The 88,280-nt window shown below is 72.7% G+C and carries 91 protein-coding genes and 1 tRNA gene; 36 read left to right on the top strand and 56 right to left on the bottom strand.

The annotated features are described in order from the left end of the window. From QWZ14_RS14945 to QWZ14_RS14925, 5 genes are all read left to right on the top strand, one after another. Positions 1-432, top strand: a 432-nt coding sequence (locus QWZ14_RS14945; RefSeq protein ID WP_290317518.1) for a thiamine phosphate synthase, incomplete at its 5' end; no start/stop codon positions are given. A 242-nt stretch (positions 433-674) separates the two neighbouring features. Next, a complete protein-coding gene (locus QWZ14_RS14940) occupies positions 675-2,075 on the top strand; it encodes a porin (protein WP_290317517.1) in 1,401 nt (466 codons plus the stop codon). 109 nt (positions 2,076-2,184) lie between these two features. Further along, on the top strand, positions 2,185-2,721 hold the full coding sequence (locus QWZ14_RS14935; protein WP_290317516.1) for a DUF3576 domain-containing protein: 537 nt from the start codon (positions 2,185-2,187) through the stop codon (positions 2,719-2,721). A gap of 411 nt (positions 2,722-3,132) precedes the next feature. Continuing rightward, positions 3,133-3,816 carry an AzlC family ABC transporter permease gene (locus QWZ14_RS14930; protein WP_290317515.1) on the top strand — a complete coding sequence of 228 codons (684 nt, stop codon included), beginning with the start codon at positions 3,133-3,135 and terminating at the stop codon, positions 3,814-3,816. Next, positions 3,803-4,126 (top strand): hypothetical protein, encoded by a 324-nt coding sequence (locus QWZ14_RS14925; RefSeq protein ID WP_290317514.1) that lies wholly within the window; start codon positions 3,803-3,805, stop codon positions 4,124-4,126. The genes QWZ14_RS14930 and QWZ14_RS14925 overlap by 14 nt, the downstream gene beginning before the upstream one ends. Here the strand turns inward: QWZ14_RS14925 and QWZ14_RS14920 are convergent. Further along, the gene (locus QWZ14_RS14920; RefSeq protein ID WP_290317512.1) at positions 4,118-4,540 is read right to left on the bottom strand and encodes a DUF1489 family protein; all 423 of its coding nucleotides are present in this window, start codon (positions 4,538-4,540) and stop codon (positions 4,118-4,120) included. The two genes, QWZ14_RS14925 and QWZ14_RS14920, sit on opposite strands and share 9 nt — an antisense overlap. 123 nt (positions 4,541-4,663) lie before the next feature. On the opposite strand from QWZ14_RS14920, the gene QWZ14_RS14915 reads away from it, so the two are divergent. Next, positions 4,664-5,626 carry an isocitrate lyase/PEP mutase family protein gene (locus QWZ14_RS14915; RefSeq protein ID WP_290317511.1) on the top strand — a complete coding sequence of 321 codons (963 nt, stop codon included), beginning with the start codon at positions 4,664-4,666 and terminating at the stop codon, positions 5,624-5,626. Between the two features lie 42 nt (positions 5,627-5,668). Here QWZ14_RS14915 and QWZ14_RS14910 read toward each other — a convergent pair whose 3' ends face one another. Together QWZ14_RS14910 and QWZ14_RS14905 are read right to left on the bottom strand one after the other, a co-directional pair. Then, the gene (locus QWZ14_RS14910) at positions 5,669-6,067 is read right to left on the bottom strand and encodes a hypothetical protein (protein ID WP_290317510.1); all 399 of its coding nucleotides are present in this window, start codon (positions 6,065-6,067) and stop codon (positions 5,669-5,671) included. Positions 6,068-6,162: 95 nt separating this feature from the next. Further along, positions 6,163-7,296 (bottom strand): alpha/beta hydrolase family protein, encoded by a 1,134-nt coding sequence (locus QWZ14_RS14905; protein WP_290317508.1) that lies wholly within the window; start codon positions 7,294-7,296, stop codon positions 6,163-6,165. A gap of 201 nt (positions 7,297-7,497) precedes the next feature. On the opposite strand from QWZ14_RS14905, the gene leuS reads away from it, so the two are divergent. The 3 genes from leuS to holA are packed head-to-tail and all read left to right on the top strand — an operon-like array spanning position 7,498 to position 11,631. Beyond that, positions 7,498-10,071: a leucine--tRNA ligase gene (gene leuS, locus QWZ14_RS14900; RefSeq protein ID WP_290317519.1), complete on the top strand. Its 2,574-nt coding sequence runs from the start codon at positions 7,498-7,500 to the stop codon at positions 10,069-10,071. Then, entirely contained in the window at positions 10,037-10,612 is a 576-nt protein-coding gene (gene lptE, locus QWZ14_RS14895) for an LPS assembly lipoprotein LptE (RefSeq protein ID WP_290317507.1), read from the top strand. The genes leuS and lptE overlap by 35 nt, the downstream gene beginning before the upstream one ends. Beyond that, positions 10,612-11,631, top strand: a complete 1,020-nt coding sequence (gene holA / locus QWZ14_RS14890; protein ID WP_290317506.1) for a DNA polymerase III subunit delta — start codon at positions 10,612-10,614, stop codon at positions 11,629-11,631. Before lptE ends, holA begins: the two co-directional genes overlap by 1 nt. Position 11,632: 1 nt before the next feature. On the opposite strand, the gene QWZ14_RS14885 is transcribed toward holA, so the two are convergent. From QWZ14_RS14885 to QWZ14_RS14855, 7 genes are read right to left on the bottom strand one after another with little or no spacing between them, the layout of a single operon-like run. Then, complete coding sequence (locus tag QWZ14_RS14885; RefSeq protein WP_290317505.1) at positions 11,633-12,481, bottom strand: ParB/RepB/Spo0J family partition protein; 849 nt, start codon at positions 12,479-12,481, stop codon at positions 11,633-11,635. Further along, positions 12,478-13,281, bottom strand: coding sequence for a ParA family protein (locus tag QWZ14_RS14880; RefSeq protein ID WP_290317504.1), 804 nt, complete (start codon positions 13,279-13,281; stop codon positions 12,478-12,480). The genes QWZ14_RS14885 and QWZ14_RS14880 overlap by 4 nt, the downstream gene beginning before the upstream one ends. After that, entirely contained in the window at positions 13,268-13,882 is a 615-nt protein-coding gene (rsmG, locus tag QWZ14_RS14875; RefSeq protein WP_290317503.1) for a 16S rRNA (guanine(527)-N(7))-methyltransferase RsmG, read from the bottom strand. Before rsmG ends, QWZ14_RS14880 begins: the two co-directional genes overlap by 14 nt. Next, positions 13,879-15,753: a tRNA uridine-5-carboxymethylaminomethyl(34) synthesis enzyme MnmG gene (gene mnmG, locus QWZ14_RS14870; protein WP_290317502.1), complete on the bottom strand. Its 1,875-nt coding sequence runs from the start codon at positions 15,751-15,753 to the stop codon at positions 13,879-13,881. Before mnmG ends, rsmG begins: the two co-directional genes overlap by 4 nt. A 42-nt stretch (positions 15,754-15,795) precedes the next feature. Beyond that, entirely contained in the window at positions 15,796-16,407 is a 612-nt protein-coding gene (locus QWZ14_RS14865; RefSeq protein WP_290317501.1) for a hypothetical protein, read from the bottom strand. Between the two features lie 2 nt (positions 16,408-16,409). Beyond that, positions 16,410-17,717 carry a tRNA uridine-5-carboxymethylaminomethyl(34) synthesis GTPase MnmE gene (gene mnmE / locus QWZ14_RS14860; RefSeq protein ID WP_290317500.1) on the bottom strand — a complete coding sequence of 436 codons (1,308 nt, stop codon included), beginning with the start codon at positions 17,715-17,717 and terminating at the stop codon, positions 16,410-16,412. A gap of 12 nt (positions 17,718-17,729) precedes the next feature. After that, positions 17,730-18,101 carry a (2Fe-2S) ferredoxin domain-containing protein gene (locus QWZ14_RS14855; RefSeq protein ID WP_290317499.1) on the bottom strand — a complete coding sequence of 124 codons (372 nt, stop codon included), beginning with the start codon at positions 18,099-18,101 and terminating at the stop codon, positions 17,730-17,732. Positions 18,102-18,233: 132 nt separating this feature from the next. On the opposite strand from QWZ14_RS14855, the gene QWZ14_RS14850 reads away from it, so the two are divergent. The 3 genes from QWZ14_RS14850 to QWZ14_RS14840 are packed head-to-tail and all read left to right on the top strand — an operon-like array spanning position 18,234 to position 20,682. Next, positions 18,234-18,746 carry a methylated-DNA--[protein]-cysteine S-methyltransferase gene (locus tag QWZ14_RS14850; protein ID WP_290317498.1) on the top strand — a complete coding sequence of 171 codons (513 nt, stop codon included), beginning with the start codon at positions 18,234-18,236 and terminating at the stop codon, positions 18,744-18,746. A gap of 36 nt (positions 18,747-18,782) precedes the next feature. Then, positions 18,783-19,751 carry a quinone oxidoreductase family protein gene (locus QWZ14_RS14845; RefSeq protein WP_290317497.1) on the top strand — a complete coding sequence of 323 codons (969 nt, stop codon included), beginning with the start codon at positions 18,783-18,785 and terminating at the stop codon, positions 19,749-19,751. Between the two features lie 22 nt (positions 19,752-19,773). Then, positions 19,774-20,682, top strand: a complete 909-nt coding sequence (locus QWZ14_RS14840; protein ID WP_290317495.1) for a LysR family transcriptional regulator — start codon at positions 19,774-19,776, stop codon at positions 20,680-20,682. Here the strand turns inward: QWZ14_RS14840 and QWZ14_RS14835 are convergent. The 9 genes from QWZ14_RS14835 to hemE form a co-directional block, all read right to left on the bottom strand. Further along, positions 20,679-21,422 carry a GNAT family N-acetyltransferase gene (locus QWZ14_RS14835; protein ID WP_290317494.1) on the bottom strand — a complete coding sequence of 248 codons (744 nt, stop codon included), beginning with the start codon at positions 21,420-21,422 and terminating at the stop codon, positions 20,679-20,681. The two genes, QWZ14_RS14840 and QWZ14_RS14835, sit on opposite strands and share 4 nt — an antisense overlap. Then, a complete protein-coding gene (locus tag QWZ14_RS14830) occupies positions 21,422-22,420 on the bottom strand; it encodes a Bug family tripartite tricarboxylate transporter substrate binding protein (RefSeq protein ID WP_290317492.1) in 999 nt (332 codons plus the stop codon). The genes QWZ14_RS14835 and QWZ14_RS14830 overlap by 1 nt, the downstream gene beginning before the upstream one ends. A gap of 270 nt (positions 22,421-22,690) precedes the next feature. Further along, positions 22,691-23,266, bottom strand: a complete 576-nt coding sequence (locus QWZ14_RS14825) for an HD domain-containing protein (RefSeq protein ID WP_290317491.1) — start codon at positions 23,264-23,266, stop codon at positions 22,691-22,693. A 66-nt stretch (positions 23,267-23,332) separates the two neighbouring features. Further along, entirely contained in the window at positions 23,333-24,607 is a 1,275-nt protein-coding gene (gene rho / locus QWZ14_RS14820) for a transcription termination factor Rho (protein ID WP_290317490.1), read from the bottom strand. A gap of 302 nt (positions 24,608-24,909) precedes the next feature. After that, complete coding sequence (gene hemJ / locus QWZ14_RS14815) at positions 24,910-25,362, bottom strand: protoporphyrinogen oxidase HemJ (RefSeq protein ID WP_290317489.1); 453 nt, start codon at positions 25,360-25,362, stop codon at positions 24,910-24,912. 3 nt (positions 25,363-25,365) lie between these two features. Next, positions 25,366-25,962 carry an MORN repeat-containing protein gene (locus tag QWZ14_RS14810; protein WP_290317488.1) on the bottom strand — a complete coding sequence of 199 codons (597 nt, stop codon included), beginning with the start codon at positions 25,960-25,962 and terminating at the stop codon, positions 25,366-25,368. Between the two features lie 11 nt (positions 25,963-25,973). Beyond that, complete coding sequence (locus QWZ14_RS14805; protein WP_290317487.1) at positions 25,974-26,636, bottom strand: HAD family hydrolase; 663 nt, start codon at positions 26,634-26,636, stop codon at positions 25,974-25,976. Next, complete coding sequence (hemH, locus tag QWZ14_RS14800) at positions 26,636-27,712, bottom strand: ferrochelatase (RefSeq protein ID WP_290317486.1); 1,077 nt, start codon at positions 27,710-27,712, stop codon at positions 26,636-26,638. The genes QWZ14_RS14805 and hemH overlap by 1 nt, the downstream gene beginning before the upstream one ends. 79 nt (positions 27,713-27,791) lie before the next feature. Next, positions 27,792-28,850 carry a uroporphyrinogen decarboxylase gene (gene hemE, locus QWZ14_RS14795; RefSeq protein WP_290317485.1) on the bottom strand — a complete coding sequence of 353 codons (1,059 nt, stop codon included), beginning with the start codon at positions 28,848-28,850 and terminating at the stop codon, positions 27,792-27,794. Between the two features lie 314 nt (positions 28,851-29,164). Here hemE and QWZ14_RS14790 point away from each other — a divergent pair, with 314 nt between their 5' ends. Both QWZ14_RS14790 and QWZ14_RS14785 read left to right on the top strand, forming a co-directional pair. Further along, a complete protein-coding gene (locus QWZ14_RS14790; RefSeq protein ID WP_290317484.1) occupies positions 29,165-30,058 on the top strand; it encodes a pyruvate, water dikinase regulatory protein in 894 nt (297 codons plus the stop codon). 11 nt (positions 30,059-30,069) lie between these two features. Next, on the top strand, positions 30,070-30,681 hold the full coding sequence (locus QWZ14_RS14785; protein WP_290317483.1) for a Maf family protein: 612 nt from the start codon (positions 30,070-30,072) through the stop codon (positions 30,679-30,681). A gap of 21 nt (positions 30,682-30,702) precedes the next feature. On the opposite strand, the gene QWZ14_RS14780 is transcribed toward QWZ14_RS14785, so the two are convergent. From QWZ14_RS14780 to QWZ14_RS14745, 8 genes are all read right to left on the bottom strand, one after another. Beyond that, complete coding sequence (locus tag QWZ14_RS14780) at positions 30,703-31,743, bottom strand: glycosyl hydrolase family 8 (protein ID WP_290317482.1); 1,041 nt, start codon at positions 31,741-31,743, stop codon at positions 30,703-30,705. A 102-nt stretch (positions 31,744-31,845) separates the two neighbouring features. Next, positions 31,846-32,214 (bottom strand): helix-turn-helix domain-containing protein, encoded by a 369-nt coding sequence (locus tag QWZ14_RS14775; protein ID WP_290317481.1) that lies wholly within the window; start codon positions 32,212-32,214, stop codon positions 31,846-31,848. Beyond that, complete coding sequence (locus QWZ14_RS14770) at positions 32,211-32,774, bottom strand: Smr/MutS family protein (protein WP_290317480.1); 564 nt, start codon at positions 32,772-32,774, stop codon at positions 32,211-32,213. The genes QWZ14_RS14775 and QWZ14_RS14770 overlap by 4 nt, the downstream gene beginning before the upstream one ends. Before the next feature lie 9 nt (positions 32,775-32,783). Then, entirely contained in the window at positions 32,784-33,548 is a 765-nt protein-coding gene (locus QWZ14_RS14765; RefSeq protein ID WP_290317479.1) for a LutC/YkgG family protein, read from the bottom strand. A 40-nt stretch (positions 33,549-33,588) separates the two neighbouring features. Beyond that, positions 33,589-35,010: a LutB/LldF family L-lactate oxidation iron-sulfur protein gene (locus QWZ14_RS14760; RefSeq protein WP_290317478.1), complete on the bottom strand. Its 1,422-nt coding sequence runs from the start codon at positions 35,008-35,010 to the stop codon at positions 33,589-33,591. Positions 35,011-35,059: 49 nt separating this feature from the next. Further along, positions 35,060-35,431 (bottom strand): low affinity iron permease family protein, encoded by a 372-nt coding sequence (locus tag QWZ14_RS14755; protein ID WP_290317477.1) that lies wholly within the window; start codon positions 35,429-35,431, stop codon positions 35,060-35,062. Positions 35,432-35,497: 66 nt separating this feature from the next. After that, the gene (locus QWZ14_RS14750) at positions 35,498-36,370 is read right to left on the bottom strand and encodes a phytanoyl-CoA dioxygenase family protein (protein ID WP_290317476.1); all 873 of its coding nucleotides are present in this window, start codon (positions 36,368-36,370) and stop codon (positions 35,498-35,500) included. 14 nt (positions 36,371-36,384) lie between these two features. Next, on the bottom strand, positions 36,385-37,713 hold the full coding sequence (locus QWZ14_RS14745) for an ABC transporter substrate-binding protein (RefSeq protein ID WP_290317475.1): 1,329 nt from the start codon (positions 37,711-37,713) through the stop codon (positions 36,385-36,387). Between the two features lie 112 nt (positions 37,714-37,825). Here QWZ14_RS14745 and QWZ14_RS14740 point away from each other — a divergent pair, with 112 nt between their 5' ends. Beyond that, complete coding sequence (locus QWZ14_RS14740) at positions 37,826-39,073, top strand: alpha/beta fold hydrolase (protein ID WP_290317474.1); 1,248 nt, start codon at positions 37,826-37,828, stop codon at positions 39,071-39,073. Next, positions 39,070-39,522: a GNAT family N-acetyltransferase gene (locus QWZ14_RS14735; protein ID WP_290317473.1), complete on the top strand. Its 453-nt coding sequence runs from the start codon at positions 39,070-39,072 to the stop codon at positions 39,520-39,522. Before QWZ14_RS14740 ends, QWZ14_RS14735 begins: the two co-directional genes overlap by 4 nt. On the opposite strand, the gene QWZ14_RS14730 is transcribed toward QWZ14_RS14735, so the two are convergent. The 6 genes from QWZ14_RS14730 to QWZ14_RS14705 all read right to left on the bottom strand — a co-directional run bounded on the left by QWZ14_RS14730 (position 39,494) and on the right by QWZ14_RS14705 (position 45,860). Then, positions 39,494-40,312, bottom strand: coding sequence for a sugar phosphate isomerase/epimerase family protein (locus tag QWZ14_RS14730; protein WP_290317472.1), 819 nt, complete (start codon positions 40,310-40,312; stop codon positions 39,494-39,496). The genes QWZ14_RS14735 and QWZ14_RS14730 overlap by 29 nt on opposite strands. Continuing rightward, the gene (locus QWZ14_RS14725; RefSeq protein ID WP_290317471.1) at positions 40,309-41,466 is read right to left on the bottom strand and encodes a dihydrodipicolinate synthase family protein; all 1,158 of its coding nucleotides are present in this window, start codon (positions 41,464-41,466) and stop codon (positions 40,309-40,311) included. The genes QWZ14_RS14730 and QWZ14_RS14725 overlap by 4 nt, the downstream gene beginning before the upstream one ends. Positions 41,467-41,469: 3 nt before the next feature. Continuing rightward, positions 41,470-42,636: a Gfo/Idh/MocA family protein gene (locus tag QWZ14_RS14720; RefSeq protein WP_290317470.1), complete on the bottom strand. Its 1,167-nt coding sequence runs from the start codon at positions 42,634-42,636 to the stop codon at positions 41,470-41,472. Between the two features lie 114 nt (positions 42,637-42,750). After that, complete coding sequence (locus QWZ14_RS14715) at positions 42,751-43,386, bottom strand: TetR/AcrR family transcriptional regulator (protein WP_290317469.1); 636 nt, start codon at positions 43,384-43,386, stop codon at positions 42,751-42,753. A gap of 24 nt (positions 43,387-43,410) precedes the next feature. After that, positions 43,411-44,175, bottom strand: a complete 765-nt coding sequence (locus tag QWZ14_RS14710; protein WP_290317468.1) for a 2-keto-4-pentenoate hydratase — start codon at positions 44,173-44,175, stop codon at positions 43,411-43,413. After that, entirely contained in the window at positions 44,172-45,860 is a 1,689-nt protein-coding gene (locus QWZ14_RS14705) for an acyl-CoA dehydrogenase family protein (protein WP_290317467.1), read from the bottom strand. Before QWZ14_RS14705 ends, QWZ14_RS14710 begins: the two co-directional genes overlap by 4 nt. Before the next feature lie 115 nt (positions 45,861-45,975). Here QWZ14_RS14705 and QWZ14_RS14700 point away from each other — a divergent pair, with 115 nt between their 5' ends. From QWZ14_RS14700 to QWZ14_RS14690, 3 genes are read left to right on the top strand one after another with little or no spacing between them, the layout of a single operon-like run. Further along, positions 45,976-46,983: an SMP-30/gluconolactonase/LRE family protein gene (locus tag QWZ14_RS14700; RefSeq protein ID WP_290317466.1), complete on the top strand. Its 1,008-nt coding sequence runs from the start codon at positions 45,976-45,978 to the stop codon at positions 46,981-46,983. 27 nt (positions 46,984-47,010) lie between these two features. After that, positions 47,011-47,445, top strand: coding sequence for a CBS domain-containing protein (locus QWZ14_RS14695; protein ID WP_290317465.1), 435 nt, complete (start codon positions 47,011-47,013; stop codon positions 47,443-47,445). Between the two features lie 55 nt (positions 47,446-47,500). After that, entirely contained in the window at positions 47,501-48,445 is a 945-nt protein-coding gene (locus QWZ14_RS14690; RefSeq protein WP_290317464.1) for an SMP-30/gluconolactonase/LRE family protein, read from the top strand. On the opposite strand, the gene QWZ14_RS14685 is transcribed toward QWZ14_RS14690, so the two are convergent. From QWZ14_RS14685 to glpK, 4 genes are read right to left on the bottom strand one after another with little or no spacing between them, the layout of a single operon-like run. Then, positions 48,417-49,688, bottom strand: a complete 1,272-nt coding sequence (locus QWZ14_RS14685; RefSeq protein ID WP_290317463.1) for a family 1 glycosylhydrolase — start codon at positions 49,686-49,688, stop codon at positions 48,417-48,419. The two genes, QWZ14_RS14690 and QWZ14_RS14685, sit on opposite strands and share 29 nt — an antisense overlap. 30 nt (positions 49,689-49,718) lie before the next feature. Next, on the bottom strand, positions 49,719-50,048 hold the full coding sequence (locus tag QWZ14_RS14680; protein ID WP_290317462.1) for an AtuA-related protein: 330 nt from the start codon (positions 50,046-50,048) through the stop codon (positions 49,719-49,721). Beyond that, entirely contained in the window at positions 50,045-51,421 is a 1,377-nt protein-coding gene (locus tag QWZ14_RS14675; protein WP_290317461.1) for an acyclic terpene utilization AtuA family protein, read from the bottom strand. The genes QWZ14_RS14680 and QWZ14_RS14675 overlap by 4 nt, the downstream gene beginning before the upstream one ends. Next, positions 51,418-52,932: a glycerol kinase GlpK gene (glpK, locus tag QWZ14_RS14670; protein ID WP_290317460.1), complete on the bottom strand. Its 1,515-nt coding sequence runs from the start codon at positions 52,930-52,932 to the stop codon at positions 51,418-51,420. Before glpK ends, QWZ14_RS14675 begins: the two co-directional genes overlap by 4 nt. A 71-nt stretch (positions 52,933-53,003) precedes the next feature. Here glpK and QWZ14_RS14665 point away from each other — a divergent pair, with 71 nt between their 5' ends. After that, entirely contained in the window at positions 53,004-54,176 is a 1,173-nt protein-coding gene (locus QWZ14_RS14665; protein WP_290317459.1) for a M20 aminoacylase family protein, read from the top strand. A 41-nt stretch (positions 54,177-54,217) separates the two neighbouring features. Here the strand turns inward: QWZ14_RS14665 and QWZ14_RS14660 are convergent, their stop codons facing one another. Beyond that, positions 54,218-55,171 (bottom strand): 3-hydroxyacyl-CoA dehydrogenase family protein, encoded by a 954-nt coding sequence (locus QWZ14_RS14660; RefSeq protein WP_290317458.1) that lies wholly within the window; start codon positions 55,169-55,171, stop codon positions 54,218-54,220. A gap of 122 nt (positions 55,172-55,293) precedes the next feature. Here QWZ14_RS14660 and QWZ14_RS14655 point away from each other — a divergent pair, with 122 nt between their 5' ends. From QWZ14_RS14655 to QWZ14_RS14620, 8 genes are all read left to right on the top strand, one after another. Further along, on the top strand, positions 55,294-55,752 hold the full coding sequence (locus tag QWZ14_RS14655) for a hypothetical protein (RefSeq protein WP_290317457.1): 459 nt from the start codon (positions 55,294-55,296) through the stop codon (positions 55,750-55,752). A 6-nt stretch (positions 55,753-55,758) separates the two neighbouring features. Next, the gene (locus QWZ14_RS14650; RefSeq protein WP_290317456.1) at positions 55,759-56,418 is read left to right on the top strand and encodes an arylsulfatase; all 660 of its coding nucleotides are present in this window, start codon (positions 55,759-55,761) and stop codon (positions 56,416-56,418) included. Between the two features lie 74 nt (positions 56,419-56,492). Next, positions 56,493-57,248 carry an MBL fold metallo-hydrolase gene (locus QWZ14_RS14645; protein ID WP_290317455.1) on the top strand — a complete coding sequence of 252 codons (756 nt, stop codon included), beginning with the start codon at positions 56,493-56,495 and terminating at the stop codon, positions 57,246-57,248. Then, entirely contained in the window at positions 57,249-57,872 is a 624-nt protein-coding gene (locus QWZ14_RS14640; RefSeq protein ID WP_290317454.1) for an HD family hydrolase, read from the top strand. A 27-nt stretch (positions 57,873-57,899) separates the two neighbouring features. Next, positions 57,900-58,907, top strand: a complete 1,008-nt coding sequence (locus tag QWZ14_RS14635) for a methyltransferase (RefSeq protein ID WP_290317453.1) — start codon at positions 57,900-57,902, stop codon at positions 58,905-58,907. 101 nt (positions 58,908-59,008) lie between these two features. After that, positions 59,009-59,608, top strand: coding sequence for a metal-dependent hydrolase (locus QWZ14_RS14630; protein WP_290317452.1), 600 nt, complete (start codon positions 59,009-59,011; stop codon positions 59,606-59,608). Positions 59,609-59,682: 74 nt separating this feature from the next. After that, complete coding sequence (locus tag QWZ14_RS14625; protein WP_290317451.1) at positions 59,683-60,717, top strand: NAD-dependent epimerase/dehydratase family protein; 1,035 nt, start codon at positions 59,683-59,685, stop codon at positions 60,715-60,717. After that, positions 60,714-61,676 (top strand): tripartite tricarboxylate transporter substrate binding protein, encoded by a 963-nt coding sequence (locus QWZ14_RS14620; protein ID WP_290317450.1) that lies wholly within the window; start codon positions 60,714-60,716, stop codon positions 61,674-61,676. Before QWZ14_RS14625 ends, QWZ14_RS14620 begins: the two co-directional genes overlap by 4 nt. 6 nt (positions 61,677-61,682) lie before the next feature. Here the strand turns inward: QWZ14_RS14620 and QWZ14_RS14615 are convergent, their stop codons facing one another. The 4 genes from QWZ14_RS14615 to QWZ14_RS14600 form a co-directional block, all read right to left on the bottom strand. Further along, positions 61,683-63,026: an MATE family efflux transporter gene (locus QWZ14_RS14615; RefSeq protein ID WP_290317448.1), complete on the bottom strand. Its 1,344-nt coding sequence runs from the start codon at positions 63,024-63,026 to the stop codon at positions 61,683-61,685. After that, positions 63,019-63,516, bottom strand: coding sequence for a winged helix-turn-helix transcriptional regulator (locus QWZ14_RS14610; RefSeq protein WP_290317447.1), 498 nt, complete (start codon positions 63,514-63,516; stop codon positions 63,019-63,021). Before QWZ14_RS14610 ends, QWZ14_RS14615 begins: the two co-directional genes overlap by 8 nt. A gap of 291 nt (positions 63,517-63,807) precedes the next feature. After that, a complete protein-coding gene (locus QWZ14_RS14605) occupies positions 63,808-64,458 on the bottom strand; it encodes a CoA transferase subunit B (protein WP_290317446.1) in 651 nt (216 codons plus the stop codon). A gap of 11 nt (positions 64,459-64,469) precedes the next feature. Further along, entirely contained in the window at positions 64,470-65,180 is a 711-nt protein-coding gene (locus tag QWZ14_RS14600) for a CoA transferase subunit A (protein WP_290317445.1), read from the bottom strand. A 151-nt stretch (positions 65,181-65,331) separates the two neighbouring features. Between QWZ14_RS14600 and QWZ14_RS14595 the strand changes: the two genes are divergently transcribed. The 3 genes from QWZ14_RS14595 to QWZ14_RS14585 all read left to right on the top strand — a co-directional run bounded on the left by QWZ14_RS14595 (position 65,332) and on the right by QWZ14_RS14585 (position 66,582). Then, a tRNA-Ala gene (locus tag QWZ14_RS14595) sits at positions 65,332-65,407 on the top strand. An 82-nt stretch (positions 65,408-65,489) separates the two neighbouring features. Further along, a complete protein-coding gene (locus tag QWZ14_RS14590; protein ID WP_290317444.1) occupies positions 65,490-66,023 on the top strand; it encodes a hypothetical protein in 534 nt (177 codons plus the stop codon). 94 nt (positions 66,024-66,117) lie between these two features. Then, complete coding sequence (locus tag QWZ14_RS14585) at positions 66,118-66,582, top strand: hypothetical protein (RefSeq protein WP_290317442.1); 465 nt, start codon at positions 66,118-66,120, stop codon at positions 66,580-66,582. 171 nt (positions 66,583-66,753) lie between these two features. Here QWZ14_RS14585 and QWZ14_RS14580 read toward each other — a convergent pair whose 3' ends face one another. The 5 genes from QWZ14_RS14580 to QWZ14_RS14560 all read right to left on the bottom strand — a co-directional run bounded on the left by QWZ14_RS14580 (position 66,754) and on the right by QWZ14_RS14560 (position 71,516). After that, positions 66,754-67,725, bottom strand: coding sequence for a Bug family tripartite tricarboxylate transporter substrate binding protein (locus QWZ14_RS14580; protein WP_290317440.1), 972 nt, complete (start codon positions 67,723-67,725; stop codon positions 66,754-66,756). Further along, complete coding sequence (locus tag QWZ14_RS14575; protein WP_290317439.1) at positions 67,722-68,378, bottom strand: polysaccharide deacetylase family protein; 657 nt, start codon at positions 68,376-68,378, stop codon at positions 67,722-67,724. The genes QWZ14_RS14580 and QWZ14_RS14575 overlap by 4 nt, the downstream gene beginning before the upstream one ends. Positions 68,379-68,381: 3 nt before the next feature. After that, positions 68,382-69,671, bottom strand: coding sequence for an NCS2 family permease (locus tag QWZ14_RS14570; protein ID WP_290317437.1), 1,290 nt, complete (start codon positions 69,669-69,671; stop codon positions 68,382-68,384). 63 nt (positions 69,672-69,734) lie between these two features. Continuing rightward, positions 69,735-70,244 (bottom strand): DUF421 domain-containing protein, encoded by a 510-nt coding sequence (locus tag QWZ14_RS14565; RefSeq protein WP_290317436.1) that lies wholly within the window; start codon positions 70,242-70,244, stop codon positions 69,735-69,737. Between the two features lie 51 nt (positions 70,245-70,295). Next, entirely contained in the window at positions 70,296-71,516 is a 1,221-nt protein-coding gene (locus QWZ14_RS14560) for a polyhydroxyalkanoate depolymerase (protein WP_290317435.1), read from the bottom strand. Between the two features lie 108 nt (positions 71,517-71,624). Here QWZ14_RS14560 and QWZ14_RS14555 point away from each other — a divergent pair, with 108 nt between their 5' ends. From QWZ14_RS14555 to QWZ14_RS14540, 4 genes are all read left to right on the top strand, one after another. Then, positions 71,625-72,347 (top strand): glutathione S-transferase, encoded by a 723-nt coding sequence (locus tag QWZ14_RS14555; protein ID WP_290317434.1) that lies wholly within the window; start codon positions 71,625-71,627, stop codon positions 72,345-72,347. A gap of 75 nt (positions 72,348-72,422) precedes the next feature. After that, on the top strand, positions 72,423-73,898 hold the full coding sequence (locus QWZ14_RS14550; protein WP_290317433.1) for an amidase: 1,476 nt from the start codon (positions 72,423-72,425) through the stop codon (positions 73,896-73,898). Between the two features lie 97 nt (positions 73,899-73,995). Beyond that, positions 73,996-74,745, top strand: coding sequence for a dienelactone hydrolase family protein (locus QWZ14_RS14545; RefSeq protein WP_290317431.1), 750 nt, complete (start codon positions 73,996-73,998; stop codon positions 74,743-74,745). Positions 74,746-74,756: 11 nt separating this feature from the next. After that, on the top strand, positions 74,757-75,092 hold the full coding sequence (locus tag QWZ14_RS14540) for a DUF6295 family protein (RefSeq protein WP_290317430.1): 336 nt from the start codon (positions 74,757-74,759) through the stop codon (positions 75,090-75,092). A 7-nt stretch (positions 75,093-75,099) separates the two neighbouring features. On the opposite strand, the gene QWZ14_RS14535 is transcribed toward QWZ14_RS14540, so the two are convergent. The 9 genes from QWZ14_RS14535 to QWZ14_RS14495 all read right to left on the bottom strand — a co-directional run bounded on the left by QWZ14_RS14535 (position 75,100) and on the right by QWZ14_RS14495 (position 86,611). Then, a complete protein-coding gene (locus QWZ14_RS14535) occupies positions 75,100-77,901 on the bottom strand; it encodes a PAS domain-containing protein (protein ID WP_290317429.1) in 2,802 nt (933 codons plus the stop codon). Beyond that, complete coding sequence (locus tag QWZ14_RS14530; RefSeq protein WP_290317428.1) at positions 77,891-78,541, bottom strand: chemotaxis protein CheX; 651 nt, start codon at positions 78,539-78,541, stop codon at positions 77,891-77,893. Before QWZ14_RS14530 ends, QWZ14_RS14535 begins: the two co-directional genes overlap by 11 nt. Then, positions 78,538-78,921: a response regulator gene (locus QWZ14_RS14525; RefSeq protein WP_290317427.1), complete on the bottom strand. Its 384-nt coding sequence runs from the start codon at positions 78,919-78,921 to the stop codon at positions 78,538-78,540. The genes QWZ14_RS14530 and QWZ14_RS14525 overlap by 4 nt, the downstream gene beginning before the upstream one ends. Before the next feature lie 108 nt (positions 78,922-79,029). After that, complete coding sequence (locus QWZ14_RS14520) at positions 79,030-79,287, bottom strand: hypothetical protein (RefSeq protein WP_290317426.1); 258 nt, start codon at positions 79,285-79,287, stop codon at positions 79,030-79,032. Then, complete coding sequence (locus QWZ14_RS14515) at positions 79,284-81,251, bottom strand: chemotaxis protein CheA (protein WP_290317425.1); 1,968 nt, start codon at positions 81,249-81,251, stop codon at positions 79,284-79,286. Before QWZ14_RS14515 ends, QWZ14_RS14520 begins: the two co-directional genes overlap by 4 nt. Then, entirely contained in the window at positions 81,251-82,111 is an 861-nt protein-coding gene (locus tag QWZ14_RS14510; RefSeq protein WP_290317424.1) for a CheR family methyltransferase, read from the bottom strand. The genes QWZ14_RS14515 and QWZ14_RS14510 overlap by 1 nt, the downstream gene beginning before the upstream one ends. After that, complete coding sequence (cheB, locus tag QWZ14_RS14505) at positions 82,108-83,262, bottom strand: chemotaxis-specific protein-glutamate methyltransferase CheB (protein WP_290317423.1); 1,155 nt, start codon at positions 83,260-83,262, stop codon at positions 82,108-82,110. The genes QWZ14_RS14510 and cheB overlap by 4 nt, the downstream gene beginning before the upstream one ends. After that, positions 83,259-84,671, bottom strand: a complete 1,413-nt coding sequence (locus QWZ14_RS14500; protein ID WP_290317422.1) for a chemotaxis protein CheW — start codon at positions 84,669-84,671, stop codon at positions 83,259-83,261. Before QWZ14_RS14500 ends, cheB begins: the two co-directional genes overlap by 4 nt. Before the next feature lie 5 nt (positions 84,672-84,676). Beyond that, complete coding sequence (locus tag QWZ14_RS14495; protein ID WP_290317421.1) at positions 84,677-86,611, bottom strand: methyl-accepting chemotaxis protein; 1,935 nt, start codon at positions 86,609-86,611, stop codon at positions 84,677-84,679. A 314-nt stretch (positions 86,612-86,925) separates the two neighbouring features. Here QWZ14_RS14495 and QWZ14_RS14490 point away from each other — a divergent pair. After that, the coding region (locus tag QWZ14_RS14490) for an ATP-binding protein (protein WP_290317420.1) at positions 86,926-88,280 on the top strand (1,355 nt) is incomplete at its 3' end.

The following is an 88,280-nucleotide window of genomic DNA, read 5'->3' as shown; positions in this document are numbered from 1 at the left end:
CGCCGGCTGCTGCTGCTGGGCGCCGCCGACGGCCGTCTCGCCCTGCGCCAGCGCGCCGGGCTGCATGTGCCGGACCGCCGCGCCACGCCGGGGCTGCTGCCCTTCCTGCTGGCCCGGCGCCGGCGGGGCCTGGTGCTGACCGTCGCCGCGCACGGCCGCGCCGGCCTCGCCCGGGCGCGGCGGCTGGGCGCGACGGCGGTCATCCTCTCCCCGGTCTTTCCCACCCGCAGCCATCCGGGCGCCCCGGCGCTGGGGCCGCTGCGCTGGGCATCCCTGGCGGCCCGGGCCGGGGGCCGGGCGGTGGTCGCCCTCGGCGGGATCACGCCCGGCAATGCCGCCCGCCTGCCGCGCCGGACCGCGGGCCTGGCGGCGATCGGCGGCCTGTCCGGGAGCTCGACCGGGCGCCGGACGCAGGCCTTCACCGCCGGGTAACAGATGTGGCCGCCAGGCATGTGGCTCCTCCGCCACAGTGTCTCAGGGAAGTCGCGGCGGCAGAAGTTGCCAGGTTGCCCGGCTTTATTCTGGTGGACCATAGTCCGGTGCGGACCCGGTCACGTCCGGCGGCCGGCACATGCCGGGTCGGATGCGGCACCTGTCAAAGCAGCTTGCGCTGCGGGGGGGCGGGTGGGTTGAGGGAATAGCCGGGCGTGCCTGGCGAGTGAGGAGGTTTTATGATGCGCAAGATACTGCTGGGCACGACCGCGGTGGTCGGCGCGGCGCTTCTGGCCCCGGCGGTTGCCGTGGCGCAGGAAGCCCCGACCGTCCGGATCGGTGGCTTCTTCCGGGCCTACTACGGCAACACGCAGCAGACCGGCCGTAACTCGACCGGCCCGTCGACCCTGCCGACCGGCACCGGCGGCGCCACCGGCAACCTGCCCGCCGACAGCACCGGCAACATCGCCCGCCTGTCGAAGAACGACTTCAGCACCGACGCCGAAGTGCATGTCTTCGTCAACGGCAAGACCGCCAACGGCCTCAGCTACGGCGCCGTGGTCGAGATCGCCTTCAACCAGCAGGAAGGCCGCAACATCGTCCAGCAGCGGGCGAGCACCGGCAAGTCCACCGCCAGCATCGACGAATACTACGCCTTCATCGCCTCCCCCACCTTCGGCCAGATCCGCTTCGGCGACGAGGACGGCCCGGTCGGCGGCCTGATGAACAGCGGCGTCGTGACCAACTTCGGCTCCGGCGGCGTCTACGGTGACCGTGAATCCTTCGTCTCGCGGCAGGCCAACGACCGCACGACGACGGCCCCGGGCGCGCTCGGCGACAACACCAAGATCATCTACCTCTCGCCGCAGTTCTTCGGCTTCGACTTCGGCGCGAGCTTCGCGTTCAACTACAACGAAGGCGAAGACACCGGCTGCTCGACCAACCAGTCCAGCGGCTTCTGCGACAGCTCCTACGCCTTCACCGGCGCCAGCGGCTTCGGCGTTGCCGCGGCCGGCCCGAACTTCTCCGCCCGCCGCAACGAGTACCAGGCGGCGGTGCGTTGGCGCGGCAGCCTGGCCGGCGTCGGCCTGGCCGTCACCGGTGGCTACGTCGGCGCCGGCGCGGCCCGCGAGCTGACCCTCAACGGCACGCAGGCCCGCGTGTTCAACAACCTGAACGTCTTCCAGGTGGGTGCCCAGGCCTCGGCCTACGGCTTCACGGTCGGCGCGCAGTACGAGCACGGCGACAGCAACTTCTTCTGGGGCAACACCCTCCGCGGTGACCGTCCCATGGATCAGTTCTTCGCGGGCGCCAGCTACACGATGGGACCGTTCACCGTCGGCGGCAACTACGTGATCGGCACCTTCGAGGGCAACAGCCGCTCCGCCTTCACCGGCCCGACCGCCGGCAACCCGAGCGGCCTGACCCGTCGTGCCGACTTCGCCAACGGCGCCGGCATGATGCGCCGCCTCGGCTACGGCATCGGCGGCAACTACCGCCTGGCGCCGGGCCTCGACCTGCTCGCCGAGTACAGCAGCTACACGGTTGCCGAGCGCGGCCGCGACCTCGACCCCTCGAACCCGGGCGTCCAGGACCGGGCCACCGCGAAGGTCTTCATCGTGGGCACCCGACTGGCCTTCTGATCCTTCGGGGCCGGAAAGCGGGGGTGGCAGGGCAACCTGCCACCCCTTTTCAATTCTCCGCTCATTTGTGGCTTGATTGGCGAACGAACCCGCCTATCGTGCGGGCGCCATGAAACCTGCCCTCCTCGCCCTCGGCGTGCTTCTTCCCCTGCTCTCCGCCTGCGGCGCTGCGAACCAGCGGCTGGTGCAGAACGACGAATACGGGGACTGGCGCAACGGCCGCGCCCGCAACCGCCCGCTCGGCTCCAACGCCGGCCTCGTGGTCTTCGGCGTGGACAAGGACCGGGAAGCGCGGGAAGCCGCGGCGAACGGCGGCGGCAGCGGCCTCAGCGTGAACGCCTACCTCTGGCGCGCGACGCTGGACACGCTCTCCTTCATGCCGCTGGCCTCGGCCGATCCCTTCGGCGGCACCATCATCACCGAATGGTACACGCCCGCCTCGGCCAACAACGAGCGCTTCCGGGCCCAGGCCTACGTGCTCGGCCGCCAGCTGCGGTCGGACGGCGTGCGGGTCCAGGTCTTCCGCCAGACCCTGGACCGCGGCCAGTGGGTGGACAGCACCGTCTCCGCCGCCACCAACTCCGACCTCGAGGACAAGGTCCTGGCCCGCGCCCGCGAGCTGCGGAGCCAGTCCGCCTCCCGCTGAGCCACCCGCGGCGCCGGGCCAGGACGCCGCGCCCACCGGGACCGCGGCCAGCAGGCCGGTTGGTCTGGCCCAGCCGGTTCAGCACCGGCTGCAGCGCCTGCTCGGTGGTGCAGGCGAGGGTGAAATGCCGAGACCACGGAGCGCACCTTCGACAGCTCGACATGCCGGACCGCCCGACCTTAATCGGGACGGCGATGCAGCGCTCGACCTCCTCGGCGCCCTGCCCGGCGTTCCGGGTGATGACAACCACGGTGGGCGGCAATGGGTCCGGGTAGGCCCCGACGCTGAGCTGCCGGAAGCCGGCGAAGGCGCGGGCCAGTAGGATCGCCAGGGGCCGGCGCGCGCTTAATCCGCGGCCATCCGGCGAAGGGTGGCAGCGCCCGCGGCGCATGGCAGGATGCCGGTGGATCGATGACAGGCCTGCATGCTCTCCGCCCCGGCGCGACGGCCGCCCTGGGCGCCCCCGCCCTCGCCATGGGCGCCACCTTCCTGGCCTTCGGCGCCGCGGTGGCGGCCGCGGGGCTCGGGCTCGGCTGGGCGCTCGGCGCCTCGCTCTTCGTCTACGGCATGGCCGGGCAGCTCGTGCTGCTGCAGGCCGGTGCCGCTGGGGTGGTGCCGGCGGCGCTGGGGGCGACGGCCGCCAATGCCCGCTTCCTGCCGATGGCCCTGGCGCTGGCGCCCTGGCTCGGCCGCGGGCGGCGGCGCTGGCTGGCACTGCCCTTCATCGCCATCACCCCCTGGGCCGCCGCCATGCGGGTGCTGCCGCATTTGGCGGAGCCGCGACGGCTGCCCTGGTTCCTCGGCTTCGCCCTGGTCTCCTGGGGGGTGGCTGGGCTGGCGACCGCCATCGGCCATTGGGCGGCGCCGTCGCTGAGCCCGCTGGTCCTGGCCGCGCTGCTCTTCACCAACCCGCTCTACTTCGCCCTGCTGCTGGCCGCCGATCTGCGGCTGGAAGGGCCGCGCCGGGCCATCCTGGCCGGGGTCCTCGCCGCCCCCGCCGCCCTGCTGCTGCCGCCCGCCTGGGGCCTGCTGACGGCCGGGCTGCTGGGCGGCACCCTGGCCTTCCTGATCGGCCGGCGGCATGCCCGGCGCTGAGCTGGCCCTGCCGCTCGCCGCCCTGGCGATGCTGCTGCTGCGCGCCCTGGGCCTGCTGGTGGCCGGGGCGCTGCGGCCGGACCATCCGCTGATCGCCTGGGCCGCCGCGGTGTCCCAGGCGACGCTCGCGGCCTTCGTCGCCCTGGCGGTGGTGGCGCCCGGCGGTGCCGTGGCCGGCATCCCGCTGGCGGCGCGGCTGGTCGGGCTGGCGGGCGGGCTGCTGGCCTTCGCGGCGCTGCGGGGCCGGCTGCTGCCGGCGCTGGCGCTCGGCCTGGTGGCGCTGCTGGCGGTGCGCGCCCTGCTACAATAGGCCGAGGGCGCGAAGTTCGGCGCGCAGCGCCTCGGGCATGGCATCGGTGCCGAGCGCCTCGCTGCCCGCGACCACGTCGGCCGGGGCCGCGTCCGGCGCCAGGTAGCGCCAGCCCTGGAAGGCCTTGGTCTGGCGCGCCGCGACCGGCACCAGCTCGGGGTCCAGCACCAGCCCGGCGCAGCGGGTGCCGTCGTCCCAGGCCTCCTCGATGACGTCCAGGATGCGCTGGCGCACCTGGATGAAGCCGGCGACCACCCAGTAGATCGAGCCACCCTCGCACAGCTCCGCCGCCCGCTTCGGCATCATCCGGGTCTGGTGGCGAAGCGGCGGGTCGACCGAGGCCCGCCGTGCCTGGATGGCCCGCAATTGCCCCACGTCCCTGGGGCCGACCGACAGCTTGAGAAGGTGCAGCACACCCCGGATGTACCCTCGCCGCGCCACGCCGCAAGGGCCATTCGTATACCGGTGCGGCACCCCGCTTGACCCGGCGTGGCAGCGGCCGAGACTGGCGCCGACGTCCCAGGGGAAAACGCCACCATGCGCCTCGGCCAAGGCTCCGCCGCCCGCCCGACCACCCGCTTCCGCGCCATGCTGGCCCGCGGCACGCCGCTGGTGCTGCCCGGCTGCTACAATGCCCTGACCGCCCGCATCCTCGAGCATGCGGGGCACGAGGCGATCTACATGACCGGCTACGGCACCTCGCTCAGCCTGCTGGGCCTGCCGGATGCCGGGCTGATCACCCTGACCGAGATGGCGATGAATGCCCGGCTCATCGCCGGCGCCATCACCGCGCCGCTGATCGCCGATGCCGATACCGGCTTCGGCAACGCCATCAACGTGGTCCGCACGGTGGAGGAGTACATCCGCGCCGGCGTCGCCGGAATCCATATCGAGGACCAGGTCGCGCCCAAGCGCTGCGGTCATGTCGCCGGCCGCGAGGTGATCGGCCGCGAGGAGGCCGTCGCCAAGATCCGCGCCGCCAGCGAGACCCGGGCGGCGCTCGATGCCGACTTCACCCTGGTCGCCCGCACCGATGCCCGCGGCGCCCATGGCGGCAGCCTGGATGAGGCCATCGCCCGTGCCAACCTCTTCCTTGAGGCCGGGGCCGACCTCGCCTTCGTCGAGGGCCCGGCCAGCCGGGCGGAGATCGCCGAGGTTTGCCGCCGGGTGAACGGCCCGGTCTTCTACAACCAGACCGGCATCTCGCCGCGGCTGTCGGAAGCCGACATGGCCGAGCTCGGCATCGCCGTCACCATCCTGCCCGGCGCGGTGCTGCGCCAGACCATCATGGCGGTGCATGACCTGGCGGTGGCGATGAAGCAGCAGGGCGCCCTGGCCGAGGCCGAGGTGGATGCCCGGACCAAGGTGCATCCCCTGGGCAACGTCCACCTCTTCGCCGGCTTCGACCGCATCCGCGCGCTGGAGGAGGCCTTCCTGCCCGCCGGGGCGCAGGAGAAGTACGCGGGCACCCTCGGCCACATGCCGGAGGCCAAGGGCTAGGCCCGGGCCGCGCCGTCCCCGGCGCGGCCTGGGACCCGGGGGTCAGCGGATCCGGGCGATGTCCATCGTCGGGCCCGCCGGGACCGCCGCCGGCGGGCCGGCCGGGGCCACGGCCGGCGTCGCCGGCGGGGTGGAGATCGGGCCGGCGCGATACTCCGGCGAACGGTTGCAGCCCGGCTCGATCGGCCGCCAGTCGTTGGTCCGGCACTGCCGGCCGCCGACGCAGTAGCCGACCGTCTGGCCGTCCTCGTTGACCAGCGTGCTGACGGCGCAGGCCCGGCGCATCAGCGTCGGGTGGATGCGCAGCTCCTGCCAGCTCAGGCTCGGGCCGGACATGGACACCTGCCGCACGGCGGCCAAGTCGGCCTCGGCCGGTCCATCGGTCCCCGGGACGGTGCAGGCGGCAAGGGCGATAACCGGAAACATGAACAAAAGGCGCATGGGATCAACCTCCGGATCCCTGGATACGCGTTTCATTAATGAGCAGCATCCAACTATTACGAGAGCTCGCCGCAAAGACAATCACGTCCCTGCGCTCAGCCGCCGCCGCAGGCCGCCCGCCGCACCCCGCGCGGGGCGGCCGCCTCGGGACCCTGCACCAGGGTCAGCAGGCAGGCGCCGTAGAGCAGGGTGAACCTCAGGTCGTAGGCCGCGCCATGGCCACGGAGCGACTGCGGCTGTGGCTGGCCCCCCGCGCCTTGGCCGGGCGCCTGCGGCCAGAGCGCCAGGGTCGGGGCCGCCCGGTCGCGCGACAGCTCCTCGACCATCCGCGCCCGGCGCTCCGGATCGGGGTCGAAGTCGTCGCCGTCGAAGAGCGCCACCGCCAGGCGTGGCCCGGGCGGCAGCCCCGCCAGCAGCCGGCGGAAGTCGTCGAGGCCGGCGAGCAGGTTGTTCGCCCGGTTCGCCTCGCCATGCGCCGCCGGGGCCATGGCGATCACCGCATCGACCAGCTCCGGCCGCGCGCTGGCCGCCATGATGGCCTGCCAGCCGCCGCGGGACTGGCCGCCCAGCACGATCTGCCGGTAGCCCGCCGCCCGCACCGCGGCCAGGCCCTCGGTCAGCCGCGGCAGGGTGGTGAAAAGCGCGTCGTCGCCGGGCGCCCGGTCGAAGCGCAGCACGTCCCAGCCGGCGTCGTTGAGGATGGTGACGAAGCCGGGGGACGGCAGGCGGCGGAGGTCGCGGTCCGCCCCGCCGTAGCCATGCGCCCAGATCACCGCCCCCCGCGCCGCCTGCGCGCCCCGGCGCAGATGCAGCGGGCTCCAGCGGAAGGGGCCGAGGCTGCCCTGGACGACGGCGGTGCCGGGGTCGCCGCCCACCGGGTCCAGGTCGCGCAGGATGATCCGGCATTCCGCCTGCAGCCCGCCCAGGGACCCGCGGCAGCGCTGCAGCGCCGAGGCCTCGGCCGCCTCCGGCGTCGCGGCGCCGCCGGCATAGCCCCAGGCGGAGCGCCCGGTGGCATCCCGCGCCAGGGCGAATGCGGCATGCGGCACCAGCCCGCGGTACACCAGGGCATAGGCCGCCGCGAGGCCGAGCGAGGGCCCCGGGGTTCCGAGGGCGCTGATCGAGAAGACGCGGCGGTAGGCCTCCTCGGCGGTCTGGCCGGAGGCTTGCCACGACAGGCCCGGGACCGGACCGAACGACAGCCAAAGCACGGCGAGAATCAGGCGCATCGGGTTTCCAGGCGGGGCTGCCGCAGTTTGCCCCCAGAGGAAACGTCCCGGCAACGGTCTAAGGCCATCCTGCGGCTGCCGCTGGCCCTTCCCACGGCGCGGGGCTCGGCTTATTCCCTAGGGCCAATCAGGTCATCGATAGCCATGAGCGACGCCAGCAGCAGCACCCGCCCAGAAAACCGTCCAGAGACCCGCCCCGAGATGCGCCACGACTTCGCCGCCGCCGAGCCGCGCTGGCAGGCCGAGTGGGATCGCCGCGCCTGCTTCGTGGTGCCGGACGTGCCCGACGGCAGCCGGCCGAAGTACTACGTGCTCGAGATGTTTCCCTACCCCAGCGGCAAGATCCACATGGGGCATGTGCGGAACTACACCCTCGGCGACGTGGTCGCCCGCTACAAGCGCGCCCGCGGCCATCAGGTCATGCACCCGATGGGCTGGGACGCCTTCGGCCTGCCGGCGGAGAATGCGGCGCGTGAGCGCAAGATCCACCCGGGCAAGTGGACCTACGACAACATCGCCGCCATGCGCGCCGAGCTGAAGCGCATGGGCCTGTCGATCGACTGGGCCCGCGAATTCGCCACCTGCGACGTGGAATACTACGGCAAGCAGCAGAAGCTCTTCCTCGACTTCCTGGCCGCGGGCCTGGTCGAGCGGAAGGAGAGCTGGGTCAACTGGGACCCGGTCGACGGCACCGTGCTGGCCAATGAGCAGGTGATCGACGGCCGCGGCTGGCGCAGCGGCGCGCTGGTCGAGAAGAAGCAGCTCTCCCAGTGGTTCTTCGCCATCACCAGATTCGCCCCCGACCTGCTGGAGGCGCTCGGCGACCTCGACCGCTGGCCGGAGCGGGTGAAGCTGATGCAGGCCAACTGGATCGGCCGCAGCGAGGGCGCCCGGGTGCGCTTCCGGCTGCAGGACCGCGCCGAGGAGGTGGAGGTCTTCACCACCCGGCCCGACACGCTGTTCGGGATGAGCTTCCTCGCGGTCGCCGCCGAGCATCCGCTGGCCGCGGCCGCGGCCGCGCGCGACCCGGCCGCTGCCGAATTCGTCGCCGAATGCCGCCGCATGGGCACCAGCGAAGTGGCGATCGAGCAGGCGGAGAAGCGCGGCTACGACACCGGCTTCCGCGTCGCGCATCCCTTCATCGAGGGCGCCAGCTTCCCCGTCTGGATCGCCAATTTCGTGCTGATGGAATACGGCACCGGCGCGATCTTCGGCTGCCCCGCGCATGACCAGCGCGACCTCGACTTCGCCCGCAAGTACGGGCTCGGCGTGACGCCGGTGGTGCTGCCGCCGGGCGCCGATGCGGCCAGCTTCGCGGTCGGCGACGTCGCCTTCACCGACGAGGGCACCAGCTTCAATTCCGGCTTCCTCGACGGGCTCGGCGTGACCGAGGCCAAGCGCGCGGCGATCGCCCGGCTGGAGGCGGTGGGCCAGGGCACTGGCGTGGTGAACTGGCGGCTGCGCGACTGGGGCGTCTCCCGCCAGCGCTACTGGGGCTGCCCGATCCCGGTCATCCACTGCGAGGCCTGCGGCGTGCTGCCGGTGCCCGCGGCCGACCTGCCAGTGAAGCTGCCGGACGACGTCGACTTCTCGAAGCCCGGCAATCCGCTGGACCACCACCCGAGCTGGAAGCACGTGGACTGCCCGGCCTGCGGCAAGCCGGCCCGGCGGGAGACCGATACCTTCGACACCTTCGTCGACAGCAGCTGGTACTTCGCCCGCTTCTGTTCGCCGCATGCCGAGGCGCCGGTGGTGCGGGACGCGGTCGATGCCTGGCTGCCGGTCGACCAGTATATCGGCGGCATCGAGCATGCGATCCTGCACCTGCTCTACAGCCGCTTCTTCACCCGCGGCATGCGCGAGACCGGCCACCTGAAGCTGGCGGAGCCCTTCGCCGGGCTCTTCACCCAGGGCATGGTAACGCATGAGAGCTACAAATCGGCCGAGGGCCAGTGGCTCTATCCGGAGGAGGTGGACTTCGCCCTCGCCGCCGACGGCAGCCGCAGCGCGACGCTGAAGGGCGGCAATGCCCCGGTGACCATCGGCCGGGTCGAGGCCATGTCCAAGTCGAAGCGCAACACGGTCGACCCCGGCGCCATCATCGGCAAGTACGGCGCCGATACCGCGCGCTGGTTCATCCTCAGCGACAACCCGCCCGAGCGGGACATGGAATGGACCGAGAGCGGCGTGGCCGGTGCCTTCCGCTTCACCCAGCGGGTCTATCGCCTCGCCGCCACGGCCCTGCCCGGCCTGCCGCCGGCCGGGGCCCCGGTTGAGGCGGCCGAGGGCGCCGCCCGCAAGCTGCGCCAGGCGACGCATCGCACCATCGCCGCGGTCACCGAGGCGCTGGAGGGCTTCGCCTTCAACGTCGCGGTCGCCCGGATCCACGAATTCGCCAATACCATCGGCGACGCGAGCGGCGACCTGGGCGCGGCCCGGCGCGAGGCGCTGGAAGCCCTGGCGCGGCTGGCCAGCCCGATGATGCCGCATCTGGCGGAGGAGCTCTGGTCGCTGCTGCGGCCCGACGAGGAGACCCTGGTGGCCGAGCTGCCCTGGCTGGAGCCGGACCCCGCCCTGCTCAAGGCCGAGACCGTGACCCTGGCGGTCCAGGTCCTGGGCAAGCTGCGCGGCACCATTGAAGTGGCCACCGATGCCGACGAAGCTACGATCTTCTCCCTGGCGGAAGGAGATGAGAACGTGCAGCGTTCCATCGCCGGTCGCCCCATCCGGAAGCGCATCCATGTCCCGGGACGAGTCGTCAATTTCGTGGTCTAGCGGCTGGTCCAGGCGGGGGCTGCTGGGCGGGCTGCTGGGCCTGTCCGGCTGCGGCTTCCGCCCGCTGTACGGGCCCATCGCCACGGCCGATGGCGGCCAGGAGGGCCTGCAGTCCGAGCTGGCTGCGGTGCGGATCGGGCCGCTGGCGGACCGCACCGGCCAGCTGCTGCGGCGCAGCCTGCAACGCCGGATGGAGGACAGCCAGCCCGGCACCCCGGCCCGCTACCTGCTGAATGTCGCGATCGAGCTGGGTTCCGAGATCCTGGGCTACCGGCGGGATGGCGCCATCACCCGGGTCCGTTTCACCCTGGCGGGCAACTGGAACCTCTCGACCCTGGGGGTGCCGCCGGAGCGCATCGCGGCCTCGGGCATCCCCTTCCGCGAGATCGACGCCTTCAACATCCCCGATCTCCAGTTCTTCGCCGCCGATTCCTCCCGCGATGCCGCGCTGGAGCGGTTGATGGAGGGCGTCTCGGACGAGGTCACGCGGCAGGTCGCGATGGAGCTGCGGCGGCGCAAGGAAGCTGCGGCGACGGGCTGATGGCCAAGCTGGATGCCCGGCGGGTCAGCGCCTTCCTGGCCGACCCGGGGTCCTGCCGGGTGGTGCTGCTGCATGGCGATGATCCCGGCCTGATCCGCGAAAGGGCCGAGGCCCTGGTCCGCAGCGTGGCGGAGGGCGATGCGCTGCGCCTGGTCGAGGTTCCCCGGGACGGGCTGCGCAGCGCCGGGCTGCTGGCCACCGAGGCCGCCAGCCCGCCGCTGACCGGTGGGCGCTGCCTGGTCCGGGTGCGGGAGGTGGGTGATGGCGTGGCGCCGGCCAATGCCGCCAGGGCGGCGCTGGCCGGCCCCGGGCCTGGGCTGGTGGTGATGGAAGCCCCCGAGCTGCGGACCAGCACGGCGCTCTACAAGGCGGTCGAGGGCTCGGCCGCGGGCGCGGTGATCGCCTGCTACCGCGAGCGGGGATCGGAGCTGTCCGGCTCCATCGCCCGCATCCTGCAGGAGCTGGGGGTGACGGCGGAGCCCGCGGCGCTGGAATGGCTGGCCCAGCGGCTGGGAGAGGACCGCATGCTGCTGCGGCGGGAGCTGGAGAAGCTGGCCCTCTTCGTCGGCGCCGGGGGCCGGGTGACGCCGGAGGCGGCGGTCGCCTGCGTCGCCGAAGGCTCCGCCCTCGACCTGGAGGAGGCGCTGATGGCGGCGCTGGCCGGGGATCTGGCCTCGGCCGACAAGGCGCTCGACACCGCCTTTGCCGAGGGCGCCAATGCGGTGCAGGTGGTGCGGGCCGCGCTGCGGCACGTGCAGCGGCTGCAGCTGGCGGCGCTGGCGGTGGCCGGCGGCGCGGCGGCCTCCGCCGCGGTGGAGGGGCTGCGGCCGCCGGTCTTCTTCCGCCACAAGCCGGCCTTCGAGCGGGCGCTGCGGCTCTGGCGGCCGGACAGCCTGGAGGCGGCGGGCACCGCGCTGCTGGAGGCGGAGCGGCGCACCAAGACGACCGGCATCCCGGCCGAGGTCATCGCCCGGACCATCCTTGCCACCCTGGCCCGCCAAGCCGCCGCCCGGCGGTAGGTCAGCTGCCCTGGAGCAGGCGGATCACGCCGTCCAGCTGGTCCAGGTCGCGGTAGCTGATGGTCACCTGGCCGCCGCGGCCGCTGGTGCGGATGGCGATGCGCAGGCCCAGCCGTTCCGAGAGCTCACGCTCCAGCGCCAGCACCTCGGGCTCGCCCCTTGGGGATTTCTCCGGCAGGTCGCGCGGCTTGGCCGCGGCCAGCGCCTCGGCCTGCCGGACATTGAGGCCGCGATCAACCACCTGCAGGGCCAAGCCGACCGGGTCGGTTGCCGTCAGCAGCGCCCGGGCATGGCCGGCGGTCAGCGCCCCGTCGCGCAGCAATTCCCGCACCCGGTCCGGCAGGGCCAGCAGCCGCAGCGTATTCGCCACATGGCTGCGGCTCTTGCCGACCGCCTGGCCGAGCTTGTCCTGGGTCAGGCCGAATTCCTCCAGCAGGCGGCGGTAGCCCTCGGCCTCTTCCAGGGCATTGAGGTCCTGGCGCTGCAGGTTCTCGACCAGCCCGGCCGCCATCGCCTCGCGGTCGCCCAGTTCCCGGATGACGACCGGCACCTCGTGCAGCGGCACCAGCTGGGCGGCGCGCCAGCGGCGCTCGCCGCCGATGATCTGGAAGAGGCCGGGGGCGCCGGGCTTGGCCCGCACCAGGATGGGCTGCAGCACACCGTGTTCCCGGATGCTGTCGGCCAATTCCTGCAGCGGGGCCTGATCCGCCGGGCCGCGCGGCTGGAAGGGCCCCGGCTCCAGCATCTCGATGGGCAGGTTGCGCAGGCCTTCGCCCGCGGCAACCGTGCTGCCGCCAGGAGCTTCGCCGAGCAGTGCCGAGAGGCCCCGGCCCAGGCGCGGCGGCTTCATGGCGCGCGGGCCTTCTCGCGCCGGCGGAATTCGATGGCGAGCGCCGCATAGGCCTGGGCACCCGGCGACCGCGGATCGTAGAGATTGACCGGCAGGCCGTGGGAGGGCGCTTCGCTGACCCGGATGTTGCGCGGTATCACGGTATCGAAAACCTTGTCCTTGAAGAAGCCGCGCACATCCTGGGCGACCAGCTCCGAAAGGTTGTTCCGCCGGTCGTACATGGTCAGCAGGATTCCCTCGAGCGCCAGGCCGGGATTCATCGCCCGGCGCACCCGTTCGATCGTCTTGGTGATCTGGCTGACGCCTTCCAGGGCGTAGAATTCTGTCTGCAGCGGCACGAGCACCCCGTCGGAGGCGACCAGGGCATTGAGGGTGATGAGGCCGAGCGACGGCGGGCAATCGAGGAAGATGTAGTCGTAGGCCTCGGCCAGACCTGGGGCGGCCTGAAGGATGCTCTGCAGCCGCTTCTCCCGGGCGCCGAGCGCCACGAGCTCGATCTCGGCCCCGGCGAGGTCACCGTCGGCCGGCACCAGGGACAGGTTGGGCACCGGCGTCGTGCGGGTCACTTCGGCCAGGGGCCGGTCCTCGATCATCAGCGCATAGGAGCCGGCGCCGCGGTCCGAGCGGTCCACGCCGAGCCCCGTGGAGGCATTGCCCTGCGGATCCAGGTCGATCAACAGCACGCGGCTTTCGGCGGCCAGGGCGGCCGCCAGGTTGACGGCAGTCGTGGTTTTGCCCACGCCGCCCTTCTGGTTGGCGAGGGAGATGACACGCGGCAGGGTGCGGTCAGGCAAGGGCACTGACAGGGGAAATCTCACTCAGTCTGAGGATGGTCGAATCGGGTTCGGTGACGCTGGGAAAGCGCTCTATGCGCATAGTCCAGCCGGCAGCGGCAGCCGTCAATTCCTGGGCGACGCTGCGCCCTTTCGGAAAGAGCGCGACGCCGCCGGGTGCCAGGATGCGATGGGCATGGCGCAGCAGCTCCGGCAAAGGTGCCAGGGCACGGGCAGTGAGGAGCATCGCGGGCGGCAGGACGACCGCGTCGATGCGGGCGGCATGCACCGTCACCCCTGGCAGGGCCAGCATCCGGGCCGCTTCCTGCAGGAAGGCGCATTTCCGCTTGTCGGACTCGACCAGATGCATCTCGCAGCCGGTTGCGGCGGCCAGGACCAGGCCGGGAAAGCCGGCGCCCGACCCCAGGTCGACACAGGGCCCGGCGATATCTGGCACGAGAGGGACGAGCTGCATCGAATCGACGACATGCCGCCGCCACAGGCTGTCGGGCTCCGCGTCGGCGACCAGGTTGATTCGGGCGTTCCAGCGAATCAGCAACGCCATGTAGGCGCGCAGCTTCTCCTCGGTTTCACGTGAAACACCGAAGGCCTCGCCGGCCTGTTTCACGTGAAACGTCCCGGCGGGACGCGCCGCAAATGAACAGCCAGGGCCGCCAGGGCCGCAGGCGTGATGCCTGGCACCCGCCCGGCCCCGCCCAGCGTCGCTGGCCGCGACATCGTCAGCCTCTGCCGCATCTCGGCCGAGAGGCCTGAGACCTCGGCGAAATCCAGCAGCTGCGGGATCGCCAGCTTCTCCTCCCGCTCCAGGATGCGCAACTCGCTCGACTGCCGTTCGAGATAGGGCGCATAGAGCGCCTGGGCTTCCAGCTCCGCCCGCACCCGCAGCGGCAGATCCCCGAGCCACGGAAACACCTGCACCGCGGCCTCGCTGGTCATCGCCGGCAAGGCCAGCACCTCCAGGGCGCTTCGCCAACGGCCGTCCTGGTTCACCGGGATGCCCGCCGTGGCGTATTGCGCCGGCGTCCGTCCATCCTGCCGGGCCCGGGCAAGGGCATCCTCGAGGGCGAGCCGGAAGTCGCGCTGCAGCACGGCGCGTTCCGGACCGATGCAGCCCCAGCGAAGGCCCGCGTCCATCAGCCGCAGCCCCGCATTATCCGCCCGCAGCGCCAGGCGGAATTCGGCACGCGCGGTGAGCATGCGGTAGGGCTCCGTCACCCCCTGCAAGACCAGATCATCCACCAGGACCCCGGTATAGGCCTCGCTCCGCAGCAGGACCCGGTCAGGCTCCGCGCCACCGGCCCGGCAGGCCGCATTGATCCCCGCCATCAGCCCCTGCGCCGCCGCTTCCTCGTACCCGGTCGTGCCGTTGATCTGGCCGGCCAGGAACAGCCCCGGCGCCCGGCGCACCTCCAGCGTCGGCGCCAGCGACCGCGGATCGACGTAATCGTATTCGATGGCATACCCCGGCCGCAGGATCCGTGCCCGCCCCAGGCCCGGGATGGAGGCGACGAGGGCCTCCTGCACCGCCGCCGGCAGGCTGGTCGAGATGCCGTTCGGATAGACGGTGTCATCCTCCAGGCCTTCCGGCTCCAGGAAGATCTGGTGCCGCTCCCGCCCGGCGAAGCGCACCACCTTGTCCTCGATCGAGGGGCAGTACCGCGGACCCATGCCCGAGATGTGCCCGGCATGGATCGCGCTCCGATGGAGGTTCGCCCGGATCAACGTGTGGGTCGCCGGCGTGGTCGCCGTGATGCCGCAGGCGACCTGCCGGTTGGTGATCCGCTCGGTCATCCAGGACAGCGGCTCGGGCGGGTCATCGCCCGGCTGCGCCTCGAGCGCGGCCCAGTCGATGGTGCGGCCATCCAGCCGCGGCGGCGTGCCGGTCTTCAGGCGGGCCAGCGGCAGGCCGAGCCGTTGCAGGGTCTGCGCCAGGCCGCTCGAGGGGGCCTCGCCGGCCCGTCCCGCCGGTGTCCGGATATCGCCGATATGGATCTCGCCACGGAGAAACGTCCCGGTGGTGACCACCACGGCCCCTGCCCCGATCCGCCGGCCGGCGGCCGTGACCACGCCGCCGATACGGCCGGCATCATCCACCACCAGATCCTCGGCCGCCTCCGCCAGGATGCTCAGCCCCGGCGTCGCCCGCAGCAGCGCCTGCACCGCCTGGCGATAGAGCCCGCGATCCGCCTGCGCCCGCGGCCCACGGACGGCCGGCCCCTTGCTGCGGTTCAACAGCTTGAAATGGATGCCGGCCGCATCCGCCGCCCGCGCCATGATACCGTCGAGCGCATCGATCTCCCGCACCAGATGCCCCTTGCCGACCCCGCCGATGGCCGGGTTGCAGGACATCTCGCCCAGGGTTTCCAGCCGATGCGTCAGCAACAGGGTCCGGGCCCCGCAGCGGGCCGCCGCCGCCGCGGCCTCGCAGCCGGCATGGCCGCCGCCGATCACCACCACGTCGAAGATTGCGTCGAACATGCCGGCGGTATAGCGCGACCCCCGGCCCAGCGCCAAAGACCCTCAGCCGAAGCCCAGCGCCCGCCGCCACAGGCCTTCGACGAAGCGCGGCTCGTCCACCAGGGCGGCGGGCTCCACCCCGCTGCGCCGGGCCACCTGCCGGATCCCGTCCAGGGTGACATCGTCCAGCACCGCCATCACCCCGCAGGTCATGGCATAGCCCGCAACCCGCCCCAGCCGCGTCGCCACGACGGCGCCGAGTTCGGCGACCTCGCTCAACCCCTCGTCCACCACCCAGACCTCGCCGCCGCCCAGCGCATCCTCCAGCAGCAGCCCGCCATCCGGATGCAGCCCGGTCACCCGGAAGATCGAGAACCAAGCCGAGCTCAGCGCATTCAGCACCAGCACCGCCTCGCCCCGCAGCCGCGCGTGCTGGCGGACCACCCGGTCGATGGCCCGGCTGCGGCCCGGCGGGGCCGAATAGATCGCCAGGTCAAAAAGATAGGCCAGCTCGTCCTCGCCGAGCTGGGCCATCTCGCCCTGGTCGACCGGCAGGCCGAGGCGCTTGGCCTGCTCGATCATCTTGGGCCGCGGCACGGCCTGCACCGCCATCTCGCGGAACCGCTGCCGTGCTGCCGCGTGGCGTTGCCAGGCGGCTCTCAGCTCGTCCTCCATGCTCACTTCCCAATGCAGAATTGGGCGAAGACGGAATCCAGCACCGCCTCCACCCCGACCCGTCCCGTGATGCGTCCCACGGCCCTCAGCGCCGCCCGCAGGGCTTCCGCCCGCAATTCCGGCAGGCTGGCACCGTCGAGCGCCGCAAGCCACTCAGCGGCCTCCTGCAGCGCGGCCCGGTGCCGCGGCCGGGTCAGCAGCGTCTCCGCCACGCCGCCGGCCCGCGCCACCGCCTCCGCCTCCAGCCGCGACCGTAGCCCCGACAGCCCCTCGCCGGTCCGGGCCGAGACCCGCAGCCCCGCCGGCAATCCCGGCACCGCCGGCAGGTCGGCCTTGCTCAGCACCACCAGGTCGCCCGGCGCCAGCCAGCCGAGAGTCTCGGCATCGGGCGGCTGATCCGCAGCGAGGACCAGCAGCCGGAGGTCGGCATCCGCGGCCCGGTCCCGCGCCCGGCGGATGCCCTCCGCCTCGATCTCGTCGGCCGCCTCGCGCAGCCCGGCGGTGTCGGCCAGGGTCACCGGCACGCCGCCGAGGTCGAGCCGCGCCTCCACCACGTCCCGCGTGGTCCCGGCCCGGGCCGAGACGATCGCCGCCTCGCGCCCCACCAGCGCATTCAGCAGCGACGACTTGCCCGCATTCGGCGCCCCGAGGATCGCCACCCGCAGGCCTTCCCGCAGCCGCTCCCCTCGCCTGCCGTCTGCCAGATGCCGCAGGATGGCGTCGTGCAGCGTCGCGGCGGCCTGGCCGACCGCATCGTCCAGCCCGGAGGGCAGGTCCTCGTCCTCGAATTCGATGAAGGCCTCCTGCCGGGCCAGCAGCGCCGTCAACTGTCCGGCCCAGCCGCCGTAGAGCGTCGCCAGGGCACCGCCGGCCTGGCGCAGGGCCTGGCGCCGCTGCGCCGCGGTCTCGGCCTCGATCAGGTCGGCGACGCCCTCGGCCGCGGTCAGGTCGAGCCGGCCCTGCACGAAGGCGCGGCGGGTGAACTCGCCCGGCTCGGCCGGCCGCGCCCCGGCGGCCACCAGGGCCTCGGCCACCCCGGCCACCACCGCCGGGCCGCCATGGACCTGGAATTCGGCGCTGTCCTCGCCGGTGTAGCTGGCCGGTGCCGGAAACCAGAGCACCAGCGCCTCATCCAGCACCTCGCCGGTCGCCGGATGCCGCAGGCGCCGCAGGCTGGCCATCCGCGGCGCCGGCAGGCGTCCGGCCAGGGCCGCCACCACCGCCGCGGTCCCCGCCCCCGAGGCCCGCAGCACCGCCACCGCCGCGCGCCCGGCCCCGGAGGCCAGGGCGAAAATCACATCACTCGGCATAAAATACGCCGCTTACCGCTTGGGTGGCGGCACGTCCTTCTCCGTCAGCATCAGCCGCGGCACCCGCCCCCCGGCCTGGAGATGCGTCGCCAGGATCTCGTCCACATCGGCCGGCGTCTCCGGCCGGTACCAGACGCCCTCGGGGTAGATCACCAGGGTCGGGCCGAACTCGCAGCGGTCGAGGCAGCCGGCCTGGTTCACCCGCACCCCCCGCAGCCCCAGCTCCTTCGCCCGCACCTTCATGTAATCCCGCAGCTTCTCGCTGCCGCGTGCGGCGCAGGAGCCGCGCGGATGCCCGTCCGGCCGGCGGTTGCAGCAGACGAAGACATGCGCCTGGAAATACGGCGGGGGATCGGCGGGCTCGGCCACGGCGGGTTTCTCCATGCAGGCTGCCTCCATGTAGCCCCCATTCCCCCGGGCGGCACCCCCCGGGGGGTGCCATCGCCCAGCCATCCGCCGGCGGCGTAGCAAACGCTTGACGAAGCAGGGCCATGGGTGTGCCATCCGGCCGCAACGATGCCCCATGTCACTCTGCATACCCCGCTCGGCGAACTCACCGTCTTCGAGGACGAAGGCGCCATCGTGGCCGTCGACTGGGGCCGCGGCTACGGCGCGGAGCCCGCCCCGCCCACCGCCCTGCTGCGGCGGGCGGCGGCGCAGCTGCACGACTACTTCGACGGCGTCCGGACCGGCTTCGACCTGCCGCTCAATCCCCAGGGCAGCGAATTCCGCCGCAAGGTCTGGGCCGCGCTCGGCCGCATCCCGGCCGGGGAAACCCGCTCCTACCTCGACATTGCGCGGGAGGTCGGCTGCCGCTCGCCGCGCGCCATTGGTCAGGCCAATGGGTCGAACCCCATCCCCATCCTGATCCCCTGCCACCGGGTGGTGGCGGCGGACGGCTCCATCGGCGGCTACTCCGGCGGCGGGGGCATCGCGACCAAGCGCCATCTCCTGGCCCTTGAAGCGCGGGCCCTTTCAGGTCAGGAAGCCGCCTCGCTGCCGCTCCTTCGTTGCCCCGCCAATCCCTGACGATCCCCCCCCCATCGACCTTCGAGGAATCCCCCGATGAATCATGCCATCCGCGTCCATGAGCACGGCGGTCCCGAGAAGCTGGTCTGGGAGGAAGTCCCCCTGCCGGACCCGAAGCCGGGTGAGGTCCTGGTGCGGCACCATGCGGTCGGGCTGAACTACATCGACGTCTACTTCCGCACCGGCCTCTACAAGGCCCCCTCCATGCCCGTCACCATCGGCATGGAAGGCGCCGGCGTGATCGAGGCCGTGGGCGACGGCGTGACCGACCTCAAGACCGGGGACCGCGTGGCCTATGCCGGCGCCCTCGGCGCCTATGCCGAGGCCCGCTGCGCCCCCGCCGACCGCCTGGTGAAGCTGCCCGAGGGGATCGACTTCACCCAGGGCGCCTCGATGATGCTGCAGGGCATGACCGCGCAATTCCTGGTCAAGCGCACCTATGCCATCAAGCGGGGCGATACCGTCCTGGTCCATGCCGCGGCCGGCGGCGTCGGCTCCATCGTCGTGCAATGGGCCAAGCACCTCGGCGCCACCGTCATCGGCGTCGTTTCCACGCCGGAGAAGGCCGCGCTCATCACCGGCCTCGGCGCCGACCACGCGCTGCTGACCAGCGAGAACATCCCCGCCCGGGTGCGCGAGATCACCGGCGGCGCCATGCTGCCCGTGGTCTACGACAGCGTCGGCAAGGATACCTTCGTCACCTCGCTCGACTGCCTCGCCCCGCTCGGGCTGATGATCAGCTACGGCAATGCCTCCGGCCCGGTCACCACCGACCTCGGCGTGCTCGCCGCCAAGGGCTCGCTCTACGTCACCCGCCCGACGCTCAACACCTATACCGCCAAGCGCGCCGACCTGGTCGCCACCGCCAACGACCTCTTCGAGGTGGTGAAGTCCGGCGCGGTGAAGATCAACGTCAACCAGACCTTCGCCCTGAAGGACGCCGCCGAGGGCCACCGCGCGCTCGAGAGCCGCAAGACCACGGGCAGCACCGTCTTCCTGCCGTAGGCCCAGGCCGCCGCCCCGGCCGATGGACCGGCTGCAGCAGCTCTCGGTCTTCCGCCGCGTGGTGGAGACCGGGAACATCACCCGGGCGGCGCGGGACCTGGCGATGAGCCAGCCCAGCGTCTCCCGCATCGTGGGCGAGCTGGAGCAGCGGCTCGGCGTCCCGCTGCTGATTCGCTCGCCGCGCGGCCTGACCGCGACGGAGGCCGGGCAGTCCTTCCACCTCGAGGCCGTCCGCATCCTCGACAGCCTCGAGGAGGCCGAGGCCAATGCCCGCGGCGCCCAATCGGCGCTGCTGGGCCATGTCCGGATCGGCTGCGTCGCGGCCTTCTTCAATGCCGTGGTGCTGCCCTGGCTGCGCGAGTTCCTGCTCGCCAATCCCGGCCTGACGCTCGAGGCCCGGCTCGATGCCAAGCCGCTGGACCTGACCGAGGAGGGGATCGACCTCGCCATCCGCTTCGGCCCCATCCGCCAGCAGTCGCTCATCGCCCGGAAGCTGGGCCGCATCGACTTCGCGCTCTTCGCCTCGCCCGACTACCTGCAGCGCCACGGCACGCCGACCGTGCCCGAGGAGCTTGCCGCGCACGAGTTCTGCCGCCTCTCCAGCGCCGGTACCCAGGGCAGGCTGGTGCTGGACGGGCCCTGCGGCCGTACCGTCCCGGTCGAGACCCATGGCCGCTTCAGCGCCGACAGCGTCGATTCCACCCATCTGGCGGCGCGGGCCGGGCTGGGCATCGCGCTGCTGGCGCCCTGGGCCGTGATGGAGGAGATCGGCAGCGGCAGCCTCGTGCCGGTGCTGCCGGGCTGGCGGGCCGAGCCGCGCGACGTCCATGCGGTCTGGCCCGGTGGCCATATCCTGCCCCGCCGCGTCCGCGCCGTGCTCGACCTGCTGGTCGCCCAGGCCGCCCTGGAGCCCCGCCTCAAGGCCCGTTAGGGCGTGCCCGGCCGGATCAGGTAGCGGTAGCGATAGACCTCCCGCAGCCCGACCCGCCGCTGCAGCGCCAGCGAGGCGGCATTGGTGGTCGCCACCTGGGCCCAGGCCGTGGTCGCGCCGAGCCCGGCCGCCCAGTGCATCGCCGCCCGGATCAGCCGCTCCCCGAGGCCCCGGCGGCGGAATTCCGGCCGGGTCGCCAGGTCGAAGATGCCGCAGTGCCGGCCATCGGCCACGGCGAAAAGACAGGCGGCATCCGCCCCATCCTCCTGCAGCAGCAGCCAGGCGGCCGGCGCCGCGAGCAGCGCGGGGCCCTGCAGCTTCTCCGCCCGCCGTGCCGCGGTCTGGTACTCGGCGGTCGCCACCACGGCCATCCAGGCCGGCTCCGGCCCCGCCAGCACCCGCACCGCCGGATCCGCCACCGGCCGGGCCGGGCCGGCATGGACGATGGTCTCCTCGCCGTCGGCATAGCCGCGCTCCCGCAGCAGGGCTTCCAGCCCCGGCGGGTCGAGCGGCGTCAGCCGGAAGCGGCAGGGCAGGCCCAGGCGGGCGTAGCAGGCCTCAATCCGGGCGACCCGCGCCGGCAGCTCCGGGTCCGGCGCCGGGTCGGTCGAGCAGACCGCATTGGCCCGCCCGGTGCCGCCGAGGAAGGCCTTCAGCACGAAGGGCCCGTCGAAGCCGTGCCGCGGCGCCGGCAGCGCCGTCAGGCAGGCGCGCTCGAGCGCGACGACCTCCGCCAGCATCAGCCGGCCGTCAGGTTCAGCCGGCGGATCAGCGCTTCCTCCCGCGCCACCGTCTCCCGCAGCAGCGTGCCGTAGTCGGCGCTGTTGCGGTATTCGTCGGGCATGTCGTAGCGCGCCAGCACCGCCTTGAACTCCCCGGACCGGGCCGAGGCGGCGAAGGCGTCGTGCAGCACCCGGGTGACGCCCGGGTCCACCCCGGCCGGCGCCACCAGCCCGAAGGGCGTCGTCACCACCATGTCGTAGCCGAGCTCCTTCAGCGTCGGCGCCTGCGGCCAGCGCGCCAGCCGCTCGGCGTTCCAGACGTGCATGAACTGCGCCGCGCCGCCATCCACCAGCGTCGCCAGGCCGGACCCGCCGGCCATGACGTCGATATGCCCGCCGAGCAGGGCCTGGGACCCGTCCGCATCGCCACGGAAGGGCACGTGGATGATGTTGATGCCTTCCTTGGCCGCCAGCTCCGCCATGGTCACGTGCGGCGTGCCGTTCACCCCGGTCGATCCGTAGGAGAGCTCGCCCGGCCGCCGGCGCGCCTCGGCGACGAAATCCGCCCAACCGCCGGGGAAGCGGCCGCCCTTGGCGATGGTGACGTAGCTGTAGCCGGTCACGCAGAGCACCGGGGTGAAGTCCCGCAGGGTGTCGTAGGCCAGCTTCTGCAGCAGCTGCACCCGGATGGCCGAGGCCGGCAGCTGGGTCAGCAGGTAGCCGTCGGGCCGGGCCCGGGCCACCATGGCGGCGCCGAGGGTATTCGCCGCCCCCGGCCGGTTGTCCACCACCACCTGCTGCGAGAGCCGCCGCGCGGCGCCCTCGGCCAGGGCCCTCAGGGTCACGTCCGTGGTGCCGCCGGGGGGAAAGGGGATGATCATCGACACCGGCCGGTTCGGGAAGGCGCCCTGGGCCAGGGCCGGCGCGGCCAGGGTCGTGCCCAGGGATGCGCCCAGGGTCGCGCCCATAGCGGTCCCGAGGATCAGGCGGCGGCTGGCGAAGCGTGGCTCGGACATGGTGGCTCCCTGCATGCCGGCCCACCATGCCGCCACCCGGCCGGGCTGGCCAGGGCCCGGAGTGGAAGGGCCCGGAGCGGCAGGGGCCGGATGGCCGCATCCGCGCCCAAGTTCTGGCAGCCATCACCAGAGGCCCTGCCTTCGCGCTCCCACCGCGCGGCGGATTGTGCCATCATCATCCGACGGGACGCTGGCTGCGCACCCGAGGCCGTACCCCCCTCTCCTCGCGGCCGAGGGCAATCCCCCCCCAAGCCGGCCAGCGTCCCGGGTTCACCCCGCATCCTCGCCCGCCAGCCGCGCCACGGCCCCCCGGTAGGTGGCGTCGAAGGCCGCATCCAGCCGCGGGTTGACCCCCTTCGCCCCCGCCGCCACGCGGCCGGCCCAGCCGACGTATTCCAGCCGCCGGGCATGGTTCCAGCCGGCTGGCGGGCTGGCGACGATGGTCCGCAGGTTGGAGATCTTGTCCGCCAGCTTCACCTGCTTCGCCGCGGCCGAGGCCCCGGCGGCGTGGCGCACCTGCAGGCCCTTGCGGACCTCCTTCGGCAGGGATTTGTCGTCCGAGACCTCGGCGACCACCGCCGCCACCTCCGCCCCGAAGGCCGCCTCCAGCGCGGCCAGGGTCACCGGCACCGGGTCGGCGTCGCTGTCCTCGACCGTGTCGTGCAGCAGCCCGGCGATGACGGCGACCAGCGGGGCGCCGTGCGCCGCCAGGATTTCCGCCACCTCCAGCACGTGGTTCACGTAGGGCTCGGCCGCGGCGCCCTTGCGGCGGTGGGTGGCATGGACGGTCGCGGCGAAATGCGCGGCCCGCAGGGTGCGGGCGAGCGGGGCCTCCTCCTGGTCCATTCGGTCTCCTTGGGGGACGGTGGGGAGCGGACATGGAAAGGGGGGCTTTCGCCCCCCTCGGTACCCTCAGGTATTCATCGCGTCGAAGAAGTCCTGGTTGGTCTTGCTGTACTTCAGCTTGTCCAGCAGGAACTCCATGGAATCCTGGGTGCCCATCGGGTTCAGGATCCGTCGCAGAACCCACATCTTGGCCAGCGTCGGCCGGTCGACCAGCAGTTCCTCCTTGCGGGTGCCCGACTTGGTGATGTCGATCGCCGGGAAGGTGCGCTTGTCGGACAGCTTGCGGTCCAGGATGATCTCGGAGTTGCCGGTGCCCTTGAACTCCTCGAAGATCACCTCGTCCATGCGGCTGCCGGTGTCGATCAGCGCCGTGGCGATGATGGTCAGCGAGCCGCCCTCCTCGATGTTCCGCGCCGCGCCGAAGAAGCGCTTCGGCCGCTGCAGGGCGTTGGCGTCGACGCCGCCGGTCAGGACCTTGCCGCTGCTCGGCACCACCGAGTTGTAGGCGCGGCCGAGGCGGGTGATGCTGTCCAGCAGGATCACCACGTCCCGTTTGTGCTCGACCAGCCGCTTGGCCTTCTCGAGCACCATCTCGGTCACCTGCACGTGCCGCGTCGCCGGCTCGTCGAAGGTGGAGGCGACCACCTCGCCGCGCACGGTGCGGGCCATGTCGGTGACCTCCTCCGGCCGCTCGTCGATCAGCAGCACCATCAGGAAGACTTCCGGGTGGTTGGCGGTGATCGACTTGGCGATGTTCTGCAGCATGACCGTCTTGCCGGTGCGCGGCGGCGCCACGACGAGGGCGCGCTGGCCCATGCCGATCGGCGCGATCAGGTCGATGATGCGGTGGGTGTAGTCCTTGGTCGGGCCCTTGCCGACCGCCTCCGCCTCCGCGTTCTCCATCTTCAGGCGACGGTTCGGATAGAGCGGCGTGAGGTTGTCGAAGTTGATCCGGTGGCGCAGCGCCTCCGGCGGCTCGAAGTTGATGGCGTTCACCTTCAGCAGGGCGAAGTAGCGCTCGCCATCCTTCGGGGCGCGGATCTGGCCCTCGACCGTGTCGCCGGTGCGGAGGCCGAAGCGCCGCACCTGGGCGGGGCTGATGTAGATGTCGTCCGGCCCGGGCAGGAAGTTGGCCTGCGGGCTGCGCAGGAAGCCGAAGCCGTCCGGCAGGATCTCGAGCGTGCCTTCGCCGAAGATCGCCTGGTCGTTTTCCGCCAGCTGCTTGAGGATCGCGAACATCATGTCCTGCTTGCGCAGGCTGGATGCGTTCTCGATCTGCAACTCCTCGGCGAAGGAGAGGAGGTCGGCGGGGCTCTTGGCCTTCAATTCGGATAGATGCATGGCGCGGTGCGTCCGGATGCGAGGGGACAGGACGGTCCCAATGGAGGCCGGGTTTGCGCAGCAGGCTGCGCCTTTCAACCGGCCCTTCCGCCTGCGCCACGAACACGACCCGCAAACGGGCCGGGGCCAGTGGCCGGCGATGTCCCAGGAAGGATAAGGGAGGGAGGCAGCCTAGCGTGAGGCGCTGGCCACCCCGAGAGAGGCGGTGCAACCCTAGGGATCGGACCGCCAGCCGTCAACTTGCCACATGACGGTCTATTGCTTCGCGGTCAATGAAAATCCGCATCTTCCGCCCGGCGGGGTCAGAAGGGCTTCACGATCACCATCACCACGATGACGATCATCAGCAGCGTCGGCACCTCGTTCATCGCCCGCCAGTAGCGCTCGGTGCCCGGCCGGCCATCGGCCAGGAAGCCCTTGCGGGCGCGGGCCAGGTGCATGTGGAAGGCGGTCATCAGCACCACCGACAGCAGCTTCAGGTGCCACCAGCCGCCCTGCCAGTCGACCGCCCCCGGCGTCAGCACCAGGGTCAGCCCCAGCAGCCAGGCGACGATCATGGCCGGGTTCATGATGGCCCGCAGCAGCCGCCGCTCCATCACCTTGAACAGCTCGCTCTCGGCGCCGCCCGCCGCGACCTGGTGGTGATAGACGAAGAGCCGCGGCAGGTAGAACAGCCCCGCCATCCAGGCGATGACCGCGATCAGGTGGAAGGCCTTGGTCCAGGGATAGGCAACCGCCAGGGCATCCAGCGTCACCGCTCAGGTGTCCTGCCCGGCGCAGCTCTCGACCGGGCGGGTGAAGGCGACCCAGCCGTCGCCCTGCTGCAGGCAGCCGTTGACCCAGTCGCCCTCGAAGACCCGGCCCTGGACCGACAGCCGCCCCGGCCCCTGCGGATGCCCGCCCCGCAGCTTGCCCTCGTATTCCAGCCGCAGCCGCGGCAGCGCCATGCGGCCATCGACCAGCCGGTCGTCCTGGAACAGGCCCTCCTCCTCGCTCACCACCTGGTCGCCCTCGGAGATGACGAGCTTGCCGCGGCCCTCGTTCTTGCCGCGGACGAGGTCGCCCAGGTAGTCCATCCGCCGGACCTCGCCGCGGCTGCGCCAGGTGACCAGGGCGCGCCCCGTGCCCTCGCCGGGCCCCTCCGGGCACTTGCCGTTCCAGGCCGCGACGACCTCGGTCGCCCCCGGCTCGATGCCGCCGGCCCAGAGCCAGCAGCCGCTGGCCGGATCCGCCACCCAGCCGGCCCGGCCGCCCGGCTCCATCAGCTCCGCCTCGGGCGGCGCCCCCGGCTTCTCCCCGGCCGCCATCAGCCCCAGCGCCACGACAGCCACCAGCATTCCGCGCCCGACCCGCATGGCCCCGCTCCTCAATCCAGAATCCCCAGCAGGGCCGGCAGCTCCGCCATGGTGGCGAAGGGCACCGCCCCCACCGCGGCCAGCACCCGCGCATCCGTCTCCTGCGCGAAGCCCATCACCCGGCACCCGGCGGCGATCCCGGCCCGGGCCCCGAGCAGGCTGTCCTCGACCACCACGCAGGCCCCGGGCGCCGCGCCGCAGGCCGCCGCCGCCGCCAGGTACATGTCCGGCGCCGGCTTGGGCCGCGGCACGTCCTCGTAGGTGAAGACCCGATCGCCGAAGAAGTTCGCCAGGTCCAGCCGCGCCAGCTTGGCCCGCAATTCGCCCCGGGTGGAATTGGAGGCGACCGCCAGCGGGATGCCCGCCGCCGCCACCGCCCGCAGCACCGCCACCGCGCCGGGGATCGCCTCGACCTCGTCGTGCAGGGCCTGGGCGATCCGGCGCGACAGCGCCTGGCCCCAATCCGCGGGCAGGGTGCCGCAGCGGGCGCGGATCATCGGCATCATGTCCGGCAGGGCCATGCCGAGGAAGGTCTCCCGCGCCTGCGCCGGGGTCAGCGGCCAGCCCCGCGCGGTCAGGTCCAGCGCCACCATGCGGTTCACCAGCCCCTCGCTGTCGGCCAGCACCCCGTCGCAGTCGAACAGCACCGCGTCCGGGCGCGTCACGGGCGGCATCAGGCCATTTCCTTGCTGCGGGCCGGGGCCTTGGCATGCGGGCAGTCGCCGAAGGGCTTCGGGCACTGCCGGCCGCCCGCGAAGCTGCACAGCCGCCGGCTGCCGGCCACGGTCCGCAGCACCAGGTCGCGCAGCGCGGCGATGAAGCCGGGGTCGCTGTTCTGCGCCGGCACCCGGAAATACCCCGGCACGCCCAGGCGTTCGGCTTCCTCGCGGTATTCGACGTCCAGCTCGACCAGGGTCTCCGAATGCTCGGAGACGAAGGCGATCGGGCAGACCAGCACCGCCACCTTGTCGTGCCCGGCCCGCTCGAGCTCGGCCTCGGTGCTCGGCCCGATCCACTTCTGCGGCGTCACCCGCGACTGGTAGCAGACCACGTGGTCCAGCCCGGGGATGGTCAGGGCGCCGACCACCGCGGCCACCGTCTGCTCCACCTGCCACTGATAGGGGTCGCCGCGCTTCACGATGCTCTCGGGCAGGCCATGCGCCGAGAACAGCACCCGCAGCCTCACCTCGGCCGGCAAGGCCGCCCTGGCCCGCCCGTAGGCCGCCTGGACCTCGGCCGCGGTCGCCGCGGCGAAGGCCGGGTCGGAGTGGTAGCAGCAGAGCGTCGTGGTCGGCACCCGCAGCCCGGCCTGGGCCGCGGCCTGGTCCCAGGCCGCCACGCTGCTGCCGGTGGTGGTGGTGGAGTACTGCGGATAGAGCGGCAGCAGCAGCACGCTGTCCGGCTCCCAGGCCTGCACCGCCCGGGCGGCGGCATCGCTCATCGGGTGCCAGTAGCGCATGGCGGTGAAGCAGCGGTACTCGGCCTGGCCCGACTGGTTGAGCGCGGCCTCGAGGTTGCGGCCCTGCTCCTCGGTCAGCTCCAGCAGCGGCGACCGGCCGCCGATGATGGCGTAATTCTCACTGGCCGCCTTGGTCCGCCGCTTGGCGATGAACCTGCCCAGCCAGGGCCGGATGAAGCCGGGCACCCGCAGGATGGCGGGGTCGGTGAACAGGTTCTCCAGGAACGGCCGGACGCTTTCCGGCGCATCCGGCCCCCCGAGGTTGAACAACACCACCGCAACCCGCTGCATCGAAATTCCCTCGGCCCATCGGTACCGCAGATTTGGCCGCGTCGCAGCGGATCAAGCCGTCCTTCGGATGCAGCGGGGGTTAGCCTGTCCGCACCAGCCGCACCAGGGCCGAGACATTGTCGGGGGAGGTCACCTTCTCGATTCCATGCCCCAGGTTGAAGATGAAGGGCCTCCCCCGCATCGCCCCGAGGATCGACCGCGCCTCCGCCTCCAGCGCCGCCCCGCCGGCGACCAGCGACAGCGGGTCGAGGTTGCCCTGCAGCGCCATCCCCTCCGGCACCGCCGAGGCGGCCCAGCGCAGGTCCATGCTGGTGTCGATGGCGCAGCACTGCACCCCGGTCCGCTGGGCGTATTCCGCCAGCATCGGCCCGGCGAGCCGCGGGAAGCCGATGATCGGGATGTCCGGCTGGCGCTTGCGGATCGCCCGCACCAGGGCGGCGGTCGGCTCGATCACCCAGCGGCGGAACTGGCTTGGGGCCAGCAGCCCGGCCCAGCTGTCGAAGAGCATCAGCACCTCGGCCCCGGCCTCGGCCTGGGCCAGCAGGTAGTCGGTGCTGGCCTCGACCAGGGTGCGGATCAGCTTGCCGAACAGCGCGGGATCCTCGTAGGCCATGCCCCGGGCCGCGGCGAAGTCCCGGCTGCCATGGCCCTCCACCATGTAGCAGGCGACGGTGAAGGGGCTGCCGGCGAAGCCGATCAGCGTGGTCTTCGGCGAATCGGCATCGAGCGCCGCCCGCACCAGCCGCACCGTCTCCATGATCGGCGCCGCATTGGCGGCACAGACCGAGGGATCGAGCCGGCCGATCGCCGCCGCGTCCCGCACCGGCTCCAGCACCGGCCCTTCGCCCTCGGCGAAGCGCAGCGGCTGGCCCATGGCCCAGGGCACCATCAGGATGTCGGAGAAGAGGATGGCGCCGTCCATGCCGTAGCGGCGGATCGGCTGCAGGGTCACCTCGGCCGCCATCTCGGGCGCGGTGACGAGGGCGATGAAGCCGCCGGCCTGGGCCCGGACCTCCCGGTACTCCGGCAGGTAGCGCCCGGCCTGGCGCATGAGCCACATCGGCGGCGGCCATACCGCCTCCCCGGCCAGGGCCCGCAGGATCGGTTTCTGAGTCGGATTGGCGGTCTGGCCGGACATGGACGCTCTCCCTCGCGCCTATCCCTCGCAAGAAAACAGGATTCTTGAAAGGTTGTTGTGGCGGTAGGGCCTGTGGATGATGTGGACGCAATTACTCGGGCGTTCGTCCACAGGCTTGTCCACCGCCCTGCTGAGTCGGAGGAGCCGCTGAGTCATGGACCGACTCGGCGCCATCCCCGAGTCACCCGACTCAGCACGGGAATCTCATACCGCCGGTCGGATCGAATTGGACTCAGGCACCCGACTCACAATTCGCGACGCCACGCCTGGAGTTTTCCCGGTTATCCCCCGCGCCTTCACGCTATCCTCACCGAATGTCCCACCGTTCCCTCAACCTTCACCTGGTCTCCGACAGCACGGGCGAGACGCTGAACTCGATCACCCGGGCCACCCTCTCGCGCTTCGAGAACCACCATGTCGTCCACCACCGCTGGAGCCTGATCCGCTCCCGGCTGCAGCTCGACCGGGTGCTGGAGGGCCTCAACCACGAGCCCGGGCCGGTGCTGTTCACCCTGGTGGACCGCAGCCTGCGGCTGGCGCTGGAGGAGACCTGCTCGCGCCTCGGCGTTCCCTGCCTGTCGGTGCTGGATGAGGTGATGGACCTGCTGCAGGGCCAGCTCGGCGCCCGGGCCAAGGAGAAGCGGGCGGCCCAGCACGTGATGGATGCCGACTACTTCCGCCGGATCGATGCGATGCACTACGTGCTGTCGCACGACGACGGCCAGGGCACCGCCGGCATCCACGAGGCCGACGTCTGCCTCGTCGGCGTCTCCCGCTCCAGCAAGACGCCGACCTGCTTCTACCTCGCCAACCGCGGCATCAAGGCGGCCAACGTGCCGATCGTGCCGAAGTCGGAACTGCCGCCGGAGCTCGATGCCCCGCCCTGCCCGGTGGTCGGCCTGACCATCGAGACCAATGCGCTGATCGAGATCCGCCGCCACCGGCTGCGGCTGATCGGCGCCGACGGGGTCCGCCAGGACACCAACGACTACATCGACCATGACAGCGTGAAGGCCGAGATCCTCTCCGCCCGCCGGCTCTGCAACCAGCACGGCTGGCCGGTGATCGACGTCACCCGCCGCAGCATCGAGGAGACGGCGGCGACGGTCCTGCAGCTCATGGAGGCCTGGCACGCCCGGCGCAGCGCGACGCAGGATGCCGATGCGGCGGCCGATGCCGCGGCCCGCGCCGCCCCGGCCGCCGGATGACCCCGCCGCCGATGCTGCAGCAGCCCGCCCCGGCCCTCATCCTCGCCACCGCCAGCAGCGCCCGCCGCGCCGTGCTGGCCGCCGCTGGGCTGCAATTCACCGCCGAGGCCGCCGCGGTGGACGAGGCCGAGATCAAGGAGAGCGCCCGGGCCGAGGGCCTGCCCGCCGCCGAGGCGGCCATGCTGCTGGCCGAGGCCAAGGCCCGGCGCATCGCCCGCCGCCACCCGGAGGCCCTGGTGATCGGCGCCGACCAGATGCTGGTCTGCGAGGCGCGCTGGTACGACAAGCCGCCGGACCTGGCCGCCGCCCGCCTCCAGCTCCTGGCCCTGCGGGGCAAGCCGCATGAGCTGGTCACGGCCATGGTCTGCTGGCGGCACGGCCAGCGCGTCTGGCAGCACCTCGCGCGGCCGCGGCTGGTGATGCGGGACTTCTCCGAAGCCTTCCTCGACGCCTATCTGGCGGCGGAGGGCGAGGCGGTCCTCGGCTCGGTCGGCGCCTACCGGCTGGAGGGGCTCGGGGTGCAGCTCTTCGCGGCGGTGGAGGGCGAGCACAGCGCCATCCTCGGCCTGCCGCTGGTGCCGCTGCTGGGCTTCCTGCGCGGCCACGGGGTGCTGCTGGCCTGAGCCCTGCCGGCCCGGCCCGTTTCAGGACAGCAGGCGGCGGTTCTCCTCCCGCGCCAGCCGTGCCAGCAGCACCAGCGCCGCATCGTAGTAGAGCGGCGCCGTCCGCAGCGCGGGCAGGGGCGTGGCCAGGTCATCCCCCAGCACCACCCCCATGGCCAGCCGCGCCACCGCCAGCACCCCGGCCGAGGCCGGGTAGGGCGCGGCCTCGTCGGTCCGCAGATCCACCCAGGCCGGGATGCGGGCATGCGCCGGGTCGAACCAGAATTGCACCGCCGCCCGCAGCGCCGGCTCCCGCGCCAGCCCGGCCCAGGCCAGGTGCAGCGGCACCCGCACCGCATCCCAGGAGAAGCGCGGCGGCCAATCGGTGGAGAGGCCGGGCCGGCCGGGCGCATCGGTGAGGTCGATCCAGTCCGCCGGCAGCCGCCAATGGCCGAACCGCGCCAGGGCCAGCAGCTCCAGCCCGTCCCGCTCGAGCTGCCGCCAGAGCGAGTTCGGCATCACCCCCGCCAGGGCCCGTATTGCCCGGAAGCCGTAGTAGGAGGGGTTGAGATGCACCCGGCCCGGATGGCGGAAGCCACGGGCACCGGGCAGCAGGTAGGCCCGGCCGTCCAGGACCACCACGCAGTGCCGCAGGATGTCGCGCGCGATCCCGGCCGCCAGGGCGCGATGCTCCGCCACCCCCCAGCGCGCCGCCGCCCGCAGCAGCGCCCAGGCCATGACGAGGTCGCCGTCCGTGGCGTTGTTGGGGTCTTCCGCGGCGGCGTCGTGGCCGGGGCGGAAGCGCCAGCGATGCAGCAGGCTGCCGGGCAGGCCGAGCTGGCCGCGGGTCCAGGCCAGGATGCGCTCGAAGCCCGCCCTGTCGTCCGCGGCCTCGGCGAAGAGCAGGCCGTAGCTCTGGCCCTCGGAGTGGGAGATGCCGCCGTTGCCGTTGTCGACGACCCGCCCCTCAGGCCCGACATGGCGGTCCTGGAAGGACCGCCACTCCGTGGCGAAGTCCCACGGGCCGGCGAAGCCGAGGCCCACCGCCCCCGCCGCCACGCCGCTGCCGGCCAGCAGCACCATGCGCCGCCTCTTCCATCGGGGAGGGGCCTCACGCCCGCCTGTCATGCACCAACCCCCAGTCGTTGCCGGGGTGCATTTCAACCCAGAAGGGTATAGCTTCCCCTAACCGCCCGGCGGCAACACGGTGTCCAGCGTGCGGCTCAGGGCGGCGATGGCCTCCGGCGGCAGCCGCCGGATCTCCTGCGCCAGCCGGTTGGCCAGGGCCGTCGCCTCCGGGCTCAGCCCCGCGGTGTCCAGCACCACCCGGGGGTGCGAGACCCGGGCGAGCCGCACCATCTCCTCCGCATCGTCCCAGATCAGGCCGAAATACTCGTTCACCTGATGGATCAGCCCCGGCGAGGGCCGGCCGCGGTGGCCATGCTCCAGCGCCGAGAGATAGGCCGGCGAGACATGCAGCGCCGCCGCCAGCCCGGCCTGGCTGACCCCGTGGGCCTCCCGCAGCTGCCGCAGCCTTGTGCCGAAGGGGGTCATCCGCGCTTGCGCAGCAGCAGGTGCACCGCGCCCGGGTTGCTCGCATGCGGATGCGCCGCGCCGAGCACCAGCGGCCGCAGGTCGGCCATGTTCAGCCAGAAGGGCAGCTCCCGCCGCAGCACGCCGCCCTCGAGCGTCGAGCCCTTGCCGGTGACGATGGCCACGCAGCGGCAGCCATCCGCCTGCGCCTCGTGCAGGAAGCGCCGCACCGCGCCATGCGCCTCATGCGCCCGCCGGCCATGCAGGTCGAGCGTCCGCTCCGGCTTGGTGCGGCCGCGCCGCAGCTCCTTCCAGCGCTTGCCGTCGATGCCGGGCGGCGGCGCCCCGACCTGGATCTCCGACGGCCGGCGTAGCGGCAGCAGGGCGGGCTTCGGCGGTGCCACGGCCGGCGAGGGCGCGGCGGCGGGGATTGCCGCGGGCTCGGCCGGCGGCGGCGCCAGGGCCTTGCCCGGCATCGGCGCCACCTGGGCATGCGCGGTCCAGGCCTGCCACAGCAGCTTGTCGACCTCCGTCAGCCCCCGCCGGGGCCGCTTCGGCGGCGGCACCAGGCGCATGGCCATCGCCGGCGGTCAGTCCCCGGGCGCGGGCGGGCCGCCCGGCACGGCGACCGGCGGCGGCACCGCGACGTCGCCCATCGGCAGCGCCGCCGGGTCGTCGTCCACCAGGATCACGTGCAGCCGCCGCGGCCCATGCGCGCCGAGCTCCAGCGTCTGCTCGATGTCGGCCGAGCGCGACGGGCCGGTGACGAACATGATGTTGCGCGGCATGAAGCCGCCGCTGCGCGCGTCCCGGCTCTCGGCCCGCAGCAGGTCCCAGGCCTCCTCATAGGCGCCGACGACGCGGCTGGCGCGCAGCACCACCACCTCGGTCTCGACCAGCAGGTTCAGGGTGGTGGGCCGCTCGGGCGCCGAGGGCAGCATCAGGGTCCCGGTCTCGGCCACCGCGGCATAGCCGTGCTGCAGGCTGACCTGGTCGGTCGCCTCCGCCCGCCGCTGCTCGAAGGCCAGCAGCGGCCGGTCTGCCCAGGGCACCGCCGTCAACTCCGGATGCGGCGCCATGACGAAGCGGGAGGGCAGGTTCTGCGCCGCGAGGTACTCGCCCATCGCCGCCGGGATGGCGGCATGGTCCGGCACCCGCTCGACCGTGCCGAATTCCTTCTCCACGTTGCGGATGAAGAGCGCGACCTGCTCCGGCCGCGGCAGCCGGGACCGGGCGGGGATCAGGTGGCGCGGATGGGTCGCCAGCCGCCCGGCCAGCATCGCCTGCTGGTCCGCCGGCAGCGGGCCGCGCTTCAGGCCGCGCCGGATGGCGCCGAGGATCGCGTCTTTGGTCATGCCCTGGACCTATACCCTGGGGCGGCGCGGCGGAAGCGCCTCACCGCCGCCGCCGGGTCTTGGCGTATTGCGCCATGAAGGTGCCGCCCTCCGGCACCGGCAGGTCGCGGCCCGCGGTCCAGCCGCCGGCCAGCGGCAGCGAGGTGAAGGCCCCCTTGCCGCGGCCGAGCAGGCCGAGCACCCCCGTCGCCGCCCGCGTCGCCAGCCGGTACAGCCCCGGCCGCTTGGCGAACCAGGCCCAGAGGGCGAGGTTGCTCCGCGCCGCCGCCGGCGTCAGGTGGCGCTCGAATTCCCGCTCCCGCCAGTGCCGCATCATCTTCGGCAGCGGGATCTTCACCGGGCAGACCGCCTCGCAGCGGCCGCAGAAGGTGCTGGCATTCGGCAGCATGCCGGTCTTGTCGATGCCGACCAGGGAGGGCGTCAGCACGCTCCCCATCGGCCCCGGATAGACCCAGCCATAGGCATGCCCGCCGACCGCGCCATAGACCGGGCAATGGTTCATGCAGGCGGCGCAGCGGATGCAGCGCAGCATCTCCTGGAACTCGGTGCCGATCATGTTGGACCGGCCGCTGTCGACCAGCACCACATGGTACTCCTCCGGCCCGTCGAGGTCCGCCTCGCGCCGCGCCGCGGTGCTGAAGGTGGTGTAGACCGAGAAGTCCTGGCCGGTGGCCGAGCGCGCCAGCAGCCGCAGCAGGCTGGTCGCGTCCTCGAGCGTCGGCACCACCTTCTCGATGCTGGCGAGGGCGATATGCACCCGCGGCAGGGTCTGGGTCAGGTCGCCGTTGCCCTCGTTGGTGACGATGACGCTGCTGCCGGTCTCGGCGATGAGGAAATTGGCGCCGGTGATGCCGACATCGGCCGCGAGGAAGCGGTCCCGCAGCCGGGTCCGCGCCTCGGCCAGGATGTCCCGGCGCTCGTGGAAGACGCGGTCGGCCGGCAGGTCGGTGTGCAGGCGGCGGAAGTCGGCCTCCCAATCCTCCCGGTTCAGGTGGAAGGCCGGGGCGATGATATGGCTCGGCGCCTCCCCCCGGAGCTGGAGGATGTATTCGCCGAGGTCGGTCTCGACCGGCTGGATGCCATGGGCCTCGAGGTGGTGGTTGATCCCGAGTTCCTCGGAGATCATCGACTTGCCCTTGGTGACCGTCTTCGCCCCGGCCGCCTTGCAGATCTTGAGCACCACCGCCCGCGCGTCGTCGGCGCTCGAGCACCAGTGCACCTTGCCGCCGGCGGCCAGCACTTTCTGCTCGAAGGCCTCGAGGTAGAAATCGAGGTTGGCCAGCGTATGGTTCTTGATGTCGCGGCCGATGTCCCGCAGCCGCTCGAATTCGGGCAGGTTGGCGACGGCCGCGGCGCGGCGTTGCAGGAAGGCGCCCTTGGCGGTGCCGAGCGCCTTCTGCAGCCCCGGGTTCGCCAGGGCGCGGGCGGAATTCTCCTTGAAGGCGGGGGACGTCACGTGCACGGGGCGAAGCTCCTGTATCCCCCCTATGTAGCGCCTCGCGGCCCCTTGGTCAGGGGGAGATGCGCTCCCCGGTCTCCGCCAGCTCCCGCATCGCCTCCCGCGCCTGGGCCAGCTCGGCCTCGCCCTGGTCCTCCAGCGCCATCAGGCTGTTCTGCGCGCCGCGGGTGGCCCGGATCAGTTCGTCCAGCTTGAGCTGGATCGCCTGGGTATCCCGGTTCTGCGCATTCTGGATCAGGAAGACCATCAGGAAGGTGACGATGGTCGTCCCGGTGTTGATCACCAGCTGCCAGGTATCGGAGAAGCCGAAGACCGGCCCGGTGACGGCCCAGACCACCACCACGGCGACCGCCAGCATGAAGGCCCAGGACCGGCCGGCCTGGCAGGAGGCCCAGTGGGCCGCGCGGGCGAAGAGTTCCGACATGCAGCAGCAACGCCGCCGCAGGCCCGATCGATGCGTTGGCGGTCGATTAAACCGCCGCCACCTCGACTACTCCGCGGCGGCCTGGAAGAACTTGTTCTTCAGCCCCTTCTGGTTCTCGTAGATCGACCCTTGCGCATCCGCCGGCGGCAGGGGCAGCCGTACCGGCACCGGAGCCAGCCGTGGCTCGATGCCGGGCGTGCCCGCCACCATCAGCGCGTCATAGGCCTCGAGCGTGCCGGGGAAGCCGAGCAGCGGCCAGGCATCGGCGGCGCGGAACTGGAACAGCAGCAGCCGGCGTTCCTTGTTCGAGGTATTCGGCGCCGAGCCATGGATCGCCCGGACGTGGTGGACGGTGATCGACCCGGCCTTGCCCGTCAGCGCCACGGCCTTCGCATAGTCGATATCCCCCTTGGTCGGGTCCATCGCGCCGCAGAAGCGGCCCTCGGCATGGTGGTCGTGGACCGGGCCCTTGTGGCTGCCGGGGATGATCAGCAGCGGGCCATTCGCCGGCTCCATGTCGTCCATCATCACGCCGACGGCGGCCAGGTCGTCGTTGGTATGGGGGTAGAAGGCCCAGTCCTGGTGCCATTCCACCGCCGCGCCGAAGCCGGCCGACTTCATGTTCAGCTTGGCCGTGTCGAAGCGGATATCCGGCCCCCAGAGATCCTGCAGCACCGCGACGATCTTCGGGTGGGTCATCAGCGCCGCATAGGCGGGGTCGTGCAGATGCGGCGACTTGATCCGGCGGACCCGCGGCATCGCCGGCGTGTGGCTGTCCTCGAGGTCGTAGATGGCGTCATGCGCCGCGACTTGCCGGGCGCGGTCGACGAAGCCGTCGGTCACCCGCCGCAACTCCGCAAGCTCGGCCGCAGACAGCACATCGGGGACGACGATGGCCCCGACCCGGTCGTATTCCGCCTTCTGGGCTTCCGTGAGCATCTTCTGATTCTCCCTTACCGGTACCAACGCCTGGCGGCGCGCACCGCTTCCCGCAGGCTGTCGGCCGGGCTGGACGCCCCGGTGGCGACGCGGGCGAACATGTCGACCAGCACCCAATTCTCGGCCACCGCCCCGGCCGCGGGGGTGATCGGCCCGCGATAGCCCTCGTAGAAGGGCGTATCCATGGCGCTGCGATAGACCGCCAGCTTGGGGTCCGAGGACCAGACCGCGCTTTCCCCATAGGCCTTCAGCGGCTGCGACCAGTAGCCGAGGCATCCCGTAAGCCAGGGGTCGTACTGATCCGCCTCCATCATGAAGCGGAGGTACTCCTTCGCCGCATTGGGCGCCCGGGTGTAGCGCGGCACCATCCCGGTCAGGGTCAGCGCCGTCTCCGGCGCCTTGGTCGCCAGCCCATAGGGCATCTCGGCATGGTCGGTATCCGCGGCGATGGCATTCTGCGCCGCGTCCTGCGCCGTCTTCAGCGCGTAGTAGACCGAGACGCCGTTCTGGGTCAGCCCGACCTCGCCGCCGATGAAGGCGCGGTTGTTGCTGACGCCGCTCCAGCCCATCGTCCCCGCGATCATCGTCTCCTGCATCGCCCGGGAATACTCGAGCGCCCGGAGCGTCGAGGGCTGGTCGAGGGCGATCTTGCCCTCCTCATCCACCAGCGACCCGCCATGCGACCAGAGCAGCCAATTGGCATAGCCCGGCGCATCCCCCGGCGCATGGCTGAGGGCGAAGCCGCAGGGATGCCCGATCCGCTTCAGCCCCTGGCAGAGCCGCAGGAACTCGTTGAGGTCGTTCGGGATGCGGTCGAACCCCGCCTCCTTCACCCAGGAGGCGCGATAGACCACCGGCCCGGTGGTGCCGCCCATCGGCAGGCCCATCCAGGCCGTGCCCTGCCACTTCCGGCCATAGACCTTCGCCAGGTCGTACCAGCCGCCGTACTTGGCGCCGAGGTAGTCGGCGAGGTCGGTCAGCTCCAGCAGCTTGTCGGCATAGATATGCGCATCGGCGCCGAAGCCGATGATGACATCCGGCCCCTGCCCGGTATTGGCGGCGACCGCGACCTGCACCGGCATGTCCGGCCAGTTCACATAGTCGACCCGCACCTCGATGCCCGTGGCCTCGGTGAAGCGGCGGGTATTGGCGTTGAAGATCGCCTCGTCGGGGTCGATGTACTTGGCCGGGCGCAGCACCCGGAGACGCGCGCCGCGTTCACCGGCGAAGCGCAGCGGCGGCACCTCCGCGATCGGGATCGCCGCCCGGGCCGGCATCGCCGCCGCCGCCATGGCCCCAGCCCCGAGCGCCATGGCTTGGCGCCGTCCGAATATCGGTTGCATGGCCGTCTCCATCCCCGCGGGTGTCTCCCCGCCTGGGGTCGACCCTAGGAGCAAGGGGCTGCCGCCGTCGAGCCCGATCCGGGTATCATCCCGCCAAACGGAGGAAACCCGCATGGATCGCGCCTTGGAAGCCTGGCCCGCCCGCGTCGCCGCGGCGGCCGACCTGCCCCGCTGGGGCCGCCACCTGACCGCCGAGGTCCTGCTGGAGATCGGCCCCCGATCCTGGCTGCTCAGCCTGCACGAGGGCCGGATCGCCACTGTGAAGCCCGGCCCCTTCGTCATGCCCCGCTTCACCCTGGCCCTGCGCATCGAGGCCGAGGGTTTCGCCCGCTTCCTCGCGCCGGTGCCGCAGCCCGGTTGGCACGACCTGCTGGCGCTGCGCCGCCAGGGCGCGCTGCGCATCGAGGGCGACACCACCCTCTTCTTCGCCCACCTGCTGTGGTTCAAGGGCGCCCTCGCCCTGCTCGGCGAGCGCCTCGCGCCCGTGGCCGCCCCCGCCGCCCCCTACGGCGCGGTCAGCGTCGAGCCCATCACCGGGCGCTACCTGCGGATGGACATCGAGGGCCGCCCGCACCGCGTCTATGTCGAGGAAGCCGGTGAGGGCACGCCGCTGCTGCTGCTCCACACCGCCGGCAGCGACGGACGGCAGTGGCGGGACCTGCTGAACGACCCCGACGTCACCCGCCGCTTCCGCTGCATCGCCTTCGACATGCCGCGCCACGGCAAGTCCAGCCCGCCGCCGGGCTGGGAAAGCGAGGAGTACCGCCTGACCACCGTCGGCTATACCGGCCTCGTCATGCGCATGATCGAGGCGCTGCGGCTCGACCGTCCCATCGTCATGGGCTGCTCCATCGGCGGCCGCATCGTGCTGGACCTGGCGGCGGAGCATGCGGGGGCGCTGCGCGGCGTCATCGGCCTGCAGGGCAGCGCCTTCACCGGCAGCTACTACGACCTCTCGGTGCTGCACCACCCGCATATCCATGGCGGCGAGGTCTGCGGCGCCCTGGTCTCCGGCCTGGTCGGCCCCGGCGTGCCGGAGGCGGCGAAGTGGGAAACCCTCTGGCACTACATGCAGGGCGGCCCCGGCATCTTCCGCGGCGACCTGCATTTCTACGCCGAGGAAGGCGACCTCCGCCCCAAGCTGGCGAAGATCGACACGGCGCAATGCCCCGTCGCCCTGCTGACCGGCGAGTTCGACTATTCCTGCCGGCCCGAGGACACGCGGGCCACCGCCGCCGCCATCCCCGGCGCGTCAGCGGTCATCATGCCCGGTCTCGGCCATTTCCCGATGAGCGAGAACTACCCGGCGCTGAAGCCGCACCTGCTGCCGGTGCTGGAGGCGATGGCCGCCCGCGCATGAGGCTGCGCGCGGCGACGGCGGCGGATGTCCCGGCGCTCTTCGCCATCCGCCTCGCGGTCCGGGAGAATGCCATGAGCATGGAGGCGCTGGCGGCCAATGGCGTCACGCCAGCGGCCGTTGCCGGAATGCTGGCCACCACCGCCGCCGGCTGGATCGCCGGCGCGGCGGAGGGCTTCGCCATCGCCGATGCCGAGGACGGCAGTCTCTTCGCCCTCTTCGTCCATCCGGACCACGAGGGCCACGGCCTCGGCCGCGCCCTGCTGCGCCTGGTGGAATCCTGGCTGGCCTCCCAGGGCTGGCGCGAGGCCTGGCTCTTCACCGGCGCCGATCGCCGCCTGCGGGCCCAGGGCTTCTACCGCGCGCATGGCTGGCAAACCGCCGGCTGGGCGCCGGCCGGGGAGGAACGCCTGGTGCGCCGCCTCAGCACGCCGTCGCGTGGCGTTCCTTGACCAGCCGCAGCACCGCCTCCGGGTCCTCCGCCCACCAGCGGCGGGAGAGGATCTCCACCTCGCAGGGCCCGGCATAGCCGGCGGCCTCCGCCATCGCCCGGATCGCCGGGATGTCGATGACGCCGTCCCCCATCATGCCGCGGTCGAAGACCAGGTCGCTGGTCGGCACCAGCCAGTCGCAGGCATGGAAGCCGGCGATCCGCCCCGCGGCGCGTGCCACCTGCCGGGCAAGGTCCGGGTCCCACCAGACGTGATAGACATCGAGCGCGATGCCGACGCCCGCGCCGAATTCGTCGCAGAGGTCGAGTGCCTGGCCCAAAGTCGACAGCACGCTGCGGTCCGCGCAGGTCATCGGATGCAGCGGTTCCAGCGCCAGGGTCACCCCCGCCGCTCGCGCCGCCGGCAGCACTTCGGCCAGCCCGTCGCGGAACATCGCCCGCGCCCCCGGCAAATCCTTCGACCCCGCCGGCAGGCCGCCGCCGAGCACGACGAGGCAGGCCGCGCCCAGCGCATGCGCCTCCTCGATGGCGCGCAAATTGTCCTCGATGGCGGCCTGCCGCCCGGCCGCATCCGCCGCCGGGAACATGCCGCCGCGGCAAAGCCCGGAGACGAAGAGCCCCGCATCGCGGATCCGCCGCGCCGCCTGCGCCACCCCCAGCTCCGCCACCTTGTCCCGCCAGGGCGAGATGCCGGGGATGCCATGCCGCGCGCAGCCCTCGATGCATTGCGCGAGGCTCCAGCGGTCCCGCACCGTGACGGTGTTGAGGGACAGCGGTCCCGGCGCGCTCACGCCACGCCCTGCGTCGCCAGCAGCGACTTCATGCGCGCGACGGCCATCTCCGGGTCGGCCAGCAGCCCCGCCGCATCCGCCAGCCGGAACAGCTCGGACAGATGCTGGATGCTGCGGGTCGATTGCTGCCCGCCCACCATCGTGAAATGCCCCTGGTGCCCGTTCAGCCAGGCCATGAAGACCACGCCGGTCTTGTAGAAGCGGGTCGGCGCCCGGAAGATGTGCCGGCTGAGCGGCACCGTCGGCGCCAGGATGGCGTGGAACTGCGCCAGGTCATCGTGCGACAGCGCCGCAAGCGCGCCGCCCACCGCCGGCGCGATCGGGTCGAAGATGCCGAGCAGCGCATCCGAATGGCCCTGGACATCGCCCGCGATCAGCTCGGCGTAATTGAAGTCGTCGCCGGTGTACATGCGCACGCCGCCGGGCAGGCGCCGCCGCATGGCGATCTCCTTCTCCTTGTCCAGCAGCGAGATCTTCACCCCATCCACCTTGGCGGCGCTGGCCGCGATGACCGCCAGCGCCGTCTCCATGGCCTGGTAGTGGTCGCCGCTGCCCCAGTAGCCATCGAGCGCCGGGTCGAACATCTCCCCCAGCCAATGGATGATGACCGGCTGCGCCACGCCGCCGAGGATGCGGGCATAGACCCGCTCGTAATCCGCCGGCGACCGCGCCGCCTTGGCCAGGGCGCGGGAGGCCATCAGGATGATGCGCCCGCCCATCCGCTCGATCGCCTCGCACTGTTCCTCATAGGCGCGGATCACGTCGTCCACCGTCACCTCCGGCCCCGGCGCCAGATGGTCGGTCCCCGCCCCGCTCGCCATCACTGCGCCCGGCATGTCCTGCATCGCGTCGAGGCTGCGCCGGATCAGTTCCTGCGCCGCCACCCAGTCGAGGCCCATGCCGCGCTGCGCCGTATCCATCGCCTCCGCCACGCCGAGGCCGAGCGACCAGAGGTGCCGGCGGAAGGCGATGGTGCGGTCCCAGTCGACCTTGGCATCCAGCCAGGGGTCCTGCTCCGCCAGCGAATCCGCCACCACATGCGCCGCCGCCAGCGCGACCCGAGGGAATGGCGGCGTCGCCCTGGGAAAGACCCGCGGCGCGCTGGTGGTGAAGGCCTCGATCCGATCGCCCTTCGGCAGGTTGATGACCGGCATGGCTCAGCCCTCCAGCGCCGGGAGGTCGATCCAGCGCCGCTCCCGCCAGCTCCGCAGCCCGGCCTCGGCGAGCTGCACGCCCTTCGCCCCCGCCATCAGGTCCCAGGGGAAGCTGGCGGTCTCGCCGGCGAGGTAGCGGAGGAACATCTCCCACTGCACCCGGAAGCCATTGGGGTAGTCCTGGCTGTTCGGCACCTCCTGCCAGCCGGCGAAGAAGTCGATCGGCTGCGGCACGTCGGGGTTCCAGACCGGCTTCGGCGTGGCGACGCGGCTCTGCGTCCAGCATTTCTGCAGCCCGGCGATGGCGCTGCCATGGGTGCCATCCACCTGGAAGGTCGCCAGGTCGTCCCGCCGCACCCGCGTCACCCAGCTCGAATTGATATGCGCGATAATCTTGTCCCCATTGGCCCCCTTGAGCTGGAAGGTCGCATAGGCCGCATCATCCACATCGGCGGTATAGGGCTTGCCGTCCTCGCCGATGCGCTCGGGGATATGCGTCGCGCCGAGGCAGCTCACCGCCTCCACCGCGCCGAAGAGGTTGTCCAGCACGTAGCGCCAGTGGCAGAGCATATCGAGGATGATGCCGCCGCCCTCGGCCGCCTTGTAGTTCCACGAAGGTCGCTGCGCCGGCTGCAGGTCGCCCTCGAAGACCCAGTAGCCGAACTCGCCCTTCACCGCGCAGATGCGGCCGAGGAAGCCGCTGTCGATCACCAGCTTCAGCTTGCGGAGGCCCGGCAGGAACAGCTTGTCCTGCACCACCCCGTGCTTGATGCCTGCATCCTTGGCCAGCCTGGCCACCCGCAGCGCATCGCCGAGGTTATCCGCCGTCGGCTTCTCGACATAGATATGCTTGCCCGCGGCGATCGCCTGCTCGACCAGCCCGGCCCGGAGCTGCGTCGTCGCCGCATCGAAGAACAGCTCGTCCTTCTGATCCGCCAGGCAGGCATCGAGGTCGGTGCTCACCCGCGCCACGCCATGCGCCGCGGCCAGCGCCTCCAGCTTTGCCCGGTTGCGGCCGACCAGGATGGGGTCGGGCATCAGCCGGTCGGCATTGGCCAGCCGCACCCCGCCGTCGGCGCGGATGGCGGCGATCGACCGGATCAGATGCTGGTTGGTCCCCATGCGGCCGGTCACGCCGTTCATGATGATGCCGATGCGGCGTTCCGCCATTCTTGCCTCCTCCCTGTTGGCGCACCCGGCCCCGCACGAAGTGTTTCACGTGGATCACGCCACCCGCCGGCCAGTGGTAACTGCCTGGTTACTCTGCGCCGGCAGCACCCCGAGTCAAGGTCGGAGATAGCCGAGCACCACCGCCACGCCATGCGCTTCCCGCGCGCGCAGGGCCGCCTCGGTCCCGAGCCCGGCGCCGAAGATGGTCGAGAGGGTATGGATATTCGCCAGGTAGAAATGCCCGAGCGAGAGGATGGTCACGTAGAGCTGCATCGGATCGACGCCCGCGCGGAAGATCCCTGTCGCCACCCCCCGCTCCAGCACCGCCTGGATCTGCTCCAGCAGCGGCGAATACAGCGCCGGCACCTGCGCCGAGCGCTTCAGGTAGGCCGCCCGGTGGATATTCTCCTGGTTCAGCAGCGCCACGAATTCCGGGTGCGCCGCCGTGTAGCGCAGGTTGAACTCCACCAGCCGCTGCATCGCCGCCGCCGGTGGCAGCGCATCCACCTGCAGTGCCCGCTCCTCTGCCCGCTTGGCGGCATAGGCGCCTTCCAGCACCACCAGCCAGAGCTCCTCCTTGCTGCCGAAATGCGCGTAGAGCATCCGCTTGTTGGCGCCGGCCCGCAGCGCGATCTCGTCGACCCGCGCCCCGGCCAGCCCCTTCGCGGCGAACTCGCCCAGCGCCGCATCGAGGATGCGCTGCCGCGTCGCCGCGGCGCGCGGGGATAGCGCAGGACTAGACCCGTCCATGCCCAGCCTCGGGCCCGGCGCCACTCATCGGAAGCGGATCTCCAGCGCCGGCAGGTCGCCGAAACGCACGCTCACCAGATTGCCCGGCCGCGGCGCCAGCATCCCGCTCGCCGTCCCGGTGCTCACCCATTCGCCGGCGCGTAGGAAACTCCCGGCGCGCGGCAGCCGGTTCGCCAGCCAGGCCAGGGCCCGCAGCGGGTGCCCCATCACCTCGGCCCCGGAGCCGCGCCGCCGCACCATCCCATCCACCGCGACGTCCACCGGCATCGCCGCCAGGTCGCCGCCGATGATCTCCGGCCCGAGCACGTAGCGCCCGTTGCCGCTGCCATCCGCCAGCACGGCGGTGAAATGCGGCAGCGCCGCAGCGGGAAAGCGGCACTCCGCCACCTCTACGCCGGCATGGACCGCCGCCACTGCGCCGGCCACCTCCGCCTCGGTCCAGGGCGCGTCGCGCGGCGGCAGGTCGGCCGCCAGCCGGACGAAAAACTCGGCCTCCACGATCGGGTCCAGCAGCGCCGCATGATCGAAGACGGCCGGCGCCATCACCAACGGCGCGAAGCTGCGGCCGAAGATCGGCTCCGGCATCCGCAGCCGCGCCCGCATCACCTCCGTCGTCCCGGCGATCTTCCAGCCAAGCGGCGCCCAGCCCAGCCGCCCGGCCACCTCGGCGGCGACGGCATAGGCCGCATCCGCATCCGCCGGGACCAGCGCCTCGGGCACCGCCGCCACCTGCCGCCCCTCCTGCCGGGCGGCGACCAGGATATCCGCCAGGGAGCTGAAGGTGCTCATGCCGCCAGTGCCTTGGCCAGGATCCCGGCCGGCAGGTCCTCGTCGGTATCCGCCAGCGGGTCCCGTGGCAGCACCCGGTGCCGCAGCACCAGCCGCGCCAGCGCCCGCCGGTCCGCATCGCCCAGCCGCTCGCCTTCCCAGGCCATCGCCGCGGCGCTGGTCACGTGATACAGCGCGCTCGCCGCCTGCCGGGCGAGGGCCGGATTCTCCTGCGCCCGCAAGGCCAGCGCCGCCGCCCGGTCGAAGGCCGGCAGCGCCTCCGGCAAGGCCGCGCCATTGCCCAGCAGCCCATGCACATGCGCCCGCAGCACCGGCAGGGATCCCTCCCGCTGCGCCGCCCGCAGCACGTCGAGGGCCACGATGTTGCTGGTGCCTTCCCAGATGCTGCCGAGGTGGCTGTCCCGCACCAGCCGGGGGTCGGCCCATTCCTCGATGTAGCCGCAGCCGCCGCGCACCTCCATCGCATCGCCCGTCACCCGCCGCGCATCGCGGCAGGCGCGGAACTTCAGCAGCGGCGTCAGGATGCGCAGCAGGGCATAGGCGCCCGCCTCCCCGGCGTCGCTGCGCCGCAGCGCCTCGGCGACCTGGAAGACCATGCTGCGCGCCTGCTCCATCGGCAGCACCAGCTTGCCGAGCTGCCGCCGCATCAGCGGCATCTCCACCAGCGTCCGGCCGAAGGCGACGCGCCGCCGCGCGACATACATCGCCTCCGTCACCGCCCGCCGCATCAGCCCCGCCGCGCGCATCCCGTTCGACAGGCGGGAGGCATTGACCATATCCGCCATCTGCTTGAACCCCGCCTCCGGCTCCCCCACCAGGAAGGCCATCGCCCCCTCCAGCCGGATCTCGCCCGAGGCCATGGAGCGCGTCCCCAGCTTCTCCTTCAGCCGGACGATCCGATAGGCATTCGGCGTCCCATCCGGCCGCTCCCGCGGCAGCAGGAAGAGCGAGACGCCGCGCAGCCCCGCCGGCCCCCCGGCGCGGCGCGCCAGCACCAGCGCCATCCCCGCATCGGCATTGCTGCAGAACCACTTGTCCCCGCTCAGCGCCCAGCTGCCATCCTCGCGCGGCTCGGCCAGCACCGCGGTGGCCGAGATGTCGGAGCCCGCCCCCTGCTCGGTCATGAACATCGCGCCCTGGCGCAGCGCATCGAGGTCGGTCTCGATCAGCCCTGGCAGGTAGCGCGCGACCAGCTCGGGGTCGCCGAAGCGCCGCAGGGTGCGGGCCAGCGCATCGGTCATCGACAGCGGGCAGCAGAGGCCGAACTCCGCCTGCACGAACAGATAGCTGAGTGCGTATTTCGCCGCCGGCGGCATCGGCCGCGGCCAGCCCAGCACGCCGCCCCGGTGCGACATCGCCGCCAGCCCGAATTCGGCGAAGGCCACCCGCTCCAGCTCCCGGTAGGCCGGGTGGTAGTCGATGGCCTGGGCATCCTCGCCGCGCCGGTTGCGATGCACCAGCACCGGCCCGTTCCGGTCGGCGATCCCGGCCAGCGCATCCAGCCGGCCCCCCGCCAGCGCCCCCATCCGGTCGAGGTGCGGCGCCAGATGCGCCAGCAGGTCGGCCGGCAGATAGAGGCCGAGCAGCGGCGCCAGCCAGGGATCGGCCCGGTAGAGGTTCAGCCCCTGGCTGTCGGGAACGGCGGCGGCCCCGGTCGGGGCATGCAGGCTCGGCAGGATGTCCATGGCCGCAGCATGCCGCGCCTCGCCCGTGCCAGGCTAGTGCCGAGGCCCGCGCAAGGTCGTTGCGATCCGCCCGCCCGGGCCTCTAGGCTCGGCGCCAAGCCAGCGGAGGAAACCAATGCCAGCGACCCGTCGTGCCCTGCTGGGCACCGGCCTGATCGGCGCCGCCCTGGCCGCCCCGGCTCTCGCCCAGGGCATCGAACGCTACCCGGATCCCGCCATCCAGGTGCTCGACCCCAGCTTCGGCCGCTACCGGCTGCTGCTCGCCGCGGTCGAGCGGCTCTGGACCGGCGCCCGCTGGTCCGAGGGACCCGCCTGGTTCGGCGACCAGCGCTGCCTCATCTGGTCGGACATCCCCAACAACCGCCTGCTCCGCTGGAGCGAGGCCACCGGCCAGGTGGATACCTTCCGCGCCCCGGCCAACAACAGCAACGGCAACACGAGGGACCGCCAGGGGCGCCTCATCACCTGCGAGCACCTGACCCGCCGCGTCACCCGCACCGAGCCCGACGGCAGCATCACCGTCATCGCCGACCGCTTCGACGGCAAGCCGCTGAACAGCCCGAACGACGTGGTGGTGACCTCCGACGGCGCCATCTGGTTCACCGATCCGCCCTTCGGCGTGCTCGGCTTCTACGAGGGCGAGCGGGCCGAGCCGGAGCTGCCCACCAACATCTACCGGGTCGACGGCCGCACCGGCCAGGTCGCGGTCGCCAGCGGCGAGATCAACCGCCCCAACGGCCTCGCCTTCAGCCCGGACGAGCGGAAGCTCTACGTCGTCGAGGCCGCCGCCCTCCCCCGCGTCATCCGGGTCTTCGACGTCGATGCCGGCAGCGGCCGGCTGTCCAACAACCGCATCTTCCACCAGGCCAAGGATGGCGAGACGCCGGACGGCTTCCGCGTCGACGTGGACGGCAACCTCTGGTGCGGCTGGGGCATGGGGACGGAGGCGCTGGACGGCGTCCGCATCCTGAACCGGGACGGCGCGCCGATCGGCCATATCCGCCTGCCGGAACGCTGCGCCAACCTCGCCTTCGGCGGCCGCCATCGCAACCGCCTGTTCATGCCGGCCAGCAAGTCGCTCTACGCCCTCTACGTGAACACCCAGGGCGTGGCCGGGGGCTGAACCAACCAGGATCCAGGGAGAAGCATCATGACCATCGCCGCCGTCATCCGCGAGAAGGGCCGCAACGTCGTCTCCGTCGCCCCGGAGGCGAGCATCATGGAGATCGCCACCATCATCTCCTCCCGCCGGATCGGCGCGGTGATGGTGCTGGCCGACCACGGCGGTCTCGCCGGCATCGTCAGCGAACGGGACGTGGTCAAGGCGCTGGCGAAGGAGGGCGCCAAGGCGCTCGAGCTCACCGCCAGCGACCTGATGACCCGCCAGGTCACGACCGTGACCATGCAGACCTCGATCGACCATGCGATGGAGATCATGGACGCCGGCTACTTCCGCCACCTGCCGGTGATGGACGGCGGCGAGCTGGCCGGCATCGTCAGCATCCGTGACCTGGTGAAGCACCGCATCACCATGCACCAGCGCGACCTGGAACTGCTGAAGGCCGCGGTGCGGCGCCCCGGCTAGACGCTGCCGCCCCGCCCCGGCAGGATCACGCCCATCACCTGGGGGCAGACACACCATGACCGACCGCTGGCAGCCGAGCGAGCGCTACCCCGACCCGTCCATCGTCGCGCTCGACCCCTCCTTCAGGCAGTACCACCTGGCGCTCTCGGCGGTGGAGCGGCTCTGGACCGGCTCCCGCTGGGGCGAGGGCCCGGTCTGGCTCGGCGACACCCGCTGCCTGTTGTGGTCCGACATCCCGAACAACCGCGTGCTGAAATGGGACGAGACCACCGGCGCCGTCAGCGAATGGCAGAAGCCCTCGAACAACGCCAATGGCCATACCCGGGACCGCCAGGGCCGCATCATCGCCTGCGAGCACGCCGGCCGGCGCATCCTGCGCTTCGAGTACGACGGCAGCACCACGGTGCTGGCCGACAGCTACCAGGGCAAGCGGCTCAACAGCCCGAACGACGTCATCTGCAAGAGCGACGGGTCCATCTGGTTCACCGACCCGCCCTTCGGCACCTACGCCTTCTACGAGGGCATCAAGCTCGAGGCCGAGCTGCCGCATACCAACGTCTACCGCATCGATGGCCAGACCGGCGCCCTCACCTGCGTCGCCGATGACGTCGACCACCCGAACGGCCTCGCCTTCAGCCCCGACGAGAGCATTCTCTACATCATCGAGAGCCGCAGCAGCCCGCGCAACATCCTCGCCTTCGACTGCGCCGGCACGACGCTGTCCAACCGCCGCGTCTTCTACGAATGCGGCCCGAGCGAAACGCCGGACGGCTTCCGCGTCGACATCGACGGCAACCTCTGGTGCGGCTGGGGCATGACGCCGGAGCTCGACGGCGTCCGCGTCATCAACAAGGCGGGCCTTCCCATCGGCCACATCCACCTGCCGGAACGCTGCGCCAACCTCACCTTCGGCGGCCGCCACCGCAACCGGCTGTTCATGTCGGCGGCGCAGTCGCTGTTCGCGCTCTACGTCAATACGCAGGGAGTGGCGGGGGGCTAGTCCCCTCACCTTCCGGCCAGCCGTCACGCTCCTTCAGCATCTGCACCGGCACCTGCAGGCACAGGCTCTGGGCCGGCAGCACATCCCGCCAATCGGCGATCAGCTTCTTGTAGGCTGAGCCGACCCGGCGGATCTTGCGGTCGAGGTCGAACAGGCCGAGGTGGTTCGCCCGGCCATTCCTCTCCCGCAGCGCGGTGTCCCAATCCATCTGGTCGGTCAGCGAATACCAGGTGAAGCCGACCACCGGCATGCCGTCGTTGCGGACGCGCAGCACGTTGGCCCATTGCTTCCACAGCCACTGCACGGATTCCGTCCCCGTCGGCCCTTCGACCAGGTTGGTCTCGGTATGCATCACCGGCAGGCGGTAGCGGTCGTGGTACTGCCGGGTGATGGTCGCATAGCCGAAGATCTCCCCCGCCGCCCGCGTATTGCCGTCGGCCGAGACCAGATGCTCGTTGGTGACGTAGTAGTCGTTGCCCATGATGCACCAGCGCTTCAGCCGGTGGCTCATGAAGAAGCGGTACTCCTCCCGCGTCATGCCGTTGTCGAGCAGGTAGTCGTACATCTCGGAATCGACGCGCCGGCCGTAGTTCAAGTCCAGCGACAGGAAGCGCTCGGCGTTGCGGATCTCGGCCGGGCCGATGGCGGCCGGGCTGTCGGCGTGGAAATACTCCGAGGATTCGCTCTGGATGAAGATCGCATCCGGCCGCACCTCGAGGATCGCCTCCATCGCCAGGACATTGGCCTTGGCCAGGTGCTTCAGCGCGGTGACGAAGCCGCGGTCGGAGGCCATCTGCTCGTTCCACCAGCCGTAGCGGGCGCTGAACAGCGCCGTGACGTACATCTCGTTGACCGGCGTATAGAGCTGCACCCAAGGGAAGCGCGCCGCGAAGGCGCGGGCGTAGGCGGCGAACAATGCGGGGAAGGCCGGGTTCTGAAAATCGCCGATCCAGTCGGGCACGCCGAAGTGGCAGAGATCGACGATCGGCACGATCTGCAGCCGCCGCAGCTCGGCGAAGGCCAGATCGGCGTATTCCCAATCATGCCGCCCATCGGCCAGCAGCGTCCGGTGCAGCGGCGGCCCGATGCGCAAGAAGCCGCAGCCGATTTCCGCCACCAGGGCGAAATCTTCCTTCCAGCGGGCGTAGTGCCCGCATTCCTCCATCTGGTCGCGCCGCACCCGCCCCCCGTCGATGGTCGGGTTGCTGTTCTCGATCCCGGTGGCGAACATGAAATAGGTCACGCCACCGCAACGCCGGACCGCGGCCGCAGTTCAGGCCGGGATCGTCACCGTCAGCGACAGCAGGCGGAAGCTCTGCGTCTTGCCATGGCCGTCGAGGTTGAGGCTGCCGTTCACCCCGCCCTCCAGCACGTCGTCGATCACGAAGTTGAAGGCCTGCAATTCCGGCAGGTCGTAGCGGGTGCAGCGCGTCGCCCCCCGGTGCGCGAACAGCGCCAGCACCCGCGCCTCCGTCACCTGCGCGGCCAGCAGCGGATAGAGCGCCGCATCATAGGGGATCAGCGAGATGTTGCTGCGGTTGCCCTTGTCGCCGGCGCGGGCATGCGCGACCGCGTGCAGCGGCACTTCCCGGGTCTCGCTCATCCCACCATCTCCCTTGCGCTGCGGACCATCACGCTGGTCGGCACCCGCTCCCGCAGCACCAGGTAGCTGCGGGTCAGGATGCGCGGCGTCAGCCGCCAGCGCGCCCCGCCGGTCCCCGCCGTGCCGCAGCAGAGCATCGCCAGCACCTCCCGCGCCGCCTGGTCGACGTTGTCGCGGTCGGCCCCCTCGGCCGCCAGCCGGATCCGCACCTCCGGCGGTTCCGGCCCCTCATAGCCGCGCCAGAGCGCGCCGTCGTCGCTGTCCAGCACGCTGGCCACGCCGATCAGGTCGACCCGCGCACGGACGCCGAGCTGGCGCATCTCCAGCCGCCGCAGCAGCACATCGGCCGTCGCCCTGGCGCGGGCCAGCGCATTCGGCCCGGCGACGGAGACCTCGCCCTCGCCCAGCCAGCTTCCCTCGAAGCTCGCCGTCACCTTCAGCGTCTCCGGCCGCGGATGCCCGCGCAGCCCGTGGATCGCCACGCGATCCTTGCCCAGCTGCTCGACATGGCAGCCGGAAATATCCAGCACCACATCCGGCGTGATGTAGTGCGCGGGGTCGTGCAACTCGTAGAGCAGCTGCTCCTTGATCGTCCGCAGGTCGACGATCCCGCCGGTGTCCTCCGGCTTGGTGATGATGAGCCCACCCTCCGCCGTCACCTCGGCGATGGGGAAGCCGATATTCGCCGGGTCCGGGATGTCCTTGAAGCCCGGGTCCCAGAAGACGCCGCCCGTCACCTGGCTGCCGCATTCCAGCAGGTGGCCGCAGGCCGCGCCGACCGCCAGCTTCTCCCAATCCTCGAAGGACCAGCCGAAGTGGTGCACCAGCGGCGCGATCGCCAGCGCCGGGTCCGAGGTCCGCCCGGCGACCACCACGTCGGCGCCGAGCCGCAGCGCCTCCACCAGCGGCTCCGCGCCGATATAGGCATTGGCTGCGACCAGCCGCGCCGACTTGGTGTCGATGCTGCCATCCGCCTCATGCACCGGCAGCTGGTCCAGCGCGATGCTGCCCATCACGTCGTCGCCGCCCACGACCGCAATTTTCAGATCCGGCAGCCCCAGCCGCAGCGCCAGCCGCGCCACCAGCCGCGCCGCCGCCGGCGGGTTGGCCGCGCCGAAATTGCCGAGGATCGGGATGCGCGCCCGGAAGCAATCCGCCAGGATCGGCTCCAGCAGCCGCTCCAGCATCGGCTCGTAGCCCAGCTCCGGGTCGCGCCGGCGCTCGAGCTGCGCCAGCGCCACGGTGCGCTCGCCCAGCGTCTCGAAGAACATCGCCGCCGGCAGCCCGCGCGCCATCAGGCTGCGCACCACCGGGATCGGCGCATCGACCCGGTCGCCGGAGAAGCCGCCGCCGTTGCCCACCAGGAAAGTCATCCGTTGCTCCTCGTGCCATGCACGGCATCGCTGCGGGTGCGGCGCACCGCATCCAGCCAGCCATCGTGCCGCCGTGTCGCCTCGCTCGCCGCCATCCGCGGCAGGAAGCGCCGTTCCAGCCGCCAATGCGTGCTGGCCGCGCCGGGGCCGGGGAACATCCCCGCCTGGAACCCGGCCAGCCAGGCCGCGCCCAGCGCCGTCGTCTCCATCACGCTCGGCCGGTCGACCGGCGCGCCCAGCACGTCGGCCAGGAATTGCATCGTCCAGTCGCTGGCGACCATGCCGCCATCGACCCGCAGCACCATCTGGCCCATGTCCGGGCAATCCGCCCGCATCGCATCCAGCAGGTCGCGCGTCTGGAAGGCGACGCTCTCCAGCGCGGCGCGGGCGATCTCGGCGCGGCCGCTGTTGCGGGTGAGGCCGAAGATCGCCGCCCGCGCCTCGGCATCCCACCAGGGCGCGCCGAGCCCGACGAAGGCCGGCACGAGATAGACCTGCTGCGCCGGATCGGCCTGGGCCGCCAGCGCCCCCGTCTCCGCCGCGGTACCGATGATGCCGAGCCCGTCCCGCAGCCACTGCACCGCCGCGCCGGCGATGAAGATCGCGCCCTCCAGCGCATAGGTCCGCTTGCCGCCGAGCTGCCAGGCGATGGTCGTCAGCAGCCGGTGCTTGGAGAAGACCGGCACGTCGCCGGTATTCAGAAGCGCGAAGCACCCCGTGCCATAGGTGGATTTCAGCATCCCCGGCGCGAAGCAGGCCTGCCCCAGCGTCGCCGCCTGCTGGTCCCCCGCCATGCCGCGGATCGGCACCGGCGCGCCGAGGATCTCCGGCTCGGTCATGCCGAACTCCGCCGCGCAATCCCGCACCTCCGGCAGGATCGCCGCGGGGATGTCGAACAGCCGCAGCAGCTCCGGGTCCCAGGCGCCGCGGGTGATGTCGAACAGCAGCGTCCGCGCCGCATTGGTCGCGTCCGTCGCATGCACCCGGCCGCCGGTCAGCCGCCACAGCAGGAAGCAATCCACCGTCCCGAAGGCCAGCTCCCCGCGTTCGGCCTGGGCCCGCGCGCCCGGCACCCGGTCCAGCAGCCAGGCCAGCTTTGTGGCGGAGAAATAGGGGTCCGCCAGCAGACCGGTCCGGGCCGAGATCAGCGCCTCCTGCCCGGTCTCGCGCAGCGTGGCGCAGGCCTCCGCCGTCCGCCGGTCCTGCCAGACGATGGCCCGGTGCACCGCCCGGCCGCTGGCGCGCTCCCAGAGCACCACCGTCTCCCGCTGGTTGGTGATGCCGATGCCGGCGACCTGCCGCGCCTCCACCCCCGCGGATCCCATCGCCCCCCGCAGCACCGTGAGCGCACCCTGCCAGATATCCTCCGGCTCATGCTCCACCCAGCCGGGGCTGGGGAAATGCTGCGGCAATTCCTGCTGCGCCGTGGCGATCGGCAGCAGTTCCGGCCCGAAGACGATGGCGCGCGTGGAGGTGGTGCCCTGATCGAGGGCCAGCAGGACGTTTCCCATGACCGGAGCCTCCCCCTCGACAAGCGCCCTGGCAAGGGCATCCTGGGGCGGATCGCAACCAGGATGCCCGCATGCCCATCATCAACCGCATCGCCGATTTCGCCCCCGAGATGACCGAGTGGCGCCAGGACCTCCACCGCCACCCGGAACTGGGCTTCGAGGAGCGCCGCACCAGCGACTTCGTCGCCGCCAGGCTGGCGGAATGGGGCATCGAGGTACATCGCGGCATCGCCGCCACCGGCCTGGTCGGCGTGCTGCGGAACGGCAGCGGCGGCGCCAGCATCGGCCTCCGCGCCGACATGGACTGCCTGGCGATGGAGGAGATGACCGGCGCCCCGCACGCCTCCACGGTGCCCGGCCGCATGCATGCCTGCGGCCACGACGGCCATACCGCCACCCTGCTCGGCGCCGCGAAATACCTCGCCGAGACCCGCCGCTTCGACGGCACGGTGAACTTCATCTTCCAGCCGGCGGAGGAAGGCGGCGGCGGCGGCCGCGTCATGGTCGAGGAAGGCCTGTTCGAGCGCTTCCCCTGCGACCAGGTCTACGGCATCCACAACGACCCGAGCCTGCCGCTCGGCGAATGCTCGGCGGTGGCGGGGCCGGTGCTGGCGGCGTCCGACGGCATCGCCATCACCATCCGCGGCATCGGCGGCCATGCCGCCAAGCCGCACCTCGCCATCGACCCGGTGATGGTCGGCGCCCATGTGCTGGTCGCGCTGCAGGCCCTCGTCGCCCGCCGCATCGACCCGCTGCACAGCGCGGTGCTCAGCATCACCCAGTTCCACGCCGGCACCGCCGGCAACGTCATCCCCGAATTCGCCGAGCTGAAGGGTACCGTCCGCACCCTGCTGCCCGAGGTGCGGGACCAGATGGAACGCCTCATCGCCCAGGTCGCCACCAATACGGCCGCTGCGCACGAAGCCACCGCCGAGGTGACCTACACCCGCCGCTACCCGCCGACGGTGAACCACCCGGAGGAAGCCGCCCGGGCCGCCCGCGCCGCCGCCCGGGTGATGGGCGAGGCCCGCGTCCACACCGACCGCCCGCCGGTGATGGGCGCCGAGGACTTCAGCTTCATGCTGAACGCCCGCCCCGGCGCCTTCGTCTTCATGGGCCAGAAGGGCGCCGACAAGGGCGGCGTGCCGGTGCACCACCCGAAATACGACTTCAACGACGACATGCTGCCGGTCGGCGCCAGCTACTTCGCGGCGCTGGTCGAGCAGGAGATGCCGCGCGGCTAGGAAGGTCGGGGGAGAAGGTATTCTCCCCCGAGCCCCCTCATCTATTTATCAGCTTTCAGCAGCGCCAGGGCGGCGAGCAGCATCGCTTCGTACTTCGCCTTGGCGGCCGCGGTGCTCTCCGGCGTCCAGGCCCAGAAGCCCTGGCCGGTCTTGGGGCCGAGCTTGCCTTCGGCCACCAGCTTGCGCAGCGTCGGTCCGGGGGAATCCCGCGTGCTCAGGCTCGGGTAGATGGTGGTCGCCGCGGCGAGCTGCGTCTCCAGCCCGGCCAGCTCCTTCTGCAGGATCGGCCCCGCCCCCATCAAGCGCATGCCGAAGGTGTAGCGGACCGCCTTGTCCACATCCTCCGCGCTCGCCAGCCCCTCGTCGATCGCGTTGAAGGCCTCCCGCACCATCGCATGCTGGATGCGGTTGGCGAGGAACCCCGGCACGTCCCGCGCCACCCGGATCGCGACGCGGCCCAGGCTTTCCATGATCTCGGCCAGCCGGTCGCACACGGCAGGGTCGGTATGCTCGCCCCGCACCACCTCGACGCCGGGCACCAGATGCGCGGGGAGGAAGAAATGCAGGTTCGCCATCCGCTCCCGCGTCGCGCAGCCCTCGCTGATATCGGTGATGCGGAAGCCCGAGGCATTGCTGGCGATCGGCACCCCCGCCGGCACCATCGTATCGAGCGCGGCGAAGACCGCCCGCTTCATCTCCAGCCGCTCCGGCACCGCCTCGACCACCACGGCGACGTCGCCGAAGCCGACGTCCTCGAGCGAGGCCACCAGGTCCAGCGCCTCCACCCGGGCGGCCCCGGCGCCGAGCTGCGACAGCGAGGCCGCGACGCGGTCCAGCCGCGCCGGCCAGCTCGCCCGGTCCGGCTCCACCGCCGTCACCCGCCAGCCACCCGCGAGGAAGATCGCCGCGATATCGCAGCCCATCAGCCCGAAGCCGATCACCGCCGCCTTGCTCGGCACCGCCTGGCCCGCCGGTCCGGATGTTTCGCCTGCCATGATCCGCCCTCTCCCGTGGTTCGGCCGGCAGGTTACGCTCCCGGCGCGGTCGGCGGCACCCCTTGGGCTTCGGCCGCGAGGCGCGCTACAAGCCTTCCCACCCTGTCTGGAGGATTATCCGCATGCGGCGTCGGGCCCTGCTTCTCACGCTGCCGCTGGCCGCGCCTTTCGTCGCTTCCGCGGCCTGGGCGCAGAACCGCCAGGGGCCGCCGCATGAATGGGTCTTCGGGTCCTGGACCGGCGGCCTCTACCCGCCGAACGACTGGGACAGCCCGGCCTGCTTCGGCAGCCCCACCGTCATCTTCACCCGCGACCTGGTGATGCGGGCGACGTCGCTCGACACCGCCTATCGCCAGCGAACCATCGAGACCGTGGCGCTGCAGCCCGATGGCCTCGAGTTCCGCTTCACCCCGCTGCAGCCCCTCCAGGGCCCGCTCGGCGCCCGCATGCCGCCCGATGCCGGCTTCGGCTGCGGCGGCAATCCCAACATGCTGCGGGTCGAACGCCGCGGCCCGGACGAGATCGTCTTCCCCGGCTGCAACGAATTCTCCTCGCCGCTGCGGCGCTGCACGAAGGTCTAGGCGCCGATGCGCATCGCCCTGATCCACGCCCTCCGCCATTCCCCGCCGCCGATCGAGGCCGCCTTCGCCCGCGCCTGGCCGGAGGCGGTGCTGATGAACCTGCTGGACGACAGCCTCTCTGCCGATCTCGCGCGGCAGGGCGCGCTCGACCAGGCGATGACCGAGCGCTTCCTCACCCTCTCGCGCTATGCCGTGGGCACCGGGGCGCAGGGCATCCTCTTCACCTGCTCCGCCTTCGGCCCCTGCATCGACGCGGTGGCTGCGGAACAGGCGGGGATGCCGGTGCTGAAGCCGAACGAGGCGATGATCGACGAGGCCGTGGCCGAGGCCCGCCGCCTCGCCCCGGCCGGGCGCCGCCCGCGCATCGGCCTGCTCGCCAGCTTCCAGCCGACGCTCGACACCATGCCGGCCGAATTCCCGGATGACGTGGAGGTGGTCTGCCAGCTCGCCACCGGCTCGCTCGCCGCGCTCGATGCCGGCGATGCGGCGGAGCACGACCGCCTCGCCGGCGTCGCCGCCCGGTCCCTGGCGAAGTGCGACGTGGTCGCCGTCGCCCAGTTCAGCCTCGCCCGCGTGGCGCCGATGGTGGAGGCCACGACCGCCCGCCCGGTCTTCACCACGCCGGACAGCGCGGTGCGCAGGCTGAAGGCGCTGCTGGCGCGGTAGCGCCGCCGAGGCCTCCCGGATTGACGCGGCCCGGCGGCGCCCCGAGGCTGCGGCGAACCAGGAAGGAAAGCGCCATGTACCGGATCGACGTGCTGATCCAGGGCTATCCCGGCAAGTCGCTCTGCCACGGCGGCCTGGGCTGGAGCACCATCGCCCTGCTGCGCGGCCATGACCGCACCATCCTCATCGACGTCGGCGCCTTCGCCGTCCGCCCCGAATTCGGCAAGCAGCTCGCCGCCGCCGGCGTCGCGCCGGAGGCGGTCACCGACGTGGTCCTCACCCATGCCCATTGGGACCACTCGGTGAACTACACGCTCTTCCCCAATGCCGCCGTTTGGATCGGCAGGGTCGAGATGGACTGGGCCACCGGCGTCCCCGCCGGCTTCAACCCGCTGCCCGAGCTCTACGTCGCCGACCTGGCGAGGCACCCGAAGCTGCACCTGCTGGAAGACGGCGAGCAGTTCCTCGATGGCTTCACCGCGCATCTCTGCCCCGGCCATACCCCGGGCTGCCTGGTCTACCGGCTCGAGGGCAACGACTTCCCCGTGGTGTTCAGCGGCGATGCCGCGAAGAACCGTGCCGAGATGCTCTCGCTGGCGACCGACATGACCATGGATGCCGCCGCCAGCCGCGCCAGCCTCGACCGCATCTGGTCCTTGTGGCGGCAGGTGCCGGGCACCCTGCTCATCCCCGGCCACGACCTGACCATGCGGCTCGATGACGCGGGGCGGCCCGAGTTCATCGGCCAGCGCCGCGCCGGCATCAAGGCGTGGTTCTCCGAGGACCTCGAGGTCTGCCAGGAATTCGACATCACCGAGCCGCGCTTCTGAATGGCGCCAAGGGCCACGCCGCCGTCGCGCGCCTGGATCCGGCTGCCCTCCGGCCGCCGGCTCGACCTGCTCTCCCCCACCGCCTTCGACTGGTCGGAGGAGGACCTCGCCATCGGCCTGTCCCGCACCTTCCGCTGGGGCGGCCATTCCATCTGGCCCGGCGCGCCGCTCTCGGTCGCGCAGCATTCGCTGGCGGTGCTGGCGCTGCGGCGCGGGCGCGGCCCGCTGAGCGCGGACCAGGCACGGCGGGAGCTGCTGCATGACGCCGAGGAAGGCCTCATCAACTTCGACTGCATCTCGCCGCTGAAGCCCTTCCTCGGCCCCGGCTTCGCCGCGCTGCAATCCCGCCTGCAGGAGGTCGTCGCGCTCCGCTACGGCCTGCCGCCCTGGACCGCGGCGGAGAAGCGCGCCCACAAGGCCTGCGACATCGCCATGGCCGCGGCCGAGGCGGTGCATGTCGCCGGCTGGACCCGGGACGAGGTGCGCGGGACCCTCGGCATCCGCGCCGGCGTCATGGAGCAGGACCCGCTGGTCCCGGTCTATGGCGGCGAGGCCTGGCGCCCCTGGCCGCCGGAGCTGGCCGCCGAACGATTCCTGGCGGCGCTGGCGCTGAGCTCGGTCTAGGCTGCCTCCGCAACGGAGGAGGATGGCATGACCCCTGACGCGATCCTGCAGCTCGGCCTGGGCTTCTGGGGATCGAAGGCGCTGCTGAGCGCGGTCGAGCTCGGCCTCTTCACCATGCTCGAGGAGGCCGGGCCGCAGGAGGCCGCGGCCATCGGCGCGCGTTGCGGGCTGCATCCGCGCGCACTGCGCGACTTCCTCGATGCGCTGGTGGCGCTGCGCATGCTCGGCCGCGACGCCGAAGGCCGCTACGCCAATACGCCGGAGGGCGCCGCCTTCCTGGTGCGCGGCCGCCCCGGCTATGTCGGCGGCCTGCTGGAGATGGCGAATGCCCGGCTCTACCCCTTCTGGGGCCGGCTGACCGAGGCGCTGCGCAGCGGCCGGCCGCAGAACGAGGCGCGCGACGGCGGCCCCGATCCCTTCCAGGCGATCTATGCCGATCCCGATGTGCTCGCCGGCTTCCTCGGCGCGATGACGGGGGTGAGCCGCCCGAATGCCGCCGCCATCGCCCGCGCCTTCCCCTGGGCGGGGCGGCGGACGGTCGCCGACATCGGCTGCGCCCAGGGCGGGTGTCTGGCCGAGATCCTGCGGGCGCATCCGCACCTGACCGGCATCGGCTTCGACCTGCCGCCGGTCCAGCCGGTGTTCGAGGCCTTCGCGCGGGAGCAGCGACTCGAGGACCGCATGCGCTTCATCCCCGGCGACTTCTTCGCCCAGCCCATGCCGGGCGCCGAGGTGCTGGTCATGGGCCATGTCCTGCACGACTGGGACGCGGCGCAGAAGCTGGAGCTGCTGCGCCGCGCCCATGCCGCCCTGCCCGCGGGCGGCGCCCTGGTCGTCTATGACGGGATGATCGACGACGACAGGCGGGAGAACGCCTTCGGCCTGCTGATGAGCCTCAACATGCTGATCGAGACGCCCGGCGGCTTCGACTACACCGGCGCCGACTGCAGAGGTTGGATGCTGCAGGCCGGCTTCCGCGAGGCCCGGGTGGAGCCCTTGCAGGGGCCCTATTCGATGGCCATCGGCATCAAATAGCGCCGAACGCGGATCGTCCGGCAAAAACAGTGGACAATCCGCAGCTTAGGCTGGAATCTTGAAGCTTCGTTCCAGCACTCTCGGACAGGACGCCGCACGCCATGATGGCGGGCTCCCATGTTGCCCTGGGCGCCGCCGCCTGGATGGCTGCCGCGCCCCATTTCGGCCAGCCGGCGCTGGCGCCGCTGGCCCTGGGGCTGGCGGCGCTCGGCGGGCTGCTGCCCGATGTGGACCACCCGAAATCCTGGGTGGGCAAGCGGCTGCGGCCGGTCTCCGACCTGGTGGCGGGCGTCTTCGGGCACCGCGGCATCACCCATTCCCTGCTGGCCGTGGTCGGCTGCTGGTGGCTGCTGCGGCACCATGCGGTGCCGGCGGAATTCGCCGCCCCGGTGGTGGTCGGCTACCTCAGCCACCTCGCCGGCGACCTGCTGACGCCGGGCGGGCTGCGCCTCTCCTGGCCCTTCAAGGGCACCTGGGCGCTGCCGGTCTGCCGCACCGGCTCGGCCTTCGAGCCGCTGGTGGTGGCCCTGCTGATCGCCGCCGCCCTGGCCACCGTGCCGGACCGGCCGGACCCGCGGGCGGCGCTGGAGAAGCTCGGCTTCTGCTGGCAGTGCGAGGCGCTGCCGCTGCCGCCGGCGCGCCCGCCGCGGCCGCCGAAGCGCAACCTGGCGGACCAGTCGCCGCGCGGCGCCCGCGGATAATCCGGCCCGGCCCCTTGGCCTGGGACGCCGGAGGCGCTTGGATGCGGCCAAGAAATTTCGGGAGTTGAAACCGCATGTCCGCCTCCGTCTCCAGCAGCGGCTCCGCCGCAGTGTCCATCAGCGGCAACCGCTTCGTCATCGTCGGCGGGGCCAGCCTGGTCGGCTCCGCCACCGCCGCGGAGCTGCTGGACCATGGCGCATCCGAAGTGGTGCTCTTCGATAATTTCGCCTTCGGCTCGGAAGCCGCCATCGCCCATCTGAAGGACCACCCGCGCCTCAAGCTGGTGCGCGGCGACGTCATGCGCATGGCCGACCTGCTGCGGGTGACCGAGGGCGCGGCCGGCGTGCTGCAGCTCGCCGCCTACATGACCCTGTCGATGGACCGCGACCCCTGGGGCGGGCTCGACGTGAACATCCGCGGCGTGCAGAACGCGCTCGAGGCCTGCCGCGCCAACAAGGTGGCGAAGGTGGTCTTCGCCTCCTCCAACGCCACCTACGGCTACGGCCCCGGCGTGTCCGGCGAGCTGGTGGAGAGCACGCCCTTCCACAGCGTGGGCGCGCCGCCGGCCGCGATATTATACGGCGCCAGCAAGATCATCGGCGAGCAGCTCTGCCGCGACGCCTACCGCAAGTGGGGCCAGGACTATGTCGTGCTGCGCTATTCGACCGTGTACGGCGAACGCCAGCACTACCGCGCCGCCAATGCGCTCTACATCATCGAGACCATCGACCGGGTGAAGCGCGGCGAGGCGCCGCAGGTCTTCGGCGACGGCTCCGAGACCAAGCATTTCGTCTATGTCGGCGACCTCGCGCGGGCCAACCGCATGGCCTTCGAGAGTGCGGCGACCGATGTCGCGGTGAATACCTCCGGCCCGGCGCCGGTGACCACCCTGCAGCTGGTCGAGCTGGTGACCGAGCTGGCCGGCGGCGGCGCCAAGCCGGAGTTCGTCGGCAGCGACGGCAAGGTGCGGCTGACCTCCGGCGGCGCCTTCCGCATCGCGCATGAGGCGGCGAAGGATGCCATCGGCTGGGCGCCGGAAGTCGACATGCGCGAGGGCCTGCGCCGGCTGATCGAATGGCGCGACGGCAACGAGGGGAAGGGCGCATGAGCACCTCCCGTCGCACGCTGCTGGGTGCGGCGCTGGCAGCACCCGCCTTCGCCCCGGCGCTGGCGCAGACCGCGCGCTTCCCCGACCGTCCCATCGAGATCCTGGTCGGCTTCAGCGCCGGCGGCGGCACCGACCTCGATGCCCGCACCTATGGCCGGGCGCTGGAGCAGAAGCTCGGCGGCACCGTCGTCATCACCAACCGCACCGGCGCGGGCGGCGAGCTTGCATTGGGCGCCACCGCGCGCGCCAAGCCGGATGGCCATACGCTGGGCACCACGAATTTCCCCGGCCTGCTCACCATCCCGATCGAACGGACGGCGCAGTTCAAGCTGGATAGCTTCGCCCCCATCGCCAACCTCGTGACCGACCCGAGCGCCATCACCGCCCATGCCGACAGCAAGTACAGGACGCTGAAGGACGTGATCGACGCGGCGCGGGCGGCACCCGACACGATCACCTTCGCCTCGCCGGGCATCGGCACCGACGACCACCTGCAATTGGTGCTGCTGCAGGAACTCACCGGCGTGCGGCTGACGCATGTGGTCTTCGCCGGCGATCCGCAATTGCGCACGGCGGTGCTGAGCCGCCAGGTCGACCTCATGGGCCTCAACCTCGGCGCCGTCACCGCGACGCCGGACGGCTTCCGCATCCTGGCCCAGGGCGGAGCCAGCCGCAGCCGCTTCGGCCGCGACATCCCGACGCTGAAGGAGCTCGGCTATCCGGTGGAGATGGCCTCCGAGCGCGGGGTGGTGGCGCCGGCGGGGGTACCGGCCGGCATCCTCGGCAAGCTGCGCGAGGTGACGGAGGAGATCGCCCGCGACCCCGAATTCGTCAAGGCGCTGGAATCCCGCTTCACCGAGCCGGCCTACGAGCCGGGCGAGGCCTGGTTCACCCGGCTGCGGCGGCAGGAGGCGGATTACCGCGGGCTGTGGCAGCGCACGCCCTGGGTGAACAGGTAGCCTGGGTCACGGCCGGGGGGACCAGACCCCCGGCCGGACCGACAGGGCGGTGACGATGCCATAGGCGCTGATGCCGAGCGCGACGGCGATGAACTGCCCCTGCAACCCCATGCCCAGCCAATCCCCCAGCACCCAGCCGCCGCCGACCGCGAGGGTGATGCGGGATAGCGCGGCGACGGCGGGCCAGAGCATCCGCCCCGCGCCCATGCTGGCGAAGTACAGCGCCATGCCGACGCCGAAGCCGGGCAGCGCGAAGCCGATGACCGCCAGCGCCTGGGTCGCGATCTCGACCACCGCCGGGTCGTCGCTGAAGGCCGCCGCGGTGAAGCCGGGGAAGACCGAGACGAAGACGCCGACGACGAGGGTCACGCCCAGCGCCATCAGCCCGCCGGCCCAGGCGGTGCGCCGCGCCGTCACCCAGTCCCCGCCGCCGACCGCGCGGCCGACCAGCGCGGTCAGCGCCGAGCCGACGCCGAAGGCCAGCGGCACCATCAGGAATTCGATCCGCGCCGAGACGCCATAGGCGGCCACCGCCGTCGCCCCATAGGCGGCGATGCGGGCGGTGACCAGGATGGTGGTGAGGTTGGCGATGGTCGCCATGGCGCAGGCGACCAGCCCGACCGAGAGGATGCGGGAGAAGAGGGTCGCCTGCAGCTTCACCCGGAGCGTCGGCGTGAAGCCGGCGCCCCCGGCCAGCACCACCGCGGCCATGCCGATGCTGGCCGCCGTCATCATCACCGCGAAGGCGATGCCGGCGCCCTTCAGCCCCAGCCCGGCCGGCTCCATCAGCGCCCAGGCCAGCGGCGGATAGCCGAGCCAGGCGAGCAGCAGCACGCGGGAGGCCAGCGCATGCCGCCCCCCGCCGCGCAGCACCGAGGCGAGGGTATTCGCCAGCCAGGCCGGGATGGCCCCGGCCCCGAAGAGCCAGGCGCAGTAGGAGGCGGCGGCCGCGGCCACCTCCGGCCCGCCGATGGCGCCGAGGATTTCATGCGGGAAGCCGGCCAGCAGCAGCATGAAGGCCAGGGCGAAGCCGATGGAGATGACCAGCGCATGCAGGACCAGCGCCGAGGCTTCCTCCCGGCGGCCGGCGCCCAGCGTCCGGGCGATGGCCGAGACCACGCCGCCGCCCATAGCGCCGGCCGACATCTGCTGCATCAGCAGGGCGAAGGGCAACACCACCGCCCAGCCGGCCAGCGCCGCGGTGCCCTGGCGGGAGGCCAGGACGGGCTCCACCAGCTGGCAGGCGGATTGGATGGCGGAGACGGCGGTGGTGGGCGCCGCCAGGGTCCAGACGCGGCGCAGCAGGGTGCCGAGCGGGGTGGGCGCCAGGACGGCGGTGCCATCAGCCATGGTCGGGATCCGCCGGGTTCGGGGTGAAGCGGGTGCGGATGGCCTGGCCGGCGCCGGGGCCGGGCAGGACGCGGACATCCTCCGGCCGCAGCGGCGTGCCGGCCGAGGAGAGGACGGGGCTGGGCAGGACCGGCTGGCCGGTGACCCGGTCCTCGAGCACCACCGGCGGGCCCTCGGGACCAGTCATCCAGCGGTCCGCCCAGCCCTTCAGCGCGACATAGGCGGGGAAGAAGTCGCGGCCCTGCTCGGTCAGAATATAGTCGTGCCGGCCGGAGCCGGCGGGGGTCTTGGCCAGCAGGCCATGCGCCATCAGTTCGCGCAGCCGGGCGGCCAGGATGTTCGGGGCGATGCCGAGGTTGCGCTCGAATTCGTCGAAGCGGGTGGTGCCGTAGAAGCATTCGCGCAGCACCAGCATGGCCCAGCGTTCGCCCAGCACCGCCATGGAGCGGGCGACGGGGCAGCGCATCCGGGTGAAATCGGTACGGACCATGGCGGGCGGGATCCCGGATGACTTGCATCATGCAAGCACCCTGGCTTGCGATATGCAAGCTGGATCAATTCGGCTCAAATCCGCTCAATTCGGCTCAAACCGGCTAAAGTCCGGCGAGCCAGGCCTTTGAAAAGGCTTGGTTCCGGCCGCCGAATTTTAGAATTGAGGGGTTTGTCGGCCCATCGCCGGCACCGCGGACGGAATCGCGCCTTCGGCAAATATTCCTGTAGATCGATCGGCCGCCGGAAGCAAGGCCGGCGCAGCCGGAGGGCCGCGCCGCGCCGCGCCGGCTCAGGCGTTGCGCAGCGCCACGGTGAAGGGCGCCTCGGTCTTCGCCGTGATCTCCTCGAGCGTCACCTCGGGGGCCAGCTCGATCAGCGTCACCGCGGTCTCGCCCTTGCGGGCCAGGGTGAAGACGCCGAGCTCGGTGATGACCATGTCAACCACCCGCGCCCCGGTCAGCGGCAGGCTGCAGTCCTTCAGCAGCTTGGGCTTGCCGCCGGCGGTATGCTCCATCAGCACCACCACCTTCTTCACCCCGGCGACCAGGTCCATGGCGCCGCCCATGCCCTTCACCATCTTGCCCGGGATCATCCAGTTGGCGAGGTCGCCGTTGGCCGCGACCTGGAGCGCGCCGAGGATCGAGAGGTCGATGTGGCCGCCGCGGATCATCGCGAAGCTGTCGGCGCTGGAGAAGTAGCTGCTGGTCGGCAGCGCGGTGATGGTCTGCTTGCCGGCGTTGATGAGGTCGGCGTCCTCCTCCCCCTCGTAGGGGAAGGGGCCGAGGCCGAGCATGCCGTTCTCGCTCTGGAGCTGCACGTTGACGTTGCTCGGGACGTGGTTGGCCACCAGCGTCGGGATGCCGATGCCGAGGTTCACGTAGAAGCCGTCCTCGAGTTCGCGGGCCGCGCGGGCGGCCATCTGGTCACGGGTCCAGGCCATTGCGTCTCTCCTCAGGCCATCAGCTTCTTGCGGGTGGTGCGCTGCTCGATGCGCTTCTCGAAGCCCGGGCCGACCTGGACCAGCCGCTTCACGAAGATGCCGGGGGTGACGATGTGGTCGGGGTCGAGGTCGCCGGGCTGCACCAGGTGCTCGACCTGCGCCACGGTCATCCGCGCCGCGGTGGCCATCATCGGGTTGAAGTTCCGCGCGGTGCGGCGATAGATCAGGTTGCCCTCCTCGTCGCCCTTCCAGGCATGGATGATCGAGAGGTCGGCGACGATGCCGCGTTCCTGCACGTAGGTCTCGCCGTCGAATTCGGCGGTGGGCTTGCCTTCCGCCACGGCGGTGCCGACGCCGGTCTTGGTGTAGAAGGCCGGGATGCCGGCGCCGCCGGCGCGGATGCGCTCGGCCAGCGTGCCCTGCGGGTTGAACTCGATCTCCAGCTCCCCGGCGAGGAATTGCCGGGCGAAGGTGGCGTTCTCCCCCACGTAGCTGCTGATCATCTTGCGCACCTGGCGGGTCTGCAGCAGCAGGCCGAGCCCGGCGTCGTCGATGCCGGCGTTGTTCGAGACGATGGTGAGGTCGCGCACGCCGCTCTCGCGGATCGCCCCGATCAGCAGCGAGGGGATGCCGCAGAGGCCGAAGCCGCCGGACATGATCATCATCCCGTCGCGGAGCACGCCCGCGAGGGCATCCTGCGCATCCCGGTACACCTTCCCCATCGGCCGAAGCTCCCTGCCCACCGGCATAATTCCCGCGGCAACCTAGAGGGCCGGGGGCCTGGGCGGAAGGGGGAGAGCCCGCCGGGAGAATAGTTGCCCGGGGGGACTTGCACGGCCTGCGGGGCGCGGCTATACGGCGCCTCCTTCCCGAGGGGCCATAGCTCAGTTGGTAGAGCGCTTGAATGGCATTCAAGAGGTCGGCGGTTCGATTCCGCCTGGCTCCACCAGAGTTGCAAAGGGCCCGGCCGCGCAAGCGACCGGGCCCTTTTTCCATGCGGCGATGCGCCGGCGCGGGCGTTGTTCCCCGCGATGACCGAAACCCCCTCCCCCATCCGGGTCAACCGCGCCCCCGTCCTCACCCTCTGGGCCGCCGTGGTGGCGCGGCGGCTCGGCCATCCCGCCGCCACGGCCTGGAGCCTCGCCGGCGTCGTCGCCGGCACCGCGGCCCGGGCCAAGGCGCGGCGCCTCGGCCTCGCCGGGGAGGCCGAGGGCGGCCGGGACCGCCCCGCCGCGGCGGCGGGCGACACGCTGCGGCTGCTGGGGCGGCGGATCGTGCTGACCCGGGATGCCGACGGGGTGGTGCTGGCCGAGAGCGACGGCAGGCCGGCGCCCGCCGCGCCGGTCGCGGCCTATGTCGCCCGGGCCTTCGGCCCGCGTCTGGCGGAGGTGCGGGCGGCCATGGAGGCGCTGGCCGGCGGGATGGCGCCGGCGGAGCTCGAGCGGGTCGGCTTCCGGCTGTACGAGCATTTCCGCCCCGAGGTGCCGGCCGATGTCCGCGGCTGGGGCGCCAAGGGCGTGCTGGATCCGGCGCGGATCGCCGCCGCCGCCGGTCAACCCGGGTGACGCCGTCGCAAGACTCTTGCCATTCCGGCATCGGAATCGATTAGCATGCCGCCACCGATCGCCGGGAAACGAGCGACGGACGGGAGGCTGCATCATGGATCGAACCACGGATCGCGCCGTCATGGCGCTGTTGCTGGGCGGCGTCGCCCTGGCCACGGTCACCGCCCTCTACCTGCCGGCGCTGCATGTGCGCTCGGCCGACCGGGCGCTGCTCGGGCTCTCGAGCTGGCAGGTGGTGCCGGTCACCACCCTGCTGCTCTTTGCCGCCCTGGCCGCGGCGCTGGCGGTGCACTGGGTGCCGCGGTGGCGGCACCTGCGGCTGCCGGTGACGGTGGCGGCGATCGTCATGCTCTTCGTGCCGCCGCTGGCGGCGCTGGCCGCCGGGGTCAGCCCCGGAACGGAGGCGCGGGCGCTGCTGGTGCGGCACAGCGGCAACGCCGCGCCCTGGGTCGATCCCGGCTGGGGCACCCTGGTGCTGCTGGCGGCCGGGAGCCTCATCGGCCTCGGGCTCTGGCGGGAGGAGCATCCGGCCGGGGCGGCGGAGACGCCCCTCCACTAGGGCCATGTCGCCAGCCGGTGGTGCGGGGGTGGCAGGTCGTTGAGACGGATCGCCCTGCCGCTGGAATCTGCCCAGCCCGCCCCGCCCGGCCTACATGCCGGAACTGCCGCGGCCGGCGACAGCCACAGCCGCGCGAGGGCGGATCACGCCCGCGGGCGGCCAAGGCACCGGCTAGTCGGCGGTGATGCCCGCCGCCTGCGCCAGCTCGCGCTGCGCCTTGAGCTCCTGTTGGGTGAGTGCGCCCAGCGCCTCGGGCGTGCCGCCCATCACCTCCAGCCCCTGGCGCCGCAGCTCGGCCAGGGTGGCGGGGTCGGCCAGCATGGCGCCCACCAGCCCGTTCAGCCGCGCCAGCAGCGGCGCCGGCGTCCGGGCCGGGGCATACAGGCCCCACCAGCCCTCGACCACCACCCCCGGCACCCCGGCCTCCGCCATGGTCGGCACCTCCGGAAAGAGGAAGTGCCGCGCCGCGCCGGTGACCGCCAGCGGCCGGATGCTGCCGGCCTGGATATGCGGCAGGAAGCCGAGCGGGTGGTAGACCATGGCATCCAGCGTGCCGCCGAGCAGGTCGGTCACCGCCCGGGCGCCGTCGCGGTAGGGCACGTGCGTGGTCGGCACGCCGCTGCGCAGCTCGAGCAGGGCCTGGGTCAGGTGCCCGGTGGTCCCGGCGCCGGCGGTGCCGACCGAGGCGCCCCGGCGCTTCGCCAGCGCCAGGAACTCGGCCAGCGAGGCGACCCCCAGCGCCGGCCGCACCCCGAAGACCACCGCGGTGCGGGCGACGCTGCCGACCGGCGCGAAGTCGCGGATCGGGTCGTAGGGGATAGTGGGCATGATGGCCGGGTTGGTCGCCATGGTGCCGCTGGTGCCGAACAGCAGGGTCAGCCCGTCGGGCGCCGCCTGGGCCACCGCCGCGGTGCCGATGGTGCCGCCGGCGCCGCTGCGGTTGTCGACCACCACCGGCTGGCCGAGCCCGCGCGCGAGGGCGGCGGCGGCGATGCGGCCCAGGATGTCGGTGGTGGTGCCGGCGGCGAAGGGCACCACCAGCCGGACCGGAGCGCCCTGGGGTACGCCCTGGCCTCGGGCGGGCCGCAGCCCGGGCAGCAGCATCGGGGCCAGCAGGCCGCCCAGCAGCATCCGTCGTGTCATGGTGCGCAATCCTCCGAGACGTAGCCGGCCAAGCCGGGTGCCGCGACCCCGGCCGCCAGGGGCACGCAGGCGGCGGGCGGTCCGGCGAGGAATACCACGCCGCGGTCCGCCAGCAGACCCAGCACCCGGTCGAGGTGGCGCATCGCCCCGTTCGGCAGGTCGTGCAGCACCATCAGCAGCGGCGCGGTCGCCGCCGCGGCCATGGCCAGCGCCGTCTCCGGCCAGCCGTCGGGGTCGGCGAAGTCGCGCGGCACCGCGTTCCACAGCACCACGGTATGGCCGCCCGCCCGCAGATGCGCCGCCGCCGAGGCGTTGAGCAGGTGCGGGCCGAGCGCGCCGCCGCCGCCGTTCGGGCGGAACAGCCGCTCCGGCTCCCGCAGCCCGCCGAGCAGGGCATCGGCCGCGGCGATCTCGGCCACCGCCTCGGCGCCGCCGCGGCGGCCGAGCGGCGTGCCGTGGCTGAGGGTGTGGTTGCCGACCGGGAAGCCCTCGGCCCGGGCGCGCTCGGCCAGGGCGCGGGCGGCGGGGTCGCGCAGCTTCTCGCCGACCACGAAGAACATCGCGGGGATGCGGCGGCGGGCCAGCACCGCCAGCACCCGCGGTGTGACCTCGGGCTCGGGGCCGTTGTCGAAGCTCAGGCAGATCGGCTGCATCGCTCAGGTCACCGCGAATTTCACCACGCAGAGCGCCGCCAGCAGCCAGACCGCGCCGCTGACCTCGGCCGCCCGGCCGGCGGCCAGCTTGAGCGCGGCGTAGGTGACGAAGCCGATGCCGATGCCGGTGGCGATCGAGAAGGTGAAGGGCATGGCCAGCGCGGTGAGCACCGCCGGGACGTAGTCGCTGGCCTCGTCCCAGTCGAGGCCGCGCAGCGCCTGGGCCATCAGGCAGGCGACGAAGACCAGGGCGGGGGCGGTGGCGAAGCCGGGGATGGCGGTGGCCAGCGGCGCCAGGAACAGCACGGCGAGGAACAGCACCGCCGCGGTCACCGCCGTCAGCCCGGTGCGCCCGCCCGCCTGGATGCCCGAGGCGCTCTCGATGTAGCTGACGGTGGTCGAGGTGCCGAGCACCGAGCCGACGATCGCCCCGCCGCTGTCGGCGAGCAGCGCCCGGCCGAGGTTCGGCACCGTGCCGTCCGGCCGCATCAGCCCGGCGCGGTGGGTGGTGGCGATCAGCGTGCCGGTGTTGTCGAGCAGGTCGACCAGGAAGAAGGTGAAGACGATCCCGAGCACGCCGAGCTGCAGGGCGCCGGCGATGTCGAGCTGCAGGAAGCTCGGGCCGAGGGAGGGCGGCAGGCTGGCGATGCCGGCGAAGCGGGTCAGCCCGAAGGGCACGCCGAGCAGCGCGACGATGCCGATGCCGAGGATGATGGCGCCGGGCACCCGCCGCGCCGAGAGCCCGGCGATCAGCAGGAAGCCGAGGCAGGCCAACAGGGTCGAGGTCTCGCCCAGCGGGCCGAGGGCGATCAGCGTCGCCGGATGGGCGACCACCAGCCCCATGCCCTTCAGCCCGATCAGCCCGAGGAAGAAGCCGATCCCGGCGGCGATGCCGAGCTTGAGCGAGAGCGGGATGCCGTTCACCAGCCATTCCCGGATCCGCAGCAGCGAGACCGCGAGGAAGAGCAGCCCCGAGAGGAAGACCGCGCCGAGCGCCACCTGCCACGACAGGCCCATGCCGAGCACCACGGCGAAGGTGAAATAGGCGTTCAGCCCCATCCCCGGCGCGAGCGCGATGGGCAGGTTGGCCAGCAGCCCCATCAGCGCCGAGCCGATGGCCGCGGCGAGGCAGGTGGCGACGAAGGCGGCGCCCGGATCGATGCCGGCCTGGGCCAGGATCGCCGGGTTGACCACGGCGATATAGACCATGGTGAGGAAGGTGGTGGCGCCTGCCAGCACCTCGGTGCGCGGCGTGGTGCCGCGGTCGCGCAGGTGAAAGAGTGTTTCCAGCATCGTGCCGTCCCGAATCGCAAGGCGCCACGCTGCGGCGCGAACCGCCCCGGTGCCAGCCCTTTTCTAGCCCCCGGCCGGCCCCGGTTCATCCCGCAGCAGCACGCTCAGGGTGCCATTCGCCTCGACGCAGGCGAGCCGCACCTGCCCCAGATCGTCGATCCCCTGTTCCCGCAGCTGCGCCAGCAGGTCGTCCCGGGTCAGCAATTCGCGCCGCAGCCCGGCATGGATGACCTTCCCCTCCGCGACGACCGTCTGCGGCTTGGACCGCACCAGCCAGCGCAGCCGGGGGAAGCGGAAGGCCAGCCAGTCGAGGGCGAAGGACCAGAAGAAGATGGTGCCGGCGACCACCGCGCCCTCGGTCAGCGACCGCCCCTCGCCCACCATGCTGTTCTCCACCGCCCCGCTGACCAGTGTCACCAGCAGCAGGTCCGAGAGGCCGATGCTGCCGGACCGCCGGTTGTGCATCATCCGCAGCACGCCGAACAGCGCGAGGTAGACGATGCTGCCGCGGATGACGCTGTTGACCAGGGAATTGGTCGGGTCGAGCATCCCTTCCCAGCCGATCCCGCCCATGCGCCGCTCCCCTGCCCCGAGGCGGATGCAACACCCGCCCCGGCGGCGAGTTCAGCCCTGGTGCGCCTGGATCATCTCCCGCACCCGCGGGTAGATCGCCTGGGCGTAGCGCCGGCCGCTGAAGACGCCGTAGTGGCCGACGCCGGTCTGCAGGTGGTGGCGCCGCATGGTGACCGGCACGCTGCGGCAGAGGTCGAGCGCGGCCATGGTCTGGCCGATGCCGCAGATGTCGTCGCGCTCCCCTTCCACGGTCATCACCGCGGTGCGGCGGATCGCCTCGGGCCGCACCGGGCGGCCGCGCCAGGTCAGCGTCCCCCGCGGCAGCGCATGCTCCTGGAACACGGTGCGGACGGTCTCGAGGTAGAATTCGGCCGGCAGGTCCATCACCGCGAAGTATTCGTCGTAGAAGCGCCGGTGCATCGCCGCCTTGGCCACCTGGCCGTCGGCGATGTTCCAGAGCTGGTCCTGGTGCGCCTTCACGTGGCGGTCGAGGTTCATCGCCATGAAGGCCGAGAGCTGCAGCGCGCCGGGATAGACCCGCCGCCCGGCGCCGCGGTAGCGGAAGGGCACCCTGGCGATGAGGGTCTTCTCGAACCATTCGATCGGCCTGGTATTGGCCAGCTCGTTCACCTTGGTCGGGTGCTGCCGCGTGTCGATCGGCCCGGCCATCAGCGTCATCGAGCGGGGCGAGGCGCGGTTGTGGTCCTCGGCCATGACCGCGACGGCGGTCAGCACCGCGACCACCGGCTGGCAGACCGCCAGCACATGCCCGCCCGGCCCGATGGCTTCCATGAACCGGATGATGTGCGCGACGAATTCGTCGAGCCCGAAGCGGCCCTCGTCCAGCGGCACGTCGCGGGCGTTGTGCCAGTCGGTGATGTAGACGTCGTGGTCCTGCAGCAGCACCTGCACGGTGCCGCGCAGCAGGGTGGCGAAGTGGCCGGACATCGGCGCCACCACCAGCACCCGCGGCAGGGTCACGTCGACGTCCTTGCGGAAATGCAGCAGGCTGGCGAAGGGCGTCGCCGCGACTACCTCCTCCTCGACCTCGACCAGCCGGTTGCCGACCCGCACCGGGCCGATGTCGAAGGCCGGGCGGCGGCCGGCGATGCCGGCATGGCCGAAGGTCTCCATCGCGCCGCGCAGCAGGCGCAGCCCCTCGAAGGCCGGATGCGCCTGGTCCACCCGGGAGAGGATTCCACCCATCCCGCGGGCGAGGAGCCGCATCGGGGAAAGCACATCCTGCCCGGCCTGGAGCATCTGGTAGATCATGCGGTTCCTGTCGCGCCGCCCCTGCGGCGGGCCCATGGTGACAGCAGAGCGCCATTCCGCAACCGGGAAGGCGCTGCTAACCTCGCGACCGCAGTTGAGGAGTTCGGCATGTCGGAGACGAAGCGTCGCAGGCCAGCCGCCTCCAGGGCCGCCTCCCGGGCCACCTCCCCGGCCGCCGTGCTGCGGATCAGCAGCCGCAACTATTCCTCCTGGTCGATGCGGGGCTGGCTCATCCTGCGGCTGTCCGGCCTGCCCTTCACCGCCGAGACGGTCTCCCCCGACGATCCCGCGACCCGGGCGGAGCTGCTGCTGCAATCCTCCTCCATCCTGATCCCCAGCCTGCGGCACGACGGCGCCGAGATCTGGGACACCCTCGGGATGGCGGAATACCTGAACGAGCTGCGGCCCGAGGCCGGGCTGCTGCCGGCCGATAGGCTGGCCCGCGCCCGCTGCCGCGCCATCTGCGGCGAGATGCATGCCGGCTTCCATGCGCTGCGCTCCTCGCTGCCGATGAACCTGCGTGCCCAGGTGCCGGGCTTCACCGTCTGGTCGGCGGCGCGGGCGGACATCGAGCGGATCTGCAAGCTCTGGCGCGACTGCCTCGCCACCTGGGGCGGCCCCTGGCTGTTCGGCGCGCGGCCCTCCCTGGCGGATGCCATGTACGCCCCGGTGGTGCTGCGCTGCCGCACCTACGACGTGACCCTCGATGCGCCCTGCGAGGCCTATGCCCGCACCATCCTCGCCTGGCCCGACGTGCAGGAATGGATCGCCGCGGCGAGGGAGGAGCCGGAGGCGCGGATCACCGAGCTGGAGTTCGACGCGGAGTTCTGAGCGGCGGCCCCTCCCCTTCAAACCGCGCGGGGTTTGCGCTAGCGCTGGGGCCGAACCCTGGAACGGATGCGTGACATGAGCTTGCCGCTGAGCTGGGATGAATGGGCCGGGCAGGACGCCACGGCGCTGGCCGGGCTGGTGCGCGCCGGGCAGGTGACCCCGGCGGAGCTGGCCGCCCAGGCCGCCGCCGGCATCGCCCGCCTCAACCCCACCCTGAGCGGCGTGGTCGAGGTCTTCGAGGATGTGGTGGCCGACCCGCTGCGGGACGGCATGGACCCGGCCGGCGCCTTCGCCGGCGTGCCCTACCTGATGAAGGACCTCGGCCCGACCTTGCGCGGCCGGCTGCAGGAGATGGGCTCGCTGCTGATGCGCGGCAACCGCGCCGCCGCCGACAGCTTCCTCGCCGGGCGCATCCGCCAGGCCGGGCTGAACGTCATCGGCCGCAGCACCACGCCGGAATTCGGCTGCTGCAGCGCGGCCGAGAACCCGGCGGTCTATGTCACCCGCAACCCGTGGGACACCGGCTTCACCACCAACGGCTCCTCCGCCGGCACCGGGGCGATGGTGGCGGCGGGGGTGCTGCCGATCTCGCATGCGACCGACGGCGGCGGCTCCATCCGCATCCCCGCCGGGGCCTGCGGCAACATCGGGCTGAAGCCGTCGCGCGGGGTCTTCTCCATCGCGCCGGGCGCCTCCGACCTCAGCGGGCTGGTCTCGACCCAGGGCTGCCACAGCCGCAGCGTGCGCGACACCGCCGCCTTCGTCGATGCCTGCCGCGGCGGCGCCCCTGGCGAGTTCATGCCCTATTGGCAGCCGGCCGAGCCCTATTCCCGGTTGATCCAGCGCGATCCGCCGCGGCTGCGGATCGCGCTGTCGCACGAATGGGGCGACTACCGCGCCACGCCGCATTTCGTGGCCGAGCTGGAACGCGCCGGGCGGCTACTGGAAGGGCTCGGCCACCACGTGGACTGGGCGCTGCCGGCGGTCGACTTCCGCGCCGCCTTCGCCGCGCAGACCACTTGCTACATCAGCAATTTCGCCCAGACCGTGGCGAACCTGCTGGCGCAGCATGGGCTGGACCGGCCGCCCGGGGGGCTGGTCGAGCCGATCAACGTGCGGATCTGGGAAGCCGGGCTCGATACCTCCTACACCGAGCGGGCGCGGATGCAGGCGGCCTTCAACGCGACGTCGCGCGCCTTCGGCGAGTTCTTCGAGGCCTGGGACATCATCCTCACGCCGGTCACCGCGCTGCCGACGCCGCCGATCGGCACCACGGAATACCTGACCCTCAGCGACAATCCCTCGGTGCTCGACTGGTTCGGCAACCTCTGGCGCAATTTCGCCTATACGCCGCTGGCCAATCTCGCCGGCATCCCCGGCATCTCGCTGCCGATGGCGGCGCAGGAGAACGGCCTGCCGCTCGGCATCCAGGCGCAGGCGCGGCAGGCGAACGACGGGCTGCTGCTGCAGCTCGCGGCGCAGGTGGAGCGCGCGCTCGGCGGCCGGTGGAACGGCGGCCGGCGGCCCGGGGTGCACGTGGCCGCGGCCTGACGGCGGGCCGGACCGCGGACGCCGCGCCGGAGGCGGCGGCATTGCGCCCCCCGGGTGATCGTCGAATACTCGCGGGCCGGGACCAGGGAGGAAAGCGATGGCGTTCTACCGAGGCATGACCTGCGAGAACATCACCCTCACCGGCGACCGGGGCACCCCGATCACCGCCTATGTCGCGCGGCCCGCCGGCCCCGGGCCCTTCCCCGGCGTGGTGCTGGTGCACCACCTGCCGGGCTGGAGCGAGTTCTACATCGAGACCACGCGCCGCTTCGCCCACCATGGCTACCTGGCGGTCTGCGCCAACCTCTACGAGCGCGCGGGCGAGGGCGACCCGGACGACGTCGCCGCCAAGGTGCGGGCCGAGGGCGGCATCCCCGATGCGCAGATGGTCGGCGACACCGCCGCCGCGGTCGCCTGGATGCGGGCGCAGCCGCAGCACAACGGCAAGGTCGGGCTGTTCGGCTCCTGCTCGGGCGGCCGGCACGCGGTGCTCTATGCCTCGCAGCGCCAGGACGTCGATGCCTGCGTCGACCTCTGGGGCGGCCGGGTGGTGATGGGCGCGGAGGAGCTGAACGCCAGGACCCCGGTCGCGCCGATCGACCTGACCAAGGACCTGCGCTGCCCGCTGCTCGGCCTCTTCGGCAACGACGACCGCGCCCCGAGCCCGGAGCAGGTCGACCGCCACGAGGCGGCGCTGAAGCAGCACGGCAAGGATTACGAATTCCACCGCTACGACGGCGCCGGCCACGGCTTCTTCTACTGGCACCGCCCGCTGTACCGGCCGGAGCAGGCGATGGACGGCTGGGGCAAGGTCTTCGGCTTCCTCGGCCGGCACCTGGCGCGATAGGGGCGCGGCGCATGTGCACCTCGATCGTCGAGATCGCCCGCGCCGAGGGCATGGCCCAGCGCGGCGACGCCTGGTTCCCGCTGGCGCAGGCGGTCGTCGCCTACGACCACGCGCGCCATGCCCCGCTGGGCGACGTCATCACCCTCGACTTCCTCAACCCGGGCCGCGGCCCGGCGGCGCGGGCCGGGGTCGAGCTGAGCCTCGAGACCGCGAAGGAGCTGCGCGCCGCGCTCGACCGCGCCATCGCCGCCGCCGAAGTCGAGGAGGCCGAGGTGCGCGGCCAGGGCCAGGGCCAGGGCCAGGGTATGGGCCGGGGCGAGGGGCCGCGCCTGCGGCAGGTGGGCTAGCCGGCGGTCAGCGCCGGCGGTCGCCCGCCGGCGCCGGCGGCTCCTCCAGCATGGCCGCGATCTTCCGGGCCAGGGCATCCATGGCGAAGGGCTTGGTCAGCATCTGCATGCCGGCGTCGAGCAGGCTGCCGCCGGTGGCCGCGGTCTCGGCGTAGCCGGTGATGAACAGCACCTTGAGGTCCGGCCGCAGGACCCGCCCGGCATCCGCCACCTGCCGGCCGTTCATGCCGCCGGGCAGGCCGACGTCGGTGACCAGCAGGCTGATGCGGGCCGCCGAGCGCAGCACCTTCAACCCGGCCGGGCCGTCCTCCGCCTCGATGGCGGTGTAGCCGAGGTCGCGCAGCACGTCGGTCACCAGCATCCGCACCGTCGGCTCGTCGTCGATGACGAGCACGGTCTCGCCCTGCCTGGCGCGCTGCGGCAGCTCCGCCTCCGCGGCGGCGTCGGCAGGCTCGGCCCGGCCGTCGTGCCGCGGCAGGTAGAGCTTCATCATGGTGCCGACGCCGACCTCGGAGACGATGCGGACCTGGCCGCCGGACTGCCGGGTGAAGCCGTAGATCATGCTGAGCCCGAGGCCGGTGCCGACGCCCAGCGGCTTGGTGGTGAAGAAGGGATCGAAGGCGCGCTTGACCACCTCGGGCGGCATGCCGCTGCCGGTGTCGGTGACCGAGAGCAGCAGGTATTCGCCCGGCGGCAGGTCGCGGTCCCAGGCGGCCTCCGCGGCCAGGCTGACGTTGCGCGTCTCGATCGTCAGCCGGCCGCCGTCGGGCATGGCGTCGCGGGCGTTGATGCAGAGGTTGAGCAGCGCGTTCTCGAGCTGGTTGGGGTCGACCAGCGTGGTCCAGAGCTCGGGCGCCTCCACCACTTGCAGGCGGATCGCCGGGCCGACGGTGCGGCCGATCAGCTCCTCCATGCCGCGGATGAGCTGGTTGATGTTCACCGGCTTGGGGTCGAGCGTCTGCCGCCGGGAGAAGGCGAGCAGCCGGTGGGTCAGGGCGGCGGCGCGCTTGGCGGCGCCGTGGGCGGCGACCAGGTAGCGGTCGACGTCCGCCAGCCGGCCCTGGCCGATGCGGGTGCGGATCAGCTCCAGGCTGCCGGTGATGCCGGCGAGCAGGTTGTTGAAGTCGTGCGCGATGCCGCCGGTGAGCTGGCCCACGGCCTCCATCTTCTGGGACTGCCGCAGCGCGTCCTCGGCCTGCCGCAGCGCCTCGGCCTGGGCCTTCTCGGCGGTGACGTCGCGGCCGACGCCGCTCAGCCGCAGGCTGCCGGGCTCCGGCGCCAGGGTCCAGGCGATCCAGCGCCAGGCCTCCTCCCCCGCCGCCGCCAGCCGGCATTCGACCCGCGCCGAGAGGTTGCCCGAGCGCATGCGCGCCAGCGCCGCGGCCATGGCCGGCCGGTCCTCCGGATGCACCAGGTCGATGAAGCGGGTCCGCAGCAGCGCCGCCTCGTCCCGCCCGAGCAGGCGCTGCCAGGAGGGGCTGACCCGCAGCAGGCAGCCGTCGTATTCCGCGACCACCAGCAGGTCCTCGCTGAACTCCCAGAGCCGGTCGCGCTCGGCGGTGCGCACCGCCACCTGGGTCTCCAGCGTCTCGGCCAGGGTGCGCAGCGCCGCCTCGGTGCGCTTCGCCGCGGTGACGTCGTAGATGACGCCGACGAAGCGCAGCCCCGACCGGTCGGCGTCGCGGAGGAATTCGCCGCGCCGCGTCAGCCAGCGCACCTCCCCGGTGTCCGGCCGGGTGAACTCGCACTCCAGCGGCGGCGCCGGGCCGGGCAGGGGCCGGGCGCCGGGGTCGATGATCAGCGGATGCGGCGGCAGCACCAGCGCGTTCACCGTGGCCAGCGGCAGGTCGCGGGCCGGTTGCAGCCCCAGCAGGTGGCAGAATTGCGGGGAGACCGAGACGGTGGCGAAGCCGTCGACGTATTCGAAGGCGCCGACGCCGCCGGCCGTCTGGGCGATGCGGAGCTGTTCCTCGACGCGCTTCTGCTCGGTGATGTCGACCAGCGCGCCGACGAAGCGCGCCGGCCGCTCCTGCTCGTCCAGCTCGCAGCGGCCGCGGGCCTGGACCCAGCGCACCGGCCCGTCGGCCAGCAGCAGGCGGTACTCCTTCGAGAAGACCTCGGCGCCGCGCAGCATGCCGCCGACCGCGAGGCGGATGCGGGCCTGGTCCTCCGGATGGATGGCGGCGAAGAAGGCGGCGGTGCCGACGCCCCGCGCCATCGCCTCCGGGTCGAGGCCGTGCAGCGCGGCGAAGCGCGCGTCGCCGAAGAGCCGGCGGTCCGCGATGTGCCAGTCCCAGCCCGCCGCGGTGCCGGACATCGCCAGCGTCGCCTGCAGCCGCAGGTTGGTCTCGTCGAGCCGTCGGTAGCGCTCGTCGGAGCGGGCCTGGGAGGAGGCGGCGTACTGGGCCACGGTGACGTCGCTCAGCGTCGCCACGAAGTAGCGCAGGCAGCCGGTCTCGCCCGCCACCGGGGTGATGCTCATGTGGCACCAGAAGGGGGTGCCGTCCTGGCGGTAGTTGAGCATCTCGGCTTCCGCCGGCTGCCCCGCCCGCAGCGCGAGGCGGACCCGCGCCACGGTCGTCCGGTCGGTGCCGGGGCCCTGCAGCAGGCGGCAGTTGCGCCCGGCGACCTCGGCCGCGGCATAGCCGGTGAGGCGGGTGAAGGCGGCATTGGTGAAGACGATGGGCAGGTCGGGGGCATCGGCCGCGGCGACCACCATGGCCAGGCCGGAGCGTTCCAGCGCCAGGAACATGGCGCCGGCCAGCGGCCGCAGGTCCTCGATGCCGATCGGCAGGGCTTCAGATGGCATGGCCGGTGTCGTCGTTCATGACGCGGGTGATGAAGTCCTGGATCAGCGCCCGCAGCGTCGCCAGCGACGGCAGGTCCATGATCAACGCGATATAGCCACGGATCTCGCGGTCGAGCAGGGAAAAATTGATGTAGAGGAACAGCACCAGGTCGTCCTGCCCGGCCACCGCGGCGGGGCGGAACAGCCGCTCGCCGTCGCCGCGCAGCACCTCCGGCAGCGACATGCTCAGCGGCTGGCGCAGCATGTTGGCCATGGTCGCGAGGCAGCCGTTCAGGATGACGTTGCCGGTCTCGGCCAGCGCCTCCTGCTCGATCTCGCCGAGCGCGTCCTCGGGCATCTCCTCCCCGACCACCGCGCGGACCAGCTGCAGGCTCTTCGCCTGGGGGAAGATCAGCATCGCCTGGCCGGAGAAGACGCCGGCGAAGCCCTGCCGCACGGCGATCAGCTCCTGGCCCTCGCGCTCGCCGACCAGCGCCGCGGCGATGCGCTGGCTGATGAGCTCGATGGAGGGGACCGAGAGCAGCACCTGCTCCCCCACCATCCGGCGCAGCCCGACCGCGGCGCGGCTGACGCCGATGTTCACCAGCTCGGTCAGCGCGTCCCGCTCGAGCTCGGTCAGCACCGCCTCGGTCGAGGTCACTGCGGGGCGACCCGCAGCCGCAGCGCGGCGCCGGAGAGGAAGCCGCGCAGCCCGTCCTCGGTCAGCGGTTTGGCGACGAAGGCGGCGCCCACCGCGCGGGCGCGGGCGATGACCTCGTCCTGGATGTTGGCGGTGATGAGCGCCAGCGGCATGGCCGGGCGCCGCGCGCGCAGCGCCGCCGCCAGCTCCAGCCCGTCCATGCCGGGCATGTTGAAGTCGAGCAGCGCGACGTCGACCTGCTGCGCCGCGACGATCGCCAGCGCCTCCTCGGCGTTGCCGGCCTCCAGCCGCTCCCAGTCCGGCTGCAGGGCGCGGACCGTCCTGCCGGCCACCAGCCGGGCCAGCTTGCTGTCGTCGACGATCAGGATCACCGTGGCCATGTCATCGCTCCGTCGCGCCCGCACGCGCTCATGCCGGGAAGGTCCGCACCGCGGCCATGTCGTAGCCGCACCGCCGGCACATTGACAGGACGGCGTTGCCGTATTGCATCAATTTGGCTCAGGCCGCGGCGGCCCGGCCAGCAGGGGCAGCAGCCAGCGGGTCACGAAGGGGTCGGCCGCCGGGCCGAGGACCTCGGGCCGCAGCGCCAGCAGGACCTGGACGACCGAGGCATGCAGCCCCTCCGCCGCCCGCAGGTCCACCGGCCGCCGCGGCTCGGCCTGCAGCAGGGCCAGCAGGGCCTCGGCATCCTCGACCGCGGAGGCGCCGCGCAGCCGGATGGCGCCGTCCTCGAGCGCCACGCTCATGCCGCCGGCTCCGCGCCGACCAGCTCCGGCAGGTCGAGCACGATCAGCACCCGGCCGTCGCCCAGCGGCGCCGCGCCGAGCAGGCCGGGCATGCCGGCGAGCAGCCCGTCCAGCGGCCGCAGCAGCACGTCCAGCCGCCCGGCGACGCCATCCACCTCGAGCCCGACCGGCTGGCCGGCGCAATCGGCGATCAGCACCTGGGCGTGCCGGCCGCGGCGCGGCGGCGCCGGCCGCCGCAGCAGGCCGGCCAGCCGCAGCAGCGGGATGGTGCGGTCCTGGCGCACGAAGGCCTCGCCGTGGCGGAGCCGCTGGATGTCCCCGAGCGGGATGCGGGCGGTCGCCAGCACCGCATCGATCGGGATGCCGAAATCCTCCTCGCCGAGCCGGACGGTCAGCACGGTGGTGACGACCACCGCCCGCGGCAGGGCGATGCGCACCGTCGCACCCCGGCCGGGGCGGCTGGCCAGGGTGACGCGGCCGCCCATGCCCTCCACCGCGCTGCGCACCGCGGCCATCCCGACGCCGCGGCCGGACAGCTCGGTCACCGCCGCGGCGGTGGAGAAGCCGGGGGCGAAGACGAGGTCGGCCGCGGCGGCGTCGTCCAGCGCGTCGATCGCCGCCGCCGGCAGGAGCCGCCGCTGCTTCGCCGCCTGGCGCAGGCGGGCGGCATCGAGGCCGCCGCCGTCGTCGGCGACCAGGACCAGGATCCGGTCGCCCTCCCGCCGCGCCTCGAGCCGCAGCCGCCCGGCCGCCGGCTTGCCCGCGGCGAGGCGGGCGGCGGCCGGCTCCACCCCATGGTCGATGGCGTTGCGCAGCACGTGCAGCAGCGGCTCGAACAGCCCGTCGACCAGGGATTTGTCCGCCTCCACCGCCTCGCCCAGGATCTCGAGCTCGATGCTCTTGCCCAGCCGGGCGGCGGTCTCCCGCACCAGCCGGGGGAAGCGGCGGAAGCAGCGCGACAGCGGCGTCATCCGCAGGTCGAGGACGGCGCGGTGCAGCCGGCGGACGACGCGCTCCAGCTCCGCCTCGCCGGGGCCGAGCGCCTGGCGCAGCGCCGGGTCCCGGGCGGCGGCCCGGGCGGTCGCCTGGGCGAGGGCGTTGCGCGCCACCACCAGCTCGCCGGCGAGGTCGAGCAGCCCGTCGATCCGCCGGGCATCGACCCGCAGGCTGCGCGTGGCGGCCTCGCCCTCCGGCTCCGGCGGCGGCTCGGCCGGCGGCTCGGGCGGCGCCTCGGGCGCTGCCTCGGGCAGCGCGACCAGCTCGGCCTGGTCGGCGACGAAGCGCAGCGCCTGGCGCAGCGCCGCGGCGGGGGCGGTGCTCAGCGCCTCGATCGCCAGGTTGCAGGTGAAGGGCTCGACGGCCTCCGCCGCCCAGGGCTCGCGCAGCGCCAGGTGCAGCGCGGCCAGCCCCGGCAGCGTGCGCAGCAGGGCGACGGGATCCTCGCCGAGGAAGAAGCAGTCCGCGGCGGGCAGGAAGCGCAGCGCGGTCAGCGGCAGGCCCGCCGCCCGCGCCGCGGCCACCGCGGCCGCCTCCCGCGCCAGCAGGGCGGGCAGCCAGGGCGCGGCGGGCGCTTCCCCCGCCGGGGCCAGCAGCCGGCGCAGCCCGGCCTCGAGCCGCCCGGCCTCGGCCGCCGCGGCGGCCGGCAGCGCGCCGCCGTGGCCGAGGCCGCCGATCCAGCGCCCGGCGGCATCGAGGCAGCCGAGCAGCGCGTCGCACAGCATCCGGTCGGCCGGGCGCCGGCCCTCCCGCACCGCGCCCAGCAGGTCCTCCGCCGCATGCAGCACCCGGCCCAGCGGGGCGAGGTCGAACAGCGCCACCGAGCCCTTCAGCGTGTGGAAGGCGCGGAAGGCGCTCTCGAGCCGGGCGGCGTCGGCCGGGTCGCGCTCGAGCGCCAGCAGGTCCTCGGCCGCCTGCTCCACCAGCTCCGGCGCCTCGACCAGGAATTGCTCGAGCAGCTCGTCCATCAGCCGGCCGCCGCGAGGGGCCGCTGGTAGACGATGGCATCCGCGAAGCGGCGCAGGGTGAAGCGCTCCGAGATGCGGGCCATCGACTCGCTGTGGCCGAGGCAGAGGAAGCCGCCGGGGTTGAGCGCCTCCAGCAGGTGCTGCGCGGCCAGGAGGCGTGAGGCCTCGTCGAAGTAGATCAGCACGTTGCGGCAGAAGATGACGTCGAAGCGGCCCTGGGCGGCGACGCTGGCCGCATCCACCAGGTTGGCCCGGGTGAAGTGCACCGATTCCCGCAGGTCCCGGATGATGCGGCGGCGGCCGTCCCGCGCCGGCTCGAAGTACTGCTCCAGCACCTCGGGTCCGAGCCGGGCCAGCGCCCGCTCGCCGAAATCCCCGGCCAGCGCCGCGGCCAGCGCCTGGGTGTCGATGTCGGAGCCGACGATCTCGATGTGGTAGGCATCGACCAGCGGCCAGTTCTCCAGCAGCCAGAGCGCGATGGAATAGGGCTCGTCGCCGGTCGAGCACGGCACCGACCAGATCCGCACGAGGTCGCCGGGGCCGCGCCGGGCGACGATCTCGGGCAGCAGCGACCGGCCGAGGCATTCGAGCTGGTGCAGCTCCCGGTAGAAGTAGGTCTCGTTGACCGTGAAGCTGTTGATGAGCTGCTCCAGCTCCGGCCCGCCGGCGCGCAGCAGGGCGAGGTAGCCGGCGATGCTCGGCGTCCCGGTCGCCGCCATGCGCTGGATCAGCCGGCGCTCGACGTAGTAGCGCTTGGCCTCGCCGTAGGCGATGCCGGTGCTGCGGTAGACCAGCTGGCAGAGCCGCTCCAGCTCCTCCGCGCTCAGGGCGCCGGGGCCGGCCGGCGGCGCGTCGTTCATCGCAGCCAGCCCAGCAGGGTCGCGGCGATGGCCTCGAGCGGCACCACCGCCTCGGCGCCGCCGGCCCGGACCAGCTCGCCCGGCATGCCCCAGACCACCGCGGTCTCCTCGGCCTCGGCGATGGTGCGGCCGCCCCCGGCGCGCAGCCGGGTCATGGCCGCGGCGCCGTCGTGGCCCATGCCGGTCATCAGCACCCCGACCAGCCGCGGCGCGCCGAGGTGCTGCAGCGCCGAGTTCACCAGCCGGTCGACGCTGGGATGCCAGGGATAGCCCGGCAGCGCGGGGGCGGCCTGGACCACCGGGCCGCCGGGCCGCATCGCCAGGACGATGTCGGCATCGCCGCGGCCGATGTAGACATGGCCGGGCCGCAGCGGCTGCGGCCGGACCACCTCCTCGACCGTCAGCGCGCAGAGCCGGTCCAGCCGCCGCGCCAGCGGCCCGGTGAAGACCGCCGGCATGTGCTGGGCGACCAGGATGGGCCAGGGGAAATCCGCCGGCAGCGGCGAGAGCAGGGCATCCAGCGCCGGCGGGCCGCCGGTCGAGGTGCCCACCAGCACGACGCGGTCCGGCGCGGCCTGCGGGCGGGGCAGGGGCTGGGGCAGGGCCTGGGGCTGGGGCTGGGGCTGGGGCCGCGGTTCCGCCGCCCGGGCGGCGCCGGGCGGCGGAACGCCCTGGCGCACCAGCGGTGCGACGGTCTCGCGCACCAGCGGTGCGACGGCATGCCGCACCCGCTCGGCCAGCCGCAGCGAGCGGCGGAGCCGGGCCTGCGCGGCGGCGCGGACCTTGCGCACCAGCAGCGGCCCGAGCTCGTCGATCGCCAGCGAGATGGCGCCCGCCGGCTTGGCGATGAAGTCCACCGCGCCGAGCTGCATCGCCTCCAGCGTCGCGTCGGCCCCCGCCTCGGTCATGGCCGAGACCATGACCACCGGGCAGGGCCGCTCGAGCATGATGCGGTCGAGGCAGGCGAGCCCGTCCAGCCGCGGCATGTGGATGTCGAGGGTGATCACGTCCGGCCGGAATTCGGCGAGGCAGGCCAGCGCCTCCAGCCCGTCGCGGGCGAAGGCCAGGGTGAAGTCGGCCTCGCCGGCGAAGACCGTCGCCAGCAGCCGGCGCATCAGCGCCGAATCATCGACGACAAGAAGCCGGATCACGCGGCGGGCACGGCGGCGGCGATGCCGGCCAGCAGGTCGCGCTCCGCCCGGTCGAGCAGCGCCCGGGGCTCGATCAGCAGCACCATGCGGCCATCCCCGGCGAGGGTGGCGACGCGGTCGAAGACCTGGCCGCCGGCCTCGTCGCCCAGCGCGGGCACCGGCGCGATCTCGGCGGCCGCGATGCGGCGCAGCTCGCTGGCGGCATCCACCGCGAAGCCGGCCTGCAGCCCGTCGACGGTGACGACGATGATGCGGCCGCGGCCGCCGGCCTGGCCGGCGACCTCGAAGCGCCGGCGCTGGTCGATGACCGGCACCACCCGGCCGCGCAGGGTCATCACCCCCAGCAGGAAGTCCGGCGCCCGCGGCACCCGGGTGAGGGCAGGGGGGTGGCGGATCACCTCGTCCACCGTGGCGACGGGCAGGCCGTAGTGCTCCGCGCCCAGGCGGAACAGGATGAACTGCTGCCCCTCGGCGGTGCCGTCCTCGCTGGTCATGGCATGCGCGTCCTGGTCGGGGCCGGTGAGCAGGCGGGCGGCGGTCGCCGGGTCGAACAGCCCCTCGGTCGAGAGGATGGAGACCAGCCGCCGGCCGCCGTCGTGGCGGACGATGGCCTCGATGCGGGCCTCGCCGGCGCCGCGGGTGAGCACCGCCGGCACCGGCTCCACCGCCTCGCCCGGCACCCGCCAGATGGCCTGCAGCGCATCCACCACCAGACCGACCCGGTGCCCGCCCGGCCGCCCGCCGAGCCGGGCGACGATGATCCGGGCCTCCCGCCGGTCCGGCGCCGGCAGCCCGAGCAGCGCCCGCAGCGAGACCAGCGGCAGCAGCCCGCCGCGGCGCTGCATCACCCCGGTCATGGCGGCATCCGCCGCCGGCAGGCCGGTGACCTCGGCCGGCATCCGGGCGACCTCGAGCACCCGCTCGAGCGGCAGGGCATAGTGCTGCCCGGCCAGGGTGAAGCCGAGCAGCGCCAGGGCCTGCTCCGGGGCGGCGGCCGGCGCGGCGGTTGGGGCCGGCGGCGGCGCCTCGGCCCGGCGCAGCGCCTGGGCGAAGTCCCGCGCCAGCAGCGGCGCGAGCTCGAGGCGCCGCTGCCCGGCGGCGGGCGCCAGGCCGGCCACCGCATCGACCAGCAGCCCGACCCGCTGGCCCCGCTGCAGGACGATGATGCGCGCGGCCGGGGTGGCCGCGGCCTGGGCCAGGCCGAGCAGCCCGGCCAGCGAGACCACCGGCAGGATGCCGCCGCGCAGGGCGATGAGGCCGAGCAGGCTGGCCGGGCCCTGCGGCAGCCGGGTGACCGGGCGCAGGCGGATGATCTCGGCCACCTCGGCGGCGGGCAGCGCCAGGGTCTCCGCGGCGACGCGGAAGCACAGCACCTCGGTGGCCGTCACCCCGGCGGCGGCGGTGCCCATGGGCCTCAGCCGTCCGTGCCGTTCAGCTCGTCGGCCAGGCCGGCGATCTCCTCGATCGCCACGGCGAGGTCCTCGGTGCCGCGGGCCTGCTGCCGGGCGGCGGCGGCGGCCTCGATCGCGGCGCTGCCGGCCTCCTCGGCGGCGACGGCGATCTGCCGCGTGCCGGTCAGGACCTCGCGGATCGAGGCGCTGATCGCGCCCGCGCCGGTGCGGATCTCCTCGGCGCCGGCGCGCAGCCCGGCGGTGTCGGCGATGGCGGCGGCCAGGCGCTGCACGATCGCCTCGCTCTTGCTGCGCTCGGCGCGGGAGGCGCCGGCGATCTGCAGCAGCTCGCGCTGCACCGCGGCGACCTGGTCGCCGATGAGGCGGACGACGTCCTTCATGCGGTCGGCGTTCTCGGCGGAATCCCGCGCGAGGTTGCGGATGTCGGTCGAGACGGTGGCGAAGCCGCGCCCGGCCTCCCCGGCGCGGGCCGCCTCGACCGCGCCGCTGACCGCCAGCATGTTGGTCTGCACCGCGACGAGGGCGATGCGGTCGACGATCTTGCCGATGCGGCGGCCGGCGCCCTCGACCGAGGCGATCAGCGCGCCGACCGCCTCGGCATCCCGCAGGGCGGCGTCGATGCTGCCGCCGAGCCGGGCGATGGCGTCGCGGCCCTCGGCCAGCAGCGGCGCGACCTTCGCCATGCGCGCCCCGGCGCCGGCCGCGGCGGTGTCGGTCGCGCTGGCGGCGGCCTCGATCTGCGCCATGGCCGTGGTCGAGTCCTGGGTCGTGCCGGCCTGGGCCTGGGCGCCGCGGCTGACCTGGTCGATCGCGATCATGATCTCGCCGGCGGCGCCGGACAATTCCTGGACGGTGGCCGAGAGCTCCTCGGCGGCGGAGGCGATGTGCTCGATGCGGGAGGCGCTGGCGGCGCCGGCCTGCAGCTCGGCCGCCAGCCCGGCCAGGGACTGCGCCGCCTGCTGGCTCTGGTCGAGGGCGGTGCGCTGCTGCTGCACGGCGCGCTGCGCCTCGGCCGCGGCCGCGGCCTGCTGCTCGGCGGCGCTGGCCACCTTCTCGGCGCCGCGCTGGGCCTCGCGGGCGCTGGCGTCGGCCTCGACCGCGGCGAGCAGCACGGCCTGGGCGACCTCGGCGATGACGTGCATCTCGCCGCGCACGGTCTCGAGCGTGGCGACCACGCCGCGGCCGGCCTCGGCATCCGCCTGGGCCTGGGTCGCCATCGCCTTGATGCGGGCGGCGATCTCGAGGACCTCGGCGCGGATCGCGTCGGTGATGCCCTGCACCTCCCCGGCGCTGCGCTCGGAGGTCTCGGCGAAGGCGCGGACCTCGTCGGCCACGACGGCGAAGCCGCGGCCCTGCTCGCCGGCGCGGGCGGCCTCGATGGCGGCGTTGAGGGCGAGCAGGTTGGTCTGGTCGGCGATGTCGCCGATGGTGGTGGTGATCTCGTCGATGCTGCCGACCTGCTGCTCGAGGGTGGTGACCACCTCGACCGAGCGGATCTGCCGCGCCGCGTTGTCCTGGAACCAGCCGGTGGAGGCATCGATCTCGACGCCCACCTCGGTCAGCAGGGTTTGCAGCGCATCGGCCTTGCGCCGCGACTGCTCGGCCCGGCCGCGGGCCTGCGAGAAGGCGCCGACCAGGCTGTCGATCGCCGCCTGCGACTGCTGCGAGGCGCCGGCGGTCTCCTCGGCGGCGGCGGCGATCTGCTCGAGCGCCTGGCGCAGCTGCTCGGCCGCGGCGCCGGCCTCGGTGATGCCGGCGGCCAGCTCCTCGGTCGCCCCGCCGATGCGTTCGGCGGCCTTCTCCCGGCGGGCGCGCGCCCGGTCCTGGCCGCGCCGCTGGACCTGGCCGGCCCTGGGCGCGACGTTCGCCTCGACCGCCGGCCTGGCGGGCGCCGCGACGCCGAGGCGGCTGATGTCGGCAGTCTTGACCAGGGCCATACCACGCTCCGCGGACGGGAGGCCCCGCACTACCATGTCCGGCCCCGGAACGCATCACGCGACACCGGACCACATGGGTATCGATTGCAGAACGTGATGGATGCATCAACCAATGGGGTTATATCGCATTTGGTTGATGATGGTGTAAGTAACGTTCTTGCCGTTCTTTGGTGCAAGCACCCGCCACCGGGTCGGAACCGGCCTTCGGCGCCTGCTGGCACCGCCTGCAACAAAGGCGACTGCGCCATGACTTGCCGGGACCTGTCGCACCGCGACGTATCGCATCGGCAACCAGCAGCGGGGCGGGCCTGTGCATGTCGCCGGCGCTAGAGATCCGGGCCGAGCGGCTGGCGACGGTGTTCCGGCAGGTGCCGCTGGCGGTCGGCGTCTCGGTGGTCAATGCCGCGATCATGGTCGCGCTGCTCGGCGCCGTGCTGCCGCCGGCCGGGCTGGCCGCCTGGTTCGCGGCCGGCCTCGGCCTCGGCGCGCTGCGGCTGCTGGCCTGGCGGGCGCATGCGCGGGACGCCGCCCCGGCGGCGCGGCTGGCCCGCTGGGAGGCGGCCGGCTGCATCCTGGCCGCCCTGGCGGGGCTGCTCTGGGGCGGCGGCGCGGCCTGGCTCTGGCCGGCCTCCGAGACGCACCAGATGCTCTGGGTCTTCGTCGTCGGCGGGATGTGCGCCGGGGCGGCCGCGCTGCACTACGCCCACCTGCCGACGGTGCTGTGCTTCACCCTCTGCGCCGGCGGCCCGATCGCCGGCCGCCTCGCCGCGGAGGGCACCGGCCGCGGCCTGGCGGCGGGCGCGATGATCGGCGTCTTCCTGCTGGCGCTGACCATCAGCTGCCGCCGCTCCAGCGCGCAGTTCGGCGAGTACCAGCGGCTGCGCGTCGCGCTGCTCGAGCAGCGCCGGGAACTCGAGGCGCTGGACGCCCGGCTGCGCGCCGAGGTGGCCGAGCACCGCACCACCGAGGCGAGCCTGCGGCAGGCCCAGAAGATGGAGGCGATCGGCCAGCTCACCGGCGGCATCGCGCACGACTTCAACAACCTGCTGACCGTGGTCCTCGGCAGCCTGGCGCTGCTGCGCAAGCGCCTGCCGCCCTGCGACGCGCGGATCGCCCGGCTGCTCGACAACGCCGCGGAGGGGGCGACGCGCGGCGCGGCGCTGACGCAGCGCCTGCTGGCCTTCAGCCGGCGCCAGACCCTGCATCCCGCCGCCGTCGACCTCCCGCGGCTGGTGCAGGGCATGTCCGACCTGCTGCGCCAGTCGCTCGGCCCGGCGCACGTGCTGCGGACCCGCTTCCCGCCCGGGCTCGCCGCCGCCTGCGTCGATGCCAACCAGCTGGAGCTGGCGCTGCTGAACCTGGCGCAGAACGCGCGCGACGCCATGCCGGACGGCGGCACCATCGACATCACCGCCGAGCCGCAGCGCCTCGGCGCCGGCGAGGTCCCGGGGCTGGCGCCGGGATGCTACCTCGCCCTCGCGGTCGCCGACCACGGCAGCGGGATGGATGCCGAGACCCTGGCGCGGGCGACCGAGCCCTTCTTCACGACCAAGGGGATCGGCCGCGGCACCGGCCTCGGTCTGCCGATGGTGCAGGGCCTGGCGGCGCAGTCCGGCGGCGCCTTCGCCCTGCGGAGCGCGCCGGGCGCCGGCACCGTCGCCACGCTGTG

The sequence above is a fragment of the Paeniroseomonas aquatica genome (assembly GCF_030409335.1).
Classification (GTDB): domain Bacteria; phylum Pseudomonadota; class Alphaproteobacteria; order Acetobacterales; family Acetobacteraceae; genus Belnapia; species Belnapia aquatica.
Note: the sequence above shows the minus strand (reverse complement) of the source record. Positions and strands in the feature narration are given on the sequence as shown.

Bases quoted from the DNA above. Each gene is read 5' to 3' on its own strand.
- QWZ14_RS14735 (WP_290317473.1), top strand. From the start codon at position 39,070: ATGAGGCTGCGCGCGGCGACGGCGGCGGATGTCCCGGCGCTCTTCGCC.
- QWZ14_RS14525 (WP_290317427.1), bottom strand. From the start codon at position 78,921: ATGGCCACGGTGATCCTGATCGTCGACGACAGCAAGCTGGCCCGGCTG.
- QWZ14_RS14510 (WP_290317424.1), bottom strand. From the start codon at position 82,111: ATGAACGACGCGCCGCCGGCCGGCCCCGGCGCCCTGAGCGCGGAGGAG.
- QWZ14_RS14835 (WP_290317494.1), bottom strand. From the start codon at position 21,422: ATGCTGGCGGAGGTCGTCGCGCTCGAGCGCGCCTGCCTGACGGCGCTG.
- QWZ14_RS14780 (WP_290317482.1), bottom strand. From the start codon at position 31,743: ATGGTGCTGCTGGCCGGCAGCGGCGTGGCGGCGGGGGCGGTGGGCCTC.
- QWZ14_RS14750 (WP_290317476.1), bottom strand. From the start codon at position 36,370: ATGCTCACGGAAGCCCAGAAGGCGGAATACGACCGGGTCGGGGCCATC.
- QWZ14_RS14650 (WP_290317456.1), top strand. From the start codon at position 55,759: ATGCGCATCGCCCTGATCCACGCCCTCCGCCATTCCCCGCCGCCGATC.
- QWZ14_RS14655 (WP_290317457.1), top strand. From the start codon at position 55,294: ATGCGGCGTCGGGCCCTGCTTCTCACGCTGCCGCTGGCCGCGCCTTTC.
- QWZ14_RS14905 (WP_290317508.1), bottom strand. From the start codon at position 7,296: ATGCGCCTGATTCTCGCCGTGCTTTGGCTGTCGTTCGGTCCGGTCCCG.
- QWZ14_RS14935 (WP_290317516.1), top strand. From the start codon at position 2,185: ATGAAACCTGCCCTCCTCGCCCTCGGCGTGCTTCTTCCCCTGCTCTCC.
- QWZ14_RS14575 (WP_290317439.1), bottom strand. From the start codon at position 68,378: ATGCAGCCGATCTGCCTGAGCTTCGACAACGGCCCCGAGCCCGAGGTC.
- QWZ14_RS14740 (WP_290317474.1), top strand. From the start codon at position 37,826: ATGGATCGCGCCTTGGAAGCCTGGCCCGCCCGCGTCGCCGCGGCGGCC.
- QWZ14_RS14910 (WP_290317510.1), bottom strand. From the start codon at position 6,067: ATGCGCCTTTTGTTCATGTTTCCGGTTATCGCCCTTGCCGCCTGCACC.
- mnmG (WP_290317502.1), bottom strand. From the start codon at position 15,753: ATGTTCGACGCAATCTTCGACGTGGTGGTGATCGGCGGCGGCCATGCC.
- QWZ14_RS14770 (WP_290317480.1), bottom strand. From the start codon at position 32,774: ATGGCCATGCGCCTGGTGCCGCCGCCGAAGCGGCCCCGGCGGGGGCTG.
- QWZ14_RS14825 (WP_290317491.1), bottom strand. From the start codon at position 23,266: ATGGACCAGGAGGAGGCCCCGCTCGCCCGCACCCTGCGGGCCGCGCAT.
- QWZ14_RS14660 (WP_290317458.1), bottom strand. From the start codon at position 55,171: ATGGCAGGCGAAACATCCGGACCGGCGGGCCAGGCGGTGCCGAGCAAG.
- QWZ14_RS14560 (WP_290317435.1), bottom strand. From the start codon at position 71,516: ATGATCTACCAGATGCTCCAGGCCGGGCAGGATGTGCTTTCCCCGATG.
- QWZ14_RS14665 (WP_290317459.1), top strand. From the start codon at position 53,004: ATGCCCATCATCAACCGCATCGCCGATTTCGCCCCCGAGATGACCGAG.
- QWZ14_RS14830 (WP_290317492.1), bottom strand. From the start codon at position 22,420: ATGTCCGAGCCACGCTTCGCCAGCCGCCGCCTGATCCTCGGGACCGCT.
- QWZ14_RS14590 (WP_290317444.1), top strand. From the start codon at position 65,490: ATGACCGAAACCCCCTCCCCCATCCGGGTCAACCGCGCCCCCGTCCTC.
- QWZ14_RS14680 (WP_290317462.1), bottom strand. From the start codon at position 50,048: ATGAGCGAGACCCGGGAAGTGCCGCTGCACGCGGTCGCGCATGCCCGC.
- QWZ14_RS14565 (WP_290317436.1), bottom strand. From the start codon at position 70,244: ATGGGCGGGATCGGCTGGGAAGGGATGCTCGACCCGACCAATTCCCTG.
- QWZ14_RS14520 (WP_290317426.1), bottom strand. From the start codon at position 79,287: ATGAGCGTGGCGCTCGAGGACGGCGCCATCCGGCTGCGCGGCGCCTCC.
- QWZ14_RS14605 (WP_290317446.1), bottom strand. From the start codon at position 64,458: ATGGCCTGGACCCGTGACCAGATGGCCGCCCGCGCGGCCCGCGAACTC.
- QWZ14_RS14865 (WP_290317501.1), bottom strand. From the start codon at position 16,407: ATGGAGGACGAGCTGAGAGCCGCCTGGCAACGCCACGCGGCAGCACGG.
- QWZ14_RS14915 (WP_290317511.1), top strand. From the start codon at position 4,664: ATGCGCCTCGGCCAAGGCTCCGCCGCCCGCCCGACCACCCGCTTCCGC.
- QWZ14_RS14535 (WP_290317429.1), bottom strand. From the start codon at position 77,901: ATGCCATCTGAAGCCCTGCCGATCGGCATCGAGGACCTGCGGCCGCTG.
- QWZ14_RS14645 (WP_290317455.1), top strand. From the start codon at position 56,493: ATGTACCGGATCGACGTGCTGATCCAGGGCTATCCCGGCAAGTCGCTC.
- QWZ14_RS14790 (WP_290317484.1), top strand. From the start codon at position 29,165: ATGTCCCACCGTTCCCTCAACCTTCACCTGGTCTCCGACAGCACGGGC.
- QWZ14_RS14675 (WP_290317461.1), bottom strand. From the start codon at position 51,421: ATGACTTTCCTGGTGGGCAACGGCGGCGGCTTCTCCGGCGACCGGGTC.
- QWZ14_RS14765 (WP_290317479.1), bottom strand. From the start codon at position 33,548: ATGACCAAAGACGCGATCCTCGGCGCCATCCGGCGCGGCCTGAAGCGC.
- QWZ14_RS14725 (WP_290317471.1), bottom strand. From the start codon at position 41,466: ATGCCGGTCATCAACCTGCCGAAGGGCGATCGGATCGAGGCCTTCACC.
- rho (WP_290317490.1), bottom strand. From the start codon at position 24,607: ATGCATCTATCCGAATTGAAGGCCAAGAGCCCCGCCGACCTCCTCTCC.
- QWZ14_RS14580 (WP_290317440.1), bottom strand. From the start codon at position 67,725: ATGACACGACGGATGCTGCTGGGCGGCCTGCTGGCCCCGATGCTGCTG.
- QWZ14_RS14885 (WP_290317505.1), bottom strand. From the start codon at position 12,481: ATGAAGCCGCCGCGCCTGGGCCGGGGCCTCTCGGCACTGCTCGGCGAA.
- QWZ14_RS14850 (WP_290317498.1), top strand. From the start codon at position 18,234: ATGCCCCATGTCACTCTGCATACCCCGCTCGGCGAACTCACCGTCTTC.
- mnmE (WP_290317500.1), bottom strand. From the start codon at position 17,717: ATGCCGAGTGATGTGATTTTCGCCCTGGCCTCCGGGGCCGGGCGCGCG.
- QWZ14_RS14540 (WP_290317430.1), top strand. From the start codon at position 74,757: ATGTGCACCTCGATCGTCGAGATCGCCCGCGCCGAGGGCATGGCCCAG.
- QWZ14_RS14610 (WP_290317447.1), bottom strand. From the start codon at position 63,516: ATGGTCCGTACCGATTTCACCCGGATGCGCTGCCCCGTCGCCCGCTCC.
- QWZ14_RS14775 (WP_290317481.1), bottom strand. From the start codon at position 32,214: ATGACCCCCTTCGGCACAAGGCTGCGGCAGCTGCGGGAGGCCCACGGG.
- QWZ14_RS14545 (WP_290317431.1), top strand. From the start codon at position 73,996: ATGGCGTTCTACCGAGGCATGACCTGCGAGAACATCACCCTCACCGGC.
- hemH (WP_290317486.1), bottom strand. From the start codon at position 27,712: ATGCAGCGGGTTGCGGTGGTGTTGTTCAACCTCGGGGGGCCGGATGCG.
- QWZ14_RS14695 (WP_290317465.1), top strand. From the start codon at position 47,011: ATGACCATCGCCGCCGTCATCCGCGAGAAGGGCCGCAACGTCGTCTCC.
- QWZ14_RS14785 (WP_290317483.1), top strand. From the start codon at position 30,070: ATGCTGCAGCAGCCCGCCCCGGCCCTCATCCTCGCCACCGCCAGCAGC.
- QWZ14_RS14640 (WP_290317454.1), top strand. From the start codon at position 57,249: ATGGCGCCAAGGGCCACGCCGCCGTCGCGCGCCTGGATCCGGCTGCCC.
- QWZ14_RS14855 (WP_290317499.1), bottom strand. From the start codon at position 18,101: ATGGAGAAACCCGCCGTGGCCGAGCCCGCCGATCCCCCGCCGTATTTC.
- glpK (WP_290317460.1), bottom strand. From the start codon at position 52,932: ATGGGAAACGTCCTGCTGGCCCTCGATCAGGGCACCACCTCCACGCGC.
- holA (WP_290317506.1), top strand. From the start codon at position 10,612: ATGGCCAAGCTGGATGCCCGGCGGGTCAGCGCCTTCCTGGCCGACCCG.
- QWZ14_RS14630 (WP_290317452.1), top strand. From the start codon at position 59,009: ATGATGGCGGGCTCCCATGTTGCCCTGGGCGCCGCCGCCTGGATGGCT.
- QWZ14_RS14615 (WP_290317448.1), bottom strand. From the start codon at position 63,026: ATGGCTGATGGCACCGCCGTCCTGGCGCCCACCCCGCTCGGCACCCTG.
- QWZ14_RS14690 (WP_290317464.1), top strand. From the start codon at position 47,501: ATGACCGACCGCTGGCAGCCGAGCGAGCGCTACCCCGACCCGTCCATC.
- QWZ14_RS14600 (WP_290317445.1), bottom strand. From the start codon at position 65,180: ATGGGGAAGGTGTACCGGGATGCGCAGGATGCCCTCGCGGGCGTGCTC.
- lptE (WP_290317507.1), top strand. From the start codon at position 10,037: ATGTCCCGGGACGAGTCGTCAATTTCGTGGTCTAGCGGCTGGTCCAGG.
- QWZ14_RS14515 (WP_290317425.1), bottom strand. From the start codon at position 81,251: ATGGACGAGCTGCTCGAGCAATTCCTGGTCGAGGCGCCGGAGCTGGTG.
- QWZ14_RS14710 (WP_290317468.1), bottom strand. From the start codon at position 44,175: ATGAGCACCTTCAGCTCCCTGGCGGATATCCTGGTCGCCGCCCGGCAG.
- hemE (WP_290317485.1), bottom strand. From the start codon at position 28,850: ATGTCCGGCCAGACCGCCAATCCGACTCAGAAACCGATCCTGCGGGCC.
- QWZ14_RS14720 (WP_290317470.1), bottom strand. From the start codon at position 42,636: ATGGCGGAACGCCGCATCGGCATCATCATGAACGGCGTGACCGGCCGC.
- QWZ14_RS14585 (WP_290317442.1), top strand. From the start codon at position 66,118: ATGGATCGAACCACGGATCGCGCCGTCATGGCGCTGTTGCTGGGCGGC.
- QWZ14_RS14930 (WP_290317515.1), top strand. From the start codon at position 3,133: ATGACAGGCCTGCATGCTCTCCGCCCCGGCGCGACGGCCGCCCTGGGC.
- QWZ14_RS14705 (WP_290317467.1), bottom strand. From the start codon at position 45,860: ATGGACATCCTGCCGAGCCTGCATGCCCCGACCGGGGCCGCCGCCGTT.
- QWZ14_RS14700 (WP_290317466.1), top strand. From the start codon at position 45,976: ATGCCAGCGACCCGTCGTGCCCTGCTGGGCACCGGCCTGATCGGCGCC.
- QWZ14_RS14810 (WP_290317488.1), bottom strand. From the start codon at position 25,962: ATGCGGGTCGGGCGCGGAATGCTGGTGGCTGTCGTGGCGCTGGGGCTG.
- QWZ14_RS14940 (WP_290317517.1), top strand. From the start codon at position 675: ATGCGCAAGATACTGCTGGGCACGACCGCGGTGGTCGGCGCGGCGCTT.
- QWZ14_RS14805 (WP_290317487.1), bottom strand. From the start codon at position 26,636: ATGCCGCCCGTGACGCGCCCGGACGCGGTGCTGTTCGACTGCGACGGG.
- QWZ14_RS14840 (WP_290317495.1), top strand. From the start codon at position 19,774: ATGGACCGGCTGCAGCAGCTCTCGGTCTTCCGCCGCGTGGTGGAGACC.
- leuS (WP_290317519.1), top strand. From the start codon at position 7,498: ATGCGCCACGACTTCGCCGCCGCCGAGCCGCGCTGGCAGGCCGAGTGG.
- QWZ14_RS14745 (WP_290317475.1), bottom strand. From the start codon at position 37,713: ATGCAACCGATATTCGGACGGCGCCAAGCCATGGCGCTCGGGGCTGGG.
- QWZ14_RS14570 (WP_290317437.1), bottom strand. From the start codon at position 69,671: ATGCTGGAAACACTCTTTCACCTGCGCGACCGCGGCACCACGCCGCGC.
- QWZ14_RS14925 (WP_290317514.1), top strand. From the start codon at position 3,803: ATGCCCGGCGCTGAGCTGGCCCTGCCGCTCGCCGCCCTGGCGATGCTG.
- QWZ14_RS14620 (WP_290317450.1), top strand. From the start codon at position 60,714: ATGAGCACCTCCCGTCGCACGCTGCTGGGTGCGGCGCTGGCAGCACCC.
- QWZ14_RS14715 (WP_290317469.1), bottom strand. From the start codon at position 43,386: ATGGACGGGTCTAGTCCTGCGCTATCCCCGCGCGCCGCGGCGACGCGG.
- QWZ14_RS14625 (WP_290317451.1), top strand. From the start codon at position 59,683: ATGTCCGCCTCCGTCTCCAGCAGCGGCTCCGCCGCAGTGTCCATCAGC.
- QWZ14_RS14635 (WP_290317453.1), top strand. From the start codon at position 57,900: ATGACCCCTGACGCGATCCTGCAGCTCGGCCTGGGCTTCTGGGGATCG.
- QWZ14_RS14500 (WP_290317422.1), bottom strand. From the start codon at position 84,671: ATGGGCACCGCCGCCGCCGGGGTGACGGCCACCGAGGTGCTGTGCTTC.
- QWZ14_RS14555 (WP_290317434.1), top strand. From the start codon at position 71,625: ATGTCGGAGACGAAGCGTCGCAGGCCAGCCGCCTCCAGGGCCGCCTCC.
- QWZ14_RS14550 (WP_290317433.1), top strand. From the start codon at position 72,423: ATGAGCTTGCCGCTGAGCTGGGATGAATGGGCCGGGCAGGACGCCACG.
- QWZ14_RS14845 (WP_290317497.1), top strand. From the start codon at position 18,783: ATGAATCATGCCATCCGCGTCCATGAGCACGGCGGTCCCGAGAAGCTG.
- QWZ14_RS14755 (WP_290317477.1), bottom strand. From the start codon at position 35,431: ATGTCGGAACTCTTCGCCCGCGCGGCCCACTGGGCCTCCTGCCAGGCC.
- QWZ14_RS14495 (WP_290317421.1), bottom strand. From the start codon at position 86,611: ATGGCCCTGGTCAAGACTGCCGACATCAGCCGCCTCGGCGTCGCGGCG.